The organism is Streptomyces sp. NPDC001508 (assembly GCF_040298665.1).
In the GTDB taxonomy this organism is placed as follows: Bacteria; Actinomycetota; Actinomycetes; order Streptomycetales; family Streptomycetaceae; genus Streptomyces.
In genome coordinates this window covers 113,556-201,916 of sequence record NZ_JBEPAP010000009.1, presented here as the reverse complement: position 1 = coordinate 201,916, position 88,361 = coordinate 113,556, and the positions used below count along the sequence as shown (strand labels likewise).

Annotated in this window: 75 protein-coding genes and 2 pseudogenes; 27 read left to right on the top strand and 50 right to left on the bottom strand. The window is 70.6% G+C overall.

Annotation, left to right across the window (positions count from 1 at the left end; genetic code table 11):
- The coding region (locus ABT245_RS12075) for a non-ribosomal peptide synthetase (RefSeq protein ID WP_351732097.1) at positions 1-3,885 on the bottom strand (3,885 nt) is incomplete at its 3' end.
- A 617-nt stretch (positions 3,886-4,502) separates the two neighbouring features.
- On the opposite strand from ABT245_RS12075, the gene ABT245_RS12070 reads away from it, so the two are divergent.
- From ABT245_RS12070 to ABT245_RS12050, 5 genes are read left to right on the top strand one after another with little or no spacing between them, the layout of a single operon-like run.
- The gene (locus ABT245_RS12070) at positions 4,503-5,906 is read left to right on the top strand and encodes a class I adenylate-forming enzyme family protein (protein WP_351732095.1); all 1,404 of its coding nucleotides are present in this window, start codon (positions 4,503-4,505) and stop codon (positions 5,904-5,906) included.
- Positions 5,903-6,139, top strand: a complete 237-nt coding sequence (locus tag ABT245_RS12065) for an acyl carrier protein (protein WP_351732093.1) — start codon at positions 5,903-5,905, stop codon at positions 6,137-6,139. Before ABT245_RS12070 ends, ABT245_RS12065 begins: the two co-directional genes overlap by 4 nt.
- A 46-nt stretch (positions 6,140-6,185) precedes the next feature.
- Positions 6,186-6,386 (top strand): MbtH family protein, encoded by a 201-nt coding sequence (locus ABT245_RS12060; protein WP_043382691.1) that lies wholly within the window; start codon positions 6,186-6,188, stop codon positions 6,384-6,386.
- 9 nt (positions 6,387-6,395) lie between these two features.
- A complete protein-coding gene (locus ABT245_RS12055) occupies positions 6,396-6,959 on the top strand; it encodes a hypothetical protein (RefSeq protein WP_351732090.1) in 564 nt (187 codons plus the stop codon).
- Complete coding sequence (locus ABT245_RS12050; RefSeq protein ID WP_351732088.1) at positions 6,956-7,591, top strand: DUF6875 domain-containing protein; 636 nt, start codon at positions 6,956-6,958, stop codon at positions 7,589-7,591. The genes ABT245_RS12055 and ABT245_RS12050 overlap by 4 nt, the downstream gene beginning before the upstream one ends.
- A gap of 361 nt (positions 7,592-7,952) precedes the next feature.
- Here ABT245_RS12050 and ABT245_RS12045 read toward each other — a convergent pair whose 3' ends face one another.
- The 3 genes and pseudogenes from ABT245_RS12045 to ABT245_RS46040 all read right to left on the bottom strand — a co-directional run.
- On the bottom strand, positions 7,953-8,339 hold the full coding sequence (locus ABT245_RS12045) for a hypothetical protein (protein ID WP_351732086.1): 387 nt from the start codon (positions 8,337-8,339) through the stop codon (positions 7,953-7,955).
- Between the two features lie 192 nt (positions 8,340-8,531).
- On the bottom strand, positions 8,532-8,819 hold the full coding sequence (locus ABT245_RS12040) for a hypothetical protein (protein WP_351732083.1): 288 nt from the start codon (positions 8,817-8,819) through the stop codon (positions 8,532-8,534).
- Between the two features lie 280 nt (positions 8,820-9,099).
- Positions 9,100-9,249 (bottom strand): annotated as a pseudogene (locus ABT245_RS46040) (IS701 family transposase); the annotation flags it as partial.
- Positions 9,250-9,640: 391 nt separating this feature from the next.
- Between ABT245_RS46040 and ABT245_RS12035 the strand changes: the two are divergent.
- A complete protein-coding gene (locus ABT245_RS12035) occupies positions 9,641-11,293 on the top strand; it encodes a glycoside hydrolase family 71/99 protein (protein ID WP_351732081.1) in 1,653 nt (550 codons plus the stop codon).
- A 604-nt stretch (positions 11,294-11,897) separates the two neighbouring features.
- Here ABT245_RS12035 and ABT245_RS12030 read toward each other — a convergent pair.
- The 6 genes from ABT245_RS12030 to ABT245_RS12005 all read right to left on the bottom strand — a co-directional run bounded on the left by ABT245_RS12030 (position 11,898) and on the right by ABT245_RS12005 (position 17,335).
- Entirely contained in the window at positions 11,898-12,500 is a 603-nt protein-coding gene (locus ABT245_RS12030) for a hypothetical protein (RefSeq protein ID WP_351732078.1), read from the bottom strand.
- Positions 12,501-12,561: 61 nt separating this feature from the next.
- Positions 12,562-13,293: an SDR family oxidoreductase gene (locus ABT245_RS12025; protein ID WP_351732076.1), complete on the bottom strand. Its 732-nt coding sequence runs from the start codon at positions 13,291-13,293 to the stop codon at positions 12,562-12,564.
- Between the two features lie 31 nt (positions 13,294-13,324).
- Positions 13,325-14,275, bottom strand: coding sequence for an ABC transporter substrate-binding protein (locus ABT245_RS12020; protein WP_351732073.1), 951 nt, complete (start codon positions 14,273-14,275; stop codon positions 13,325-13,327).
- A gap of 88 nt (positions 14,276-14,363) precedes the next feature.
- Positions 14,364-15,119 (bottom strand): SDR family NAD(P)-dependent oxidoreductase, encoded by a 756-nt coding sequence (locus ABT245_RS12015; protein ID WP_351732071.1) that lies wholly within the window; start codon positions 15,117-15,119, stop codon positions 14,364-14,366.
- A 447-nt stretch (positions 15,120-15,566) separates the two neighbouring features.
- Positions 15,567-16,250 (bottom strand): ABC transporter ATP-binding protein, encoded by a 684-nt coding sequence (locus ABT245_RS12010; RefSeq protein WP_351732068.1) that lies wholly within the window; start codon positions 16,248-16,250, stop codon positions 15,567-15,569.
- Positions 16,247-17,335 carry an ABC transporter permease gene (locus ABT245_RS12005; RefSeq protein WP_351732116.1) on the bottom strand — a complete coding sequence of 363 codons (1,089 nt, stop codon included), beginning with the start codon at positions 17,333-17,335 and terminating at the stop codon, positions 16,247-16,249. The genes ABT245_RS12010 and ABT245_RS12005 overlap by 4 nt, the downstream gene beginning before the upstream one ends.
- 180 nt (positions 17,336-17,515) lie before the next feature.
- Here ABT245_RS12005 and ABT245_RS12000 point away from each other — a divergent pair, with 180 nt between their 5' ends.
- Both ABT245_RS12000 and ABT245_RS11995 read left to right on the top strand, forming a co-directional pair.
- On the top strand, positions 17,516-18,739 hold the full coding sequence (locus tag ABT245_RS12000; protein WP_502982111.1) for a sensor histidine kinase: 1,224 nt from the start codon (positions 17,516-17,518) through the stop codon (positions 18,737-18,739).
- The gene (locus ABT245_RS11995; protein WP_351732063.1) at positions 18,736-19,371 is read left to right on the top strand and encodes a response regulator; all 636 of its coding nucleotides are present in this window, start codon (positions 18,736-18,738) and stop codon (positions 19,369-19,371) included. The genes ABT245_RS12000 and ABT245_RS11995 overlap by 4 nt, the downstream gene beginning before the upstream one ends.
- A gap of 94 nt (positions 19,372-19,465) precedes the next feature.
- On the opposite strand, the gene ABT245_RS11990 is transcribed toward ABT245_RS11995, so the two are convergent.
- Complete coding sequence (locus ABT245_RS11990) at positions 19,466-22,231, bottom strand: SpoIIE family protein phosphatase (RefSeq protein WP_502982110.1); 2,766 nt, start codon at positions 22,229-22,231, stop codon at positions 19,466-19,468.
- Between the two features lie 170 nt (positions 22,232-22,401).
- Positions 22,402-22,995 (bottom strand): NADPH-dependent FMN reductase, encoded by a 594-nt coding sequence (locus tag ABT245_RS11985; protein WP_351732061.1) that lies wholly within the window; start codon positions 22,993-22,995, stop codon positions 22,402-22,404.
- A gap of 112 nt (positions 22,996-23,107) precedes the next feature.
- On the opposite strand from ABT245_RS11985, the gene ABT245_RS11980 reads away from it, so the two are divergent.
- Positions 23,108-23,941, top strand: coding sequence for a helix-turn-helix domain-containing protein (locus ABT245_RS11980; protein ID WP_351732059.1), 834 nt, complete (start codon positions 23,108-23,110; stop codon positions 23,939-23,941).
- 45 nt (positions 23,942-23,986) lie between these two features.
- On the opposite strand, the gene aroA is transcribed toward ABT245_RS11980, so the two are convergent.
- The 3 genes from aroA to ABT245_RS11965 form a co-directional block, all read right to left on the bottom strand.
- Complete coding sequence (gene aroA / locus ABT245_RS11975) at positions 23,987-25,330, bottom strand: 3-phosphoshikimate 1-carboxyvinyltransferase (RefSeq protein ID WP_351732056.1); 1,344 nt, start codon at positions 25,328-25,330, stop codon at positions 23,987-23,989.
- 312 nt (positions 25,331-25,642) lie between these two features.
- On the bottom strand, positions 25,643-26,314 hold the full coding sequence (locus tag ABT245_RS11970) for an HAD family hydrolase (RefSeq protein ID WP_351732054.1): 672 nt from the start codon (positions 26,312-26,314) through the stop codon (positions 25,643-25,645).
- Between the two features lie 11 nt (positions 26,315-26,325).
- Positions 26,326-27,210, bottom strand: coding sequence for a MurR/RpiR family transcriptional regulator (locus tag ABT245_RS11965; RefSeq protein ID WP_351732051.1), 885 nt, complete (start codon positions 27,208-27,210; stop codon positions 26,326-26,328).
- Positions 27,211-27,392: 182 nt separating this feature from the next.
- On the opposite strand from ABT245_RS11965, the gene ABT245_RS11960 reads away from it, so the two are divergent.
- The 11 genes and pseudogenes from ABT245_RS11960 to ABT245_RS11910 all read left to right on the top strand — a co-directional run bounded on the left by ABT245_RS11960 (position 27,393) and on the right by ABT245_RS11910 (position 38,121).
- A complete protein-coding gene (locus ABT245_RS11960; RefSeq protein WP_351732048.1) occupies positions 27,393-28,994 on the top strand; it encodes an alkaline phosphatase family protein in 1,602 nt (533 codons plus the stop codon).
- Positions 28,995-29,169: 175 nt separating this feature from the next.
- Positions 29,170-29,538: pseudogene (locus tag ABT245_RS11955) on the top strand (aminotransferase class I/II-fold pyridoxal phosphate-dependent enzyme); the annotation flags it as partial.
- On the top strand, positions 29,472-30,116 hold the full coding sequence (locus ABT245_RS11950; protein WP_351732046.1) for an aminotransferase class I/II-fold pyridoxal phosphate-dependent enzyme: 645 nt from the start codon (positions 29,472-29,474) through the stop codon (positions 30,114-30,116). The pseudogene ABT245_RS11955 and the gene ABT245_RS11950, both read left to right, overlap by 67 nt.
- Before the next feature lie 188 nt (positions 30,117-30,304).
- Positions 30,305-31,447 carry an aminotransferase-like domain-containing protein gene (locus ABT245_RS11945; protein WP_351732043.1) on the top strand — a complete coding sequence of 381 codons (1,143 nt, stop codon included), beginning with the start codon at positions 30,305-30,307 and terminating at the stop codon, positions 31,445-31,447.
- Between the two features lie 20 nt (positions 31,448-31,467).
- On the top strand, positions 31,468-32,310 hold the full coding sequence (locus ABT245_RS11940; RefSeq protein ID WP_351732040.1) for a phytanoyl-CoA dioxygenase family protein: 843 nt from the start codon (positions 31,468-31,470) through the stop codon (positions 32,308-32,310).
- A complete protein-coding gene (locus ABT245_RS11935) occupies positions 32,307-33,347 on the top strand; it encodes a succinylglutamate desuccinylase/aspartoacylase domain-containing protein (protein ID WP_351732037.1) in 1,041 nt (346 codons plus the stop codon). The genes ABT245_RS11940 and ABT245_RS11935 overlap by 4 nt, the downstream gene beginning before the upstream one ends.
- A gap of 1 nt (position 33,348) precedes the next feature.
- Complete coding sequence (locus ABT245_RS11930; protein ID WP_351732034.1) at positions 33,349-34,440, top strand: ABC transporter ATP-binding protein; 1,092 nt, start codon at positions 33,349-33,351, stop codon at positions 34,438-34,440.
- Positions 34,437-35,351: a carbohydrate ABC transporter permease gene (locus ABT245_RS11925; RefSeq protein ID WP_351732032.1), complete on the top strand. Its 915-nt coding sequence runs from the start codon at positions 34,437-34,439 to the stop codon at positions 35,349-35,351. Before ABT245_RS11930 ends, ABT245_RS11925 begins: the two co-directional genes overlap by 4 nt.
- On the top strand, positions 35,348-36,163 hold the full coding sequence (locus tag ABT245_RS11920) for a carbohydrate ABC transporter permease (RefSeq protein ID WP_351732029.1): 816 nt from the start codon (positions 35,348-35,350) through the stop codon (positions 36,161-36,163). The genes ABT245_RS11925 and ABT245_RS11920 overlap by 4 nt, the downstream gene beginning before the upstream one ends.
- 41 nt (positions 36,164-36,204) lie before the next feature.
- Positions 36,205-37,470, top strand: coding sequence for an extracellular solute-binding protein (locus ABT245_RS11915; RefSeq protein ID WP_351732027.1), 1,266 nt, complete (start codon positions 36,205-36,207; stop codon positions 37,468-37,470).
- A 21-nt stretch (positions 37,471-37,491) separates the two neighbouring features.
- Positions 37,492-38,121, top strand: a complete 630-nt coding sequence (locus ABT245_RS11910) for a carboxymuconolactone decarboxylase family protein (protein WP_351732024.1) — start codon at positions 37,492-37,494, stop codon at positions 38,119-38,121.
- 19 nt (positions 38,122-38,140) lie between these two features.
- On the opposite strand, the gene ABT245_RS11905 is transcribed toward ABT245_RS11910, so the two are convergent.
- A complete protein-coding gene (locus ABT245_RS11905; RefSeq protein WP_502982112.1) occupies positions 38,141-39,664 on the bottom strand; it encodes an MFS transporter in 1,524 nt (507 codons plus the stop codon).
- A 180-nt stretch (positions 39,665-39,844) separates the two neighbouring features.
- On the opposite strand from ABT245_RS11905, the gene ABT245_RS11900 reads away from it, so the two are divergent.
- Positions 39,845-40,768, top strand: a complete 924-nt coding sequence (locus tag ABT245_RS11900; protein WP_351732019.1) for a LysR substrate-binding domain-containing protein — start codon at positions 39,845-39,847, stop codon at positions 40,766-40,768.
- A gap of 350 nt (positions 40,769-41,118) precedes the next feature.
- Here ABT245_RS11900 and ABT245_RS11895 read toward each other — a convergent pair whose 3' ends face one another.
- From ABT245_RS11895 to ABT245_RS11860, 8 genes are all read right to left on the bottom strand, one after another.
- Positions 41,119-41,499: a cupin domain-containing protein gene (locus ABT245_RS11895; RefSeq protein ID WP_351732016.1), complete on the bottom strand. Its 381-nt coding sequence runs from the start codon at positions 41,497-41,499 to the stop codon at positions 41,119-41,121.
- A 16-nt stretch (positions 41,500-41,515) separates the two neighbouring features.
- A complete protein-coding gene (locus ABT245_RS11890; RefSeq protein ID WP_351732014.1) occupies positions 41,516-42,919 on the bottom strand; it encodes an NAD(P)/FAD-dependent oxidoreductase in 1,404 nt (467 codons plus the stop codon).
- The gene (locus tag ABT245_RS11885) at positions 42,916-44,088 is read right to left on the bottom strand and encodes an ABC transporter ATP-binding protein (protein ID WP_351732011.1); all 1,173 of its coding nucleotides are present in this window, start codon (positions 44,086-44,088) and stop codon (positions 42,916-42,918) included. The genes ABT245_RS11890 and ABT245_RS11885 overlap by 4 nt, the downstream gene beginning before the upstream one ends.
- Positions 44,078-44,869 (bottom strand): ABC transporter permease, encoded by a 792-nt coding sequence (locus ABT245_RS11880; protein ID WP_351732008.1) that lies wholly within the window; start codon positions 44,867-44,869, stop codon positions 44,078-44,080. The genes ABT245_RS11885 and ABT245_RS11880 overlap by 11 nt, the downstream gene beginning before the upstream one ends.
- Positions 44,866-45,744 carry an ABC transporter permease gene (locus tag ABT245_RS11875; protein ID WP_351732005.1) on the bottom strand — a complete coding sequence of 293 codons (879 nt, stop codon included), beginning with the start codon at positions 45,742-45,744 and terminating at the stop codon, positions 44,866-44,868. Before ABT245_RS11875 ends, ABT245_RS11880 begins: the two co-directional genes overlap by 4 nt.
- A 3-nt stretch (positions 45,745-45,747) precedes the next feature.
- Positions 45,748-46,845, bottom strand: coding sequence for an ABC transporter substrate-binding protein (locus ABT245_RS11870; protein WP_351732003.1), 1,098 nt, complete (start codon positions 46,843-46,845; stop codon positions 45,748-45,750).
- 209 nt (positions 46,846-47,054) lie between these two features.
- Entirely contained in the window at positions 47,055-47,657 is a 603-nt protein-coding gene (locus ABT245_RS11865) for a helix-turn-helix domain-containing protein (RefSeq protein ID WP_351732000.1), read from the bottom strand.
- A gap of 143 nt (positions 47,658-47,800) precedes the next feature.
- Entirely contained in the window at positions 47,801-48,184 is a 384-nt protein-coding gene (locus tag ABT245_RS11860) for an aminotransferase class I/II-fold pyridoxal phosphate-dependent enzyme (protein ID WP_351731997.1), read from the bottom strand.
- Positions 48,185-48,306: 122 nt separating this feature from the next.
- Here ABT245_RS11860 and ABT245_RS11855 point away from each other — a divergent pair, with 122 nt between their 5' ends.
- The 6 genes from ABT245_RS11855 to ABT245_RS11830 all read left to right on the top strand — a co-directional run bounded on the left by ABT245_RS11855 (position 48,307) and on the right by ABT245_RS11830 (position 55,682).
- Positions 48,307-49,536 carry a Tm-1-like ATP-binding domain-containing protein gene (locus ABT245_RS11855; protein ID WP_351732112.1) on the top strand — a complete coding sequence of 410 codons (1,230 nt, stop codon included), beginning with the start codon at positions 48,307-48,309 and terminating at the stop codon, positions 49,534-49,536.
- Positions 49,526-50,353 (top strand): phosphoenolpyruvate hydrolase family protein, encoded by an 828-nt coding sequence (locus ABT245_RS11850; RefSeq protein ID WP_351731995.1) that lies wholly within the window; start codon positions 49,526-49,528, stop codon positions 50,351-50,353. Before ABT245_RS11855 ends, ABT245_RS11850 begins: the two co-directional genes overlap by 11 nt.
- 30 nt (positions 50,354-50,383) lie before the next feature.
- Complete coding sequence (locus tag ABT245_RS11845) at positions 50,384-50,800, top strand: cupin domain-containing protein (protein ID WP_351731993.1); 417 nt, start codon at positions 50,384-50,386, stop codon at positions 50,798-50,800.
- The gene (locus tag ABT245_RS11840) at positions 50,793-51,632 is read left to right on the top strand and encodes an SDR family NAD(P)-dependent oxidoreductase (RefSeq protein ID WP_351731990.1); all 840 of its coding nucleotides are present in this window, start codon (positions 50,793-50,795) and stop codon (positions 51,630-51,632) included. The genes ABT245_RS11845 and ABT245_RS11840 overlap by 8 nt, the downstream gene beginning before the upstream one ends.
- 73 nt (positions 51,633-51,705) lie before the next feature.
- Positions 51,706-53,085 (top strand): nucleobase:cation symporter-2 family protein, encoded by a 1,380-nt coding sequence (locus tag ABT245_RS11835; protein WP_351731987.1) that lies wholly within the window; start codon positions 51,706-51,708, stop codon positions 53,083-53,085.
- A 149-nt stretch (positions 53,086-53,234) separates the two neighbouring features.
- Positions 53,235-55,682: a SpoIIE family protein phosphatase gene (locus ABT245_RS11830; RefSeq protein ID WP_351731985.1), complete on the top strand. Its 2,448-nt coding sequence runs from the start codon at positions 53,235-53,237 to the stop codon at positions 55,680-55,682.
- Between the two features lie 57 nt (positions 55,683-55,739).
- Here the strand turns inward: ABT245_RS11830 and ABT245_RS11825 are convergent, their stop codons facing one another.
- The 26 genes from ABT245_RS11825 to ABT245_RS11700 all read right to left on the bottom strand — a co-directional run bounded on the left by ABT245_RS11825 (position 55,740) and on the right by ABT245_RS11700 (position 88,294).
- Positions 55,740-57,242: a peptide MFS transporter gene (locus ABT245_RS11825; protein WP_351731983.1), complete on the bottom strand. Its 1,503-nt coding sequence runs from the start codon at positions 57,240-57,242 to the stop codon at positions 55,740-55,742.
- 300 nt (positions 57,243-57,542) lie between these two features.
- Complete coding sequence (locus ABT245_RS11820; RefSeq protein ID WP_351731980.1) at positions 57,543-57,716, bottom strand: hypothetical protein; 174 nt, start codon at positions 57,714-57,716, stop codon at positions 57,543-57,545.
- Between the two features lie 46 nt (positions 57,717-57,762).
- Entirely contained in the window at positions 57,763-59,484 is a 1,722-nt protein-coding gene (locus tag ABT245_RS11815; RefSeq protein WP_351731977.1) for an acetolactate synthase catalytic subunit, read from the bottom strand.
- 176 nt (positions 59,485-59,660) lie between these two features.
- Positions 59,661-60,542: a LysR family transcriptional regulator gene (locus ABT245_RS11810; RefSeq protein WP_351731975.1), complete on the bottom strand. Its 882-nt coding sequence runs from the start codon at positions 60,540-60,542 to the stop codon at positions 59,661-59,663.
- Positions 60,543-60,634: 92 nt separating this feature from the next.
- Positions 60,635-61,459 (bottom strand): inositol monophosphatase family protein, encoded by an 825-nt coding sequence (locus ABT245_RS11805; RefSeq protein WP_351731973.1) that lies wholly within the window; start codon positions 61,457-61,459, stop codon positions 60,635-60,637.
- Between the two features lie 2 nt (positions 61,460-61,461).
- Positions 61,462-62,682: an alpha-D-ribose 1-methylphosphonate 5-triphosphate diphosphatase gene (locus ABT245_RS11800; RefSeq protein ID WP_351731971.1), complete on the bottom strand. Its 1,221-nt coding sequence runs from the start codon at positions 62,680-62,682 to the stop codon at positions 61,462-61,464.
- Positions 62,679-63,491, bottom strand: a complete 813-nt coding sequence (locus tag ABT245_RS11795) for an ATP-binding cassette domain-containing protein (protein WP_351731968.1) — start codon at positions 63,489-63,491, stop codon at positions 62,679-62,681. Before ABT245_RS11795 ends, ABT245_RS11800 begins: the two co-directional genes overlap by 4 nt.
- 5 nt (positions 63,492-63,496) lie before the next feature.
- Positions 63,497-64,357 (bottom strand): ATP-binding cassette domain-containing protein, encoded by an 861-nt coding sequence (locus ABT245_RS11790; RefSeq protein WP_351731966.1) that lies wholly within the window; start codon positions 64,355-64,357, stop codon positions 63,497-63,499.
- Positions 64,354-65,325, bottom strand: coding sequence for an alpha-D-ribose 1-methylphosphonate 5-phosphate C-P-lyase PhnJ (locus ABT245_RS11785; RefSeq protein WP_351731964.1), 972 nt, complete (start codon positions 65,323-65,325; stop codon positions 64,354-64,356). Before ABT245_RS11785 ends, ABT245_RS11790 begins: the two co-directional genes overlap by 4 nt.
- Positions 65,322-66,488, bottom strand: coding sequence for a carbon-phosphorus lyase complex subunit PhnI (locus ABT245_RS11780; protein ID WP_351731961.1), 1,167 nt, complete (start codon positions 66,486-66,488; stop codon positions 65,322-65,324). Before ABT245_RS11780 ends, ABT245_RS11785 begins: the two co-directional genes overlap by 4 nt.
- Entirely contained in the window at positions 66,485-67,564 is a 1,080-nt protein-coding gene (locus ABT245_RS11775; protein ID WP_351731958.1) for a carbon-phosphorus lyase complex subunit PhnI, read from the bottom strand. Before ABT245_RS11775 ends, ABT245_RS11780 begins: the two co-directional genes overlap by 4 nt.
- A gap of 1 nt (position 67,565) precedes the next feature.
- A complete protein-coding gene (gene phnH, locus ABT245_RS11770) occupies positions 67,566-68,237 on the bottom strand; it encodes a phosphonate C-P lyase system protein PhnH (protein WP_351731956.1) in 672 nt (223 codons plus the stop codon).
- Positions 68,234-68,674 carry a phosphonate C-P lyase system protein PhnG gene (phnG, locus tag ABT245_RS11765; RefSeq protein WP_351731953.1) on the bottom strand — a complete coding sequence of 147 codons (441 nt, stop codon included), beginning with the start codon at positions 68,672-68,674 and terminating at the stop codon, positions 68,234-68,236. Before phnG ends, phnH begins: the two co-directional genes overlap by 4 nt.
- Positions 68,675-68,801: 127 nt before the next feature.
- Entirely contained in the window at positions 68,802-69,521 is a 720-nt protein-coding gene (locus ABT245_RS11760; protein ID WP_351731950.1) for a GntR family transcriptional regulator, read from the bottom strand.
- 203 nt (positions 69,522-69,724) lie between these two features.
- Complete coding sequence (phnE, locus tag ABT245_RS11755; RefSeq protein WP_351731948.1) at positions 69,725-71,488, bottom strand: phosphonate ABC transporter, permease protein PhnE; 1,764 nt, start codon at positions 71,486-71,488, stop codon at positions 69,725-69,727.
- A gap of 3 nt (positions 71,489-71,491) precedes the next feature.
- Positions 71,492-72,343, bottom strand: coding sequence for a phosphonate ABC transporter ATP-binding protein (phnC, locus tag ABT245_RS11750; RefSeq protein WP_351731945.1), 852 nt, complete (start codon positions 72,341-72,343; stop codon positions 71,492-71,494).
- Positions 72,340-73,284, bottom strand: coding sequence for a phosphate/phosphite/phosphonate ABC transporter substrate-binding protein (locus tag ABT245_RS11745; protein ID WP_351731943.1), 945 nt, complete (start codon positions 73,282-73,284; stop codon positions 72,340-72,342). Before ABT245_RS11745 ends, phnC begins: the two co-directional genes overlap by 4 nt.
- Positions 73,285-73,725: 441 nt before the next feature.
- A complete protein-coding gene (gene tdh, locus ABT245_RS11740; RefSeq protein WP_351731941.1) occupies positions 73,726-74,754 on the bottom strand; it encodes an L-threonine 3-dehydrogenase in 1,029 nt (342 codons plus the stop codon).
- A gap of 53 nt (positions 74,755-74,807) precedes the next feature.
- The gene (locus ABT245_RS11735; RefSeq protein WP_351731938.1) at positions 74,808-75,401 is read right to left on the bottom strand and encodes a GNAT family N-acetyltransferase; all 594 of its coding nucleotides are present in this window, start codon (positions 75,399-75,401) and stop codon (positions 74,808-74,810) included.
- 297 nt (positions 75,402-75,698) lie between these two features.
- On the bottom strand, positions 75,699-76,520 hold the full coding sequence (locus ABT245_RS11730; protein WP_351731936.1) for an ABC transporter permease: 822 nt from the start codon (positions 76,518-76,520) through the stop codon (positions 75,699-75,701).
- Positions 76,521-76,523: 3 nt separating this feature from the next.
- A complete protein-coding gene (locus ABT245_RS11725) occupies positions 76,524-77,372 on the bottom strand; it encodes an ABC transporter permease (RefSeq protein WP_351731934.1) in 849 nt (282 codons plus the stop codon).
- Complete coding sequence (locus ABT245_RS11720) at positions 77,369-78,448, bottom strand: ABC transporter ATP-binding protein (RefSeq protein ID WP_351731931.1); 1,080 nt, start codon at positions 78,446-78,448, stop codon at positions 77,369-77,371. The genes ABT245_RS11725 and ABT245_RS11720 overlap by 4 nt, the downstream gene beginning before the upstream one ends.
- Complete coding sequence (locus ABT245_RS11715) at positions 78,445-79,920, bottom strand: condensation domain-containing protein (protein WP_351731928.1); 1,476 nt, start codon at positions 79,918-79,920, stop codon at positions 78,445-78,447. Before ABT245_RS11715 ends, ABT245_RS11720 begins: the two co-directional genes overlap by 4 nt.
- 61 nt (positions 79,921-79,981) lie before the next feature.
- Positions 79,982-85,627 (bottom strand): type I polyketide synthase, encoded by a 5,646-nt coding sequence (locus ABT245_RS11710; RefSeq protein ID WP_351731925.1) that lies wholly within the window; start codon positions 85,625-85,627, stop codon positions 79,982-79,984.
- Between the two features lie 333 nt (positions 85,628-85,960).
- The gene (locus ABT245_RS11705; protein WP_351731923.1) at positions 85,961-87,130 is read right to left on the bottom strand and encodes a PucR family transcriptional regulator; all 1,170 of its coding nucleotides are present in this window, start codon (positions 87,128-87,130) and stop codon (positions 85,961-85,963) included.
- A gap of 495 nt (positions 87,131-87,625) precedes the next feature.
- On the bottom strand, positions 87,626-88,294 hold the full coding sequence (locus tag ABT245_RS11700; protein WP_351731920.1) for a GntR family transcriptional regulator: 669 nt from the start codon (positions 88,292-88,294) through the stop codon (positions 87,626-87,628).
- Positions 88,295-88,361: the final 67 nt, after the last annotated feature.

Genomic DNA, 88,361 nt, shown 5'->3' with positions numbered 1-88,361 from the left:
CGACAACCGCCGGTGCAGATCCGCGTCGATACCGACCGTGACGTAGTCACCCCGGTAGGTCATCACCGCCGGACGCGGACGGTCCGTGGGCAGCGTCAGCTGATCCGGCAGACCCGCCAACGCCTCGGTCCAGTAACCGATCTGCGTGGCGAACAGACTGTCAGGGTCGTTCTGGTCGCCGAGAAGTTCGTTCTGCCACAGCGTGTAGTCCGCGTACTGCACCGGCAACGCACGCCACTCCGGCACCCGCCCCTCCACCCGCGCCGTGTAAGCACGCGTGAGGTCGGCGGCGAGCGGGCCCAACGACCACCCGTCACCCGCGATGTGATGCACGACCAGCAGCAGCACGTGTCGGTGTTCGGACACCGTGAACAACTCGGCGCGCAGGGGGATTTCGGCTGCCACGTCGAAGGCGTACCGGGCCGCTGATTTCAGGGCCTCCGGCAGCTCCGTCTCGGTGATGTCGGTGGCGGGCAACTCGACGCTCGCACTGTCGAGGACGCGCTGGTACGGAGCGCCGTCGGCCTCGGGGAACACCGTCCGCAGGCTCTCGTGCCGGGCCACCACGTCGCCGAGAGCGGCACGCAGCGCGTCACGGTCCAACGTGCCGGTCAGTCGCACGACGAGAGGGATGTTGTAGGTGGCACTCGGCCCCTCCATCTTGTGCAGGAACCACAGCCGCCGCTGGGCGGACGAGAGGGGAAGGGCCGGCGGGCGTTCCCGCGCCGCCAGGGGCGGACGAGCGGGTCCCGCGGTGTCGAGGAGTGCCGCCACCGCGGCCGGCGTCGGCCCGTCGAACAGTGCGCGCAGGTCCAGTTCGACTCCGAACGCGGCGCGGATCTGACCGATGAGACGGGTGGCCAGCAGCGAGTGCCCGCCCAGGTCGAAGAAGTCGTCGTCCACGCCGGCCCGCGGCAGCCCCAGCACCTGCGCGAACAGATCGCACACGATCTGCTCCTGCGGCGTGCGCGCCTCCCGCGCCGACCTGGGCACGGTGAAGTCCGGCTCCGGGAGCGCCGCCTTGTCCAACTTGCCGTTGGCGGTGAGCGGCATGCGGTCCAGTACGACGACGGCGGCCGGCAGCATGTAGTCGGGCAGTCGGCCCCGCCCGAACTCCCGTACGTCTTCGGCGCGGAGGGCTCCCCGTGCCACCACGTAAGCGATGAGGCGGGCATCGCCGGACTGCTCCTCACGGACCACCACCGCCGCCTCGGCGACGTCCGGGTGGTCGGTGAGCGCGTTCTCGATCTCGGCGGGTTCGATGCGGAAGCCACGGATCTTGACCTGGTGGTCGGCGCGACCGACGAACTCCAGCTCGCCGTCCTGGTTCCACCGCACCAGGTCACCGGTGCGGTACATCCGCGTGCCCGGCTCAGCCGCGTACGGATCCGCCACGAACCGCTCGGCCGTCAGGCCGGGCCTGCCCAGATAGCCGCGGGCGACACCGGCCCCCGCGACGTACAGCTCCCCCACCACGCCGGGCGCCACCAGCTCCAGCCCCGGACCGAGCACATACGTCCGCAGGTCGGGGATCCCGACGCCGATGACGCTGGCCGCCGCCGCGGTTGCTCGCTCCCGGGTCAGCGGCTGGTACGTCACGTGGACCGTGGTCTCGGTGATGCCGTACATGTTGATCAGGGCCGGCGTGTCGTCGGGGTGGCGGCGGTACCAGTCAGCGAGGCGGGAGGGTTGGAGTGCCTCGCCGCCGAACACCACGGTGCGCAGGGCGAGTCCACGGCCCGGCGGGGAGGTGTCGGCGTCGGCCTGCGCCAACTGGTAGAAGGCCGACGGCGTCTGGTTGAGGACGGTGACGCCGTGATCGGCCAGCAGGTCCAGGAAGGCGCCGGGCGTCCTGCTGACCTCGTAGGGCACCACGACCAGCCGGCCGCCGTGCAGCAGCGCTCCCCACAGCTCCCAGACGGAGAAGTCGAAGGCGTACGAGTGGAACAGGGTCCACACGTCGTCGGGGCCGAAGCCGAACCACTTCCGGGTGGCGTCGAAGAGCCGCACCACGTTGCGGTGGGCGACGACGACGCCTTTGGGTCGGCCGGTGGAGCCGGATGTGTAGATGACGTACGCGGGATGATCGGGCGCGAGCGCGGTGACAGGGTTGTCCACGGACCGATCCGTCACGTCGAGCCCGTCCAGCAGCAGTACGGGCGTCCTGCTCGCCGCCTCCACCGAGGCACGGTGCTCGGTCGTCGTCAGCACAAGGGCCGGCCCGGCGTCGGTGACCATGTAGGCCACACGGGCAGCCGGATAGGCCGGATCAACAGGGAGGTAGGCCGCACCCGCCTTCAGCACCGCCAGGACGGCCACCACCAGATCCGCACTCCGAGGCAGAGCCAGAGCCACCACGTCCTCCGGACCGACACCACGCCCCAGCAGCTCATGAGCCAACCGGTTCGCCCGCTCGTTCAGCTCCCCGTACGACAGCCTGGCCCCGTCCCACACCACCGCCACCGCACCCGGCGCCGCCGCCACCCGCGCCTCGAACAACCCCGGCAACGTCGCACGCGACGCCACAACAACCGCAGGCACCCCCAGCACAGCCGCCCGCTCCTTTGCGGACAGCAGATCGATCCGCCCGATCGGCCGGGAGGGATCCGTTGCCGTGACGGCTCGCAGGGCCGTGCGCAGACGCCGGTGGTGAACGGCCAGTTCGTCGCGCGTGCACAGTTCGGGGTGGGCGTTCACGTCGACGGCGGGCCCGGCGCCGTCGCGTCGGTCCCACACGGCGAGGGTGAAGTCGCCCACCAGGCCGGAGGAGAGGTTGTGCGCGGTGGTCGGCAGTCCGGCGAAGGTGATCGCGTAGTCGAAGGACATGACGTTGACGACCGGTGCGTACCACGTTCCCAGGCGGCCGGGCAGTGCGAGGTCGCGCTGGATGTCCTCGGCCCGGTACCGCTGGTGGCCGCCCAGTTCGCGCACCCGCTTGCCGATCTGGGCGAGGAGTTCGGCGAGCGTCAGCTCCGGTCGTAGCGTGAGCCGGAGCGGTAGGACGTTGGCGGCCGTGCCGGGGGTGCGGCGCTCCACCTGGGTGAGGCGGGCCGTCACCGGCAGGCCCAGGACGACGGTGGCTGTGCCGGTCGTCCGGTGGACGTGGAGGGCCACGGCGGCGATGACCAGGTGCGACCAGGGGGTGCGGGCCCGGCGGGCCGCGTCGCGCAGTGCCGTGTGTTCCGCCGGCTCCAATGCGGTGGTGTGCCGGAGATAGCGCTCCGGCGTGGTCGAAGGCGTGCCGACGATTCCGGCCGGCTGCGGACGGTCGGCCAGGCGTTCCATCCAGTACGCCCTGTCTCGACCGAATTGCCCCGATGTCCGGTAAGCCTGTTCGGCCGTGATCAGGTCGGACAGCGTGCCGAATGGGCTCGCTCCCACCGTGCCGCCTCCGGCCAGTGCGGTGTAGACGTCGGCGACCCGGCGTGTGATCAGCAAGGACCCGAAGGCGTCCATCACGGCGTGGTGGTAGCCCTGGTACCACCAGAAGCGGTCGGCGCTCAGCTTCAGGAGCGCGTACTCGAACAGCGGGTCCTCGGTCAGGTTCATGGGCCGGGCGACCGCGGTGTCCATCCAGGCGCGTGCGGCCTGTTCGGGGTCCGGCTCCGCACTCAGGTCGGTGACCGCGAGCGGCCAGTCGGCAGGCTCCTGGAGGGCTTGCCGGACCTCGCCAGGTTCCTCGACGAAGCGGACGTGCAGCGCCTCCGCCTCGGCGACGACGAGTCTCAGGGCTTGCGCGAACAGCTCCGGGTCCACGCCTCCGTGGATCTCCAGGTACTCCCCCACCCGGAAAACGCGATTCCCTCCGCCCAGCCGCTGCTCGGCGATCCATATTTCGCGTTGCGCAGCCGTGAGGGGCAGCGTGGTGCCGGCACTGACGGACAAGTCTCCACCTCCGAGAATTCCCCCGCGCGGACGGCCGGAGAGGCAGGAATGAAAAGATCACAATGTCCTGGAAAACGCGTCGTCAATTCGATCGCGCAGAAGTGAAACGGCGACCTCCGCTCTGTCGGAGCGACGCGGATCGCCGTGTGTGTACAGGAGCCGGACGTAACCGCCCGGAAACGCGACAGAGGGAACCTAACCCCCGGAGATCCGGAGGGTCAAGGAGATCAATCGGCTATGCCACGTGCATGTCCGGGCCGTGTCCCGCCGGCGGGACACGCGGGACAACCCGGCGGGACCCGCGCGCACGCCCGGCATCGGCCGCGCTGCCCGCCGATGCGGACTAGCGACCAACTGCCCCCGGATTGGCTGGTGAAGGACCGCCGCCCGCGCTTGCGGCGGAGCGTGGCCGATGCTCGCCACACGCCGGACGGAGTCCTTTCCCGCGGGCTGTTCCCTGCCGGTGCGGCGACCGGCGCAGGGACCCGCGCGTCGATCGCGGGGCGGTTCGCCTTGATCGGCGGGCTCTTGCCCGCCGATTCTCGGCGGTGTTAGCTTCACTTTCCACAAATGCCGATCGCACGTTTCCCGAGGCTGTTTCACAAAAGGAAACCCGTATGGCAAAAACGCAGTGGGTAAGTCATCTGCTGAACCGTGGCGCGGACGACGACCCGTGGGCCGTTTCGAGCACTTCGGTCACCCGGGGACAGTTACGCGGTGCGGTAGCCGAGTTTGAGGAGCGTTTCCGGAAGCAGGGAATCGGCGAAGGCAGCTCGGTTCTCCTGAGGATGACGCCGAGTTTTACTTACATTCAGGTCCTGTTGGCTCTGTGGAGCCGTGGGGCGCAGGTGGTTCTGGTCGACTTCCGGCTGAAACCGGCAGAGTACGAACCGATGGCGCAGCTGGTGCGTCCGCAGTACCTCGTCGCCGCGTCCGGCGCCGGAGGGCCGGTGGCCGGATTCCGTCAGGAGTCCGACTTCACGGTCCGGCAGCTGCCGGACGGCCGGCCCGCCGTCGACGGCATCCGACTGGTCCAGTTCAGCTCGGGCTCGTCCGGCCGGCCCAAGGTGATCGGCCGCCCCGCCAACTCCGTGCTGGCCGAAATCGACCGGCATGCCGCCCTCCCCGGAATCCCTGGCGCGGGCGACCGGATGATGTTGCTGAACTCGGTCATGCACAACATGGGCCTGGTCAGCGGCGTGCTGCACGCCCTCGCGTCCGAGGCGACGCTGATCATCCCGCCGACGCTGCGCCCGGCCGAGGTCGTACGGCTCATGGCAGCAACCGGGACGACCGCCGTCTACGGAACGCCCGTCCACTACGACCTGCTGTCCCGCGTCGCCGACCGGCCCCGACTGCCCGCACTGCGCCTTGCGGTGTCCGGCGGCGAGCGGGTGCCGCAGGAGACGTACGAAAACTTCCGTGCCCACTTCGGCCTGCCGATCAGCCCGGTCTACGGACTGACCGAGATCGGGCTGATCGCGGGTGACCTGTCCGGCACGTCTGCCCCTCCGCAGCTGGGGCTTCCGGTGCCAGGGGCCGAGGTGAAGGTCGTCGACGAGGAGCTGTATGTGCGGATGGACCACTCGCCGTATCTGTACGGCGAGCACGCGGACCGCTACACGGACGGCTGGCTGCGGACCTACGACCGGGTCCGGCAGGACCCTGCGACCGGGGCGCTCAGCATGCTCGGCCGGGTGGACTCGCTGGCCGTGATCGGCGGACTGAAGGTCGACCTCGCGGAAGTGGAGAACGTCCTCCTGACCCACGACCGGGTGGCGGAAGCCGTCGTGACGCACGGAGAAGTCATCGAGGCGTTCGTGGGCGCCGACCCCGCCGTCGGCGCGGACGAGTTGACGGCCTGGTGCCGGGAGCGGCTGAGCCCCGTCAAGGTCCCCAAGAGGTTCCACGTCACGCGACTGCTGCCGCGGAACTCGATGGGGAAGCTGATCCGCGACCGTGCGCTGATGCACGGACGCGTCCTGTCGGAATCGCCCTCGCGGGCCCAGGGGGACCGGTGATCTCGAAAGACGACCTCAGGGCGATATTGACCGAGAACGCGGGACTCGGGCCGCCCGAGGAACTGACCGACGACGCCGAGCTGGTGATCGACTCCTTCACCCTGGTGGTCCTTCAGCACGTACTGGAGGAGCGGCACGGCGTGGTCATCGACCCGCAGTTCGACGACATGGGCCAGTTCACCTCGATCGACGGCATCCACACCTACGTGACCAGGGTCGCGCAGGAACACTGACCGGCACACCTGGCCCCCCATCCGACCGCATGCGCAGGGAGCGATGATGAGCAACCCCTTCGAGAACCCCGACGGCACCTTCCTGGTGCTCGTCAACGACGAGGGCCAGCACTCGCTGTGGCCCTCGTTCGCCGAGGTGCCCGCGGGCTGGACGGTCGCGCTCGGCCAGAGCGACCGCCAGACCTGCCTCGCCTACGTCGAGGAGCACTGGACCGACATGCGCCCGCTGAGCCTCGTGCGCCGATAGGAGACCTCGATGGACGACGCCGCATTCCAGCAGCTGCTGTTACGGGAGGAGGACCTCGAGGAGTCGTTCTACGGCGAGGAGCCGAGCGCCGCCTACGATCCCGCCTTCGTCTCCGGCGACGAGTCGGGGCGGGCCATCGTCGACCTGACCAACATGCTCACGCACGGCACACATCCCGAGACGGTGCACCACGCCTCCGCGCTGTTCACGAACGTCGTGGGATCGGTGGTGTTCCACCATGTCGCCCAGTTCGGCCACGGGACCTGCCGGCAGATCTACCAGGAGCTCTTCGACGCGGTGCACGCCTGCGCGCAGTACCGGATGGAACTCAACGACGGCGTGCAGCTCGACATCTCGAGGGTGGACCTGGGGCCTGTCGAGCTGGGAGACGGCGGCTTTCTGGTGCGGTGGCTGTCCGCCGTCGACCACTTCCGCATCGAGACCGCCTGGGTGATCGTCGCGAAGGACGACATTCTCACCTTCGTCAACGCCCGTGTCCCGGACGAGTCGGAGATCCAGCGGCTCGCACGCATCGCCGTCGACCGCGTCACCGAACCGACCGGTGCGTCATGACGTCCACGGCAGCCCTGGTCGACTTCGCGTTGGCGCTGGAGACGGTCGAGGAATGGCTGACCGAGTACATCTCAGCGAGCCATCCGGAGATCGGCCGCACGGGGCCCATCTGTCCCTTCGTGGCACCCTCGCGCAAGAACCGGACGATGGAGATCCGCCTGCGGTTGGCCGGCCACGCGCCGACCCTCGAGCTGATCGAGGAGATCGCCCGCAGCAGTCTGCGAGAGTACGAGCTGACGACCTGGCAAGGCCGCAATCCCATGCTGCGGGCCATGGTGGTCGCACTTCCCGACCTGCGCAGCGAGGACACCGGACTGCTCGACCAGGCCCATGCCCGGGTGAAGGACGCCTTCGTGGCACGGGGGCTCATGATCGGCCAGTTCCACGAGAACTGCGAGGTGACGGCCGCCCGTAACCCCCGCTTCGCGGTGAGCAAGGCACCCTTGCCCCTGTTCGCCATCCGCGCCATCGCCCTGCACGACGTCTTCTTCCTGTCCGAGCGACCGCACTGGTTCCAGCAGTACCGGGAGCGGTTCGGCAAGTTCTTCGGACCGGGGTCCACCGTGATGGACCCGGTCTTGGTGGAGCGCTACCAGGAGGCCGAGCAGGCTTACGGTGGTCCGCCGCTGTAGGTGCCGGCGACCGCTTGGCCACCGGTGTTCGAAGCGGGACTCGGCGATGCAGTTGCGGCAGACGCGCTGCCCGTCGAGCGGCTTGTCGATGTGCACGACCCGGTGGCAGCGAGTGCAGGCGGGCCGGACGATTCCGGCGACCCCGGCCTCGTGCAGCAGGTCGATGAACCGCAGGATGGCGCGGTGCGGCGCCAGGTGTCCTTCCCCGGTCAGCAGGCGAGGGTTTTCCTCCAGGGCCCAGACCACTCGCTGGCGATAGTGAGGACGGTGGGGTGCCGACCGGCGGAGGGCCTCGGCGACCGCGTCACGGTCGGCGTCCGGGGCGATCGCGGTGATCTGTTCGTGGACGACCGCGGCAGGATCACGGTCGTCGCAGGGCGTTGCCCGGTCCGCCGTCCGACTGCCGGGAGCCCCGGTGACCACGGTGGTACCGGGTGCCGTCATCGAGCCGACGCAGCACCGCCGGGGCCGGCCGGCCCCCGAGGACTTCCCTCTCTGCGGCCATGCCGGGCCCACCTGTCCCCTTCGACCTGGCCTTCGCTTCCTCGGCCGCGCCTTTCTCCAAAGCGGTGATGACCTCCTCGCCGATGCGCATCCCAGCGGCGTCGTGGTGGGCACGCGCGGTAGGGAGTCGATACTGACCAGTGACCGGTCTGCCTTCGCCCCGCTTCGCGGCTTCCGCCATCAAGCCCCCCAGCAAAGCCTCGAACACCTGCGTCACGCCACTGCCGGTCTCGAACTGCCGCATCACGCACTCGAACTGCCGGCGCGGCCTCTCGGGGGTCTGGGCCGTACTCTCCGATGGCAGATCCGGTCCGGTGAACTCCGACTCAGGAAGCGTCAGTTGTACTCGCGTCACGCAGGTGATCTGCCGTTCCAGGCCCCGGCGGCGAGAGCGAACTCCGGGGCTGCCATCGTCTGCCATCGAGTCGAAACAAGCTCAGCCGAGACCACGGTGGGCGGCCCACAACGCCCCGGCACGGCTGGCAGCGTCGGCAATCAGGGCCGCCAGCTCGGGTTTATCGGGGACGGGGAACGACACATAGGCGCCCCGACCACCCCCGACTGGCCTGCCGTATGCCTTTGCGGCGAGGTGACCATCCGGGAGAAGCCGGACATTGAGTGTGGTCAGCGTGAACACCTGACCGCGTCGAGTGTCTGTCCAGCGGAGCGCCTGCGGGATCGTGACATTGATCGCCAGAGCACTCACTTCCAGGTCGCTACTCATGGACGGATGATCTCACGCAAGTCGCCGCAGGAGGCCGCCACCGGCTTATGCAGCAGACAGTTTGATCACGACTCGATACGCACCCCAGCGCTGTGACCGCATAGACACCTCAGGCGGTCCTACGTTGTTGGCGGGTCGGACGGGCCGTCGTAAGGTCCGGAGATCCAAAGACGCCGGGTATGGCTTTCAGGCGGTTGACGGACCCTGCGAGCGACAGCATGATGACCGACTGCGTGGCCTACGCCGGACCTCCCGCGACCGTCCCCGGCGCGGTCTCCCATCGTGGCATCGGCCCAGGCCGCGTATGGCACGCCTGCTCGGCCAGTTGCCGGCAGCTCTTGCGTTCGGCGCTCGACAGCAGCCCGAGCAGGTAGGCGCGGACCGCGGCTCGGGGCTCGACTCGCCTGGATCTGCGCGCGATCCGGGCCATGTGGATCGAGCAGGACTGGGACGATGCCGGCCGATCGCTCCGTCAGACCGGCCACCCGCGGGCAAGCGGATTCCGCATTGTTCATCGCCGGAGTTCCCATTGCGCCTTGAGCCAGCAGGACGGCCTCCTCACTGCGGATCAGCCAACATCGTCCAACAATTGCCCAATCTCGTGCCATTGTCGGCAATTGCCGCGCGGCTAGGGTCCGTAACACGAAATTCGCGCTGTCTTGACGGGTGCCGCGATGTCGTGCAGCGCGGCCGTGGCCCGTTTTTTGATCAGAGCGAAAAGCCGAGTCGTTTCGTGGAGGTTAGCCATGGTTTCTCGCAGGTCGGATTCCGCCTCGGGGGGCGGCGCGAGTCGTAGAGATCTGCTCAAGGCAGCAGCTGCGGTGACCGGTGGTGCCGCGCTGGGCCTCTCAGGCGTGACGGCGGCCGCAGCGGCCGGTAAGCCGCGATCCCGTGCCGGGCGAACGCTGGTCGGAGCGATCCGCTGGGATGCCTACGCGGGCGGGCAGACCATGCACGGAATGGGCACCAACCGCATTCTGTCTCCCGAGAAGTTCCACTTCCGGATGCCGTTCTTCTCCAAGATCACTGTGCCCGCCCCAGTCCTGCTCGACCAAGGGTTCGACACGGAGACGACGGGTGCCGCCCCGTCCGGCTGGACCGTTTCGGCGGGCACCGGCACCAGCGTGGCGGTCGTGCAAGTGCCCGATCGCCAGGGAAAGAGCGTTCGGCTGCGCGATACCTCCGCCACGGGGACGGCGACGATGGCGCGCGCGTTCGCCGCCCAGAGCAGAGCCATCACCGTGCGGTGGGACTGGAAGGAGACGACCGCCGGCGGCTGGTCACGAGCGCTGGTCACGGGCGGATCGACCACGGTCGTCGACATTGCCACCCAACGCGATGCCACCGGCAGGCAACTCGCGTACCGCACGCCGTCCGGAACGTGGCAGGTCCTCCAGGCCATCACGGACGACACCTGGTACTCGATCAAGGTCACCATCGACCCGGCCCCGCCCCAAGGTGCTACGCCGTGGGTGGACATCTTCGTCGACGGGGTACGCAAGGCCCACCACGTCCCGCTGCTCGGCTCCCCCGTCTCATTCGACAAGCTGCACTTCCAGACCAATCCGACCCAGACCTCTGATCTGTATATCGACAATGTCAACGTTGTGGTGACCGAGTCCGTCAACTGCGAGGGAACCAGCCAGGAGGTCATGGACCAGGAAATCCGGTACGCAGCCGCGGCCGGGATCGACTACTGGGCCTTCGACTACTACCCCCAGCAACCATTGGCACGGGCTCGAGAGTTGTACCTGTCCAGCAAGCTGAAGAACCAGATCAATTGGTGCGCCATTCTGGACGGGAACTTCATGGCGCAGTACGACGCGAATCTGACGGAGCTTGTGGCGCGGTTCGGCGAGTCGAACTACCAGAAGGTCCTTGACGGTCGCCCACTCGTCTACTTCTTGAACAACGCAACCGCCGACAAGCTCGCCAAAATGCGGTCGAAGGCGACCAGCGCGGGATTGCCCGATCCCTACATCGTGGTCATGGGATGGACCGCGCAGGGCGTGGCAGACCTGAAGGCTGCGGTTGGCGCGGATGCGGTGAGCCGCTATGCGACAGGACAGACCAACGGGGCACCGTATTCGTCGCTCACCGGTCTTGAGACGAGCTTGTGGTCCGATTACGCGGCTGCGGCCGGGCAGGTCATTCCGACAGTGTCAACCGGTTGGGACCCGCGGCCGATGTACGAGTACCCGGTGCCGTGGGGGGTCCAGCCTTCCGAAGATTACCTGGGCCTCAAGGACCAATGGACCCAGCAGGCGACGCCGACGGAGATAGCAGATCACCTCGGGGACGCGATCGGCTGGACCAATTCCCACTCGGCGAATGTTCCCGCGAATGCCGTCCTCATCTACGCATGGAACGAACACCTTGAGGGAGGGTGGCTCTGCCCGACTCTGTACGAGATGCAGAATTCCGGCAGACCACTGCGCCTGGACGCCATCGCCGGAGTCCCCCGAACCGCCTGACCTGCGCAAGCCGTACCGCCCCCAGCGGACCGGTTGTTCACCCGACGTGACGGCGGGTTGCTCATGCTCCGTTCGTGGGATGGATGCTGCCGCCGGATGCGGTGCGGGCGGGCAAGTCGGTGCGGCCCAGACCCGGTCGCTGGATGGGGAGTTGGATGCGCTTGCACCTCGGTGGACGAGGTGTTGGCGCGTCCGGCATCGCGGGAGAACCTGCGGGCAATGGTGCGTGGGCCGCTCAGCGAGGTGCCGCGCGCCCCGGACGGCGGTGAGGAAGGCCATGGCAAGCAGTCAGTGTGGTTGGGCTGCGTTCACAACCGGTTTCGGCAGTGGCGTGACACCGGCGTCTTCGAGGCTCTGCCGGCGGGTCTGATCGCGGAAGCGGCGCAGCGGGGTGCGGTGGATCTGTCCCTGGTCCGCATCGGCTCCGCTGCCGCCGGAGCGGCCTCGAAGAACAGGACGGGCAGGACGCCGAGACCGATCCCGGGCGGGCGATTCGCTGGGCAGCCCGTACTGGATCGGGAAGGCGATGGAGTACGTCCAGAGCGCCGACTTCTTCCCTGGCCGGAGCTGGTCTGACGCCGAAGGCGGCGGGGCCGGGGGCCGTTCAGGCCAGTTCCTCCGACACGATGTCGACGGTCCGTCCCCGGGCATTCGTCGCCCATATGGACAGCGCGTCGAAGGCGGCGTGCCGGGCGATCTCGAACGGGATGCGACGACCGTCGACGAGCGTGACGAGGTCGGGCGCGTCGGCGTCCACGACGGACTCCCGCTCGTCCTCCCAGTCGATGTTGTAGCCGACCCAGACCACCAGCTCGAAGGTGTCCTCGCCGTCGGCGTCGACATACACCTGGTCGGCGCGGCGAGTCCGCAGGGTGTCTGCGTCCCAGCTGTCGCAGAACATCGCGTCATGGCCGTGCGCCGCGCCGTCGAACAGCAGAATCCGCTGTCCCGACTCGGTGACCGCATACACCAGCGCGGGCGCCTTGTCACCGACGATCAGGTCCTCCAACCGCTCCCCGTAGTAGCGCAGTTGGAACCGGGTCCGGCCGTCATCGGACCGCAGCCGTGCGGCCCAGCCGACCTCCAGCAGTCCTGCCCAGACACGTTCGGATACATGACAGGGACGGTCTGCCGGCTCGGTCAGGCCGACCAGATGCGGCGGACCGAGGCGCGTCGCCGCCCCAGGCACGGACTTGCCGTTCGTCATGCGCTCAATCATCGGGCATCACAAACCCGATGTGGTCGGCTGTTCCCCGCTGAGGCAGTGGTCAGGAGAGCCAGTCGGTGTAGTGGGTGGGGGCGATGCGGGCGTTCTTTGGAGCGGTGAGGACGTCGCCGTGTGCGGCGGCGAACATGCCGGCGGTGTCATCCGTGATGACGGAGCGGCTGTCGCTCTTGGCGGTCAGGGTGAGGCGGCCGAGTTCGTCGAGGGGGTACACATCGGGACCGGCGATGTCGACGACGCCGTTCAGGGGGCTGCCGGCGGCGACCTCGGCGACAACACGGGCGACGTCCGCTGCGGCGATCGGCTGAAGGGGCGTGCGCGGCAGACGGACGGTGTCGCCGTCGGCTGTCATGGACAAAGTGGCGTCCATGAACTCCATGAACTGCGTGGCCCGGACGATGGAGTAGGGGATCGGCCCGGCCTTGAGGATGTCTTCCTGAAGCACCTTGGCCCGGTAGTAGACCAGCTCGGGCACCTGGTCCACGCCGACGATCGAAAGGATGACGAAGTGCCCGACCCCTGCCTTCTCGCTCACGGCGAGAAGGTTGTCCATCGAGGTCTGGAAGAAGGGGAGCGAGGCGTCGTCGAAGGTCGGGGAGTTCGTCAGGTTGACGACGACATCGGCGCCCGCCACGGCTGCTTCCAGCCCTTGGCCGGTGATGAGGTCCACCCCTGTGGACAGGGAATGCGGGACGGCTTGGTGCCCGGCCGCGTTCAGGTTCTCCACGACACGGGACCCGATCAGCCCGGTTCCACCGAATACTGCGACCTTCATGGCACTCGCCTTCTTTCCATTCGTATGGCGTTCACGGACCTGATGGGGAGCTGTTCGCCGGGACGGCGGTGGCGTCGGCGGTGGCGTCGACGGTGCCGGGCTCCGGCGGTGTGCCGGGTGCGGTGCGGTAGAACGCGTCCGCGGGGACGCCGGCGGCGACGCCGAGTTCGGTGGCGACCGCGGAGATCGCGGAGGCGCCGACGGCGAGGTCGGCCCTGCCGTCGTAGGTGAAATACGGTGCGATGAACCTCTCGTAGTGGGCTCGGGCTTCCGTCTCGGTGTGTCGGCCGAGGAACGCCCGGATGTGCCGCAGTGTGGTGCCGGGTTCGTCGTGGATCACCTGGAGGGCACGCCGGTGGGCTCGTACGACGGCCTGGACCGCGGGGTCGTCCGGGTGGACGCGGGTGGCGTCGACGGCCACACCGACGGTGGGGATCTGAAACTGGTCGCCCACCCAGCCCAGTACCTTCCAGCCGTGCTCGGCGGCTACCGCCTCCGGTGCCATGGTGCTGCCGACCAGGGCGGCGTCGATCCTGCCTTCACGCAGCCGGCGCAGGTCCATGCCGTAGTCGCCGGGCGGGCGGACGATGGTGTGGATGTCGCGGTCCGGGTCGAGACCGGCCCGGCGCAGCACGATCCGGGCGAAGCACCCCGGTGCCGTACGGGCGGGGTGCACCGCCAGCCGCCGGCCCGCCAGGTCGGCCAGGTGTGTCGGGCCGGGGCGGGCGAGGAACCAGAACAGCGGGCGGTGGGTGTGGACACTGAGCGCGACCCACGGGGTGCCTTCGGTCAGTCGGGACAGCAGTGCCCGGCCGAGCCCGATGGTCGCGCCGTGGCGCAGCCGCTCGTCGTCCCAGGAGCAGCCGTCGCGCAGTGTGACGTGGACGCCCTCGTCCCGGTAGTAGTCCTGCTGGTCGGCAACATAGGCGACCAGTTCCTCGTGCAGGCCCCGCCCGACGTAGGTGAGATCGATCGTGTGCATGAACGCTCTCCCTTGGTCGCGTCGATCGCGAGGCCGCGTGGTCTTGGTGTGAGCCTGCGTGGTCCCGGTGTACGGGGCGGGCGGGGCGTCAGTACATGGCCATCCCGCCGTTGACCGCGGCGGTGGTGCCGGTCATGAAGGCGTTGTCCTCGCTGGCGTAGAAGGCGACGGCGTGGGCGACGTCGTCCGGGTGTGCCAGCCGGCCCAGGGGGGTGGCGGCTATCTGCCGTCGTTTGTGTTCCTCGTCCAGCACGTGTGTCATCCGGGTGTCCTCGACCGGGCCGGGCTCGACGACATTGACGGTGATGCCCTGCGGGCCCAGTTCCTGGGCGAGATACCGGGCGAACTGCGCCAGTGCGGCCTTGGCCGTGCCCAGGGCGATCATGCCCGCCCGGGGCCGGCGGCTGAGGGCGGTACCGAGATAGATGATGCGTCCCCAGCCCTGTTCGGTCATGGCGGGCAGGACGGCCTTGGTGACCGTGAACGCCGCGCGCATCTCGTCGTCGAGTTTGCGGCCCAGTTCTTCCCAGGTCATGTCCCGGAACGACTTGATCGCGTACGGGGTGAGCGCGTTGTTCACGAGCACACCGATACCGCCCCAGGCCGACTGCACCCGCTCGATCATGGTCTCGACCGCCGCGGGATCGCGTACATCGGCCCGCACGGCCATGGCCTGACCGCCCGCGGCCTCGATGCCAGCGACGACCTCCTCGGCCGCCGCGCCGCCGTGGAGGTAGTCGACCGCCACCCGCATCCCCCGGGCGGCCAGCAGGCGCGCGGTGGCCGCACCGATTCCGCTGCCGGCCCCGGTCACCAGTGCCACCCTGCCGGTTGCCTCAGTCACGGACCCACCTCCGGACGATCGGCACGAGCGGCCTGCAAGGAAACGGCCAGCCTGCCGCCTCCAGGATCAAACAGGTCGAGCTGTGCGTGCAACGCGTACGGATCGGCACGCGGGGCCGTGCCAGCGAGCACCGCTCCCCCAGGACAACACGCCCCACCACAACAGAGCATGTGCGCGGCGGGCCGGGCTGGCGGGCGCTGCTCCCCAGGACAACACGCCCCACCACAACAGAGCATGTGCACGGCGGGCCGGGCTGGCAGGCGCTGCTCCCCAGGACAACACGCCCCACCACAACAGAGCCTGTGCACGGAGGCCGGGCTGGCAGGCGCTGCTCCCCAGGACAACACGCCCCACCACAACAGAGCATGTGCACGGCGGCCGTCGGCATCGCGGTGGTCGGTTCCGGCCGCGGGCGGCCTCTCGGTCCGGCCGCCCTGCGCGGTGAGGTCAGCAGGCCGGTGCCGGCAGGTCGAGTCGTCCGTCGTGCACCTCGGCGATCCGGTCGACGGCGCTGAGGTGGGCGCGGTCGTGGGTGACCAGGACGGTGGCGGTGGCCCGTTGGCGGGTGAGGCGGGTGATCAGCTCGACGACGGCGGCTCCGCGTGCGTGATCGAGCGCGCTGGTGGGCTCGTCGACCAGGAGGACGGCGGGGTCGTTCATCAGCGCGCGGGCGATGTTCACACGCTGGCGCTGGCCGCCGGAGAGCTGGTGGGGGCGGCGGTGCGCGAGGTTCGCGAGGCCGACCGCGTCGAGGAGTTCCATGGCCCGGCCGCGGGCACTGGCCGGGCGGCGGCCGTCGATGTGGGCCATGACCTGGAGTTGCTCGGCCGCGGTGAGGGAGGGCAGCAGGTTGGGCTGCTGGAAGACCATGCCGATCCGGTGGCGGCGCAGATCGGTGAGTTCGCCACGGGTCATGCCGGCGGTGGGGGTGCCGTCGATGGTGACGGTGCCGGCGTCGGGGCTGATCAGGGTGGCGGCGACGGCCAGCAGGCTGGATTTGCCGGAGCCGGAGGGGCCGACCACGGCGGTCAGGCTGCCGTGGGGGACGTCGAGGGAGACATGATCGAGGGCGGTCAGACGGGAGTCGCCGTCGGGATAGGTGAGGGTGATGTCGGTCAGGTTCAGGCTCATCGGGCGCTCCCGAGGGCGGTCAGCGGGTCGACGGAGGTGATGCGGCCGACGGCCAGGGCGGCCCCGAGCACGCCGAGCAGGATCATCACCGAGGCCGGGACGAGAACCGTGGCGGGGGTGAGGACGAAGGGCACGGCGGACCCGGCGACGGCGGCGCCGATACCGACGGCGATGCCGGTGCCGATCAGGGTTCCGCCGGTGAGAAGGACGAGGGCCTGGCCGAGGGCGTCCTTGAGCAGATGGGCGGTGGAGGCGCCGAGGGCCTTCAGCACGGCGACGTCGCCGCCGCGCTGGATCGTCCACACGGTGAAGAAGGCGCCGATGACCAGGGCGGAGATGGCGAACAGGAAGCCGCGCATCAATTGCAGCGAGCCGTTCTCAGCGGTGTAGGAACCGATCGCGGACAGCGAGTCGTCCCTGGAGACCGTTTTCGTGCCCGCTGCCTGGTCGGCCGCCGCGACGTCGACGCGGGAGGTGGTGTTCAGAGCGATCACGGTGGCGGTCGGGCTGCCGCTCCTGCCCATGGGCGGCGCGATCTTCCGCCAGATGTCGAGGCTGGTCCAGATGACCGGAGTGTGGCTGAAGGAGGCATCGCCGCGCACGGCGGCCACCGTCAGCCGCTGCCCGGCGAGGGAGAAGGTGTCGCCCGAGTCCAGACCGAGGTCGTCGGCGGCCGTGGTCGACAGCACCACCGTGTCCTCCTTGATCTTGTCGCTGTCCGGGGCGAGACGGGAGCCGGGCCGGACGCCGAAGGCGCTGACACCGGCGCTCGTGCGACCGGCGGTGGCCTTGGCGGTGGTGATGCCCAGCGGCTCCGCCCGGGTGACGCCGGGCGTCCTGGCCCACCGCTGCCACTGCTGTTCGGTGACGGTGGAGTTGGCGTACGACAGCGCCTGCCCGTCCCCGGGAGCGTCGAAGGCGATCTCGCCGGCGGGCAGGCCGGTGATGGCGGAGACGTTCTGCCGGCTCAGCCCGGCGGTCAGCCCGGACAGCAGACCGACCAGCAGGGTGATCAGCACGATGACGGTTGCCATCAGGGCGAACCGCCCCTTGGCGAACCTCAGATCTCTCCAGGCGACGAACACGACCTTGGCCTGCCCTTTCCGGTGATGGATGCGGTACGCCCCCACCGTCTCCCGTGGCACCGCGGGTGGGCCTCTGGCAGGGGATCGCACTTCGCGGATCGATGGGCAGCCCTCGGGTTGTGACTTTCGATGGAGGCCGCACGGAGTCTGTTTCCTTAGGCTGGGAGGGCTGTGAACCCTGTGAGCCCTGCCCCAGTCCCTGCCCCGACCCCGACCAGCCGTGCCCTGGCCTGGTGCCTGCACCTGCTGGTCATCGGCCTGCTCGTGCTGGCCGGCGCCCGCGCCCTGGCCGACAGCCGGCCGCACGCCGGGTGGATCGCCGCGATGACGGCGGCCTGCGCCCTGGCGTACATGATCGGGCCGCTGCTGCCCCGGGTCCGCCGCTCCCGGCGGGCCGCCGCCGGGTGGCTGGCCGTCGTGGGCGCCGGCTGGCTGGCGCTGCTGGTCCTGTCCCCGGACGGGGTGTGGGTGGCCTTCCCGCTGTACTTCCTCCAGCTCCACCTGCTGCCCCGCCGTGCCGGACGCGCCGCCGTGGCCGCGACCGCTGTGGCCGCGATCATCGCCTTCGCCGCCCACCAGGGTTCCTTCAGCATCGCCATGGTGATCGGTCCCGCCCTGGGCGCCGCCGTAGCGGTCGTCGTGGTGTGGGGATACCGGGCCCTGTACCGGGAGAGCGAACACCGCAGGCGACTGATCGAGGAACTCACCGCGACCCGCGCCGATCTGGCTCAGGCGCAGCACACGGCCGGGGTGCTGGCCGAACGTGAGCGGCTGGCCCGGGAGATCCACGACACCCTCGCCCAGGGCCTGTCCAGCATCCAGCTGCTCCTGCGGGCCGCCGAACGCGCCCTGCCCGACCGGCCCGACACCGCCGCCCGCCATGTGCAGTCGGCCCGCCTGGCCGCCGTGGACAATCTCGCCGAGGCCCGCCGCTTCGTCGCCGCCCTCACCCCGCCCGCCCTGGACGGCAGCACCCTGGCCGACGCCCTGGAACGCCTGTGCGCCGACGTCGGCGCCCGCCACCGGCTCACCGCGCGCTTCCACCTCGCCGGCCCGCCGGCCCCGCTGCCGACCGCGCACGAGGTCGCCCTGCTGCGCATCGCCCAGTCCGCCTTGGCCAACACCGTCCGCCACGCCGTCGCCACCACCGCCGAGGTCACCCTCACCTACCTCGGCGACCACATCACCCTGGCCGTCGTCGACGACGGTACGGGTTTTGACCCGGCGCGGGTGCCCGCACCCGACCCGCGAAGCGGTGGCTTCGGTCTTGCGGCCATGCGCGCCCGCATGCATGCGCTCGGCGGCACCCTGACCCTCGAATCCGCCTTCGGCCGCGGCACCACCCTGGCCGCCCGGCTGCCCCTCGCCCCGTCCGCCGAACCCGAACCCGAGGCCCGCCCGTGAGCGACACTCCCATCCGTCTCCTTCTGGCCGACGACCACCCCGTGGTGCGGGCCGGGCTGCGCGCCGTCCTGGAGACCGAGCCCGGCCTCGTCGTGGTGGCGGAAGCCGCCACCGCCGAGGACGCCGTGGCCCGCGCCACCGCGGGCGACATCGACGTCGTGCTCATGGACCTGCAGTTCGGTACGGGCATGGGGGGCGCCGAGGCCACCGCTCGGATCACCGCCCGACCGGGCGCTCCCCGTGTTCTGGTCGTCACCACGTACGACTCCGACGCGGACACCCTGCCCGCCATCGAAGCCGGCGCCACCGGATATCTCCTCAAGGACGCCCCTCCCGAGGACCTGGCCGCCGCGGTGCGCACCGCCGCCGCCGGCCGGACCACCCTGGCCCCCGCGGTCGCCGAGAGGCTGCTGAACCGGCTTCGCACACCTGGCGTCGCCCTGACCCGGCGCGAGACCGAAGTCCTCGCGCTGGTCGCCGACGGGCTGTCCAACCAGGCCGTCGGCCGCCGCCTGCACCTCACCGAGGGCACCGTCAAGTCCCATCTCACCCGCATCTACACGAAACTCGGCGTCGACTCCCGCACCGCCGCCGTCGCCGCCGCCACCGACCTCGGCCTCATCCGCCGCTGACCGGACACATGGCATGGCGTCCTGGAGCCACGGCCTGCCCTGGGCCCGTCGATGACCGGTGAGAATGTGTGCGGGGCGGGGCGAAGGGCTGCCTTCATTCATCCCATTGGTCGAGGAGCGCGTCGGCCAGGTCGGCGCCGTGTGCCGCGGCCCCGCCGTCGATGGACTGCTCGGTCCAGATGATCTTGCCGTGCGCCGTGTGGCGGGTCCCCCAGCGCTCGGCGAACTGGGCGATCAGGAACAGGCCACGGCCGCCCTCGTCGGTGATGGCCGCCCGGCGCAGGTGCGGCGAGGTGCTGGAGCCGTCGGCGACCTCGCAGATGAGGTTGCGCTCGTGCAGGAGGCGCAGCCGGATGGGCTGGGTGCCGTACCGGATGGCGTTGGTGACCAGCTCGCTGGTGATCAGCTCGGTGGCGAAGGCAAGCGGTGCAAGACCCCAGGTTTCCAGCTGGCGGCCGACGTCGGAACGGATACGGGAGACCGCCGCCGGGTCGGAGGGAATGTCCCATGCGCGGACCTGGGCGGGGTCCACGACGCGGGTGCGAGCGACGAGCAGGACGACATCGTCCCGGGGGCGCTCGGACAGCAGCGTCTCGACCAGCGCACGGCAGGTCTGTTCCGGGGTTCGGTGGGGCCGGGCCAGAACATCTCGCAGCAGGTGCAGGCCCGTGTCGAGATCGCGATGACGGTCTCCGATCAATCCGTCGGTGAACAGGACCAGCCGGCTGTCCTCCGGCAACCGCAATGTGGCGGTTTCGACCGGGAGACCGCTGCCCAGCCCGAGCGGCGGCGAGAGAGGGGTGTCGGGAAACGTGACGGTGCCGTCCGGGTGGATCAGAGCCGGGCCGAGGTGCCCGGCACGTGTGATGGTGCATGATCCGGACACCGGATCGTAGACCGCGTACAGGCAGGTGGCCCCGGTGACCTTCTGATCGGCCTCCGCACCGCTCTCGTCGGCGTCCATGTGCGCCACCAGCTCGTCGAGAAAGCCCAGCAGTTCGTCGGGGGGCAGGTCCAGGGCGGACAAGTTACGCACCGCCGTACTCAGCCTCCCCATGGTCGCCGCGGCGTGCAGACCATGGCCGACCACATCGCCCACCACCATCGCGACCCGCGCCCCCGGGAGCGGGATCACATCGAACCAGTCCCCGCCGACCCCCGCCTGTGCGGGCAGATACCGCCAGGCGATGTCCAGGGCGTCCTGCTGCGGCAGCCCCCGCGGCAGCAGACTGCGCTGCAAGGTCACGGCCGTCGCATGCTCCCGTGTGAACCGCCGGGCATTGTCGAGACATATGGCCGCCCGCGCCGCCAGCTCCTCCGCGAACGACAGATCCTCCTCCGCGTAGGCGGGCGAGTCCGCCGTACGCCAAAAGCTCGCCAGTCCCAGCACCACGCCCCTCGCCTGGAGTGGCACCGTGACCAGGGAGTGCCAGCCGTGCTCCAGCGCGCTCCGTGCCAGGTCGGGGTTCTGCGCCTGCCATCCCTTCGCCTGCCGCAGATCGGGCTCGTGTTCCGCCCGTCTCCGCTCCAGCGCCCGCGCCTGCGGTGTCGTCGGCAAAAACGTGATCAACTCACCCGGCGGGGTCAGCGGCAGTCCGTGGAGCCGGCCGCTGATCGCCGTGCGCCGCATCTGCCGGGGCCGCTCCTCGCCCGGGTCGTGCCCCTGTATCACCGCATCCAGGAGATCCACGATGACGCCGTCGGCGAACCGCGGCACGGCCACGTCCGCCAGTTCCTCCGCGGTGCGGACGACATCCAGCGTGGTCCCGATCCGCAGCCCGGCGTCGTACAGGAGTTTCAGCCGGCCCCGTGCCTCTTCCGCCCGCCCCGACACCAGCGCGAGTTCCGTGGTGTCCCGCAGCGTCACCACATGGCCGGCGTGCCCGCCGAACGGGGCGGTGGGTCGCTTGTTCACCGCGAGGAGCCGGTCCCCGGCCAGATGCACTCCGTCCGTGACCGGCTCGCCCGACGCCAGCAGCCGCGCCGTCCTGCTGTCCAGGCCCAAGTCACCCACGTGCCGCCGCTCAGCGTCCGCCGGCAGATCGAGCAGCCGCTGTGCCTCGTCGTTGACCAGTAGCAGCCGGCCGTCGGCTCCGATGATGAGCACGCCTTCCCGGACCGCGTGCAGCACCGCATCGTGGTGCTCGTACATCCGGGTCATCTCCGTCGGTCCCAGCCCGTGCGTCTGCCGCCGCAGCCGCCGGGAGACCAGGACCGTCCCTGCCGTGGACACGACGAGCGCGGCCGCACCGGTGCCGATGACGATCGGGAGCTGCTGCTGGGCCAGTCTGGTCACGTTCTGGACCTTGACCCCGGCGGACACCAGGCCGGCGACCGAGCCGTTGTCCCGGAACACCGGGACCACCGCCTGGATGGCCGGGCCGCTGCCCCCGGGCAGCGGCGGTCCTCCCTTCGATCGCTCAACGGTGACGCGGCCCGCCAGCGCGGGCCCGATGGGGCCGGAGAACTTCTTCCCGATCGCCCCCGGGAAGGGATGCGTATAACGGATCCCATGGGTGTTCATGACGACGATGAAGTCGACACCCGTCCGTTTCCGGGCCGCCTCCGCGCGCGGTTGCAGCACCGCCGTGGGATTCGGGCCGTCCAGCGCCGCCACCACGCCCGGTGAGTTCGCGAAGGCCTCGGCGGCGGTCACCGACTTCTGCTGCGCCTCCCGCATGCTGTACTGCTGCGCGAGCAGCACGAGGGCGATCACCCCGGCCGCGACCAGCAGCACCACGATGACGACCTGCGCGACGAACACCTGTCCGGCGGCGCTGCCCAGGTTCAGCAGGGAGCCGAGTCCCGAACGCGAACCGGTGGCCGGCCCGGGCTCGGCACGCCGGTTCGCCCGCCGCACACCGGTCCCGCGGCCCGGGGCTGTGGACCCATGCCGATCAGGCGGCGGACCTGCGAAGAGACGCGGGAGCCACCGCCGGTTTCGGCGGTAAAAACCACTTCACCTTCTGTTCATAGCATTATTTCCGTTATGGGGTGAATGCTGGTGTGGTGGCATCAGCGGCGCACGGCTCAGGCCGGATAGGGAGCGGACGCGCGTGCCGTGTGGAGTGCGGCCGCCCACCAGGTCAGCTGGTCGAGCAGGGTCTTGGCGTATCCGGCGGCCGCGGGGTCGAGCGGCCGGCCGTCCTGCCAGGCGGTGTAGTAGTTCGGGAAGACCAGACCGTCACGGACGGTCACGGCGTGCAACTCGGTCAGTACGTTCTCCAGGTGCAGCACGGCGTGCCGGCCGCCCGCCGCTCCGCCGTAGCTGGCGAACGCGACCGGCTTGGCCGTCCACTGGGTGAAGTGCCAGTCGATGGCCGCCTTCAGGGACGCGGGATAGCTGTGGTTGTACTCGGGTGTGACCACGATGAACGCGTCCGCGTCCGCCAGGGCCGACGTCAGACCGGCCAGGCCGGCCGGGCGCGGGTAGTCGGCGCCAGCGGCCTTCGGTGACACGGCGGGCAGCGCCAGGGGAACGTCGAACTCGGCGAGATCGACGACCTCCACCTCGAAACCGCCGTGCAGACGGGCCTGTTCGGCGACCCACGCCGCCACCACCGGGCCGAACCGGCCTTCGCGGACGCTGCCGACGATGATCACCAGCTTGTGTGTGTTGTCCATGCCGACCACGGTCGGGCCTTCGCCCGGCCGCAACCAGACCGTGCTGAGGCTGGCCCTCACAGGGCCACCCTCGGCCCGCCGCGACCCGTCGACGGCGCCGTATCCTCGCTTCATGGGCACGCCACTGGGGGATTTCGTCCGGGCCAAGCGCGACAGCATCCAGCCTCAGTCGCTGGGGCTGCCGGATCACGGCCGCCGACGGTCGCCGGGGCTGCGCCGCGTGGACCTCGCGGCACGGGCCGGTATCAGCGTCGAGTATCTGACCCGCATCGAGCAGGGCCGTGACCGCAATCCCTCGGTGGCCGTGGTGAACGCGCTCGCCGACGCGCTCAGCCTCGGCCCGTCGGAGCGCGACCATCTGCGCTACCTCGCGAAGATCACCGGGGGTGTGTGTTCCGCCCACAGCCGGCCCGCCCCACCGAGCCGGGACGTGCGACCGTCCGTCCGGCAGACGCTCCGGCTCCTGGAACCGGGCATCGCCATGGTGACCAACCGGCTGGGCGACGTGCTCGCACACACCGGCGGATTCGCGTCCCTGACCGGCGATGCCGGGCTGCTCGACGCCGACGGCCCGAACCTCACCCGTTACGTCTTCACCGACCCCCGTGCCAGGACGTTCTTCGCGGACTGGGACGCGGTCGCCGACGAGCAGGCCTTCGACCTGTGGCGGGGACCCTCCGTCGAGAGCGCCGAGTGGCTCACCGCACAGCTCGCCCCCGTGGCCGGCCCCGACTTCACGCGCCGTCTGCACGGCCACGCGATCCCGCCACGCGGGGTGCTCCGGCTCAACCACCCGGCGGGACCGGAACTCCAGCTGCTCCGCGAGACGCTGGAACTTCCCACGGACGCACAGCAGTTGGTCGTCTTCCTCCCCGCGGACGACCGGACGGCCCAGGCGATCGACCGGCTCCGCCGGCCCCACGGCCGGCTCCGGGCCATCTCGTAGTACGCCCCGCTCACGCACTGACTCGGTCTTGACACCACGCTCGGTTCAGCGATTGCGGAGGTCGTCCAGCGTTCGGTGAAAGCCGGGGAAGGTCTTCTTCACACATCCGGGATCGTCCAGGGTGATACCGGGGGTGCGCAGACCGGTGATGCCGAAGGCCATGGCGATGCGGTGGTCGCCGTGGCAGGCGATGTGTGCCGGGCGGGGCCGAGCAGGATGGATCTCGATCCAGTCCGGTCCGAGCCGGACCGGGACCCCGAGGGCGCGCAGGTTCTCGGCGCAGGCTTCGAGCCGGTCGCATTCCTTGATCCGGGTGTTGTGGACGTCCTCGATCCGGACGGGTCCGTCGGCGAACGGTGCGATGGCGGCGAGCGTGGGCATGGTGTCGGAGATGTCACGCATGTTCACGGTGATGCCGGCCAGCCGTCCGCCCGGCGCTCCGGTGACGCTCACATCGTCCTCGGTCAGCGTGACCTGTGCGCCCATCCGGGCGAGCACCTGGGCGAAGCGCAGATCGCCCTGGAGGCTGCCCGAGCCGAGTCCGGGGACGGTGACACGGCGGCCGGTGAGCGCGGCGGCCGCGAGGACGTAACTGGCGGTGGAGGCGTCCGGCTCGACCCTGTAGCCGGTGGCCGTGTAGGGCCGGGCGGGCACGGTGAAGGTGTCCCCGTCGCGGTGCACGGGCACCCCGAAGCTCTCCATCATGGCCAGCGTGATGTCGACGTAGGGCGCGGACACCAGGTCGGTGACGGTGATGGTGAGCCCCCGCTCGGTGAGCGGACCGACCAGCAGCAGCGCGGTGAGGAACTGGGAGGACAGTCCGGCGTCCAGCGTGACGTGCCCTCCTTTGATCCCGTCGGCGTATACCGTCAGCGGGTGGTGGCCCTCCCGTTCCTCGTGGATGACGGTGACACCGAGGGCGCGCAGTGCCCGGGTGATCGGACCGAGGGGGCGGCGGCGCATCTGGGCGGACGCGTCGAAGTGGAAGACCCCGTGACCGGCCGCGGCCAGCACGGGAAGGAATCGCGCGGTGGTGGCGCCGTCGCGGCAGAACACCGCCGCCTCTTCGGTGGCCGGTCCCTGGGGGCGGCCCTGGACGGTCCACCGGTCCGGCGTACGGTCCAGTCGGTAGCCGAGCGTGGCAAGGCCCTCGGCGAACCCCACGGTGTCGTCCGCGACCAGCGGCTTGTGCAGCACCGTCGTTCCTCGGGCCGCGGCAGCCAGGAACAGCGCGCGTGCCGTGATGGACTTCGACCCCGGGGCGTCCTCGAACCGGTAGCCGCCCTCCGAGAGGCGTTCGCCATCCGAGCGCCGCGGCCTCTTGTTGTGCCTCTCGTTGCGCCCCTCGCTGTGCCTCTCGCTGTGCGGCGAGGAGAGTTCGTTGTTCATGCCTCGGTGCCGGTCCTTCCCACGCTCGGTGGCTCGTCGGCCGGCCGCCGGGCGGCGGCCGGCGCCATGGGCGGCGGCCCGGCCACCGGTGAGCCGGCGTCGCGGCGATCGTCGAAGTCGTACCGCGCTGGGCGGTGGGGCGAGTGCATGGGTGTCCCGGTTGTTGAGGATCTTCAAGCGTGGTGATCAGTGAACTGCGCGGCCGCCGTCCGCCGGCGGACGGGGCGGCTCGCTCGGAACGCACCTGGGCGGGATACCGCCGCGGTACCTGCCCTCAAGAGCCGTACCTGCCCCCAAGAGCCGGACCCGCCCTTAAGAAAGATTGTCGAGCACGTCCTTCAGGCCGGCCGCGATGACCGTGTGCGGTGCGGTCCGCAGTTGTTCACGGTCGTGCGCTCCGCCGAGGACACCGATGACGTGCCCGGCTCCGGCACGCGTGCCGGCAAGCAGGTCGTTGACCGTGTCACCGGCGACGAGGACGCGCTGGACCGCGTCGATGCGGAGCTGGATGACCGCGGACAGGATCAGATCGGGGTAGGGGCGGCCCCGGAGTGTTCCGGACTGGGCGACGGTGAGGTCGATCAGGTCGCGCCAGCCGAGGGTTTCGAGGAGTGCGTCCTGGACCGTGGCGTCGAAGCCGGTCATGAGGCAGGTCCGCACACCGCGTTCACGCAGCCCGGCGAGGACGTCCTCCGCTCCGTCCTTCGCGGTCAGTTCACCGGCCAGCACCGCCTTGAGCATGAGGTCGACGAAGGCGCGGTGCGCTTCGGCTGCCTTGTGGGGGTCGGGCGTCAGGCGGTTGAACATGTCGGTCTTCGCCATGCCGCGCAGGGGGCGGAGCGTTTCCGGGGTGATCGCGTCGAGGCCGGCGAGGTACAGGGCCTCGTCCACGGCCCGTTCGACGGTGCCGTTGTCCGCGATGGTGGTACCGGCCATGTCGAGGACGGCCAGGTCTATCGCTCGGGAGCTGTCATGGTGGGACACAGGTGTTCCTTCTACAGGGAGTGTTCGATCGTGATGTCGGCCATCACGTCGAGTGCTTTGGTGGACGCCTTGGGGCGGCGGACCGCGATGCCGACGAAGAGCGTGTCGACGATGCCCAGGTGGGCGAGGCGGCTTGCCATGGCTTCGAGTCGGAAGCCGTGCTCGGGCGCTCCCGCGATCAGCGCGGCGTTCGCGACGCGGGTCAGCGGGGACTTGGTGAAGCTGGTGACGGCGACGACGAAGGCGCCCGCCGCCCGGGCCGCCTCGGCGGCCAGCAGCGACTCGCGGCTGGCACCGGTGTGGCTGATGACCAGGCACACACAGGAGTCGTCGAGATGGCGTGCGGCCAGATGCTGGGCCATCACATCGGTCGGGTACGTCGTCACGAGGCCGAGCGCGGACAACCGGTAGGCGGCGTCGTGGGCCGGGGCGGCGGAGGTCCCGTTCCCGACGACGAGGACGCGCGCGGCCACCGCCATGCGGTCGATGGTGAGGGACAGCAGTTCGGGATCGACGGTCTGTGTCGCGTCGACCAGGGCCCGGCCGCTGCGGCGCAGGATGCGATCCAGCATCTCGCCGGCCGGGGTCCGGCCGTCTATCCCCTCTTCATGGGCGAGTTCCTGCTCCTGCTCGCCCTGCTGGGCGAGATCGCGGGTGATGGCGAGCTTGACGTCCTGGTAGCCCCGGTAGCCGATGCGCTGGCAGGCACGGACCGCGGAGGACTGTGCGACGCCCGCCCGCTGGGCCAGTTCGGTCACCGAGCCGCGTACGACAGCTTCGGGGTCGCCGAGGATCAGCTCGATGACCCGCTTGTCCGTGGCGCCCAGGTTGGGCAGCGCCGCTTGGGCACGGGTGACGAATTCGCCGCTCACCAGGGACGACTTGGCTGCAACCACGAGGCCTCATTTCGCCGTGCGAACACAGATCGACTGTCGATGCGGGCAGGAGACTAGCACGGAATGGATAATCCATCCTGATCTCCCGGATTAGTTGGATAGTTCATCCCCCGGTAACCCCGGCTTGGTCCGCACGCCATTCCCGCCTCTGAGCCTGGCACCGCCGGCACAGGGCGGCAGCAGTGCCGACGGACCCTGAACCGGACGGCCACCCAGCGCGGCGTGCCCCGCGGTGGCCCCTGAGGAAGGAGAGATCGATTCCTGCCACACCACTCACCCTGATCGCGGTCATCGACGGCCTCCGGCCGGCCGCTCTGCATGCCTCCACCACCCCGTTCCTGTCGCGATCGGCCGACGAGGGCTGCTCCTACGACCACGCCGTCGCCGCCTTCCCCGCGTTGACCCGGACCAACGCCGCGACGCTGGCGACGGGATGCCACCCCGGTCGTACGGGGGTCTTCGGAAACCGGGTGTGGCATCCCGAGCTGGGTCATATCGACACGGGGGTCGCCGATGACGTGCGCCGACTGCGCGACGCCGGGGCCATGCCGCAGGCGTCCGTCGCGGAGCGGCTCAGCAGGTCGGGACGCTCCGCCGTGGTCGTCGGCAACGGCTCGGCCGGCTGCACCTACCTGCTCAATCCCGGCAGCGACGCCGGACACGGGACCAGGATCGCCTCGGTCGGTCCCGAGCCCGAGGTCCACCGGTCCGTTCCCGCCGGTGTCAGGGCCGCGATCGAGGATCTGGGGCCGCGCCCCGCGTCCGACGACGAGGCGCTGGAATGGGCGGTCGCCGCAGGGGTGGTCTCGATCACGAAGCAGGCTCCCGACCTGCTGGTCTTCTGGTCCGGGCAACCCGACACCGCCCACCACGCCACCGGGTTGACGTCGACGGCCAGCACCGAGGCGATCCGGCGAACCGACCAGGCCGTACGCGCGCTGCACACCGCCGTGCTCGACACGGGCCGCGAGTGCAATCTGATCGTCACCGCCGACCACGGCTTCTGCGACACGATCGAGTCGCTGGAGCTGACCGAGACACTGGACCTGATCGCCAAACGCTCCGGGCTGCCCCCGAACGGATTCGTGCCCACGTTCAACAGCGGCGCCGTCTTCGGCTACTTCGAGCCCGGCACGGCACCGCACCTGCGGGCCGCCATGGCCGCCCGGATCGTCCAGGAGCCCTGGGCGGGACCCGTCTTCTGCGCGGACGCCCACTGCCCCGACGGCGCGTTCCCGCTGTCGTCGGCCGTGAGCGGAGACTCACCGTTCACGCCGGACCTGATCATCACCATGCGCACCGAAGCGGCCGACCAGCGCGGGCCCGCGGACCCGCCGGCCCGTGCCCTGGCCGCACGGGCCTCCGGAACCCGGCCGTACCGCGGTGTGCACGGCACCGTGCACCCGGCCGACATGCGTATTCCACTGATCCTGCACGGGCCGGCCTTCAAGATGCGCACCCGGCGCACCGAGCCCGCGGGGCCGGCCGACATCGCCGCGACCGCGTACACGCTCGTCACCGGTGCGCCGCTCGACGACATCGACGGCCGGGTCCTGACCGAGTCGCTGCGCGATGCCACCGACAGCCCCGAACTCCTCGTGGAAGAACGGACGATCAGGCGCGGTGACACATCCCTCGTCGTGCGCCGGGCCGGGGGCCGTTCCTACCTGGTGGGCGGTGTATCGGGCCAGGGGACGCCGCCCGAGCAGCGCGATCCCACGCAGCGGGGCCTTGCCGAACCGGCCGCCGCGGGGCGGCAGGCCGACTCGGGAAACGGGGAATAGGCCCGTGGCCGCCCTGTCCCCGACCGCCGCACTGCGCCAACGCGCCGCCGCTGCGCCGTGAGGGCGTCGACGTCCTCGACTTCTCGGCGGGCGAACTCGACCTGCCGACGCCCGCCCACATCGTCGCCGCGGCCGTGGACGCCGCGTACGAGCCGGAGTACCACACTACGGACCGACCGGCGAAGAGGACGACCTGCGCCAAGCCGTCGCCGACCGGCTCACCCCACGGGCCGCGGCTCCCCTCGACGGATCGCGGGTGCTGGTCACCAACGGTGCGCAGCAGGCCCTGTTCAACACGTTCATGGCGCTGCTCCAGCCGGGCGACGAGGTGCTGAACCCGGCGCCGTACCGGGTGGCCCTCCCCTCGTCGGTCCGGCTCGCCGGCGGCCGTCCGGTGGCCGTCCAGCCGTCCACCGGCGAGCTGAGAGTGATCCCGGACGCCCTGGCGGCGGCCCGGCCGCCGCCGACCGGGCCATCGTGCTGTGCTCGCCGAACAACCCCGCCGGCCTGGTCCACGACCCGTCGGAGCCGCGCGCCCCAGTGACCTGGGCGGCCGGCCACGGCATCTGGATCGTGTCGGACGAAACCTGTGTCGACCTCGGCTTCCGGCCCGTCACGGCGCCGGGACGGGTCGAGCCGGCCATGGCCGACCGGCTCGTCACGATCGGCGGTGTCTCCAAGTCCTTCGCCATGACCGGTTGGCGGGCGGGCCGGATGTCGGGCCCCGAGCATGTCATCGAGGCGGCGACCGCCGTCCAGTCCCACACGACCTCCAACGTCGGCCGCATCGCGCAGGCGGCCGCGCTCACCGGGCCGGATGTCAGCGCCGGCTTCCGTGCGACCCTCCGCGACCGGCTGCGTCTGTGCGCTTGCGTCCTGGAACCCCTCGGCCTGTACCAGACACCCCCTGACGGCGCGTTCTACGTCTTACCCGGCGCCCGCCGGTTCCACCCCGACGACATCGCGGTGGCGGACCGGCTGCTGAGCGCCGGCGTCGTCACCGTGCCGGGCACGTCGTTCGGCGCGCCCGGACACCTGCGGCTGAGCCTCGCCGTCGAGGAGGCACAACTGCGCAAGGGACTGCGGCTCACGGCCGACGTCCTCAACGACTGGGCCGGCTGACCGCCCGCCCGGACACCTCGGCCTTCGCGCCGGGAACCCACCGGTTTCCGCAACCAGCCGGGAGCCCTCGTCCACGCGTGCACCGCGCTCCTGCGGCCCTTGCCGGGCCGCGCCCGCCCCGGTCTTTTCCGGCGGCTCACCGACCTCGCCCACGCCCGGGCCATCCGACCTCAAGGAAGGTGCCTCCAGTGACCTCACTCATCGTCTCCGACCACAACCCCGACGATCTGCGCCGCCGTGAGAGCCCCGTCTTCATGAGCGGCAACCTGCCGCCCGACGTACCGGAGGTGTTCGACGCACGGTACGGTGCGGCCCTCGACTCCGCGCTCGCGCGGCGGTCGCCGTCCCGTCTGATCGGCGCACACCAGTACCGCGGCTCCGACCGTGATCGGGCCGCCGGTGCCGCGTTCACCGCCCGGCGCCTGGGCACGACGCCGGCCCCGGAGCGGGTCGTCGTGGCCAACGGCACCCAGAGCATCCTCATCCAACTGCTCTCGGGCCTGGTTCCCCGCGGCGGGCTGCTCGCCGTCGAGGAACTGACCTACCCGACGATCCGCACCTTCGTCCAGACCCTCGGCATCGACGTGGCTCCCGTGGTGATGGACGGCGAGGGCATCGATCCGGAGGCGTTCGAGCAGGTGTGCCGGACCCGGCGGCCCGCCGCCCTGTACACCATGCCGACGTTGCAGAACCCCACCGCCGTCACCATGGGCACCGACCGCCGCCGCGCGATCGCCGACGTCTGCCGTCGGTACGGCGTGTGTGTGATCGAGGACGACATCTACAGCCTGCTCCCCACGGACGCGCCCCCGCCGCTGTCCGCATACCTGCCGGAACTGTCCTGGTATGTGCTCGGCACCGCCAAGAGCATCGCGGCCGGGCTGAAGGTCGCCTACGTCGTCACGCCGGACGAGGAGTCCGCCAAGGCACGGTTCTGGCCCGGGGTCCGCAGCACCTACTGGATGGTGGCACCGATCAACGCCGCCGTGATGAGCAGCCTCGTCGAGGACGACGGGGCCACCGCGATCATCGACGCGGTCCGGGAGGAGACCCGCACCCGCCACGAACTGGTGACGGACGCGCTCGCCGGGATCGACCACCGCACGACGCCCGAGTCGCTGCACGTCTGGCTGCCCCTCCCTGCGGGCCGTACCGCTCAGGAACTCGCCGCCGCCGCACTCGCCGCGGGCGCGTCCATCGGCACCAGCGACACCTTCTACTTCGGCGCCGGCACCGCCCCCGAGGCGGTCCGGTTCGGTGTCGGCGCGCCGCCCGACCGCGCCGCCCTGGAGCGCGGCCTCACCGCCGTCCGGCACGCCTGGCACCGCTGATCACCAAGGAGACCCGGAAGATGCCCAAAGTACTCACCGACGCACAGGTCGAGGGCTACCGCAGCGACGGCTACGTATGCCCGGTCCGCGCCTTCGACGCCGACGCCGCGGCCGGCTACCGCGACCGGATGGACCGGCTGGAGGCCGACCATCCCGGTCTGTGGGCGCGCGCCAAGGTCAAACCGCACCTCCTCATGACGTGGCTCGACGAACTCATGCGCGAGCCGCGGATTCTCGACGCCGTCGAGGACGTGCTCGGTCCCGACATCCTGGCCTGGGCGACCGGCCATTTCGACAAGAAACCCCACGACCCGGGGTTCCTCGCCTGGCACCAGGACGCCACCTACTGGGGGCTGTCCGAGCCCAGCGTCGTCACCGCCTGGGTGGCGCTGACCCCGAGCAACCGGCAGAACGGCTGCCTGCGTGTCGTCCCCGGAACCCACACCGCGGGCCAGCTGCGGCACACCGACACGTTCGCCGCCGACAACATGGCCAGCCGCGGTCAGCAGGTCCAGGTCGACGTCGACGAGGCGACCGCCGTCGACCTCGAACTGGAGCCGGGCGAGTTCTCGCTGCATCACACGATGCTGGTGCACGGCTCCCTGCCGAACACATCGGACGTGCGGCGGTGCGGGATCACCATCCGGTATGTCGCCGCGCACGTCCGGCAGACCACCGGCTTCCAGGACAGCGCAACGCTGGTCCGCGGCACCGACCGCTACGGGCACTTCCGCCCGGAACCGCGACCGACCGCGGACTTCGACCCGGCCGCATCCGCCTTCTACGACGAGGTCGTCGGCGAGGCCCAGCGGCGCAAGGCGGCCATCGCCGCGCAGACCGACTCGACGAGGAGTGACCGATGACCACCGCACCAACCCGGATCTTCACCGACATCGACCTGGACGCCGACGGGGAGACTCACGGCTATCTGCGGCTGCCGCTCGCCGTGCACACCACATCCGACGGGGAAGCCGGCTACGGCTACACGGGCATCCCGATCGTGTCGCTGCGTAACGGCGACGGACCCACCGTGCTGCTCATGGCCGGCAACCACGGCAACGAGTACGAGGGTCAAGTGGTGCTGATGCGGCTGCTGCAGCGGCTGCGGGCCGCCGATCTCACCGGCCAGCTCATCGTCCTTCCCGCCGCCAACGCACCCGCTGTGGCGGCGGACCAGCGGACCTCCCCGCTCGACGGCGGCAACCTCAACCGCAACTTCCCGGGCCGGCCCGACGGCCAGCCCACGGAGATGATCGCCCACTTCATCGAGAGCCACATCCTGCCCCGCGTGCAATTCGCCTTCGACCTGCACTCGGGCGGCAAAACGGGTGAATACCTCCCCGTCGCCGTGGTCGCGCGGTCGGACGACCCGGACAGGTTCGCCCGCTCCCTGGACATGCTGAGGGCGTTCGGCATGCCCAACTCGATGATCATCGATCATTCCACCGGCGGCGATGCCTCGCTGATCGGCGCCTGCCGGCGCACAGGCGTGTTCCATCTGTCCACGGAGCTGGGCGGTGGCGCGTCGGTCGGACGCGAGGAGGTCAGGCTCGCCGAGCACGGCGTGCTGCGGCTGCTGCACCACGTCGGCCTGTTGCGGACGCCGCTCACCACCGAACCACCCGCCACGACGACGATGCTGCACCGGACACCGGCACACGAGTACATCTACGCCGGCTCCACCGAACGCGGACTGTTCGAGCCTCTGGTGTCGCTGGGGGACCAGGTCAGCCAGGGTCAGGTCGTCGGTCTGATCCGCTACACCACCGCGCCGTGGCGGGAGCCGGAGCCCGTGGTGTCCCCCTGCGACGGTGTCGTGCTCGCACGGCGCATCCCCGCCCGCACGGGCCTCGGAGACTTCGTCTTCGTGCTGGGCCGACCGTGGGAAGACGGTGCGTGACATGGAACTGAAGTCACCGGCCAGAGCCACCCGCAGAACCGCGTCCTCGACGGCCGCCGGCGCCACCGTGGCGCCGACACCGTCGGCGGTGCGGGTGTCCGCGGCGACCAAGCGGTTCGACCGCTCCGAGACCGACGCCCTCAGCCATGTCGACCTCACCGTGCCCGCCGGATCCATCACGGTGCTGCTCGGTCCGAGCGGCTGCGGCAAGACCACCTTGCTGCGCTGCATCGCCGGTCTTGAGACGCTCACAGCGGGCCGGATCGAGATCGGCGACACCGACGTCACCGAGGTCCCCGCCGAGGACCGCGGTGTGGCGATGGCCTTCCAGAACTACGCCCTGTACCCGAACAAGACGGTCCTCGGCAATATCGAGTTCCCGCTGCGGATGCGGCGGATCGACCGGGCGACCCGCCGCGAACGCGCCCTGCGGGCCGCCGAACTGATGCGTCTCGACGGGTTGCTCGACCGCAGGCCGAGCGAGCTGTCCGGCGGGCAGCGGCAGCGGGTCGGCATCGGCCGTGCCCTGGTCCGCGACCCCGCGGTGCTCGTCATGGACGAACCCTTCTCGAACCTCGACGCGGCGCTGCGGGACACCATGCGCACCGAACTCGCCACGCTGCAGCGGCGCCTCGGCATGACGGTCGTGTTCGTCACACACGATCAGGTCGAGGCCCTGGCCCTCGCGGACCAGTTGGTCGTCATGCGCGGGGGCCGCATCGAACAGGCCGGACCCCCCGAGGACGTCTACCGGACCCCGGCGACGACCTTCGTGGCCACCTTCCTCGACGGGATGAACATCTTCGCCGCCGAAGGACCGTTCGCGACCCACCCGATGCCCGGGGCCGCCACCGTCGGTTGCCGGCCGGACCACCTGCGGGTCGGCACGGGCGAGGGGGACGACATCGACCTGCGCGGTCAGGTCCTCATGTCCGAACTGCGCGGGCGCGACCGCCTCGTCCACCTCGACATAGGCGGCCGGAGCGCCCGGATGCGGGTACCGGCGGACATCCGGCCGAGCGAGGAGATCGCGCTGCACGTGCGGCGGTCCGATCTGCACTACTTCACCGCCGACGGGGTGCGCTGCCCATGACCGCACTGCTCGACACCTCCGCCCCGCGGCGACTGCGGGCCCCACGGCGGTATGTACCCGCGCTGCTGGTGACGCCGGCCGCGAGCCTCCTGATGATCTTCTTCATCGTGCCGCTGAGCACGGTGATGGTGCTGACCCTGTTCGACTACCAACCGCTCACGCGCTCGATCCGCTTCGTGGGGCTGCGCAACTGGGACCGCATCCTGACCGCCCCCGAGTTGCAGCAGGCCACGGTCAACACCCTGCTGTACGCCGTGCTGACGGTACCGGTGATCGTCGGCCTCAGTCTGCTCGCGGCGCTCGGCATCCACGCCCTGCCCCGTTGGGGCGGACTGTGGCGCACGGTGTACTTCCTGCCGACGATCGCGACGATGGCGGCGATGTCGGTGGTGTGGCGCTGGCTGTTCTACCCCGACACGGGTCTGGTCGACTCCACCATCGGGCGGCTGACCGGAGCCACCGACTGGCTCCACTCCACCACGCTCGCGCTGCCGGCCATCGCCGTGATCGGCAGTTGGGCGGGGATCGGCTCGTCGATGGTGATGTTCCTCGCCGGCCTGTCCAGCGTGCCGCAGCACCTGCACGAGGCCGGCCGGCTCGACGGCGCCGGGCCCTGGCACAGGTTCTGGCACATCACCTGGCCGGCGCTCGGGCCGTCGACCATGTTCGCCCTGATCATCGCCACCCGCGACGCGCTCCGTGTCTTCGACCAGGTGCATGTGATGACCGACGGCGGACCACTGGGGTCGACCGAGACCCTGGCGGACCTGCAATGGCGGTACGGCGTCAGCTATCTCGACATCGGCAGCGGCTCGATCGTCAACACCGTCCTCCTCGGTCTGGTACTGGTCACCGTCGCCGCGCAGTACCTCGCCGGCGGACGCCGACTGGAGAAGGCGGGTGCGCGATGAGCACGACGATGCGGCGCCGCATCGGTGTCCACACGGCGGTCGCGGCCGGCGGCGTGATCATGCTCGGGCCCTTCGTGCTGATGCTCGCGGGCGTGTTCCTCGCGGGCAACCCGCTGAGCGGGCAGCTGACCTGGCACTTCACCCTGGCCCATGTCCGCGACGCCTGGGCCGCGCTGGACTGGCCGCGCGTGTACGGCACCAGCGTGCTGGTGACCGGAGCGATCTTCGCGGCACAAGTGGTGACGTCGCTGCCGATCGCGTACGCGCTGGCGCGCTGGCAGTTCCGCGGCCGAAGGCTGACCTTCAAGCTCGTGCTGATCTGTCTGGTCATCCCGGTCCAGGTCACCGCGATCCCGATCTACTTCCTGCTCTCGGGCCTCGGCCTGCTCGACAGCTATCTGGCCCTGATCCTGCCGAGCGTCGGCAGCGGGTTCTGCATCTATCTGTTCCGCCAGTTCATCCTCGCCATCCCGGTGAGCATGTTCGACGCCGCCCGGCTGGACGGGGTCGGTCCGGTGGCGATGCTCTGGCGGGTGGTGTTGCCGCATGTGCGTCCCGCTCTGGTCGCCGCCGGTGTGTTCAGCGTCGTCTCGCACTGGAACGACCTGTACTGGCCGTCGGTCGTCCTGACCACCGACCGCGTCGCGACCGTCCCGTACGCGGTGGCCGGGGTCTCCGGACCGGAGAGCACCGTACCGCTGAGCGTGCAACTGGCGATCGCCGCGCTGGCGGCGCTGCCGCTGCTCGTCTGCTTCCTCCTGGTCCAGCGGCACCTCGTCCGCGGACTCGTCCTCACCGCCGACGGTGAGTAGCCGTGGCCCGTATTCCGTATCCACGCAAGGACAGCACAGCCATGACCAGCATCGTCTCCCGACGGACCCTGCTGCTGGCCGCGGGGGCCGCCGCGGTCACGACCGCCTGCGGCCGCGAGACGTCCGACGCCCTGCGGTTCCTCGTCCCGAGCGGCGTCCGCGCGCAGGCCGTCGGTGCCACCCTCGGCCCGGACTTCACCCGGCGCACCGGCATCTCTGTTGAGCTTCAGCTCAGTGGCGCCGGCGGCAACTGGACGGACGTCGACGGCCGGCTGGCCACCGCGTTCGCCGCCGGTACTCCCCCGGCCATGGCCGTAGTGGGGGCCAACGCCGTCCTCACCTACGCCGCGGCCGGCCTGCTGCAACCCCTCGAACCCCTGATGGCGCAGGGCGATTTCCGGCCGGACGACTACATCAAGCCGTTCCGGCGGGTGAACCAGTACGGCGGGCACACGGTCGCCGCCCTCTACAGCCTCGGCGCGATGGTGTTCTCGTACAACGCGGATGCCTTCCGCAAGGCCGGGCTCGACCCGGACCGGCCGCCGGCCACCTGGCGCGAGATGCGGTCCGCCGCGGCCGCCGTGGTGAGCAGGCGGGCCGCGCGTTACGGGGTGCTGCACTCCTACAACGCGGACTCCAACTGGACGTTCGAGAACTTCATCGGCTGGGCCGGCGGATCCCTGATGGACGCGCGGCGACGGCGCATCACCTTCGCCGACCGTCCCGGCGTCGATGTGCTCACCTACTGGCGTGACCTGATCACCGACAAGCTCAGCACCCCGACGACCACCCTGGAGATGGACGACGCGTTCCTCCGCGGCGACGCGGCCATGGTCTTCGGCCCGTCCACCAAGCCGGTGCGCTACGCCAAGGAGGCGTCGTTCGACTGCCGGACGGCCGTGGTCCCGATCCCGGACGGCGGCACCCGGCGACTGCCACCGGGCGGCGGATCACTGGTGATCTTCACCAAGGACAAGGGGCGACAGCGGGCCGCCTGGCAGATCATCCAGGCCCTCATCAGCGCCCCCGGGCAGACCGAGCTGTGCACGAACACCGGCGAGATCCCCGTCAACGTGCGGGCGACCGGCGCCCGGTACCTCGGACCGGTCATCAAGGAACAGCCGTACCGCAGGCCGGCGCTCGACTCCGTCCCGGACCTCGCGCAACGCTTCCAGTTCCCCGGCCTGCGGGCCGTTCAGATCAACGACCTGCTGCAGCAGAACATCTACGCCGCCCTCACCGGCGCGAAGGAGCCACGGCAGGCGCTCAATGACGCGGCGCGCCGGGCCGAAGCCCTCCTCGCCTGAACCGATCCATGGAGACCTGACATGCCTGACCGAAACGAAGTCGACTGGGCAACGGTGCCCTACCGGGGGCTCGGCGACGAGGCACGGCCCGAACCCGTGGACCTGGCCGCGGTCGTGGCCCAACTGCCCGACGGACTGCGGGACCGGCTCGCCGAGCGGGCGGACCGGCTCGGCTACATCAACGGGTTCCTCGCCGTGGGCCTGCACCATCCGGGCGCCGTCCTGGCACTGCTGGAGATGACGGAGCAGCTCAAGGCGGCACTGGATCCCGCGCATGTGCTGATCGTGGCCCTCGCCACCCACCAGGCGCTCGGCAACGAGTACGAACGTGTCCAGTACCTGGACGCGGCCCGCGCGCACGGCATGAGCGAGGCGTGGATCGGCGCGGCCCAGGGCCGCGCCGTCGGCGGCCTCACCGCGGCCGGGGAAGCGGTGCGCAGGCTGACCCTCGCCGTGGTGTACGCGTCGCCTCCGGCGCCCGCCCTGGCCGCGGCCGGAGCACACCTCGACGACCGGGGTCTGGTCGCGGTCATCCACCTGGCCGCGCGGTTCGTCGCCACCTCGCGCATCAGCCATGCGCTGAGCCTGCGGCCCATGACCGGGCCTTCGCACGCGGCCCACGGCGATGCGCGGGAGACGACGGCCGAGTGACCGACGAGAGCGTCGTCGGTCACTCGGTGAGGACGGGGAAGCGGCGCGGTGCCAGGAACAGCACCACCAGGAACGCCAGTGCCGCGGCGCATCCCGCGCCCAGGTAGACGGCGTGCACGGCGTCCGCGATGGCCTGCCGGGTGGCCTCCGGCGCGGTTCCGGCGTCCATCGACGCCGTCACCGAGTCGAGGTCGCTCGTGCCGCCGAGCCGCGCCGACAGCACCCCGTTGACGATCGCGCCGAAGAGGGGGGCGCCGATGGTCTGACCGGTCTGCCGGCAGAAGAAGACGGAGGCGGTGGCCGTGCCCCGCTGCGACCACCCCACCGCCGACTGGACGCCGACCACGAGCGGAAGGCTGAACAGGCCGAGCGCGGCGCCCAGCAACAGCATCAGGACCGTCGGCTGCCAGGCCCGGCCCGGGTAGGGCAGGAGGGGGAACGCGAAGAGGATCAAGGTGGCGGCGCCGACACCGAGCATCGCGGTGTTGCGGATGCCGATGCGCCGGTAGACGTGCTGGCTCACGGCCGAGGAGAGCGGCCAGCTCAGCGTCCAGACGGACAGTACGAACCCGGCGGCCACCGGGCTGAGCCCCAGTACGGACTGGGCGTAGGTGGGCAGGACCAGGCTGGGGGCGACCACCAGCAGGCCCAGAGCGCCGAGGGCCAGGTTGACGGTGGCGATGGTGCGGCTGCGCCATACCCATCCGGGCATGATGGGCTCGGCGGCCCGCCGCTCGACGACGACCACGAGCGCCACGAGAGCCAGTCCGGTGGCGAACAGGGCGAGGGACGGCGCCGACAGCCACGGCCAGGCCACCCCTCCCTGCACCAGCGCGGTGAGCAGCACGCCGCCGCAGGCGAACACGCTGAGCGCGCCGGCCCAGTCGATGGGCGGGCGTGGGCCCGGTCGGCGGCCCGGCTCATGGAGGTGACGGACGATCAGCCACAGGGCCAGCGAGCCGACCGGCAGGTTGACCAGGAAGATCCAGCGCCAGTCGGCGTAGCCGGCGAGGAGCCCGCCGAGCAGCGGACCGGCGATCGCGGACACCGCCCAGACGGTGGAGAGCCTGGCCTGGATCCGGGGGCGCTCCGCCACGGGGTACAGGTCGGCGGCGAGTGTCTGGACCGTGCCCTGGAGGGCGCCGCCCCCGAGTCCTTGGACGACACGGAAGGCGATCAGCGCCGCCATGTTCCAGGCGGCGGCGCACAGCAGGGAGCCGAGCAGGAAACACGCCGCGCCCACGACGAGCACCGGTTTGCGGCCGAAGATGTCCGACAGCTTCCCGTAGACGGGCAGGGAAACGGTCACGGCGAGCAAGTAGCCGGAGAACAGCCACGAGAACGAGGAGAAGCCGCCGAGGTCGCCGACGATCTGCGGAACCGCGGTGGAGACGATGGTGGAGTCGAGCGCCGCCAGCCCCATGGCCAGCATGAGCGCGGCGACGACGGCGCCCCGCTTGCCGGGTGCGGGATTCTGTGGCTCCTCGGCGCCCTTTGCGGGCTCGGTGCTGCCCGCGCCGGGAACCTCCGTCGTGCGTGGAATGGGTCGTATCGATGGGGTATCGGGATGCTCGCGTCCGTCGGCCGCCCTGGTCACGCGGCACGCCTCCTTAGTTGGCCGGGTGTGCGCTTCCATCGTTGGGGCCACGACGGCAATTGAGAAAGGGAATCGATCCAATAATTCTCATTGCGAATGACAATGAGTCGGCTCTAACCTCGGAGGGTGTTTCCTCCTGAGCAGGTACGGACGTTTCTGGCAGTGGCCCAATCGCTGAGCTTCACTCAGGCCGCGGCGGCCCTGGGCCTCGGCCAGCCCACGGTGAGCCAGCACATCCGCAAGCTGGAACAGGCGGTGGGCCGGCCGCTGCTGATCCGGGACACCCGCAGTGTGACCTTGACCGTCGACGGGGAGGCGATGGTCGGCTTCGCCCGCTCGATCCTCGCGGCACACGCCCAGGCGACGGACTATTTCAGCGGCACCGGCGTGCGCGGCCGGTTGCGTTTCGGAGTCACCGACGATCTGGCACTGACCCGGGTGCCGCGGATCCTGCGGGGTTTCCGGCATCTCAACCCGGGTGTCACCCTGGACCTCACCGTGTCCCAAGGAGTGCAGCTGCAACGCCGCGTGGAATCCGGCCATGTCGATGTCGCGTTCCTCAAGACGACTGCCGGAGACGGGCGGGGCCGGCTGGTGCGACGGGACCGGCTGGTGTGGGCCGCCGTCGAGGGCACCGGGCTGCTGTGGGACGAACAACGGCCGGTGCCGCTCATCGTGTATCAGGCGCCCAGCCCCAGCAGGGCGCTGGCCGTGCAGGCGCTGGAGCAGGCGGGCATCAGGCACCGTGTGGTCTGCACGGTGCGCGGGGTCAACGCCGTGCTCGCCGCCACCCGCGCCGGCCTCGGCGTCGCCATCTTTCCCCGCAGCCTGCTGCCCGGAGACCTCGTCGAGCTACCCGCCGGTGCCGGGCTGCCCGAGCTGGGCGAGATCGACCTCGTCCTGCTGACCAACCCGCACGCTCCCGCCGAACCCGTGGAAGCGCTGACCACGGCCATCCTGACGCACGCCAACCCGATCCGTTCCATCGGCGAGGATCGTCACTGGCCGGCCGAGTCGACGGGAGCGGCGGTCACCGCGACCCGCCCGTAGTCGGCCGGGTGGGGTCGCGGGGGGCCCGGTACTGCGGAGAACAGCCGCGACGCCCCGCGTTCGCTCCGTGTGGACCGCCTCCACCGCGACCGGACTGAGCGCCGATGTTCCGCGATGTCCGTGTCCGGGGCGAAGACGTCCCGGTCGAGGACGGCGAGGTCCGCGCCGCCATATCCTTGCACATCAGGCCGACTCGCGGAGGGCCGCGACACAGCTCTCGACGTCGGCGCCGGTGAGGCCGTGGCGCGGCATCTCAACGGCGCCCCGGGCGGGACGGACAGGGCGTCCTGAATGAAGGCCGGGTGTCGTGGCTCACCGGGCCACACCCGGCCCCCGTACGGGACAAAGGGTCATGCACCGGTCCGGTGGGCGCGCAGCACGTACATCTTGCGCAGGGTCTCATGGACCTGCCAGGTGCCTCGCCAACTGGCCGGCATCGCCAGGGTGGAGCCGGGGTGCAGCTCCACCGCCTCGCCGTCCTCCGTGCGGATGGTCGCGGAGCCGGTCAGCACCTGGCAGACCTCGTCGTAGCCGTCGCGGGTGGCGGTGAAGTGGCCGGGGCCGCACTCCCAGACGCCGACCTCCACCAGCCCGTCGGGCGACTGCCACAGGGTGCGGGTGGTCTCCCGCTGGCCGGTGGTGCTGGTGGGCTTGGGGCTCGCGGGAGGCAGGTCGGTGTTCGCCGCGTCGTCGAGGAAGGCGACGGACGGAACGCCGACGGTGGTGTCCATGCGGGTCAGGCTCCTTTCAGCGGCCGCTGATGACATTGGCGGCACGTGCGATGAACGAGGTGCGGCGCAGGCCGGAGTTCTCGTGCCGGTCGGCGGCGCGGTAGGCGATGTAGAGACTGCGTACGCCCAGCCAGCGCAGCGGCTCCGGTTCCCAGCCGCGCACCGTACGGTCGACCCAGGGCAGCCGCGTGAGATCGGTTTTCTGACGGAGGATCAGGTCACGCAGGGTGCGTCCGGCGAGGTTGGTCGTGGTCACGCCGTGCCCGACATAGCCGCCGGCCCAGCCGAGTCCCGTGCGCTCGTCCAGGTGGACGGTGGCGCACCAGTCGCGCGGCACGCCGAGCACCCCGGACCAGCTGTGGTCGACCGCGACGCCCTCGGTGGCCGGGAAGTGCTGTCTGAGGACGGCCTGCAACTGCAACTGGGTGGCGGCGCGGGTCTCGCCCCGATGGTCGACGTGGGAGCCGAACATGTACGGGATACCGCGCCCGCCGATGGCGATACGTCCGTCGGCGGTGCGCTGGATGTAGCAGTAGGAGTTGGCCTCGTCGCCGATCAGTTCGGCGCCGCGCCAGCCGATCTCCTCCCACACGGAGGCGGGCAGCGGCTCCGTGACGATCATGCTGCTGTTCATGGGCAGCCAGACCCGGCGGTGGCCGCGCAGCCCGGCGGTGAACCCCTCGAGCGCCCGGATGACATGGGTCGCCCGGACGGTGCCGTGCGCGGTGACCGCCGCATGGGGGCGGATCTCGGTGACCTCGGTGCCCTCGTAGACGGCGACGCCCATCCGCTCGACGACATCGGCCAGGCCCCGCACCAGCTTGGCGGGCTGGATACGGGCGCAGTGCGGGCTCCAGTGGGCGCCGCGGGCGTCGGCGATACGGACCCGGTCGGCGAGTTGGTCACGGTCGAGTTCGACCAGGTCGTTCTCGCTCCAGCCCTCGGCGCGCAGTGACGGCAGTTGCTCGCGCAGCCGTCGCTGCTGCGCGTCGTTGGTGGCGACGTGCAGCAGGCCGTCCTTTTGTATGTCGGCCTCGATGCCTTCCTCGGTGGCGACCCGGATGACCTCGTCGACGGAGGAGAACATGGCGCGTTGCAGGGCGACGGCCGGCTCCCGGCCGTGCGACTTGGCGTAGCGGCGCATCTGGCCGGGCGGCTCAGCGCTGAGCCAGCCGCCGTTGCGGCCGGAGGCGCCGAAGCCGGCGAACTCCTTCTCCAGGACGGCGATCCGCAGGTCGGGCTGGGCCTGCTTGAGGTAGTAGGCGGTCCACAGGGAGGTGAAGCCGCCGCCGACGAGTGCGACGTCGACGTCGAGGTCGCCGGGCAGCGCGGGACGGCGGGAGGGGACGCCGCCTTCCCGGAACCAGAAGGAGACGTCGCCGTTGACGAAGGTGGGGCTGGTGGTGAGGGTGACGCTCATCGTCCGCTCTCTTTCACGGTGGGGACCGGGACCCGGTCACCGGAAGTGGATGGGCGGGTGGTGCCGGTGGGATCGTCGAGCAGGACGCCCCGCTCGACGTCCCAGACCACGGTGACCTCGTCGCCGTGGCGGACGCCGGACAGCCGGTCGGCCTGCTCGCGGGAGAGCAGTACCGTGCCGTCGGGCAGGGTGAGTTCGAGCTTGCGGCCGGAGCCCAGGTATATCTCCTGGGTGACCCGGGCGGGCAGTGCGTTGACCCCGGCGGCGACCGGCGCCTCGGCCTGCTGCACCCGCACATGCTCGGGGCGGACCACGACGGCGGCCGCTCGACCCGGGGCCGCGCGGCCTGCGACCCGTACCGTGCGGTCGCCGACGCGCAGGAAGGAGTCGTCGCCGTCCGGTTCGACGTGTCCCCGGACGGTGCAGGACTCGCCGAGGAACTCGGCCACGAAGAGGCTGCGGGGCCTTTCGTAGAGTTCGCTCGCGGTGCCGACCTGCTGGATGCCGCCGTCGTCGAAGACGGCGATGCGGTCCGACAGGACCAGTGCCTCGTCCTGGTCGTGGGTGACGAAGACGAAGGTGGAGCCGACCTCCTGATGCACCCGCTTGATCTCCATCTGGAGTGATTCGCGCAGCTTCTTGTCGAGTGCGCCGAGCGGCTCGTCCATCAGCAGCACGCTCGGCTCGTACACCACGGCCCGGGCCAGCGCGACCCGCTGCTGCTGGCCGCCGGAGAGTTCGCGCGGCCTGCGGTGGCCGTAGCCGGTGAGCCGCACCGTCTCCAGGGCCGCCTCGACCATCTCGGCGCGGCGGGCCCTCGGCACCTTGCGCTGTTTGAGCGGGAAGGCGACGTTCTCGGCGACGGTCATGTGCGGGAAGAGCGCGTAGTGCTGGAAGACCATGCCGATGTCACGCCGGTGCGGTGGCAGGTCCTGCATCTGCCTGCCGCCGATGGTCAGCGTGCCCGAGGTGGCGGTGGTGAACCCGGCGATGATGTTGAGGGTGGTGGTCTTGCCGGAGCCGCTGGGGCCCAGCAGGGTCATGAACTCGCCCGGTTCGATGACCAGGGAGACGTCGTCGACGGCGACGGAGTCCGCGTACTCCTTGCGCACCTGCGTCAGTTCGATGCGGGCTCCGCGCGCCTTGATGAGGCGGGTCTCAGCGGACACGGTTCCTCCTGGCGGTGGCGAAGGTGGCGGCCAGTACGAGCACCGTGGTGAAGACGATGATCAGGGTGGCGGCCGCGGCGATGGTGGGGTCGGTGTCCCGGGTCACGCTGGCGAACATCCGGACCGGCAGGGTCTGCAGGTAGGGGCTCTGGATGAACAGCGAGACCACGACCTCGTCGAAGCTGGTGACGAAGGCGAACAGCGCACCGGAGACGACGCCGGGGGCGATCAGCGGCAGGGTCACCTGCCGGATGGCGGCCCACCGGTTGGCGCCGCAGATCAGCGCGGCGTCCTCGAGGCGCCGGTCGAAGCCGCGCAGGCTCGCGGTCACCGGGATGATCACGAACGGCAGGGCCAGCACGGTGTGGGCGGTGACGAAGCCGAGCAGGGTGCCCAGCAGGTTGTACTGGAGGAAGAGCGCGTACACGCCGATACCGACCACCACGGTGGGCACGATCATGGGTGCCAGCAGCAGGCCGTACGACGTCTTCACCCAGCGTGATGCGGACCGGGTGAGCGCGATCGCGGCGGCGGTGCCGAGGACGGTGGACACCAGGGCGACGAGGGCGCCGATCTGGAGCGAGGCGAGCATGGCATCGGTCCACTGGCGGTTGGTGAAGAAGTTGGAGTACCAGCGGGTGGACCAGCCGCTCGGCGGGAACACCAGGGACGCCTTGTCGGTGAAGCTGAGCGGGATCACCACCAGGGTCGGCGCGATGAGCCAGCAGCCCACCAGGGCGCTGAACGCCCAGAGCGCGATCCGCGCGATTCCGGTTCTCATCGGGCTCCTCCCCGGGCACGGGTCAGTCGCAGGACGACGCCGACCAGTGCGAGCAGGACCAGCGTCACCGCCAGCAGCACCACGCCCATCGCTCCGCCGCGGCCCCAGGCGAGCAGCCCGTTGACCTGGGTGAAGATCTGTTGCGAGATCAGCGCCTGGTCGGGCGAGCCCAGGAGTGCCGGGGTGATGTAGAAGCCGAGCGAGGTGATGAACACGGTCAGGGAGCCGGCGCCCACGCCGGGCAGCGACAGGGGCACGAAGACCCGCAGGAACGCGGTAGCCGGGCGGGCGCCCATGCCCTGCGCGGCGTCGAGGAGCCGGCGGTCGATGCCGCTCATCACCGCGAACAGCGGCAGCACCATGAAGGGCATCAGCACCTGGGACATGCCGATCACCACCCCGGCGGGGGTGCGGATCAACTGCAGTGGTCCCAGGCCCACGGTGCCGAGGAGCTGGTTGACCAGGCCGTTGTCCTGGAGCAGCACCACCCAGGCGAAGGTGCGCACCATGAGGCTGGTCCAGAACGGCAGCAGCACCAGCAGGGTGAGCCAGATCCGCGCACGGGCGCCGACCACGGTCATCAGGTAGGCGTACGGGTAGGAGAGCACCAGTGTCACCAGGGTGACGACGGCACCGATGGTCAGCGTGCGGACCAGGGTGGCGAGGGCGACGTCACTGGTGAAGAACCAGGAGTAGTTGCCCGCGCCGGGCGTCGGCTCGGTGACGCTGCGCCAGATCATCAGGCCGAGCGGCACCAGGAAGAGCACGGCCAGCAGGACCACCGCGGGCAGCAGCAGCCATCCCCATCGGCCGTCGGCGCCCTTGCGGGGCCGGCTGCCGGTGGCCGGGGAGGCGATGTCGATCAGGGCTGTCATCGCTCACCGCGCCAGCCAGTCGGACCACTTCTGGATGATCTGCTCCTGGTTCTTCGCCCACCACGCGCTGTCGACCTTGAGTGCCTGGGACTGCCGTTCGGGGGTGGTGGTCAGATACTGCGAGCCGAGCTTGTCGAGCTTGGGGCGGGAGTCGGTGTTGATCGGCGAGTAGGAGGTCAGTTCGGTGAGCTTGGTCTGCTGGGCGGCGCCGAGGTAGTAGTTGATCAGTGCCATGGACGCCTTGGGGTTCTTGGCGCCGACGGGGACGGCGATGGAGTCGGAGACCGGCAGGAACTGGTTCCATTGCGGTGCGAAATGAGCCCCGTTCTTGACCGCCGAGTAGGCGCGGCCGGACCACACCATGGCCATGGAGACCTCGCCGGACTCCAGCAACTGCTGAGAGCGGGCACCGGTGTCCCAGAAGACGATGGAGGAGCGGACACTTGTCAGCTTCTTCAGCGCCCGGTCGACGTTCAGCGGGTACAGCTGGTCGGGAGCGACCCCGTCGGCGAGCAGGGCCGCCTCCAGCGCGCCCGGGGACGCGTCCGACGGGATGCCGGGTACGGCGCGTTTGCCCGGGTACTTGGCGGTGTTGAAGAAGTCCGCCCAGCCCTTCGGCGGGTTGCTGCCGAACTTCTTCTTGTCGTACATCAGGACCACGCCGTAGCTCATGGCCGGCACGGAACACTTGCCCCGCATGTTCTTGGGCAGCTTGGAGGTGTCGACGATGGTGGTGTCGAGCGGCATCAACAGCTTGCCGCACTGGCGCTCGGCCCACAGGGTGTCGGTGTCCACCACGTCCCAGGTGACGTTCTTGGCGTCGACCTGGGCCTTGATCTTGGTGTAGTCGGTGGGGCCGTCGGAGAGCAGCTTCGCCCCCGACTCGGCGGCGAACGGCTTCACCGCGGCGGCCTCCTGGCCGTCCTGGAAGATGCCGCCGTAGGAGGTGAAGGTCAGGGTGACACCGTCGAGCGCGCCCTTCTTGACCTTGCCCGCCTGGGCCGGCCCGGGGCCGAGGTCGACATCGGCCGAGGTGGGGCTGGTGCCGACGCAGCCGGTGAGGGTCAGGAGCAGGGCACCGACGGCAGCGGTACACCCCATGATTTTGTGTGATATTCCGGGCATGACTGACTCCAGGGATGAGCGGTGAAGGCGCACGGAGACGGTGCAGGCGCCAAGCGCACGACGCGGGCACGGGGCACGCGGGACGCCGGTGAGAGAGGGACGGGGAAGAGGTGTGCGCCACAAGGAGGGGAGGGGGCGCGCCACGAGATGTGACAGTGCGCCGCAGGGGAGGTGTCGGGGTGCGGTCAGTCCGGTGTCGGCGGGCTGATGATCCAGAGGATTTCGGCGGGTGTTTCATGGCTGTTGACCACGCGATGCGGCACCGAGGAGCGGTATTCGATGCTGTCGCCGGCTTCCAACTCATGGGAGCGGCCGTCGAGTTCGACTCGCACGGCACCACTGATCACCAGGAGGATCTCCTGGGAGTCGCCATGGGTGTAGGCGTCGTCACCGGTGGAGGCCCCCGGGTCGAACTCGCCCGAGTACACCTCCAGATGACCGAGCGGACGCTGGGAAATAAGGAATTTGCGGCTTCCCGGGGCGGTGTGCAGCATGGGCCGGTCGGCCCGTCGCACCGCCTTCGGACCGGGCGCGCTGTCCTGGTCGAACAGATCGGCCACGGTGACGCCGAGCGCCACGGCGATCCGCCGCATCATGCCGATGGAGGAGTTGACCTGCCCGCGCTCCAACTGGCTGAGGAAACCGGGGCTGGCCTGGGCCGCCTCTCCCAGGGCCCGCAATGACATCCGCCGCATCTTCCGGTACTCCCGGATCCTGGCTCCCAGAGCCAGGTCAGCGGCTTCGGCGAGGACTTCGCCGGAGCGTTCCTGCAGTGAACGATCAGTCATGGGCGAACACCTGATGCAACGTCAGCGAACACTTTGTTCGCTGGAGTGATACGGACCGTACGCTGGCGTGATGCGCAACACAAGACCCCGTCACCGCCGTCACCGGACCGTGACCAACCTCGTCAACCGGCCGTCGCCCAGGGTCAGCCGTCCGGCGCGACACGTGTGCGGGTGACCCGCCAGAGGTCGGCGAGGCGGGTCAGTCCGGCGGTCAGCTCGTCCGGGTCCTTCCAGAAGGGGATGCGAAGGTGGTCCTGGAAGCCTTCGACCGACGAGAACACCGGGCCCGGCACGATGACGATGCCGTTGCGCCGGGCCGTCTGGGCGAACGCCGTCGTGTCGGTGCCCGGCAGGCGCACCCAGAGGCCGCTGCCGCCCTGCGGCTCGGTCCACGACCACTCCGGCGCATGCCGATTGAGGGTGTCGACGGCCGCACGCAGGCTGCGGAGCAGATGGCGGCGACGCAGCGAGCGGGCGTTCGCGAGATCGTCGAGACCCGGTACGGGGCGAGGACACGCGGCAGCCACCTCCAGTCCTTGGGCCATTCCCGCGGAATTGGCCCTTGAGAGGCCAATCGGCCGACCACAGTATTGGGCCAACCGTTCCGCGCCACAAGCGGAACCAGGCGAGGAGCGTCAGTGTGGCCGTCATGCTGTTCGGGACCCTGGACACCAAGGACCGGGAGTACACGTTCGTCCGCGACCTCGTCGTGCGGCTCGGGCTGGACGTCGTGCTCGTCGACACCGGCGTGCTGGGGGCGTCGGCCCTCGCGGCCGACGTGACGGCGGCCGATGTCGCCGAAGCCGCGGGCACGAGTCTGGAAACGCTGAGGGCCCGGCGCGACCGTGGACACGCGCTGGCGACGATGGCCGCGGGGACCAAGGCCGTCGCCGAGGACCTGTACACACACGGCAGGCTCAGCGCAGTGCTCGCCCTCGGCGGCAGCGGCGGCTCCTCGGTCGCCGCCGCCGTCATGCAGTCGTTGCCGGTGGGCCTGCCGAAGCTGCTGGTGTCGACGATGGCCGCCGGTGACGTCTCCGCCTACGTCGGCACAAGTGATGTCACGCTCATGTACAGCGTCGTCGATGTCGCAGGTGTCAACTCGATCTCACGGCAGGTCCTCGCCAACGCGGCGGCCGCGATCGCCGGAATGGCCACCGCGTACGACGCCCGGCGAGCTGCCGGCCCGGTGCCGCAGGACAAGCCGCTCGTCGCGGCGACCATGTTCGGCGTCACCACCCCGGCCGTGGACACGGCGCGGCGACGGCTGGAGGAGCTGGGCTATGAGGTGCTGGTGTTCCACGCGACCGGCTCGGGCGGACGCACGATGGAGGCGCTCGTCGCCGAGGGCCATATCGCGGGTGTGCTCGACCTCACCACGACGGAGATCGCCGACGAGGTCGTCGGCGGTGTGCTGTCCGCCGGACCGGACCGGCTCACCGCCGCGGCCGTGGCCGGCGTGCCGCAGGTGGTGAGCCTAGGTGCGCTCGACATGGTGAACTTCGGTCCACGGAGCACGGTGCCGCAACGGTTCGAGGACCGCACGCTGCTGGTCCACAACGATGCGGTGACGCTGATGCGGACGAGCGCGGCCGAGGCCGCCGAGATCGGTGGCGTGCTGGGCGAGAAACTCGCCGCGTCGACCGGCCCGGCCACCTTGTTCGTGCCGCGGGGCGGGATCTCCGCCGTCGATGCCCCGGACCGGCCCTTCTGGGACCCGACGGCGGACGCCGGGTGCGCCGACGCCGTGCTTGAGGCGGTGGCCGACAGTGCCGTCGAGGTCGTCGACACCCACTGGCATGTCAACGACGCCGCGTTCGCCACAGCGGCCGCCGACCATCTGCACCAACTCATCCTGAGGACGCGTCATGGATCGTAACCAGGCACTCGCCGCCTTCCGCGGCCAACGGCAGGCGGGACGGCCCATCATCGGAGCCGGTGCCGGCACCGGCCTGTCCGCCAAGGCAGCCGAGGCGGGCGGCGTGGACCTGCTCATCATCTACAACTCCGGACGCTTCCGGATGGCCGGGCGTGGCTCGCTGGCCGGGCTGCTGCCCTACGGCGACGCCAACGCGATCGTGCTGGAGATGGCCGGCGAAGTGCTGCCCGTCGTCGAACACACACCTGTGCTCGCCGGAGTCTGCGGCACCGACCCGTTTCGCCGTATGCCGTGGTTCCTCGACCAACTGCATGCCATGGGGTTCACCGGTGTGCAGAACTTCCCGACCGTCGGCCTCATCGACGGCGTCTTCCGTGCCAATCTGGAAGAGACCGGCATGGGCTTCGATCTTGAGATCGAGATGATCAGGCTTGCTGCGGAGCGCGAACTGCTCACCGCTCCCTATGTGTTCGACTCGGCGCAAGCTGCCGCCATGGCGCAGGCCGGCGCCGACATCATCGTCCCGCATCTGGGTCTGACGGCGAAGGGCAGCATCGGCGCCCGGACGACGATCAGCCTCGATGAGGCCGTTGACCGCATCCAGGAGATGCGTGACGCCGCCGTCGCCGTCGCCCCCGACATCCATGTGCTGTGCCACGGCGGGCCGCTCGCCGAACCCGACGACGTGCGCCACGTCCTGGACCGGACGCAGGGCATCGCGGGGTTCTTCGGCGCTTCGTCGATGGAACGGCTGCCCACCGAACGTGCCATCGCGGCTCAACTCCGCGCGTTCAAGCAGCTTCCCGCAGCCGACTGACCCTGCATCGATACGAACAGGAGACAACCGATGCACCGAAACCCGGACTCGATCCCCACCATGGTCTTCGACTGGGGGTCGATCAAATGGCATGTGACACCGGACGCCGTTCCGGGCGCCTCTTCGACGCTGGGAGAGGTGGTCATCAACCCCGACAAGGGCCATGACCGGCATGAACACCCCGATGCCGACGAGGTCCTCTATGTGATCGAGGGCGAGGGCAGGCAGACCGTCGGCGACGGCCCGGAATTCCCGGTACGGGCGGGCGATGCCATCTGGATCCCCAAGGGCACCCCGCACTCGACGTGCAACACCGGCTGGCGTCCGCTGCGCCTGGTGGCGACATACACACCCGGCGGCGCGGAGAAGGCACTGAGGTCCGTGCCCGGCTTCGTCGAGCTGGCTCCGGGACAGGCTCCGACGTGGGCGGTGGCGTCCCGTGGGTGAGTTCAAGCGCCACCGGGGCGGCCACGTCATTCCCGTCGTCGAGCCGGCCGTCTTCCCCGTCCACCGCGGCAAGCGGTTCATCGTGACCGGCGGCACGGGCGGCGTCGGCTCCGCGACCGTCGAACTGCTGCTCAAGCAAGGTGCCTGCGTGGTCATCGCCGATGTGTCCGAAGACGCGGCGGCGAAGCTGGCCGACACACTCGGCGGGAGCGACCGGGGTGTGCACGCGATCGGACTCGACCTGCGGGAGGAGGCATCCGTTCGTGCCGCGGTCGACCGGGCCGTGAGCACACTCGGCGGTGTGGACGGGCTGGCGAACGTCGCGGGCATGGTGAAGATGGCTCCCGCGCTCGAGCACGTGCGGTCCCTGTGGGACGACCAGTTCGCGGTGAATGTCTTCGGCCCGTTCGAGATCACACGTCTGGTGGCGGCACAGATGATCGACCAGGGCACGGGTGGCAGCATCGTCAACGTCGCCTCGGAAGCCGGCAAGAGGGGGCACCCGGACATGGTGGCCTACAACGCCGGCAAGGCCGCGATCATCAATCTGACCCGGGTCACCGCCGAAGAGTGGGCTCCCCACTCCATCAACGTCAACTGTGTGTGCCCCGGTGGCGTCGAGACACGGATGCTCCATCAGGTCGCCGACACCCACGCCCAGCACACGCCCGCCGATGCCGACGACATCTTCGCGTTCATGGCCAACGAGCAGTTGGGCCGGCACATCGCGCCGATCGAGGTGGCGTCGGTCATCTCCTTCCTGCTGAGCGACCAGGTGCAGGCGATCCGCGGGCAGAGCATCAACGTCGACGGTGGAAGCTGCCCCTACTGAGCGAACACAGGGGGAATCGCACCCACCACCGAGGGACGGGGGCACCGCAGACACCAGCGAGAGAGAGCCGATCATGACCCAGCCGAGCGGATTCGAAAACCCGGAGCACGTGCCTCATCCCGTGGACGACAGACCACCCGCGGGGCGTCTGGTTCTCTACGGGCTGCAACACCTGCTGACCTTCTATGCGGCGATCGTCGTGCTGCCGGCGATCATCGCCGCGGGCATCGGGTTGTCGGCGCGCGACACGGCTGTGCTGCTGAGTGCCGTGGTGTTCACCGGCGGCATCGGGACACTCATCCAGTCGATCGGATTGTGGAAGATCGGGATCCGGCTACCGCTCGTGCTCGGGGGATCCTCCGTCGTGATCGGGCCGGCGATCGCGATCGGCAACGCTCACGGCGGCGGCGTCACCGGTCTGCTGACGATCTACGGAGCTGCCGTACCCGCCGGGCTCGTCGTCTTCCTGGCCGCTCCGCTCTACGGAAGACTGCTGCGGTTCTTTCCTCCGCTGGTGACGGGAACCGTCATCACCATGGTCGGGCTCGCTATTCTCCCCATCGGTGTGACGCTGGCCGGCGGCGGTGACGCGTCCGCGGCCACGTTCGGCAGCCCGCGCAACCTGGCCATCGCGGGCGCGACCGTGCTCACCGTCGTCGTCGCCTACCGCGTCACCACCGGGTTGCTCAGGAGCATCGCCATCCTGATCGGCCTGGTCGTCGGCGGTGTGGTCGGTGTCGTGCTCGGAGCCGTCGACTTCAGCGGTGTCGCCGAAGCCCGCTGGCTCGCCTTCGTCGGGCCGTTCCACTTCGGGTGGCCCCGATTCGACCTGTCCGCCGTCGTGTCCATGAGCATCGCCATGATCATTGTGGCGGTCGAGAGCACGGCGAGCTTCTTCGCGGTCGGCGCGATCGTCGGCCGGGCACCGGACCAGCGCGCCGTGACGCGAGGCGTGCTCGGCGAGGGCCTGGCGACGATGCTCGGCGGTGCCTTCAGCCCGCTGCCTCCCACGACCTTCAACGGGAACGTCGGACTGGTGCGGACGAGCAACGTCCGCAGCCGGTTCGTCTGCGCGGTCGCCGGGGTTTTCATGATCGTTCTGAGCTGTCTGCCCAAAGTGGCGGCGGTCGCGGCAGCGCTGCCCAAGGCCGCCGTGGGAGGCGCCCTGCTCGTGCTGTTCGGCACCATCGCGACCGTCGGAATCCACACGCTCTCCCGTGCCGACCTGAGCAGTGATCGCAATCTGATCACCGTCGCCGTCAGCCTCGGGGCGGGAACCGTACCCGTCGCGCAGCCGCAGTTCTTCCACGCCTTCCCCCAACAGCTCCAAGTGGTGCTCAAGAGCGGCATCGTCGTCACCGCGCTCGTCGCGATAACGCTGAACATCTTCTTCAACCATCTGGGGTCGAGAACCCGGCAGACACAGGACGCCGGAGCCCTCGCGGCCGAGTAGCCGCCGTCACCACCGCGCATGGAGCGGCGTCGGTCACCTGGACTGTTTTGCGCAGGATGGGACCGCGGAGCACCCTGTAAGGGGGCCGCTGGCCTCCACGCACAGTCGATCCGGGAACACCGGGAACATCGGTCGGACAGTGGACCCCCATGCACCAGGAATCTGCGGAGCCCTCCCGGCAGGGCGACGATGTCGGAGTGGCGAGGATGTCAGGCGAACTCACTGCCTGGGGGCCTGGCGGACGCCGGTTGCTGGGTCTCGACCCCGAGGAGACGGTGGGGCGCTCTTTCTTCGACCTGTTCTCCGAACCCGCGCCGTCGGCGCTCCGCCGGTGCTGGGCGGGGCGCGAGACCTGGAGCGGGATGGTTCTTCTCCGGCATCGTGAGGGCCATGTGAAGCGGGCGGGCATCCGTCTGCGGCCGTTGTCGGACGGTGCGGGCGACACCATCTGGGTCATCGACGCCACAGGGGCCACAACGGGTGGCGACAGGACAGGTGAACTAGCGCTCCTCAAGCAGTGGGCCATCGACCAGATGCCCCTGCCCGTGACGCTCTGCGACCGCGGCCTCGTCCGTATCGCCGTCAACCCGGCCGTGGCCACCGGACTGGGCAGAGCCGAACAGGAACTCGTCGGATTCCGCCTGGGAGAGGACGCGCGCGGGCCGCTGCCACCGCCGCTGAGGGCGGTCGCCGAAGCCGCCGAGCAGGTCCTGCGCACGGGAGAGCCGGTGGCCTTTGAGCCCCGGGTCAGGACGCCGCGTGACGCCGCTCCGCGCGCCTGGCTCAGCTGGGTGTATCCGGTCAGGGATCCCGAGGGGCAGGTCCGGGCCGTGGCCTTGGCCGCCGCCGACAGCACGGCGCAGTACCAGGCGCGCCTGCGGCTGAATGTCCTGAACGAGGCGAGCGAACGGGTCGGCACCACGCTCGACCTCGCCCGCACCGCCGATGAACTGGCCCAGGTCGCCACCGAGCACTTCGCCGACTTCGTCACGGTCGACATCCTGGACGGTGTGCTCCGCGCAGAGGAGGGCGGCGGCGTCGATCCGGGCGAGACGGTGGCGTTCCGGAGAGTCGCGCAACGCTCTGTCCTGCCCAGTTGCCCGGAGTCCGGGGTCAAGCCCGGTCAGCTGCACACTGCCCAGGTCAGCGAGTCGATCGCCCGTGCGCTGAAGGCCGTGCGGCCCGTGCTGGGCCGACCGGACGACCTCGACGCCGGCGGACGGTTGCCGGCCACCATCGCCCGGTCCATGGCTGTGGAGCACGGAATCCATTCCATTGTGGCGGCGCCGCTGCACGCCCGCGGTGTCATGCTCGGTCTGGCCACATTCTTCCGGCACAGCGCTCCGAATCCTTTCAACGACGAGGACCTGCGGCTCGCAGGGGAACTGTGCAGTCGTGCCGCGGTGTACATCGACAATGCCCGTCGCTACACCCGCGAGCGTCTGACGTCTTTGGCCCTGCAGCGCACTCTGCTGCCCGAGCGGGTCCCCTTTCGGTCGGCCGCAGCCGTGGACATCGCCTCCCGCTATCTGCCTGCCACCGCGGCGATCGGCATCGGGGGCGACTGGTTCGATGTCATTCCCCTGTCGGGCGCGAGGGTGGCCTTGGTGGTGGGCGACGTCGTGGGCCACGGCATCCACGCCTCGGCAACCATGGGACGGCTGTGCACGGCGGTGCGCACGCTCGCCGACGCCGACGTGACCCCCGACGAACTCCTGACCCAGCTCGACGACCTCGTGCTGCGCCTGGACGAACAGGCCGCCGCGAAGGGGAGCGCGGTGCCGGGGACAGAGCTGGCGGAGGTCGGCGCGACCTGTCTGTACGCGGTCTACGACCCCGTATCGGGTCGCTGCGCGATGGCCCGTGCGGGTCACCCGTTGCCGGTGCTCGTGACGCCCGACGGCTCCGTGCGGTTTCTGGAGCCGCCGGCCGGGCCGCCACTGGGTGTGGGCGGGCTGCCGTTCGAAGTCGCGGAGTTCGACACCCCGGAGGGCAGCGTGCTCGCCTTCTACACCGATGGCCTGGTGGGGGACGCCCGGGGGGAGCCCGAGGCCGAACTGCGTATGTTCCGCGAGGCGCTCGCCGTCCCCGGGCGTGAGCTGGAGACGGCATGCGACGCACTGCTGAGCCACGTGCCGGCCGGGCGCCACTCCGATGACGCGGCGCTCCTGCTCGTCCGGACCAAGGCCCTCACCGACGACCAGGTCGCCGTCTGGCAGCTGACGCAAGACCCCTCCGGCGTGGCCGAGGCCCGCCGGTCAGCGATGGATGTGCTCGCCGCCTGGAACCTGCGGGACCAGCAGTTCGTCACCGAACTGGTCATCAGCGAGCTGGTCACCAATGCCCTCCGCTACGGGAAACCGCCCGTTCAACTGCGTTTGATCCGCGACACGGTGCTCATCTGCGAGGTGAGTGACACCAGCAGCACCGCCCCGCACCTCCGCCGGGCCCGCACGTTCGACGAGGGCGGCCGTGGCCTCCTCATCGTGGCGCAGCTGACCCGGCGCTGGGGAAGCCGCCAGACCCCCACCGGCAAGACCATCTGGGCCGAGATCCCCATCGTGCCGTCGACGCCGCCACTGCTTCACAAGATCTGACCTGGGCGGTTTCCGCGCTCCGCAAGGCCATCGAGCGGACCGGGCCGCCCGGTCCGCTCAGTGCTCAAGTCCCGTCCTCAGCAGGCGTTGCAGCGGTCCTCGCGCGGCGAGCAGTGCGAGGCCGAGCACGATGCCGCACACCGCGGTGAGAGCGAAGTAGGAGGTGTTGTCGATCACGGTGAACAGTTGGCCGAGCTGGCCCGACAGGGACGAACCGAGGGCGAGTGTGAGGAAGTTCAGGCCCACCATCTGGGACGTGAACTTCTCGGGGCCGATCCGCGTGGCCAGGGAAAGGCCGATCGGGCCGACGAAGACCTCGGAGGAACCGGCCGCCATCATGAACAGGAGAATGAGGACCAACGGGATCCGGGCGTGCCCGGTGGCCTCGGAGATGACGAGCAGAAACAGATACGCGCAGCCGATCTGGACCAGCCCGATGGCGACCTTGGTCACCGGACCGGGCTGACGCTCCCCCAACGTGTTCCACATCCGGGCGACGAGCGGGATGACGAGGACCAGCGCCAGCGGGCTGACGGTCGTGATCCATGCGACCGGGAACCTCCAGCCGCCGACGTGCAGATCGATGCGTTCGGTGATGAGGATGGAGATCGCGGTGAACTTCTGGAACAGGAAGCCGAAGTAGACCCCGGAGGCCAAGAAGAGGGGGAGGTAGCCGAGGACGCGCCGGCGCTCGTCGCCGCTGACGGCCGACGAGGTGGTCATGGTGAGGAAGTAGGCGGCCGCGGCCACCAGCGCGGCGATGGTCACCACGGTGGACAGGTTCTCCGCCCGCAGCACCCCGGTGGCGACGGCCGCGCCCACGGCGGCGAGGAAGGCGACGCCCGCCATGACGACGAACGGACGGCGGCCCGCGGGCAGGGGGTTGTTGACGGTCCGGGCGCGTTCGGGCAGATGCTTCATCGAGGCGACGTACTGGACGAGCGCGGCACCCATCCCGACCGCCGCCAGTGCGAACCCGTAGTGGAAGCCGACTTCGCTCTGGACCAGACCGGTGGTGAGCGGGCCGGCCACCGCACCGATGTTGATGGCCATGTAGAAGTAGGAGAAGCCGGCGTCCCGGTGGCGGCCGTCCGGGTTCTGGTCCAGTACGAACCCGACGATCGAGGTGATGTTCGTCTTCAGCGCACCGGTGCCGGCGACGATGCACAGCAGTCCGGCGCCGAGGCCGACAAGGCCGGGGGCGAAGGCCAGCACGATATGTCCGCACGTGATGACCACGGCACCGTACAGCACCATGTGCTGCGGGCTGACGAGCCGGTCGCCCAGCCAGGCACCGAGTATCTGACACAGATACACGGTGCCGCCGTAGGCGCCGACGATGCCGGCCGCGACGGACGGGTCCACGGCCAGGCCGCCCTCGGTCACCGCGTAGAGCAGGTAGAAGGAGAGGATGCCCTGAAGGCCGTAGAAGGAGTAGCGCTCCCACATCTCGGTGAGCGCCATGCTCCACAGGCCGCGCCCGAAGGGACGCTCGGACACACCCGTCGTGGCCCCGTGTGTGTCGCGGACGGCGGTTGTCTGGTGCCGTGTCTTTCTCACTCGCTGAGTCCTTCCCGATCGAGAGAGTGCCGGCCGTGGGTGGGCGGCCGGCACGGATGTTCTGCGAGACCGCGCGCGACACCGACGCCGACAGGGGAATCGGGGGGGGTGTGCTCCGCGCGGCGGCCGCGGGTCAGATGACGCGGGTCAGATGACGCGGGTCATCTGAAGGAACTGCCTGGGCACGGACGCCGACGGCGCGCTCGCTCCTGTCGGCGACCGCGCCGTCGGCAACAGCGGCCGACGGCGCCCCGATGAAATCCGCCCGGGTGGCTCAGGGCGGTGTGCCTGCCGGACCGGTCAGCCGGTGATGCCGGTCAGTGCGCGGTCGACGGCTGCGGGCGTGCGGGCCACATCCGCGTCGGTGTGCGCCGCCGAGATGTACCACGCAAGCCCGCTCTCCTCGGCGTGGATGCCGCCGCGGATCAGGTCCTCGGCCAGATCGCGCAGGGGCTCGCTCCGACCGGCGACCACGTCGGCGCAGCCGCGCCCCGGGTCGGGCGGGCGAAGGTTTTCTCGGTCATCGAGGTGTTTCTCCGGCCAGCTCGCTCAGTACGGGATCGCCGTCCCAGGCGGAGATCGGCGGATAGGCGTCCGGGTCGGTGATCACATCGATCACCGTGGCCACCGGGGAAGCCAGCGCGGCGCGCAGGGTGCCAGCCAGCTCGGCGGGCGATTCCACGCGTACGCCGCGTGCTCCGCACGCCGCGGCAATGGCCGCGTGATCGACCGGTGCGAAGTCGATGGCGTCGGTGTGGGTGGCGAACTGGTGCAGCTCGGAGTGTTTCTGGTAGCCGAGGATCGCGTTGTTCAGCACGACGACGGTGATCGGCAACCCCATGCGGACGGCCGTCTCGATCTCGGCCCAGCAGTGCCCGAACCCGCCGTCACCGACGAGCGCGACCACGGGGCGGTCCGGGTGTGCGGCCTTCGCGCCCAGCGCCATGGGCACTCCCCAGCCCAGTCCCGCCAGGCCGCGCGGCGCCAGGAACCGCTGGCCGGCACGCCGGGCGCGCAGACCGTTGCTCATCCACACGGAGCTGTAGCTCGCGTCGGCCACCACGATGGTGTCCACGGTCAGCTGGGCGTCGAGTTCGCGCATGATCCGCTCGGGCCGGATCGGCGAGGACTCCGATCCCGCCAGCGGCTCGATCTGGGCCTGGTGCGCACGCCGTGCCGCCTCGATCCGGGCGGCCACCTGCTCGCGGGCGGCCGTGCGGACGTCCAGCGAGCGTGCGCTCAGCTCGTCGATGAGCGCCCGCAGGGTCAGCTTGGCGTCGCCGACCAGCCGCAACGCCTCGTAAGTGCGGCCCACTTCGACCGGGTCCACGTCGAGGTGGACATAGGTCGCCGACGGCGGGAACAGCCGCCAGCCGTCCGTGGCGTTCTCGTTGGTCCTCGTGCCCACGAACAGGATCAGGTCGGCGTCCTCCACCAGCGGGCGTGCGTGCCGGGTCGCCCCGTTGACACCCATGGCGTAGCCGATCACGCCGACGGACAGGGGGTGGGTCTCGTCGACCGAGCCCTTGCCCATCGCGGTCGTGGCCACCGGCAGGGAGGCGAGCTGCTGGAGTTCGGCCAGTTCGGGCACGGCCCCGGACCCGTGCACCCCTCCCCCGGCGACCACCAGCGGTCGCCGGGCCGTCGCGAGCAGTTCGGCCACCTGGGTGATCTGCTGCGGGCCGGGAGCGTACCGGTCCAGCGGGAACCGGCCGTACCGGGCTCGCCGGGCGGAGGCGACCGGTACGGGCTCGGCGAGGACGTCCTTGGGCACCAGCAGCACGACCGGCCCGGGACGGCCGGAGGCCGCTTCCGTCATCGCCGTGTCGACATAGTCGTCGACCCTGGCCGGGTCGTCGAGCCGGTGGATCGCCTTGGCGCAGGCGCTGAACAGCTTGATGTGATCGAGTTCCTGGAAGGCGTTGCGGTCGCGGGCCGGCCTCGGTACCTCCTGCACGATGGCGAGCACCGGCACCGACGCCTTGTACGCCTCGGCCAGGGGCGGCACCAGCAGGGTCGCGGCGGGCCCGTTCTGTGCCGCCACCACGCCGACCCGGCCGGTCACCCGGGCATAGCCGTCGGCCATGGCGCCGCCGGCGTTCTCGGTGCGGTAGACGACCTGCCGTATCGACTGCTCCGGCGTCGCCAGGAAGAACAGTGAAGGCAGGCTCTGTCCGAACACGTCACGGACTCCGTGGCGTCGCAACGCCGCCGCCAGATTTTCGGCGACCGTATGTCCCATCTTCACTCCTCCATCGAGCTTCATCTGCGGTGCCGGAGAGTTCAGCACGGGCCGGAGCGAGGGGTCCAATAGGGGTTTTCACGCCGACGATAAGCAGGGGTTATCGGCGCTTTCGACGGCTCCGCACAGGTGTCGGCGACGGTCTCGGCCGCACCCTCAGCAGCAGGCTTGCGAGGTCATCCCAGGTGTTCCCGGCACAGCTCGATGAACCGGTCCACCGGCGCCTGCGCGGCGTTCGGCCGCCATGCCACCACCAGCGTGCTGGTCGGGACCGGCTCGGTGAAGCGTCGCACACACACTCCGGGCGGGCAGAGTTTTCGCGCCCGGTGCTCGTCCAGGACGGCGATACCGACGTGGCCGGCCACCTCACGCAGGATGTGCTCGGCGTCGGGCTGCTCAATGGCCACCCGCTGGGGTCGCTCGCCCCAGATCTGCCGCCGGATGTCGTCGTGGTAGGCCGGTCCCTGCGCTCTGGGCCAGTGCACCAGCGGCAGCTCGACCACGTCGTCGGGCGAGACGCGCTCGCGGGCCGCCAGCGGATGGTCGTCGGGCAGCGCCACGACCAGCTCCTCGGTCGCGACGACCAGTGACTCCACGGCCCGCGAGCGCACCGTCGACCGCACGAAGGCGACGTCCACCTGGTCCGCCTCGAGCAGTTCCAGGTTCCGGCTCGTCCACGCCGCGGACAGCGACAGCCGGACCGTGGGGTGGCGCAGCCGGAAACGTTCCACGAGTTCGTGCATCGTCAGATCGGCACCGGAGCGGGTGTAGGCCACCCGCAGCGCCCCGCCGGGCTGCTCCGCCGCCGCCCGCACCCGCTCGACACACAGCCTGGCATCGGCGAGCACCCGCTCGCCCTGCTCCCGCAGCACCTCACCGGCCGTGGTGAGCGTGATCGCCTTGGTGCCCCGGCGGATCAGTGGTGTGCCGAGTTCGTGCTCCAGAACCTTGATCTGCTGGGACAGGCCCGGCTGCGAGATGTGCAGTTCCTCGGCCGCCCGGCCGAAATGGAGCACCCGCGCGAGTACCAGAAAGTACTCAAGTCGCCGCAGTTCCACATCGGGGATCCTACCGGGACCCCGGACAGGTGTGATGCCGTCGCGCCCCGTCCCGGCCTCTTGGGCTCCGGTGACCGGGGCGCGACGGCCGCTCAGTGCGCGGGCGTCGCCGCGTCGGCGGCCCGGGCCAGTACGTCGGCCAGTTCGGCGGCCAGCTCGGGGGTGGCGGCGACGACACCGGACCAGCGGCGGGTCAGGTCGGTGTCGAAGACGAGCGGGCGTCCGCGGACGTCGAGCACCGCTCCCCCGGCGCGCGGCAGCATGACGGCCGCCGCGGCGAGGTCGACCAGGCGGTGGGTGTCGGAGCAGGCGTCGGCGAAGGCGTCGATGGCACCCTCGGCGACCAGGGCCGCTTCCAGGCAGGTGGTGGACAGGATGCGGACCCGGGCGGCGCGGGAGGCGGCGGCCCACCAGGCGGCGGCCGGGCCGGGCCTGCCGGTGTGCGGGCGCAGCAGGGACAGCGCGGCACCGGACAGTTCTGTGCGTCCCGAGGTGCGGTACGCCACCGGCCGGTCGCGGTGGGCCCACCAGCTTCGGCCGGTGTCGAGCCAGACCGTGTGCGCCTCCGTGAACTCCCCGTCGACGGCGACGGCGGCGGCGAACGCGGTGAGCGGAACACCGGCGGCGCCGTTGGCCGAGCCGTCGAGCGGGTCGATGACCAGGGACACCGCGCTGCCGTTGTCGATCCAGCCGCTCTCCTCGGACAGCACATTGACCCGGTACGGGCGCAGCGCGTCGAGCACGGCGTCCTCGACGAGCCGGTCGATGTACATGGTGGGGGTGCCGTCGGCGCCGGTGGCCACGGGCTCGGCCAGTGTGGTCCGGTCGTGTGCGGCCCGTGCGTCCCGGTAGGTGTCGAGTGCGGCCCGGGCGGCGGCGAGGAGCGCCGGGTGGGTGCCGGGGTCGGTCGTGGTCATGGTCACCGTCCTGTGGCCTGCAGCAGCCGGGCCGTGGAGAGCGGGGTGTCGTCGCCGTCGCGGGTCTCCTCGGCGAGCAGGGACATCCGTACGGTGGGCCGGCCGCCGTCGGCGGTGACGACGACCAGGTCGGCGCGCAGCCCCGGGACGAGGGCGCCGCGGTCGGTGAGTCCCGCGGTGCGCGCGGCGCCCGAGGTGATGAGCGCCACGGCGGTGTGCAGCGGGGCCACCCCGCGCTCGGCCAGTTTCAGGGCGGCGGCCAGCAGTGTGGTGGGCATGTAGTCGCTGGACAGGTTGTCCACCAGTCCTTCGGTGATCAATGTTTCGGCGCTGACGTTGCCGCTGTGGGAGCCGCCCCGCAGCACGTTGGGGGCGCCGGCGACCACCGGCATCCCGGCGTCGCGTGCGGCGCGGGCCGCCTCGCGGGTGGTGGGGAACTCGGCGACGGCGGCGCCCGCCGCCCGTACCCCGGCGAGTTCCTCGGCGCTCTCCACGTCGTGGGCGAGCAGCCGGATCCGTCCCGCGCGTGCTTCCTGGCCGAGGTGGGCGAGGGTGCGGGCGCGCTGCGGGAAGCCGTCCGTGCGCTCCTCGATGCGGTCGCGTATGAACCGCTCGGCGTCCTCGGCGGACACATTCTCCTGCTGCTGGATGATCCCCCGGTACGTCTCCAGGTTCCGGTACTGGCCCTGGCCGGGTGTGTGGTCCTCGTAGGAGACCAGCGGCGGCACATCGGTGTGCGGCTGCGCCGCGAGAACGCCCTGGAGGGCGGCCAGCGCGTCGGCGTCGCGGGCGTCGAGGCGGTGCAGCACCCGGTGGTCGACCAGGCCGACGCCGGCCGCGGCCCGTTCCCGTACGGCGGCGGTCAGCGCCAGTGAGCGCTCGATGGTGCGGTCCTTTTCGAGCTTGGTCTGGTAGCTGACCGCGTGGTGCATCGTGGTGACCCCGGCGGCGCGGACCCGTCCCTCGAAGCTGCGTACGGCGAAGCCCGCCTCGAACTCCACGGTGGGACGGGGCCGTTGCTCCTTCTCCAGGGCGTCGCTGTGGGTGTCGATGATGCCCGGCAGGAGCAGGGCGCCGCCGAGGTCGAGGGCGCCGGCCGGGACCGCGCCCGGGGTGAGCGGTGCGGCCTCGGTGATCCGGCCGTCCTCCACGACGACGAGGGCGTCGTCGAGGGTACGGTCCGGGAGTACGGCGCGGGCGTGGGCGAACACGTAGCGGCTCATCGGGCCACCTCCAGCGGCAGGTTCGCATCGTGCAGGATGTCGCCGGGGGTACCGGTGGCCAGCACCCGGCCGCCGCCGAGCACCACCACGCGGGTGGCGAGGCGCTCGATGGCGTCGAGGTCGTGGAAGACGGACAGCACGGCGGTGCCGGTCTCCTCAAGGCGGGCGATCAGGTCCAGGACGGCGGCGCGGTTGGCCGGGTCGAGGGCGGATACCGGCTCGTCCAGCAGCAGCAGCCGGGGCGGGGCGATGGTGCCGGCGGCGATGTTGACGCGCTGCTTCTGCCCGCCGGACAGGACGGTGGCGTGCATGTCCCACAGCTGCTCGGCGATGGCGACCTGGCGCAGCGCGGCGGCGGCGGCTTCCTCGGCGTCGGCCCGGTCCATGCCGCGTGCGACGCCGGCCGAGGCGACGATGGACAGCACGGAGCGGCGCGGCTGGGGGCGCAGGAACTGGGAGACATAGCCGATCTCCTGGCCGCGCAGGTCGGCGGCCTCGGCGTCGGGCAGCGCGGCCACGTCGAGGAGTTCACCGTGTGCGGTGCGGAACCAGATGTGGCCCGAGCCGGGCAGATAGGTGCGGTACACGCAGCGCAGCAGGGTGGACTTGCCGGCGCCCGAGGTGCCGGCCAGGGCGACATGCTCGCCGGGCCTGACGTCGAGGTCGACGCCGTGCAGGGCGTCGACGGTGCGGCCGTCGATGGTGTGCAGGGTGAAGTCCTTGCGCAGTGCGCGCACGGACAGGACGGTGTCGCCGGGCACGTCCGCGGGGGCGGCGGGCCGGGCGGGGGTCATGACGGGGGTGGTCATCGTGGTCATCCTCGGGCCGCCGCGACGAGTTGCTGGCTGTAGGGGTGCTGGGGGTCTTCCAGAAGCTGGTCGGTGAGACCGGACTCGACGACCCGGCCCTGCTTCATGACGAGGACCCGGCGGGTGAGCATGTCGATGACGCCGAAGTCGTGGGAGACGACCACGGCGGCCACCCCGGTCTCCTCCAGCAGCCCGCGCAGCAGATCCAGCACGCCCGCGGCCACGGAGGCGTCGAGCCCGGTGGTCGGCTCGTCCAGGAGCAGCACCGGCGGGTCGTTGGCGAGGGCCTTGGCGATCTGTACGCGCTGGCGCATGCCGCCGGAGAAGGTGCGGACCAGGTCGTCCATGCGGCTGAGCGGCACCTCGACCCGGTCGAGCAGTTCGGCCGCACGCCGCCGTATGTCGCCGTAGGAGCGCCGGCCGACGGCGGTGAGCGGGTCGGCGATGTTGCCGCCCGCGGACACATCCAGGTTCAGGCCCGCGGCCGGGTCCTGGTAGACGGCGGCGATGTCCTTCAGGCGGAGCCGGCGCCGGGCCGGCGGTTCGAGGTCGCACAGGTTGACGGTGCCGTCGGCGACGGAACGCAGGGCGATGGCGCCGGTGGTGGCGGCCTCGTCGCCGGCGATGCAGCGCATCACGGTGGACTTGCCGGAGCCGGACTCGCCGATGATGCCGAGGGCTTCACCGGGTGCCACGTCGAAGGAGACGTCCCAGGCCGCCACGACCGCGCCGGTCGCGGGTGAGACGGCGGTGCCGTGCTCCGGTCCCGTGCCGGTCAGGGAGGCGGGTGACGGGTCTCCGTAGATACGGCCGAGGCCGGTCACCTTCAGGGCCCAGGGACGGGACTTGGGGGTGTGCGTGCTCATGCGGTTGCTTCCTGTTCTCGGGTGCTGCGCCGCAGTACCGCGCGGGCGAGTTCAGCCGGCCGCCCGGCGACGTCGGCGGGGGCGTCGCCGGTACGGCGCCGGGTGCAGAAGTCGGTCTCCGAGCACGCCCAGGCGCTGAACGTGCCGTCCTCGCCCGGTTCCTGGATGAGATAGGTGTCGTCGGAGCCGCACAGCCGGCAGACGGCGCCGGGGGTGTACTCGACCTCGAAGGGCCGGTCGTCGAACGTGAGGGGTTCGACCCGGGTGTGCGGGGGGATGGCGAACAGCCGCTTCTCACGGCCCGCGGACAGGACGGTGATCGCCTCGGAGTGGTTCATCTTGGGCACGTCCCAGCGCGGGATCGGGCTCGGCGTCATCACATACCGGCCCCCGACGAGCACGGGGTAGCCGGCCGCCGCCGTGATCAGCCCGTTGTGGACGATGTCCTCGTAGAGCCGGACCCACATCTTGGCGTAGTCCGCCTCGGCGTGCATGCGGCGCTGTTCGTCCATCTCACGGACGATGCCGGACAGCGGCTCGGGGTTGGGCACCTGGAGGACCAGTATCTGTTCGTCGGTGAGGGGCTGTTCGGGGATGCGGTGCCGCGACTGGATGATGTCGGCGGCGCGGGTGTCGGTCTCCTCGTCACAGCCCGTGTGCTCGGTGATCAGCCGACGCAGATTGGAGGCGTTGACACCGGCGTCCTCGCCCTGGTCGATGACCTTCAGCCGGGAGTCCTCGCCGACCAGGGCCAGGGTGGCCTGGAGGCCGCCGGAGCCCCAGCCGCGGGCGACGGGCATCTCCCGCGAGCCGTAGGGGACTTGGTAGCCGGGGATGGCGATGCCGCTGAGCATGGCGCGGCGCAGTTCGCGTTTGGACAGTTCGTCGAAGACGCCGGGGCGGGGGCCGGGCCCGGCGAGGGCCCCGGTGCGCAAGGCGCCGGTGCGGGTCAGGGGCAGGGTGGTCATGCGGTGTCTCCGGAGAAATGGGCGTCCTGGCGGGCGGCTTCGGCGCGTTCCAGCACCGAGCGGTACTCCACGTGGTGCGGCAGCTTCAGGTGGTGCAGATAGCCGGTGGAGTCCAGGCCGTCCAGGGTGAGCAGGACATCGTGGTGGAGCGCGGTGGCCTCGGCGGCGTCGTAGTGGACCAACAGCATGTCGAGCCCGGCCATGGCGATGGCCTTGCGTTCGTTGTGGCCGAAGCAGATGCCGTAGCCGACGTTGAGACGGTCGGGCAGTTCACCGGCCCGGGGCAGGTTGAAGAAGGACTCGACCTCGCTGACCCGTACCTCGGCGACCGCGACCGGTCGGCCGGTGTGCGGGTGTGTCACGCGGACCGGCAATGTGCCGTGGCGCAGTTCGCCGGGTACCTCGTGATCGGGGGCCCAGTCGTTGACGTACCACAGGTGCAGCAGCGAGCCGGTGTCGGCGCGCGCCATGGTCTGCAGCCAGGCGGACCGCGGGGCGCCGGGCCGGGCCGGGTGCCGGGTGATGTCGTAGGGATCGGGGTCGTCGGGGTGTTCGGGGAGCGGGGCGGCCAGGCCCATCTCACGGAAGGTGCTGAGGACATGGCCGGGGGTGCGCTCGGCGGCCGCCGGTTCGGGGTGGTCGGGGCCGGGGCCCCGCCCGGGGTCCAGGTCCGGGCCATGGTGGTGCGCGTGGTCGTGTGGGTGATCGTGCGTGTGGCGGTGGTGGTGACCGTGGTGGGTGTGCCCGGCGTCGGCCGGAGCGGGAGACTCGCCCGCGAGGCGGGCCCGGCCCTCGTCCTCGGGGAGCAGATCGAGCAGGCGGCCGGCGTAGTCCAGGGTGCGGCCGAGGACCTGGCCGCCGGGCGGGTTGCGGAAGGCGGAGCTGATCCGGCGCACCACCCGCAGTTCGGAGGTGTGCACCGGTTCGGACATCGCCAGGCGGGGCAGTGCGGCACGGTGGGCGCGCAGCAGGTGTGCGGCCTCCACGGGGTCGCCCTCGGCCTGGCGTACGGCGCGGGCCGCCAGCTCTGGAGCCCATAGGCCGCCCTCGCCCATCGCCCGGTCCACGGCGAGGTCCAGGCGCTCGGTGAGCTGGTCCAGCTCCAGCCAGGCCGGGCCTTCGGAGCTGGACGCGGAGGGGGGTGCGGACGCGGGGGTGTTCACGGGCGCTCCCCCTCGGCTGCCGCCCGTACCGCGCGGATCCGGTCGATGGTCGAGCGGAAGTCCACGTAGTGCGGGAGTTTGAGGTGTTCGAGATAGCCGGACGCCTCAGGGCCGTCCAGGGCGGTCAGCACTTTCTGCTCCAGTCGGTCGATGGCCCCGTCGCGGTGCACCAGCAGGTCCAGGCCCGCCATGGCGAGCGCCTTGGCCTCGTTGTCGCCGAGGCACAGTCCGTAGCCGATGTCGAAGCGGCTGCCGTCCGGGCGGGGCCGGTCACCGGAACGGACCGTGCGTGCCTCGGTCACCCGGACGCCCGCGACCGTCACCGGGGAACCGGTGAAGGGGTGCTCGACGCGCAACGGCAGGTGGCCGCGGCGCAGTTCGAGGGGGATCTCCGGCTGGTCGTTGTGCGGGGCGCGGGTGACCGTGTACCAGAGATGGGTCAGCGAGCCGGTCTCGGCGCGGGCCATCGAGGTCAGCCGGGCCGAGCGCGGGGTGCCGGGGCGGGCGGGTGCCCGGGTGATGTCGAAGGGGTCGGGGTCGGTGGGGTCACGGCGGTCCGCCAGCAGCCCGGCGGGCGGCATCGCGGCGGGGCGCACGGTCGGGTCCGGTGCGGTGACGGGGGCCCCGGCGGTGGCGGGCCTGCGCGGTGGCGGCGCCGTGGTACGGGCCGTGTCCTCGTCGGTGAGGTCGAGGATCCGGGGCGTGTAGTCGTCGGTGGCGCCGAGGACCTGGCCGCCCGGCGGATTGCGGTGGGCCGGGGCGATCCGGCGCACCGGGCGCAGCGCGGCGGCGGGGACGGGCGAGCCGTAGGCCAGCCGGGGCAGGGTCGAGCGGTGGGCACGCAGCAGCTGCGCGGCCTCCAGCAGATCGCCGCGTGACTGCCGGATCGCGCGCGCCGCGCGGTCCGGAGCCCACAGTCCCGCCTCGCCCATCACCCGGTCCACGGCCAGTCCCAGCCGTGCGGTGATCTGGTCCAGTTCCAGCCATCGGCTGGATCCGCCGAACCGGTCGCGGCGGATGAGCCGCTCGGCGGCGGCGATGGCCTCCTGGCCGCCGCGTACTCCGGCGTAGCCCATCTCAGGCCTCCTCCGGACGCCGTACCCGAGTGGTACGGGGCAGCCCGGCCACGGAGCCGTCGGCGGCGGCGAGGAAGAGATCGACGCCGCAGGGGAACGCCGCGTTGGCGGCGGCGAGCGCCGTGACGGTGTCCGCGGTGAGCCCGCGCACGGCGAGGCGCCGCTCGGTGCCGTCCGGCACACCCGGCCCGGTCAGCAGGAGTTCGGTGGCGTGCGGGCCGTCTGTGCCGATCGCGTCCACCTGCGCGAAGACCCGCGCGCCGGTCTCCGGGTCGAGTGGGGTGCCCGGGTTCAGCGCGGCGATGTCGTCGGGGGTGAGCGGGCGCAGCGCGATCACCGTGCGCGCGTCGGGCAGTTCCGCGCGCGGGGCGCCGGTCGCGGCGTACACCGCCTCCGCCCATGCGGCGCTGTCCGGGTCGGGAGCGGTCAGCACATGCACCGGGACCTCGACGTCGATCAGTCCGCAGGCGGCGACGGCGGCGGCCGGCGCGGTGTCGGGGACGGTGAGCCGGCGGATGCGGCCGGGCCTGGCGAGGACGTCGAGCAGCGCGGTGAAGTCGCGCTGGGACTGCTCGGGTGCGCGGCGCAGAGCGCGGACGCGCCGTGCGTCCGGGGCGCCGAGGGGTGCGCGGTGGGCGGGGGCCAGGGCGGCGTCGGCCGCTCGGTCGGTCACGTCAGCTCCTCGAAGACGACGGTGGTGGTGGTGACGTCGGCCCACTCGGCGGCGTCCTGTGCGGCCCGCCGCTCGGCCACGGCGGCGCACAGGGCGTCGATCTCGGCGGTGGCGGGACTGCCTGCCGCGGCGAGGGCGTCGAGGACCGCTCCGGCGAGGGCGGCGATCCGGTCGTCGCCGGGCCGCATGCACCAGCCGGGCACGCCCGCGACATCGACCGAGCACTCGGTGACCAGTACTTCACCGAGGTAGAAGCGGCTCTCCTCGACGGGTTCGCGTACCTGGAGGACCGCCATGCCGGTCTCCGGGCCCTTCAGGACGGTGGGTTCGGGAATGCTGCCGTCGGCCAGCAGCCGTTCGGCGAGCGGGACGATCTCCTCGGGTGCGGCGGCCGCGAGCAGTTCGCAGCGCCGTTCACGAGTCTGTGTCGAAGACACGTGTGCTCCTTGGCTTCCTTGCAGGGGTCGGCCGCGGGCGCGCGCTTTCGCGCACGGTCGCGGTCGTGGGTTCGTCAGGGATGCGGCCGGGCCCGCGGGGGTGTGGGTCCGTGGCCCGGGCGGCCGGTCAGTCGCGGTCGTCGAGTTCGACGACGATGCGCAGGCCGTCGGGGCGTGACCAGGACTCGCTGCACATCAGGGGGGCTCCGGTGCGGGAGTCCCGGCTCATGCTCTCCAGCAGCCACACCGGCCGGCTGTGCTCGGCTTCCAGTTCGGCCGCCACCTCCGGCGGGGCCGGCACGCTGCTGACCCGGCACCAGGCGCGTACCGGCACCACACCGCACATCTGCCGCAGGATCACATCGAGGGACTCCACAGCGCGCACCGCTGAGCCGAGATCGGGCAGCAGGTCCACCGGGACCCACGCCTGGTTCCAGCCGCTGACCAAGCCGTTGAGGTAGGTCTGTGAGACGAGCAGGTGGGCGGGGCTGCCCTCGCTGCGCCGCAGCCGGTCGGCGTGCTCCTCGCTGAGGCCGACGCGGCGTACATCGCGCACGATACGGCGATGCGTGCCGCCCGCGTCCTCGACGGTTCGGCTTCCCGACGGGGGTTGGCGCCGCGACAGCAGATAGTCGATGGGACGGTTGACGAAGGTGCCGGCGCCGCGGACCCGCCGCACCAGCAGGCGCGCCTCCAACTCCTGGAGAGCGGCGCGGGCCGCGGCACGGCTGACGGCGAAGCGCGCGGCGATCTCGTGTTCGCTGGAGACACGTGTGCCGGCGGGCTGGTCGGCGATCTCGGCCGCGAGTACGGCGGCTATTTCTGCGTACCTGCTCTTCTTGGCCACGCCTTCGACTCTGGACCCCGCCGTTGTCCGTACAAGTGTCCCCGCGCCATCGGTCGCCTGCGCGCAAGTGAACAACAGGAACACTTGTTGCGCCTTTCCGGCCGCGCACCGGCAGTGGGCCGGTGGGTTCCACAAGACGGCGAACGGCCCGCTCCGTTGGGGACGGAGCGGGCCGTTCGTCGGCAGGGCCTGCGGGTAGGGCGTCAGGCGTACACCTTCCGTACCCATACCGCGAGGCCCTCCACCAGGAGGACGACGGCGAGGACCATCAGCACGACGGTGGTCACCACGCCGAAGTCCAGCACCCGGGCGGCGTTGAGCAGGTCGTAGCCGATGCCGCCGGCGCCCACGATGCCGAGCAGTGTGGCCGAGCGGATGTTGACGTCGAGTTGGTACAGCAGGTGGCCCAGCAGGGCGGGCCAGGCGCGCGGCAGGATCGCGCCGAAGAAGACCTGGTGCCGCCGGGCGCCGGTGGCCAGCAGGGCCCGGACGGGTCCTGGCTCGACTTCCTCCAGGGAGTCGGCCACCAGCTTGCCGAGCAGCCCGATGGAGCCGATGCCGAGGGCCAGTGCTCCGGCCACCGCGCCGAGGCCGGTGACCACGACGAAGACGATCGCCAGGATGAGTTCCGGAACGCCCCGCACGCCCAGGATCACGGTTCGGAAGAACCGTGCCACGCGCGGCGATCCCACCACGTTGCCCGCCGCGAGCACGCCCAGCAGCACGGCGGGCACCAGGCCGATCAGTGTGCCGGCGAGCGAGATCTGCAACGTCGCCCACAGGTCTTCGAACAGTGTTCCGGCCGTCCCGCCCGTGCTGGGCGGCAGGAAGTCGCCGACGGTGGGCAGCAAGGAGCGGGCGGCGCCGGCCAGGGACTGCCAGGAGACGCCGGAGCGCACGGCGGAGGCGACGACGAGCACCGATGTCAGGACCAGCCAGACCGTGCGGCGCACGCGTGCCGCGTTCCACGGCGGGCTGGTCCGCGGGCCGACGGCGACCTCGCCGGTGTCGCCCGCGGCAACGCCCCGGTGCCGAGCCGCCGCAGCCGTCGACGGGACCGGCACGGTGGGCTTCGGCGCCGCGGGCCCGCGCCGTCGCGAGTGGCGGGAGCGGGCGGTCACCGCCGGCAGCAGGGTGCGCCGGACGGCACCGGAGACCGCCTCGAACGCGAGGCAGGCCAGCAGCACCACGAGGGCGAGTGCCATGGCCCGTTGGTAGTCGAGCCGGGCGACGGCGTTGGCGAGGCTGTAGCCGATGCCGCCGACGCCGACGAAACCGAGCACCACCGAGACACGCAGGTTGATGTCGAGGCGGTGCAGTGCGGTGGCGACCAGGGAGGGCAGCACCTGGGGAAGTACGGCACCGGTGATCTGCTGGAGCCGGCCGGCCCCCGCCGCCCTGAGCGCGGTGCGCGGGCCCTCGTCGATCTGCTCGACGGCGTCCGCGGTGAGCTTTCCGACCATGCCGACGGAGTGCAGGCCGAGGGCCACCACGCCGGTCATGCCGCCCAGGCCGAACACCCGGAAGGCGGCGATGGCGAAGACGACCTCGGGCACGGCGCGGCACAGCACGATGACCGCGCGCGCCACGGCACGGCAGGGCGCGTTGAGCGTGGTGTTACGGGCGGCCAGGAGGGCCACCGGCACGCTCAGGACGACCGAGAGGACCGTGGCCGTGATGACGACGGCCAGGGTCTGCCAGAGCAGACCGAACAGCTCCGGTACGGGCGGGAAGTCCAGGGGGAGCATCCGGCCGGCGAAATCGACCGCGTTGCCGGCGCTGTCGACGAAGGTGGCGATGTTCAGCCGCAGGCTGATGAAGGCCCAGACGCCGCCGCCCAGGCAGATCAGCAGGGCGAGCCCGGCGGCCGGTCCGCTGCCGCCCGGGCGGGCCAGGGTCCGCCGGGCGGCGGGGTCACCGGAGTCGGCTGCGGGAGCGAGCGGGGGGCGCTGGTCGATGGCGGACACACCTCACCCCGTTCCCGTGGTGGGTGCGACCGCCCCGGACAGGGGTGTCGGATCGGCTCCGACCTCGGTGTACAGCCGCATCACGGCCGCGCGGTCGATGTCGCGGGTGGTGACGTCCATCACCACCCGGCCCCGGCGCAGACCGATGATCCGGTCGGCCCAGGACAGGGCCAGGTCCACCTGGTGCAGGCTGCACAGCACGGTGAGGCGGCCCTGGTCCGCGACGTCCCTGAGCAGCCGCATGATCTGGGCGGCGGACTCGGGGTCGAGCGAGGCCACGGGCTCGTCGGCGAGCAGCAGTTCGGGACGCTGCATCAGGGATCTGGCCACGGCGACGCGCTGCTGCTGTCCGCCGGAGAGGGTGTCCGCCCGCTGGAAGGCGTGCTCGGCGAGACCGACCCGCTCCAGCCCGTCCAGGGCGCGTTCGCGGATCGCGCGCGGGTAGCTGAACAGGCCCAGGCGGGGACCGCGCAGCGAACCGAGCGCGCCGGTGCAGACGTTCTCCAGGACCGTGAGCCGTCCCACCAGGTGGAACTGCTGGAAGACGAATCCGATACGGCGGCGCAGTTCCCGCAGTCCGGCGTCCCCGGCGTGGGCCAGGTCGGTGCCGAGGACGGTGCCGGTGCCGGAGGTGGGGCGCTGCAGCCCGTTGAGCTGGGCGAGGAGGGTGGACTTCCCGGAGCCGGACAGGCCGAGGAGCGCGACCACCTCGCCGCCCGCCACGTCGAAGGAGACCCGGTCGAGGGCGAGCCGGGCGTCGGGGCCGGTACCGAACCGCTTGGTGAGGCCGGTGAGCCGGATCACCGGCTGGGCATGACCGGCCCGAGCCCCGGCCGCGGTGCCGACGGCCGTCATGAACCCGCCGTGCACTGGGCGTCCCCGGTGGTGGCGCACACATCGCGCACGCTCTTGTAGTCGGAGTCCTTGACCGGGGCGTAACCCCAGTAGCCGAAGATGCGGCAGTCGTCGCCGTCGCAGTACCCCTTGGACTTCAGATAGTCGGCGTTGGCCTTCTTGGTGAAGACATCGGCGAGCTGTCGGCGCAGTTCGCTGCTGAGGTCGGTGGAGACCGCGACCGGGGAGCCGGGGATGACCGGTGACTTCCAGACCAGCTTCAGATCCCCCTTCTTCAGCTTGCCCTGCTTGATCAGCAGTTGCTGGATGGTGCTGTCCGAGAAGCCGACGTCGCAGTTCCCGCGGACCACCGAGAGCACGGACGCGTCGTGGCCGCCCGCCATCACCTTGGTGTACGCGTCGTCCTTCACCCCTGCCCCCAGCAGCCCGGCGTGCGGATACAGATAGCCGGACGTGGAGTTCTCGTCGACGAAGCACACCTTGCGGCCCTTGAAGTCGGACAGACCGCCGACGTCCTTGGTCGTGGCGCGCGTGAAGCCGTACGACCAGTAGCCGGGGGTGGCGCCCTTGGCGAGGATGGTGGCGGCGATCGGCTCCAGGCCCACACCGCTGTTCTTGGCGACGATGTACGACAGCGGGCCGTAGACGGCGATCTGGGCCTTGTGCGCGCGCTGGGCCTCGATCACAGCGGCGTAGTTGGTCGCCTTCTGCAGCACGACCTTCTTGCCGGTCTCGTCTTCGAGCAGCTTGATGAGCGGCTTGTAGTGCTGGGCCGTCGACGTGGCGTCCTCGGAGGGAACCACCGCGAGTGCCAGGGTGCCCGGGTTCTCTCGGCCGGACGACGACGAGGCGTCGCTCGCGGCGCTGCTGCCGCAAGCGGTCAGCACCATGGGCAGCAGGACGGCGGCGGCGAGCGCGTGGGGGCGGAGGTGGCGTGGCATGCGGGTGTTCCTCACGGGAGCTGGGCGGCGGGGCACCGCCGGTCGTGCCGTAAGCCTCTGGACCGCGGATGAGTCGCCGCGCGCCACGAGGTTACGGGCCGCTGAACAGCCCCCGAGGCAATGCGCGACTTGGTTGCACAAGCGACCTCACCCTCCGCGTGCCCGCCCGGCTCCGGGGGCGCTCCCGTGTTTGTGCGGTCGCGCGGTCGTGCGGTCGCATGTGGGGCGGTCGCGCGTTCAGCGGTCACGCGTTGAACGGTCGCATGTGGGACGGTCACGCGTTCAGCGGTCACGCGGTCGCATGTGGGACGGTCGCGCGTTCTGCGGTCACGCGTTGAACGGTCGCATGTGGGACGGTCACGCGTTGAACGGTCGCATGTGGGACGGTCACGCGTTCAGCAGTCACGCGGTCGCATGTGGGACGGTCACGCGTTCTGCGGCTCACTCGGTCCAGTCGAGGATGACCTTGCCGCCCTTGCCGCCGGCCGCGTCCGCGAACGCCGCCTCGAAGTCGCGGTAGCCGTACCGGCCGGTGATCACCGGGGCGAGATCGAGGCCGCCCTCCAGCAGCACCGACATCACGTACCAGGTCTCGAACATCTCCCGGCCGTAGATGCCCTTGACCGTGATCATCGAGGTGACGATCCGGGCCCAGTCCACCGGGAACTCCTGGGCGGGCAGGCCGAGCACCGCGATCCGGCCGCCGTGCGTCATGTTGGCGATCATGTCCCGCATGGCCTCGGCACGCCCCGACATCTCCAGGCCGATGTCGAAACCCTCACGCAGCCCCAACTCCCGCTGCCCGTCGGCGATCGACACACCGGAGACGTTCAACGCAAGGCTCACCCCGACCTTGCGGGCCAGCTCCAGACGCTCCTCGCTCACATCGGTGATGACCACATTGCGGGCACCCGCGTGCCGGGCCACCGCGGCGGCCATCAGACCGATCGGCCCGGCCCCGGTGATCAGCACATCCTCACCGACCAGCGGAAAGGACAACGCGGTGTGCACCGCGTTGCCGAACGGGTCGAAGATCGCGGCCACATCGAGATCGACGGGAACCCGGTGCACCCAGACGTTCGCGGCGGGCAGGGCCACATACTCGGCGAACGCGCCGTCGCGGCCCACGCCCAGACCGACCGTGGCCCGGCACAGATGACGCCGCCCCGCCAGACAGTTACGGCACCTGCCGCACACCAGATGGCCCTCACCGCTCACCCGGTCCCCTATGTGGATGTCGGTGACATCCCGGCCGGTCTCCACGACCTGCCCGACGAACTCGTGACCGATGACGAGCGGCGTGCGGATCGCCCGCCGCGCCCAGCCGTCCCAGGACCGGATGTGCAGATCGGTGCCGCAGATCCCGGTCCGCTGCACCTTGATCAGCACATCACCCGGCCCGACGGCGGGCTCCGGCACGTCCGCGAGCCACAGCCCGGGCTCCGCCTTCTCCTTGACCAACGCCTTCACGAATACGGCTCCTGTGGGTGAGGCTCCGGCCCGCGGGCAGGCCACCGCGTCTGTCAGCGATGCAGACGGAACGTGGTGTAACTGTCGTCGGTCTCGTAACCGAGCCGTGTGAACAGGCGAGCGGCCGAGATGTTGCCGGAGGGGTGGACGAGGGTGCACACCCCCGCTTCGTCGATGGCCCGGCGGCTGAGCCAGGCGGTGACCGCCGCTCCGAGTCCGCTGCCGCGCCGTGCTGTCGCGGTGGCGATGGATCCGAGCTGCGGAAACCCGGTGAATTCGGTGCGCTGATGGCTGCCGCAGGCGATCAGGTTTCCGTCTTCGTCCTCGATGCCGGCCCAGCGCACGATGCTCGGCGTACCGGGAGCGATGTCGTACGTCGGATGGTGTTCGGTCAGGAATCCGGTCAGCCGGGGGTCGGTGAACCGCAGTTCCAGCACCTGGTCCTCGTCCGCCATGAGAGGGGGTGCGACGGTGAGCCAGCGGTAGGCCCACTGCCGGACCGTGTCGGGCCTGAGCGGGGCCGGCAGCAGAAGGTGTGCGTCACGTGGCAGGGTCACCTCGTCGGGACCGTCGCCGAGTGCCGTCGGCCAGACGTCCAGAAGACGGAGGAGCAGGTCGACGGCGCCTTGGGGGTCTCCATGGACCAACAGGCGCTCTCCCGTGTGCGTGGATGCCGCCGCGTTCGCCGTGGCCCACATGTGTCCCCCCTGAGGGGCGTGCACGCCTGGCGGTACCTGGTACCGGACGTATGCGCTGTGCGCGAGCCTGTCACGCAGTTCGTCGGTCGACTCAACCACGGCAATATGCCCTGAGTTCACCATGATCGTTTTCTTTCTCTCTTGCGCAGCGGAATCCGGGGTCCGCTGCCGTTCGGTGGTGTCCACTCCGGGTCCTCCTTGTGTGCGGCCGGCCGAGCGGGTCGTGGTCGGACGGGTACGGGCGGGTCAGAACTGGCCCAGCTCACCGGTCATGGCGATGTGCCGCTCCGCGCGGGTGAACGCGAGCACACCGAGGACGAGCAGCCCCGCCGAGCACACGATCAGCAGGGGGTACTCCCAGCGGATGTCCATCAGCGGCCGGCTGCCGAGCGCGAAGTGCCGTAGCAGGTCGATCGCGTATGTGCCGGGCAGGATGTCCGAGGCCAGACGCAACGGGGCGGGCAGCACGGTGACCGGGAAGAGGTTCCCGGACAGCAGTCCCAGGAAGAACCCGGCCCCGTCCAGGAGGGCCCGCGCCTGACGCATGAGCAGCAGCACGGCCATCACGAGATAGCTGATGCCGACCATGCCGGCGACCCCGATGAGCACGGCGGGCAGCGCGTACACCGCGGTCCAGGCGAGGCGCACATCGAACGCGACCACGCCGAGCAGCAGACAGGAGACCGCGCCGATCGAGGAGATGGCCAACGCGCTGACCGCGACCGGAGCGGCGGCGGCGGCGCGGCTGCTCGGCGTCGTCCACGCCTGTTCGAGCGAGCCCGAGCCACGTTCGACACTCATCATGATCGAGGTGCCCGTGATCGTTCCGACCATGAGGATGTTCAGGAACGCGCCGATGAAGAGGAACCCCTGATACTTCTCCGAGCCGGTGATGCGCTCGAGCCCGAGGGCCTGCCCGTGGGTGAGGAAGGCGCCGGCCAGCAGATAGCTGGGCAGAATGAGCCGGTAGAGCGGGTTGAGGGCGGTCATGTTCAGGAATGCCAGCGGGCTGCCCATGACCATGCGGAAGTCCTTGCGGACATTGATGGCGAGGATACGGATCAGCACAGGTCACATCCCACCGAGGGTCCCGGCCCTGCGGCCCCGGTGCTCGCCGACGGCGAAGGCCGCCCGGGCCAGCAGGACCAGGCCCAGGAACGTCCCGGACAGCAGCAGCGCCAGTCGTGGCCAGTCGGGTTGTGACGGTGTGCCGAACACGGCGTCGCGCAGGGCGTCGACCGTCCACGTCGGCGGCAGCACGCGACCGATGCGTTCGGCCCAGTCCGGCAGGATCGCCATGGGCGCCGTGAAGCCGCAGAAGGCCACCGACACCGCGCGGGCGATGTCCACCAGTCCGCCCGAACGACGCATGAACAGCGTGGTGGTGCCCGTCACGGCGGCGATCGCCGCGAGCGCGGGTCCGGCCAGTACGAGCACCGCGCCGCCCGCGAGCACGGAGGACAGCGGGATGTGCGCGCCGAAACCCAGCACCAGGCTGAGCATCACCGCGAGATACGACAGGACCCCGGTGGCGATCAGTACCGGTGCGGTCCCGAACAGCAGGGTCAGCCTGGTGGCGGGGGCGAGCAGGGTGGTCTCCAGGGAGCCCTGTACCCGCTGCCCGGCCAGCGAGGCACTGGACTCGGTGAGCAGCAGGCCGAACCAGGCGGCGACCAGCCAGCCGAGGTAGAGGAACACGGCCAGTTGAGCGGTGGTCGAGGGCAGCAGCCCCCCGGCCCCGCTCGCGGTTCCGTCGCCGGTGAAGGCATGGGCCTGGTAGACGAAGACGATCGGGTTGACGGCAGGCCAGACGACGGCGCTGATCAGCACGTCCGGGTAGCGTCGGGCGACGCGCCACTCGCGCCGGGCGGAGGCCACCAGCGCCCAGGCGTTGAGCGCCAGGTCGTTGCGGGGTCTCATCGGCCGCCCCCGGTGCGTCCGTGGTCGGTGATGGAGAAGAAGACGTCCGTCAGACTGACACGGGTCGCCTCGGTGCGCACCGGCTTCAGTCCCTCGGCGCGCAGTGCAGCGGACACCTCGTCCATGAGGTCGGACGCGGACTCGCAGTACAGCCGGGCGCGCACGGTCCGCTCGTGCTGCTCCACCAGGCCCGCGTCGTAGTGCTGGATGAGCCAGTCGGCCACCTCCGCGGGGTCCCGGGTACCGCACTCGGCCTCCAGCGCCAGCACGCTGGCCCCGGGGACCAGGGTCAGGGCCTCGGGGACGTCGCCCTGGAAGGCGACGGTGCCGTGGTCCAGGATGGCGATCCGGTCGCAGAGGTCCTCCGCCTCGGCCAGGTCGTGCGTGGTGATCAGGACGGCCGCGCCGCGCCCGCGCAGGCCGCGCACGAGCCGCCGGAACTCAACGGCGGAGACCGGGTCGAGCCCGGAGGTGGGCTCGTCGAGCAGCAGTACCTCGGGCTGGTGGATCAGTGCCCTGGCGAGGCACAGACGCTGTCGCATGCCGGTCGAGTAGCGCTCCACGTAGTCGTTCGCGCTGTCGGTGAGCCGTACCTCCGCCAGCGCCTCGTCCACCCGGCGCCGGATCTGGTCCCGGGGCACGAAGTGCAGCGCGGCGAAGTACTCCAGGTTCTCCCGGCCCGTCAGCTTCCAGTACACGCCCCGGTCGCCGGCCAGCATCACCCCCAGGTGGCGCCGGGCCTGCCGGGGCTGCGCCAGGACGTCGACCCCGCACAGACGGACGGAGCCACTGGTCGGCGTCAGCAGGGTGGCGATGATGCGTACGAGCGTCGACTTGCCCGCTCCGTTCGGGCCGAGGATCCCCAGGACCTCGCCCCGGTCGACCGTCAGGCCGACCCCGTTCACGGCGTGGACGACCGTGCGCTGGTCCGGTGCCCGGCGCAGGCGCTGGGCGAGGGTGCGACGGCCTGCGCTGTAGTCCTTGGACACGTTGTCCACCGTGAGCATCGGCTCACGCCGGTGCGCCACATCGTCGGGCCGGCCGACCGTGACGCCGGCCTCGCTGAGTTCGGTCATGATCTGGGAGCCTTCGCACGGGAGTCGTGTGCCGCCTCACGCACCAGGGTCAGCAGCCGCTCCGTCGGGATGTCCGGCGTGGCCACGGCCTGCCGGAGCACCGTCTGGAACGTGGCGTTGAACTCGGCGACGGAGTCGGCGTCGAAAAGCGATCTGGGGTACATCCAGTTGAGGTAGTACGTGCCGAACCATTTCTCGACGTGCAGAATCATGTCGAGTGTGCAGGAGGTCAACCGCCTGGGAGGCGGCAGGCAGTAGTCCTCGTCGTCGACCATCAGGAGGTTGATGAGCGTCTGGAAGACAGGGGAGCGATCCGTCGGCGGGTCGGGTTCCAGCGCGGCGGTCAGGGCGGCTATCGGCATCTCGGAGTTGTCCGCCGCGTCGTAGAGCGCGCGTTGGGCGTGCTCCAGCACGTCCGTGAACCGGCCTTCCCCTGCGCCGGACCAGCGGAGGGGGGCGAAATTCCGGAACACCCCGATGGCCTTGTCACTGCCCGGCGCCGAACGCCCCAACGTGACGGTGGCCGTGACCACATCACGTTGGCCGCTCCAGCCGGCCAGCACGATCAGATAGCAGGCGACCATGATCGCGCCGGGCGAGCGCCGGGATCGGGCCGCGAGCGCATGGACCCGTCTGGTGACTTCGGGATCGACCCGGTCGGTCAGGACGGTCCCTTCCGGACGCCAGGTGGCGGGCCGTGGCCGGGCCGGCGGGAAGGTCGTGACCGGTGGAGCGTCGCGGAGCAGCTCTCGCCAGTGCTCCACTTCCTTCGCGTAGCCGCCGGCGGCCAGCGTGGCCCGCTGCCGTTCGGCGTGGTCGAGATAGGTGTACTGCAACGGCCCCGAGGTGCCCAGCATGGCGGCGTGGCCCACCAGGGAGATCGAGTAGCCGTCGCTGATGAGGTGGTGCAGCGTCACCAGCAGAAAGAACTCGTCGGGGTCGACCACGAGCATCGCGACGCGGAACAGTGGTCCACGGCGCAGATCGAAGGGTTCGTCGGCCAGCCGCCGTGCGGTCTCGACGGCCTCGGCCATCCGTTCTTCGCTCGCGTCGGAAGGCGCCCGCAGCTGTACGACCTGGAAGGGCGGGGCCATGGTGGGGAGCACGAGCTGCCACAACTCCCCGTCGGTCTCCTCGAAGACCGTACGGAGCGAGGGCTGCTCCTCGATCAGCCGGACGATGTTGGCCGCTATCCGCTCCGGCTGCCAACCCGTCCCCACGAAGCGGAGCAGCCCGCTCAAGTGCAGGGACGCCTGGTCCGGGTCGGTGTGCTCCAGTGTCCAGAACCGGCCCTGCGCGATGCCGGCCGGTACCCGGGTCACGGCCTCCGCCGCGACCGGCTGCCGGGAAGGACCCGGTGCGGCGGCCAGGCTCGCCGCACCGGATGTCCCCTGGCCTTGGTCGCGCGCTCCGGGCCGCTGCCCTGCCACCGCCGCGCCGGTCTCGGTCCCTCGCTTTCTGGTCCAGTCCATTACATGCTTCCTGAAGATCGGCGGGAAGGTGTCTCGATGGCGGATCCGGGGTGCGCGCTGCTCATGCCGTGCCGTTGCCCGCGGCTCCCGCTGGGGCGTCGGCCCGGCCTTCTCTGTTCTTGAGTTCCTTCTCGACGGCCCCCGCCAGCAGTTGCACCGTCGGGTGGTCGAACAGGACGACGATGGGCAGGCTGATCTCGAAGTGTGCCCGGATCCGGGCCCCGAGTTGCACAGCCACCAGCGAGTTGCCGCCGGACTCGAAGAAGTCGTCGTCCGCACCGAGGGCGTAGTCGCCCAGGGTGTCCCGCCAGAAGCCGAGCAGGATGTCGACCACGGATCCGCCCTCGGGTCCCTCGGCGCCGGGCTTCGGCGATACGTCGGCTCGGCTGGTGACGGTCCCCTCGGCCCCGGAGGCCAGCGAGGTCTGTGTGTGCGTCAGGATGTCGCCGGTCAGGGCCTTGGTCCGGGCCAACTTGTCGCCCAGGTCCTCGTGCAGGACGACGACCTGTGGGCCGAGGCGCTCGGCCAGGATCTGCCGCAGTGCCAGGAGCCCGGCTTCGGTCCGAAGTCCCACATAGGCGTCGGTGTCGACAGGCGGAGCGACGGCGGCGGGCGCGGGTGCGGCCCGGAGATCCGCCTTCGGCTGCCCGGCTGATTCGAAGGGCCGGTCGGCGGAGAGCATCCGGACCGCGAAGCCGACGATCTCCACGAGCACCCGGCCGTCCTCGTCGACCAGGTCGATGTCGAAGCTCTGCATGGCGCTGCCCGGATCGCTCTTGTGCCTGATCACGCTGAACATCCGGTCCGTCAGCGCCGCGTGCACGGTGAGCTTTCCGTAGGTGAAGGGAAGGAACGACATGCCCGGGGCCAGCGAGTCGCGCAGATCGAGCACCAGCACGGTGGCGCAGTCCAGCAGGGACGGATGCAGCACGTAGGTACCGGTCTCGTCCGCGTGTTCCTTGGCGAGGGACAGTTCGGCCAGGGTGGTGCGCTCGGCCGTCCGCCGTTCCTTGATGACCCCCTCCCAGTGCTCGCCGAACCGTACCCACCAGTTCAGGCCGGTCTCGGACCCGGGCACGTAGTTCATGGTGACCGCGACCGGGTTGCGCTCCGCCGGAGCACCCTCGGCCCAGCGCCGGCCGATGTCGACGGTGCGGGCCTCGGCCTTGCCGAGACGGATCCGGCCGCTCACGTACACGGTCCAGCTCTCGGGCTGTCCCGGGGCGGCGCCCGCCGCCACGACGAACTCGTATTCCTGGGCCGCCAGGTCGGCCGGCTCGAACGTCACCCGTAGCTTGCGGGCGGCCGTGATCTCAAGGAGCCCCTGGAAGAGCACGTCGCAGATCTCCACCACGGCGTCGTCGGGGACCGCGACCGCTTCCTGGTAGGCGGCCCGCACCAGCTCCAGGTAGGCCACGCCGGGCCACACCTGGGTCTCGCCGAGCAGGTGCTCACTGAGCACCCAGTGGGATCCGGGCGCGACATCGGTGACGAAGACGATGCGGCCGTCCTCCGCGGGGAGCCGCCGGGACACCAGCGGGTGGTCGATGGTGCGCTCGGCACCGGCGGCCGCCCTGTCGGCGGAGGCCACGGAGTCGCCCTGGAGCATCCGGAAGGCCTGCGGCGCGCTCGCCGCGGTGTCGACCGCCATGCCCACCTCCGACCACGGACCCCAGTTGACCGAGACGACATGGGTGGCGTCGTCGGCCCGGGAGTGGGCGTAGGTGTCGAGCATGGCGTTGGCGGATCCGTAGTCCGACAGACCGAAGTCGGTCGCGACGGAGGAGATCGAGGAGAACAGCACCAGGAAGTCCAGGCGGTCCTCGAAGATCCGGTGGAGCGTGAGGACACCGCTCACCTTCGGTGCCATGATGCGTTCCGCCTCGGCCCGCGACTTGACCGCCATCATGCCGCCTGCGGCCACACCGGCCGAGTGGAGCACTCCGTTGACCGGGCCGAAGACCTTTTCGGCGGCCTCGACGGCAGCGCGCATCGCGGCCTCGTCGGCGACGTCCGCCTGAAGGACCATCACCTCGCCGCCCAGGGCCTCGATACGGCGCAGTGCCGCGATCCGCTGCGCGCGGGGATCGTCGGCCGGTGCCTGGGCCGTGAGGGTGTCCCACTCCGACCGGTCGGGGAAACCGCTGCGCGAGGTGAGCACGACGCGGGCCGCCGCGAGGCGGGCCAGGTCCTCGGCCACGGCAAGGCCGATGCCGCCGAGACCGCCGGTGATCAGGTAGACGCCGCGTTCGCGCAGCAGGGCCGGAACCTCGTCGACCGAGTGCACGTCGATGCGTTCGTAGTCCCAGACCCAGCGCTTGTGGCCGCGCAGTGCCACCTTGTCGTCGGCCGGTTCGGCCATCAGCTCGCCGAGCAGGATGTCGTCGCCGATCCGGACCGGGTTGCCGGCGCTCGCCCGCAGATCGATGTGACGGTAGGAGAGCCCGGATATCTCCTGCGGGATCAGGTTGCCGAGCCCTTGCACGGTGGAGCGCTGCGGCTCCAGTTCCTCGTCGCCCGTGACGTCGAACGCGCCGCTGGAGATCACATCGATGTGGACGGCTCGGTCCTCGGCGTGCTTGGCGAGCGCCTGGGCCAGTCCGAGGAGGCTGTAGAAACCGCGGTCCTGCGTGGCTTGCACGGCCTGGTCGTCGAGACCGGTGGGCGAGTCAAGCAGCCAGCAGTGCAGTACCCGGTCCGGCAGCCGGCCCTCGTCGCGCAGTTGCTTGAACAGCCGGTCGTAGTCGTCGCTCACACCGGGACCCACCAGGAACCGCCCGGGTCCGGCCTCGGTGAACTCGCGGCCTGCGGCCACGGTCATCACGGTCTCGCCGGCCCGTCGCAGTCGGCTGACCAGCCGGTCCACCAGCGGCTCACCGGTGACGAACAGCAGCCAGCGACGGCCTGCCCCGGCGCCCGCGACGGCGTCCGGCCGCCGCTTCTCGACCCAGCGGGGCCTGAACAGTTGCAGCGGATCGGTCGAGTGCGCTCGGGACCCCCCGTCGTCGGCGGCCTTCGTGCCGCCGTCCCGCGCCGCCCGCAACTGCGCGTCCGCCGGGCGGGGCAGCCAGTGCGTCTGGCGCTCGAACGGGTACGTCGGGACGGCGACCTTGCGGCGGATCTCCTGGCCGTAGTAGGCGTCCCAGTCCAGCTCGACGCCGCGGCACCACAGCTCCGCCACCGCCGAGGCCAGCACCCTGCCGTCGGGCACCGGGCGGCGTTCGTGGTGCAGTGACGGCAGTGCGCAGCCGCCGACGGCCGCCGCCCGCGGCCGGACGAGCCCGGTGAGTGCCTGGCCGGGCCCCACCTCCAGGAACACGGTGTGTCCGTCCTCGATCAGCCGGGTGATCGATTCGGCGAACCTGACGGGCTTGCGCAGATGCTGGGCCCAGTACGCGGGGTCGGTGATCTGGTCGTCGGTGAAGTAGTCCCCGGTCACATTGGACACGATGGGCACCGACGGAGTGTTGCGGGTCGTGGCGGCCACCAGTTCGGTGAGCGGTGTCACCGCCGGCTCCATCATCGCGGAGTGGAAGGCATGCGAGGTGTGCAGTGCCTGGTGGTTGGTGCCGCGTTCCTCCAGCTGGGCGGCGAACAGATCGATCGCCTTCTGCGGCCCGGAGACGACGGTCACCTCGGGCGCGTTCGTGGCCGCCACCGACACACCCTCGGGCAGCGAGCCCAGTGCGTCCTCGGGGGCCAGCACGGCCAGCATCCCGCCGGGCTCCATCTCCTGCACGAGCCGCCCGCGTTCGGCGACCAGCCGGGCGGCGTCCTCCAGCGAGAACACCCCGGCGAGGGTGGCGGCCACGAACTCGCCGACGCTGTGGCCGATCATCGCGGCCGGCCGGACGCCCCAGGAGAGCCACAGCCGGGCGAGCGCGTACTCGACGGCGAACAGGAGCGGCTGCGCCACCCGGGTCTGGTCGACGTCGATGGCCGACTTCGGGTCGCGTACCGCGTCCCGCAGGTCGATGCCGATGTGTTCCTTGAAGAGTTCCGCCACCCGGTCGAGTTCCGCGGTGAAGACCGGCTCCGTGCCGTACAGGTCGGCGGCCGCGCCCCGGTGCTGGGAACCCTGGCCGGGGAAGACGAACACGGGCGCGATCTCGGCCTTGGGGGCCTCGCCGGTGTACACCGTGGCGAGTTTCTTGGCGTCACGTCCGGTCAGCACCCTGGCGGCGGCGCCCACGTCGGAGGCGACGATCGCCCGGCGGTGCCGCATCTGCGGACGGCCCGTGGCCAGCGTGAAGGCCGCGTCGGCGAGGTCACGGCCGTTCCAGTCGCCCACCGCCTGCGTGCAGGCGGCGCCCAGGTTGGTCGCCGCGGCCTCCAGAGCGCTCTCGGTCCTCGCCGACAGCGGCAGGACCTGCCAGGGACGGGTGCGGCCACCGGGACGGGCCTTCGGCGCCTCCTCCACGATGGCGAAGGCGTTGGTGCCGCCCACGCCGTACGAGCTGACCGTCGCCCGGCGCTTGCCGGGTCGCTCCGGCCAGTCGGCCAGCCGGGTGTTGACCTCGAACGGTGTGCTCTCGAACTCGATCTTCGGGTTGGCCTTGGTGAAATTGACCAGCGGGGGCACCACGCCCTCGCGCACCGCCAGCACCGCCTTGATCAGACCGGCGACGCCGGCGGCCGGCCCCATGTGTCCGATGTTGCCCTTCACCGAACCGATCAGGCAGCGCTGGTCGTGGGTCTTTCCGGAGGAGGAGAACGTCTCGCTGAGCGCGGTGATCTCGATGGGGTCGCCCACGAGGGTGCCGGTGCCGTGCGCCTCCACGTAACCGATCGTCGACGGGTCGACATCCGATTCGTCGAACGCCGCCCGCATCAGCGCGCGCTGGCCGCTGATGCTGGGTGCCGTGAAGCCCGACCGGTCGCCGCCGTCGTTGTTGAGGGCCGAGCCCACGATCACCGCGTAGACGTGGTTGCGATCGCGTACGGCGTCCTCGTAGCGGCGGAGCACCACGGCCCCGACGCCCGTACCGAAGACCGTGCCGTCGGCCTGGTGGTCGAAGGGCCGGCAGTGGCCCGTCTTGGAGTAGATGCCTCCCTCGCTCCACCAGTAGCCCGACACGACCGGGAGTTCCACCTCGACACCGCCCGCCACCGCGGTCTCGCACTCGCCGTTCAGCAGGGAACGGCAGGCCAGGTGGACCGCGACGAGGGAGGAGGAGCAGGCGGTCACCACATTGACGCTCGGTCCGCCGAGGCCGAGCTTGTACGAGACCGTCGGGGCGAGGTAGTCGACATCGTTGCCGATGGCGACCGTCATCTGCCCCACCGACTCGATGCGGTCGGGGTAATGGATGACGTTCTGCTCCTCATAGGCGTTCGGGGCGCTGCCGGCGAACACCCCGACCCGCCCGGGAACGGAGAACGGGTCGTATCCCGCGTCCTCCAGGGCGCTGTAGGAGGACTCCAGGAACAACCGGTGCTGGGGGTCCCTGATTTCGGCTTCCCGGGGCGTGAAACGGAAGAACCGCGCGTCGAACTTCTCCACGTCGGCGAACGCCGGGCGGGCCCTGACATAGCGTGGGTCATTGACCTTGTCCGGGTTTATGCCCGCGTCGAGCAGTTCCTCCGACGACCATGTGGTGATACTCTCCACGCCTGCTTTAAGGTTGAACCAGTATTCCTCTGCGTCGCGAGCGCCGGGCAGTCGGCAATGGAGTCCGACAACCGCAAACTTCTGGGCGTCACCCATTTCTCTCCATGGAATTGGGTCGCGCTATCGCGCGCCATTGGAAAAAGGAGGGGGAATCAATTCGAACCTTGCGGCCGCAACAGTATCGGCCGGGAAGGCGATCACGCCTCGTCCGAGTAAGCCAAACCAGCGCGGCCCACTTGTTGGATTCGACCAGAAGCCGCCACATCTCTTGGTCGCCCCAAGCGCAGACGGGTTCGACTGCCCGCACCGTCGCAGGTCAGAGGGATGAAAGCAGAAAACGGACAGGCTGCGGCAGGTGTAACCATGTCAAGTTCTTTGCTCAATCATGGAATAGCGAGCCCGCCGCAGCCCCCGGATCGTGTACGGCCGTCAGTCGGCAGCGGGCAGGTGTTCGCGCACCCGCACGGCCAGCAGCAGCATGGCCGCCTGGTCGCCCCCGCTGGCGGTCAGATCAAGAAACGGCCGCAGTTCACTGACGCGGTACTTGACCGTGTTCTGGTGCACCCCCAGCGCGGAGGCGACCTCCTTCAGCCGGCCCCAACGCGAGAGATACGCGTCGATGGTGGGCAGTACCCACTCGCGGTCGAGCATCGGCGAGAGCGGCTCCAGCACGGCGCTGGCGAAGCGCCGGGCCCTGTCGGGCTCGGCCAGCATCGCGATCAGCGGAGCCAGTTCGTGGTAGTCGTACACGAGTCGGTCACCGCCGTGCGACACGGCGTTCATACCGATCCGCAGCGCGTCGACCGCTTCGGCGTAACTCTGCCGCGTCTGGGCCGCGCCTTGTGCCGTGTGTCCCAGCCCGAAGGCCAGTACCTGGCCCGTAGCGAGTTGGCGCAGGCGATGTACGAGGTGTTTTCTGCCCATGTGGTCGGGGAGTTCGAGCGCCGCGACCACGCTGCTGTGCCGTACGGTCCAGAACAACGCGCCCGCCTGGCCGGCCATCGACCGCCCGATGTCCTCCAGGTCGGCGAACGTCGCCGTCGCCCGAACCTGGGCCACGGCCACGCAGTGCGCGATGGCGAAGGCATCGGTGCGCCGGTGGTGTTCGGCCCAGATACCGGCGAGCACCGCGTCGAACAGCTGGGAACGGTGCTGCTGTTCAGGGGCGCTGTTCATGCGTGCGACCTCGTCGGAGTAGGCCGCGGCGGACGCGGCGCTGATCCGGTCGGCGAACTCCAGCACCCAGGCCGCCATCGCCCCGATGTCGCGTTCCGCGACGGTGCCGCCGACGGCGAGTGTGCCCACGATCTCCTCGCATAACACCCGTGCCCCGATCCGGTAGGCGCGGAGTATCGCCTCTCGGCCTATGCCCTGCGTGGCGCGACGCCGGGCGCCCTCCGTCAAGGGCACCAACTCCTCGTCCCGTATCTCCCCGGCCCTCATCGCCGCGAGGCAGCAGCGCACCGTGGCCGCGGACAATTCGCGTATGTCGCCGAGCAGCGAATCATCGGTGATCTGCCCGTAGGTGCTGATCTCCGTCTGGAAGGCGCGCACCATGGTCGTCGCCATCACGTCGACCCGTGCCTCCAGGAGTGCCACGGCATCGCTTCGCCTTCCGCTCGTCCGACGCAAGGTGTCCTCGTCGGCGTACGGCGAGCGGCGTGTTCCCATCGGTTCTGGTCGTTTGTCATCGGGTGGGGAGATCCCGGCCGGCAGAAAGAGTGGTGGCACCCGGGACGGGACGCGATCGTTGCTGGTTCTCATCTTCTTCCCCCAGGGCGTGTATCGGATGTGCTGGTCACAGCCACGCGTTCAGGGCCGCCGCGAGGACGATCGTGGCGGCACGGGGCTGTCATGCCCGTGGCTTCGGTCGGTGCCTTGACATGTGACGCGGTACTCGACCGCTCGATAAGCCTTGTAGTCTTCTCGATCGAACTCCGGCGGCCTACCGTCTTTCTAGCCGATCTTCATTCGGTTACAAGACGAAAGGCAGAAGCCTTGGGGGCACCCATACCCGGGGCCCGGCACACGTCATTCGTCGACCGGCGACACCCCGGGGGGGACGTGGTCAGCAGTGGCCCTGGGGCCCGCTCTTCAGGAGCCGGCGCCCCGGGACCGGGCCAGGGCGCTGATACGCAGGTCCCTGGTGCGGCTCTGATGGGCGATCATGCGGTCGCGGGCCGCGGCCGCGTCACGGCGACGCACCGCGTCCAGGATCGCGGCGTGCTCCTCGAGAATCATGGTGAGGTTGTCGGGGAGGTCCGTGGCAGGGGCCGTGTGCGTGTCGTACACGGTCAGTTGGGCGTCCAGCCGGTCCATCAGTCCGGCGATCGTGGCGTTGTGCCCGGCCTCGCGCAGGGCCACGTGCCACAGCTTGTTGAGGTCCCGCAGTTCGGCGGGGTCCTCCTTGGCCGCCACGGTGCTCTCATGGACGTGTACCAGCCGGGCGAGGTCGAGTTCGGTCCGCCGTAGGGCGGCGGCCTGCGCGGCCGACGACTCCAGGGCGATACGGGCCTCGCAGATCTCCAGGATCTCCTCCGGTGTGCGGGTGCGGACCACATAGCCGCGGGTCGCCTGCTCCACCAGTCCGTCCTGTTCGAGCCTGATCAGCGCTTCCCGCACCGGGGTGCGCGAGACGTTGTACTGCGCGCTGAGGGTCGTGGGGATCAGGACGGTACCGGGTCCCGCCTTCCCGCTGAGGATGCTCCGCCGGATGCGGGTGTAGTGACTGCCCGTACGCGCGTCGTCCTGTGAAGGGGCCACGTCCTCTTCCCTTGTCCTCTCGCGTCGCGAAATGTCGTCCAGGGCGGCGGGGCCGCCCGTACCACGG

Excerpts from the sequence above, each read along its gene's own strand:
- ABT245_RS11805 (WP_351731973.1), bottom strand. The coding sequence starts at position 61,459 with ATGACCACGACCGACCCCGGCACCCACCCGGCGCTCCTCGCCGCCGCC.
- ABT245_RS11785 (WP_351731964.1), bottom strand. The coding sequence starts at position 65,325 with ATGACCACCCTGCCCCTGACCCGCACCGGCGCCTTGCGCACCGGGGCC.
- ABT245_RS11910 (WP_351732024.1), top strand. The coding sequence starts at position 37,492 with ATGCCTGACCGAAACGAAGTCGACTGGGCAACGGTGCCCTACCGGGGG.
- ABT245_RS12060 (WP_043382691.1), top strand. The coding sequence starts at position 6,186 with ATGAGCAACCCCTTCGAGAACCCCGACGGCACCTTCCTGGTGCTCGTC.
- ABT245_RS11935 (WP_351732037.1), top strand. The coding sequence starts at position 32,307 with ATGACCACCGCACCAACCCGGATCTTCACCGACATCGACCTGGACGCC.
- ABT245_RS11795 (WP_351731968.1), bottom strand. The coding sequence starts at position 63,491 with ATGACCACCCCCGTCATGACCCCCGCCCGGCCCGCCGCCCCCGCGGAC.
- ABT245_RS12055 (WP_351732090.1), top strand. The coding sequence starts at position 6,396 with ATGGACGACGCCGCATTCCAGCAGCTGCTGTTACGGGAGGAGGACCTC.
- ABT245_RS12040 (WP_351732083.1), bottom strand. The coding sequence starts at position 8,819 with ATGAGTAGCGACCTGGAAGTGAGTGCTCTGGCGATCAATGTCACGATC.
- ABT245_RS12020 (WP_351732073.1), bottom strand. The coding sequence starts at position 14,275 with ATGCACACGATCGATCTCACCTACGTCGGGCGGGGCCTGCACGAGGAA.
- ABT245_RS11865 (WP_351732000.1), bottom strand. The coding sequence starts at position 47,657 with ATGACTGATCGTTCACTGCAGGAACGCTCCGGCGAAGTCCTCGCCGAA.
- ABT245_RS11830 (WP_351731985.1), top strand. The coding sequence starts at position 53,235 with ATGCACCAGGAATCTGCGGAGCCCTCCCGGCAGGGCGACGATGTCGGA.
- ABT245_RS11715 (WP_351731928.1), bottom strand. The coding sequence starts at position 79,920 with ATGGACTGGACCAGAAAGCGAGGGACCGAGACCGGCGCGGCGGTGGCA.
- ABT245_RS11745 (WP_351731943.1), bottom strand. The coding sequence starts at position 73,284 with ATGCCACGCCACCTCCGCCCCCACGCGCTCGCCGCCGCCGTCCTGCTG.
- ABT245_RS11930 (WP_351732034.1), top strand. The coding sequence starts at position 33,349 with ATGGAACTGAAGTCACCGGCCAGAGCCACCCGCAGAACCGCGTCCTCG.
- ABT245_RS11940 (WP_351732040.1), top strand. The coding sequence starts at position 31,468 with ATGCCCAAAGTACTCACCGACGCACAGGTCGAGGGCTACCGCAGCGAC.
- ABT245_RS12070 (WP_351732095.1), top strand. The coding sequence starts at position 4,503 with ATGGCAAAAACGCAGTGGGTAAGTCATCTGCTGAACCGTGGCGCGGAC.
- ABT245_RS12030 (WP_351732078.1), bottom strand. The coding sequence starts at position 12,500 with ATGACGAACGGCAAGTCCGTGCCTGGGGCGGCGACGCGCCTCGGTCCG.
- ABT245_RS11800 (WP_351731971.1), bottom strand. The coding sequence starts at position 62,682 with ATGAGCCGCTACGTGTTCGCCCACGCCCGCGCCGTACTCCCGGACCGT.
- ABT245_RS11775 (WP_351731958.1), bottom strand. The coding sequence starts at position 67,564 with ATGGGCTACGCCGGAGTACGCGGCGGCCAGGAGGCCATCGCCGCCGCC.
- ABT245_RS11815 (WP_351731977.1), bottom strand. The coding sequence starts at position 59,484 with ATGGGACATACGGTCGCCGAAAATCTGGCGGCGGCGTTGCGACGCCAC.
- ABT245_RS11895 (WP_351732016.1), bottom strand. The coding sequence starts at position 41,499 with ATGGACACCACCGTCGGCGTTCCGTCCGTCGCCTTCCTCGACGACGCG.
- ABT245_RS11710 (WP_351731925.1), bottom strand. The coding sequence starts at position 85,627 with ATGGGTGACGCCCAGAAGTTTGCGGTTGTCGGACTCCATTGCCGACTG.
- ABT245_RS12025 (WP_351732076.1), bottom strand. The coding sequence starts at position 13,293 with ATGAAGGTCGCAGTATTCGGTGGAACCGGGCTGATCGGGTCCCGTGTC.
- ABT245_RS11845 (WP_351731993.1), top strand. The coding sequence starts at position 50,384 with ATGCACCGAAACCCGGACTCGATCCCCACCATGGTCTTCGACTGGGGG.
- ABT245_RS11720 (WP_351731931.1), bottom strand. The coding sequence starts at position 78,448 with ATGACCGAACTCAGCGAGGCCGGCGTCACGGTCGGCCGGCCCGACGAT.
- ABT245_RS11835 (WP_351731987.1), top strand. The coding sequence starts at position 51,706 with ATGACCCAGCCGAGCGGATTCGAAAACCCGGAGCACGTGCCTCATCCC.
- ABT245_RS11855 (WP_351732112.1), top strand. The coding sequence starts at position 48,307 with ATGCTGTTCGGGACCCTGGACACCAAGGACCGGGAGTACACGTTCGTC.
- ABT245_RS11880 (WP_351732008.1), bottom strand. The coding sequence starts at position 44,869 with ATGAGAACCGGAATCGCGCGGATCGCGCTCTGGGCGTTCAGCGCCCTG.
- ABT245_RS12045 (WP_351732086.1), bottom strand. The coding sequence starts at position 8,339 with ATGCGGCAGTTCGAGACCGGCAGTGGCGTGACGCAGGTGTTCGAGGCT.
- ABT245_RS11985 (WP_351732061.1), bottom strand. The coding sequence starts at position 22,995 with ATGGACAACACACACAAGCTGGTGATCATCGTCGGCAGCGTCCGCGAA.
- ABT245_RS11875 (WP_351732005.1), bottom strand. The coding sequence starts at position 45,744 with ATGACAGCCCTGATCGACATCGCCTCCCCGGCCACCGGCAGCCGGCCC.
- ABT245_RS11920 (WP_351732029.1), top strand. The coding sequence starts at position 35,348 with ATGAGCACGACGATGCGGCGCCGCATCGGTGTCCACACGGCGGTCGCG.
- ABT245_RS11790 (WP_351731966.1), bottom strand. The coding sequence starts at position 64,357 with ATGAGCACGCACACCCCCAAGTCCCGTCCCTGGGCCCTGAAGGTGACC.
- phnC (WP_351731945.1), bottom strand. The coding sequence starts at position 72,343 with ATGACGGCCGTCGGCACCGCGGCCGGGGCTCGGGCCGGTCATGCCCAG.
- ABT245_RS12010 (WP_351732068.1), bottom strand. The coding sequence starts at position 16,250 with ATGAGCCTGAACCTGACCGACATCACCCTCACCTATCCCGACGGCGAC.
- ABT245_RS11980 (WP_351732059.1), top strand. The coding sequence starts at position 23,108 with ATGGGCACGCCACTGGGGGATTTCGTCCGGGCCAAGCGCGACAGCATC.
- ABT245_RS11925 (WP_351732032.1), top strand. The coding sequence starts at position 34,437 with ATGACCGCACTGCTCGACACCTCCGCCCCGCGGCGACTGCGGGCCCCA.
- ABT245_RS11890 (WP_351732014.1), bottom strand. The coding sequence starts at position 42,919 with ATGAGCGTCACCCTCACCACCAGCCCCACCTTCGTCAACGGCGACGTC.
- aroA (WP_351732056.1), bottom strand. The coding sequence starts at position 25,330 with ATGAACAACGAACTCTCCTCGCCGCACAGCGAGAGGCACAGCGAGGGG.
- ABT245_RS11850 (WP_351731995.1), top strand. The coding sequence starts at position 49,526 with ATGGATCGTAACCAGGCACTCGCCGCCTTCCGCGGCCAACGGCAGGCG.
- ABT245_RS11870 (WP_351732003.1), bottom strand. The coding sequence starts at position 46,845 with ATGGGGTGTACCGCTGCCGTCGGTGCCCTGCTCCTGACCCTCACCGGC.
- ABT245_RS11915 (WP_351732027.1), top strand. The coding sequence starts at position 36,205 with ATGACCAGCATCGTCTCCCGACGGACCCTGCTGCTGGCCGCGGGGGCC.
- ABT245_RS11725 (WP_351731934.1), bottom strand. The coding sequence starts at position 77,372 with ATGAGACCCCGCAACGACCTGGCGCTCAACGCCTGGGCGCTGGTGGCC.
- ABT245_RS12050 (WP_351732088.1), top strand. The coding sequence starts at position 6,956 with ATGACGTCCACGGCAGCCCTGGTCGACTTCGCGTTGGCGCTGGAGACG.